The organism is Streptomyces sp. NPDC046716 (assembly GCF_040645755.1).
Taxonomy (GTDB): Bacteria; Actinomycetota; Actinomycetes; order Streptomycetales; family Streptomycetaceae; genus Streptomyces.
In genome coordinates this window covers 114297-227460 of record NZ_JBEYYU010000002.1, presented here as the reverse complement: position 1 = coordinate 227460, position 113164 = coordinate 114297, and the positions used below count along the sequence as shown (strand labels likewise).

Sequence of the window (113164 nt, the reverse complement as noted above, 5' to 3'; positions counted from 1 at the left end):
CGACCCCACCACCGGGGTACGCGGCGCGTGGGCCGGGCTCGCCCTGCTGCCGGGCGCCGTCTGCGCCCTCGCCGTGCTCGCCCTGAACGTCACCACGGGCACCATGCATCTGGCCGTCGCGCTCACCGGCGCCCTCGCTGTCGCCGTCGCCCTGCGCACGAGCCTGCGCCACGGTCCCTTGCGCACCGGCGTCCGCCCGCCCGCGCCCGCGACCCGGCTGTGGGTCTGGGCGCTCCTGCTCTACGCGGTCTTCGGCGACGGACTCCTGACCGCCGCGCTGGCCGGGGGACCCGACGAGGCCTGGGCACCCGCCACCGCACCGCTCCTCGCGCTCGCCGTCGCCGTGGCACCCGCGACCTGGTGCGCCCGGCTCTTCGCCACCGGAGCCCGCCGCCGCCTCGCCGCCAGCCGCGGCCTCGCCGAATTCACCTCCTCCGTCAGACCTCTGCTCCTCGGCTGCGTGCTGTTGTTCACCGTCGTCCTCGCCGCGCTCGTGGGTGCGGCCGGGGTCCTGATCGACCAGGGCGGCCGTAGCGACCAGGGCACGGACTACGCCGGAGCGTGCGCCCTGGGCGTCCTGCTGCTGCTCGCCCGGCTGCTCTCCGCGCACGGCCGCACCCACGCGCCGACCGTGGTGCTGGGCGTGGCCGCGGGTGCCGAGGTCATCGCCGTCGCCACCGTCTTCGCCGCGCGACTGCCGGGCTGTGCCGCCCTCGGGGCACCCGTCGAGAGCGCCGTCGACGCGGCCGGGGCGGGTGTGGTGCCCGGCACCGTCTGTGCCGTCGCCGCCCTCGCGCTGCTGGTCCATGCCACACGGACCCTCACCCGCGCCTCCGCCCACGCGAGCACCGACAGCCGGGCGAGCGCCCCATGACCACCACACGCACCACCCGTGCCGCAGCCGGACGCGCCCTGCCCCCGCGCGCTCCGCACGCGGCATAAGACCCACCTTTCTCCCGCGGGGCCGACACCGCGGGCCCTTTCGTCGACTCTCAGCAACATCCGTAAGGAGAACGCCAGATGACCACCCCTCCTCCCGGAGGCACCGGATACGCCGGATACTCCGGACCTCATGGGCAGCGCGGCACCCACGGGCAGCGCGCGACGCGCGTCGGACGCGCCCCGCGGACGGCGTGCACGGCCGGCACGGAGCGCTCGGCGCACGGAGCGCACTCGGCGCACCCGACGCTTCCGGTGCTCTCGGCGCGAATCCTGGGAGGCGTCCGATGAGGGTCCTGCTGATCGGAGCCAACGGGTACATCGGCCGCTTCGTCGCCGACCGCCTGCTCGCCGACCCCGCCGTGCAACTCACCGCGCTCGGCCGGGGCGACGACGCCGACGTCCGCTTCGACCTCGCCACCGGCAGCCCGGGCGCACTCACCCGCTTCCTGGACGCCGTGCACCCCGGAGTGGTCATCAACTGCGCGGGCGCCACCCGCGGCGGTGCCCGCGACCTCACCCGGCACAACACGGTCGCCGTCGCCACCGTCTGCGAGGCCCTGCGCCGCAGCGGCTGCGGCGCCCGCCTGGTGCAGATCGGCTGCGGCGCCGAGTACGGGCCCTCGCAGCCCGGCTCGTCCACCGCCGAGGACGCGGTGCCCCGGCCCGGCGGCCCGTACGGCGTCAGCAAGCTGGCCGCCACCGAACTGGTCCTCGGCTCCGGCCTCGACGCCGTCGTCCTGCGTGTCTTCTCACCCGCGGGACCGGGCACCCCGGCGGGCTCCCCGCTCGGCCGGCTCGCCGAGGCGATGCGCCGCGCCATGCAGGCGGGCGACGGCGAACTGAAGCTCGGCGGCCTCGGCGCACAGCGCGACTTCATCGACGTGCGCGACGTGGCGCGCGCCGTGCACGCCGCCTCGCTCTCCGCAGCGCAGGGCGTCATCAACATCGGCTCCGGCCGCGCCGTGCGGCTGCGCGACGCCGCCGCCGTGCTGGCCCGGGTCGCCGGCTTCGGCGGAGCCCTCCACGAACTGGACGGGCCGCCGGTGGGAGTCCGTACATCCGTCGGCCACCCCCGCACCGAATCCGACCACGGGATGCACAGCCCGCCGGCCGCGTACCCGTACCCGGACGGCTGCGGAAGCTGGCAGCAGGCCGACGTCCGCACCGCCCGCGACCGGCTCGGCTGGCGTCCCCGGATCAACCTCGAAGAGTCCCTCGCCGACATCTGGATGGAGGCGGCATGCCGTATCTGACCCCCACCGCGACCGGCCAGTCGAGCACCGACGTACGCCTTGGCTTCGGGATCCCGGGCTTCGCCCACCCCCTCGTCGCCCCGGCCGAATGGGCCGAACTCACCCGCCCCGCGACCCCCTTGCACTGGGTCGTCCTGAATGTCGCGCGCGGGCCGGGCGCCCGACCCGACCCGCACTGCCTGGCGGCGGCGGGCCGGCTCCGCAACGCCGGGGTGCGTGTCCTTGGTCACGTGGACGCCACCTACGGCGCCCGCTCCTTCGGCGAGATCGTCTCCGACGCCCACCGCTTCCTCGACTGGTACCAGGTCGACGGGTTCCTCCTCGACCGGTGCCCCACCGAGCGGGTCGCCCTGCCCGAGATCCGGCGCACGGTGACGACCCTGCGCGCGCTCGTCGACGACGCGTACATCGTGCTCGGGCACGGCACCCACCCGTATCCCGGATACGCGGAATCCGCCGAGCAGTTGGTGACCTTCACCGGGCCCTGGAGCGACTACCGGTGGTCCCAGGTCGCGGAGTGGACCGCGGAGTACCCGCCCGAGAAGTTCTGCCACTTCGTCCACGGCATGCCGCGCGGGCACCTGGAGGAGGCCCTGCGCATCGCCCGCTGGCAGGGTGCGGGCACCATCTACTTCACCGACCGGACGGACCGCGGAGGCCTGATCGACCCCTGGGAGGCGATGCCCGGGTACTGGGACGAGATCGTCTCGCGGATCGGACCAGGTGTCTCGGAATGAAGTCGGGCGTGGCAGTGTTACAGACGGAACATCCGTACGTAGATACCGACCAGCTGCATTAATGAGGTCTCCGTGTCGCTGCCACCCCTGGTCGAGCCAGCTGCTGAGCTCACCGTCGACGAGGTCCGCCGGTACTCCCGCCACCTGATCATCCCGGACGTCGGGATGGACGGGCAGAAGCGGTTGAAGAACGCGAAGGTGCTCTGTGTGGGCGCCGGCGGCCTCGGATCGCCGGCGCTGATGTACCTCGCCGCGGCGGGCGTCGGCACGCTCGGCATCGTGGAGTTCGACGAGGTCGACGAGTCGAACCTGCAGCGCCAGATCATCCACAGCCAGGCCGACATCGGCCGCTCGAAGGCCGCGTCCGCGAAGGACTCCGTCCTCGGCATCAACCCGTACGTGAACGTGATCCTCCACGAAGAGCGGCTCGAGGCCGACAACGTGATGGACATCTTCAGCCAGTACGACCTGATCGTCGACGGCACGGACAACTTCGCGACGCGCTACCTCGTCAACGACGCGTGCGTGCTGCTCAACAAGCCCTACGTGTGGGGTTCCATCTACCGCTTCGACGGCCAGGCCTCGGTCTTCTGGTCCGAGCACGGGCCGTGCTACCGCTGCCTGTACCCGGAGCCCCCGCCCCCCGGCATGGTCCCCTCCTGCGCCGAGGGCGGTGTCCTGGGTGTGCTCTGCGCGTCCATCGGCTCCATCCAGGTCACCGAGGCGATCAAGGTCCTGGCCGGTGTCGGCGACCCGCTCGTCGGCCGTCTGATGATCTACGACGCCCTGGAGATGCAGTACCGCCAGGTGAAGGTCCGCAAGGACCCCGACTGCGCGGTCTGCGGCGAGAACCCGACCGTCACCGAGCTCATCGACTACGAGGCCTTCTGCGGCGTCGTGTCGGAGGAGGCCCAGGAGGCGGCGGCCGGTTCGACGATCACTCCCAAGCAGCTCAAGGAGTGGATCGACGACGACGAGAACATCGAGATCATCGACGTCCGCGAGCCGAACGAGTACGAGATCGTCTCCATCCCCGGCGCCAAGCTGATCCCGAAGAACGAGTTCCTCATGGGGACCGCCCTCCAGGGTCTGCCGCAGGACAAGAAGATCGTCTTGCACTGCAAGACGGGCGTCCGCAGTGCGGAAGTCCTCGCCGTCCTGAAGTCCGCGGGCTTCTCGGACGCCGTGCACGTCGGCGGCGGCGTCATCGGCTGGGTCAACCAGATCGAGCCGGACAAGCCGGTCTACTAGCCGGCCCACCGGGCCACGGCTCGGACCAGATCGCCCCGGACGGGCCTCGCGCACCACGCGCGGGGCCCGTCCGGCATGCCGGGGCCGTGCACGCCACGCGTCAGGAGCACACCGTGCCGTCGCGCGGTATTCGCCCCTCCAGCAGATACGCGTTCACCGCCGTGTCGACGCAGGCACTGCCGGACCCGTACGCGCCGTGCCCCTCGCCCTTCCACGTCAGCTCCACACCGACCCCCTTGCCCAGCTCGTCCGCCATCCGGCGGGCGCCCTCGTAGGGCGTGGCCGGGTCGCCCGTGTTGCCGACGACGAGCACCGGCGCCGCGTCCGGCGCGCTCACATCGGGGTCGTCCCACAGCCCCGCCACCGGCCAGTCGTGGCACCACCCCGCCGTGTCCCAGGCCATGGCCTCGCCGAAGACCGGCGAGATCGCACGGAACTTCGCCAGCAGGGACTTGGCCCGTGCCGCCGTCGGCCGGTCCTTGTCGTCCAGGCAGGAGATCGCGCGCTGGGCGTGGGTCAGCGTGCCGTAATGCCCCTGGGAGTCTCGGTCGTTGTAGGAGTCGGCCAGCGCGAGCAGCGTCGTGCCGTCGCCCCGGTCCGCCGCCCGCAGGCCCCGGGTGAGCGTGGGCCAACTCGTCCTGCTGTACAGGGCGTCGAGGACGCCGGTGGTCGCCAGCGACTCGGTCAGCTCGCGGCCGCTCGTGGTGGGCAGGGGATGCGTGTCCAGCTGGTCGAGCAGTGCCGCGATCTTGCGCGAGCCCGCTTCGGGGTCGCTGCCCCGGGACGTGAAGTAGCCGTCCAGCGCCCGCTGGAACCCGCGAGTCTGGTTCTCGGAGTGGCCCACCGTGCCGACCGTCGGGTCGACGACCGCGTCCAGGGCGAGCCGGCCGACCTTGCCGGGGAACAGATGGGCGTACACGCCGCCGAGTTCGGTGCCGTACGAGGCGCCCATGTAGTGCAGCTTGTCGTCGCCGAGGACCTGGCGCATCAGGTCCATGTCGCGGGCCGCCTCGATGGTCGACACGTGACGGAGCAGGTCTCCGGCCTGCCGCGCGCAGCCCTTGCCGAAGTCGGCGGCGTCCTTGAAGTACGCCGACTCCTCCGCGGCGGTGTCCGGGGTGGGGTCGATGGACTCGGCGGCCTGTATCTCCTTGTCGCCGCGACAGCGCACTCCTCGGCTCGCCCCGGCACCGCGCGGGTCGAAGCTCACCAGGTCGTAGCGCGCCCGCAGCTTCGTGTATTGGGGAGCGAAGGCCGGCAGCAGATCGACTCCGGAGCCGCCCGGCCCGCCGAAGTTGAACAACAGGGAGCCGATGGGCTCCTTGCCGGCGCCGTGGGATCTGGCCCGGATGAGAGCGAGGCCGATCGTCCGCCCCGCCGGCCGGGCGTAGTCGAGCGGGACCTTGAGCGTCGCGCACTGCCAGTCGGAGCCGGGGGCGGGCGTGCTCGCCGTCCCCCGGCAGCGCCCCCAGCGCAGCCGCTGACCGGTCAGTGCGCCGGGCACCGCGGGCAGCGCGTCGGCGCGGGGTGTGGCGTCGGCGGATCGGGAGGCGCCGGTCCGCGGTGAGGACGACACCGGCTTCGGTGCGCTGCCGCCGTCTCTGCCCGAGTCGCTGCAGGCGGTGATCAGTCCGGCCGTCAGCAGGACGGACGTGATCAGACCGACGCTCCGCACCGCTGTTCCTGCGCCGGTGCGTGTACGTGCGCTTGCGCGTGTCCGTGCGCACGCACGCGAATCCCCTGGCGCCATGGGCACCTCCCCCGTCAACTGCCCCCGTTCGAGGAACAGTCAGGCCATCGTAGGAGGCCACGCCCACAGCCGCTCGAGCCTGTGGACAACTCCCGATTCAGCCTGTGGACAACCCCGCGATCAGGAACAGACCGTTCCCTCGTCCGGGACCTTCCCGTCGAGGAGATAGCCGTTGACCGCGCTGTGCACACAGGAGTTGCCGCTGTCGTACGCCCCGTGGCCCTGGCCCTTGTAGGTCAGCTCGACACCCACGCCGTCGCCGAGCGCGTCGACCATCTTCTTCGCGCCCTCGTACGGGGTGGCCGGGTCGCCGGTGTTGCCGACGACGAGGATCGGGGCCGATTCGGACGCGCTCACATCGGGATGGTCGGCCGCGCCGTCGACGGCCCAGTCGGTGCAGCCGAGCATGCCCCAGGCCAGGTAGTCGCCGAACAGCGGTGACGCCTCGCGGAACTCGGGCAGCTTCGCCTCGACGTCCTTCGCCGTGTAACGGGGCTTGTAGTCGCCGCAGTTGATGGCCACGTTGGCGGCCTGCATGTTGCTGTACTTGCCGTCCTCGTTGCGTCCGTTCATCGAGTCGGACAACGCCATGAGGATCTTGCCGTCGCCGTCGTACGCCTGTTGCAGGCCCTCGGTGAGGTACTCCCAGAAGTCCTGTGAGTACAGGGACTGCGCGATCCCGTTGGTCGCCGCGGTCTGCGTCAGCTCGCGGGGGAAGATCCCCGGGATCGGCTTCTCCTCGAGTTCGTCGAGCAGCTTGGCGATCTTGTCCTTGACGTCCTGCGGGGTGTCGCCGACCGGGCAGTCCTCGGCCTTGGACGTGCAGTCCTTCGCGTAGTTGTCCAGCGCGAGCTGGAAGCCCCGGGCCTGTCCGAGGGAGCTCTGCTCGGGGTTCTGGGTCGGGTCGACGACGCCGTCGAACACGGCACGGCCCACGTTCTCGGGGAACAGGTGGGCGTACACGCCGCCGAGTTCGGTGCCGTACGAGATGCCGAAGTAGTGCAGCTTGTCGTCGCCGAGGACCTGGCGCATCAGGTCCATGTCGCGGGCCGCGTCGGTGGTGCGGACATAGGGGAGGACCTTGCCGGAGTTCTTGTCGCAGGCACCGTTGAACTTCTTGATGTTGTCGACGAGCTTCTGCTGTTCCTTCGTGTCGTCGGGCGTCGAGTCCTGCTCGAAGTACGTGTCGAGCTGGTCGTCGCTCTCGCACGTGACGCCCGCGCTGCGGCCCACTCCGCGCGGGTCGAAACTGACCAGGTCGTAGCGCTTGCGCAGCTTCTCGTAGTCGGAGCCGAACGCCGGCAGGGTGGTGACGCCCGAGCCGCCGGGGCCGCCGAAGTTGAAGATCAGCGAGCCGATGCGCCGGTCCTCGCCGCCGCTGGACTTCGCGCGGATCAGCGCGAGGCCGATGGTGTCGCCCTTGGGGTCGTTCCAGTCGAGCGGCGCCTTCATGGTGGCGCACTGCCAGTCCGTGCCACCCGGCAGCGGGGACGGGGAGGTGCCGCCGCCCTCGGACTCCGAGGGGGCCGGACAGTCCTTCCAGCTCAGCTTCTGGGACGGCAGATCCGCGTCGTCCTGCGGGCCGCCGCTGCACGCGGCCAGTGAGGCGGAGAGCAGAGCGGCGGTGACGGCCAGGGCTGCGGCGCGGGGCCGGGACGGAATGGGCATGCGTCCATCCTGCGGCGGACCGGTGCGGGGCGCCCTTGCAGCGGGCTGTGCGGGTGAGGTCGGCGGTTCCCGGCGCCGGGAACCGGGAACCTACAGAGCGCCCTTGCGGGTCAGGTGGTTGAAGAACAGCCACCCGGGCAGGACCGGCAGCCACAGGGTGAGCAGCCGGTACAGGAGCACCGCGGGGGCGGCCACCTCCTTCGGGAGACCGATCGCGATCAGACCGACCGTCAGCGTCGCCTCGACGGCGCCCACGCCGCCCGGGGTCGGCGCGGCCGAACCGAGGGCGTTGCCGGCCAGGAAGACGACCGCCACGCTGGCCAGGCTCAGGCTCGTGGTCTCGTCGCCGAAGGCGCGGATCGAGGCGTCCAGGCACATCACGAAGCAGGCCGTCAGCAGCAGCATGCCGCCGATGCCGGTGAGCAGCTTGCGCGGCCGCTGGAGCACGTCGAGCATGCGCGGCACGACACCGGCGAACAGCGACCTCACGCGCGTGACGACGAATTTCCGCAGGAAGGGGATCGACGTCACCACGAGGACGAGCACGGCGACGGTCAGCAGACCGGCGATGACGGTCCGCGAAGGCGACAGGGAGGGCGTCTTCTCCGTTCCCGTCAGATAGCCGAACGTCAGCAGCAGCAGGATGTGGCTGCACATGCCGAACAGCTGCGAGGCGCCGACGCTGGCGACCGCCAGGCCCGGACGGACTCCGGCCCGCTGGAGGAAGCGCGTGTTGAGCGCGACGCCGCCGACCGCCGCGGGAGCCACGATCTTCACGAACGACCCCGCGACCTGCGCCGCGACGGTCCGCATGAACGGCACCCGCTCCGGTACGAAGCCCAGCAGGCTCATCGCCGCGGCCACGTAGCTGAGCGCGGAGAAGACCACCGCGAGTCCGACCCAGCCCCACTCGGCCTCGTCGACGAGGGAACCGAAGTCGATGTGCGTGAGCTGCGACAGCAGGAAGTACGCGCCGATCGCACCGGCGATGAAGCTGATCAGCGTGCGCGGCTTGATGCGTTCCAGGCGGGCCGGTTCGACGGGGGCCTGCGGCCTGATGCGGAGCACCTGGTGGCGGATCTGGGTGAGCAGATCCTCCTCGCGGGCCTCGTCCAGGGCTTCGTCTATGGCCCGCTTCTCGGACTTCTTCTCGGCCTTCTCGGATTTCTTCTCGGCCCGTACGGACTTCTTGGCGTCGGTCTCGGTCTGGGCGGCGGACGTCTCCAGGCGGGCCTCCTTGGCCCGGTCGGACGCCTCCAGGACGGCCTCGCGCTCACGCTGGGCGCGCTCGCGGCCCAGCTTGCGCAGCGTCGCCCGGGTGGAGCGGGTGAGGGCGATCGGCTGCAGCAGCGGCAGACAGTCGGCGACCGGGTCGGGGCCGAGAACGCCCACCGCGGAGGCGACCGCCCGCTCGGCGCCCACGCGCAGGCCGAGCGTGGTGACCAGCTGCGCGATGTCCATGCGCAGCACCAGTTCACCGGCCGCGATCTCGCCGCCGCGCAGATCCGTCAGGATCACCGTGCCGGAACGATCCACCAGAATCGCGTCCCCCGCGAGCCTGCGGTGCGCGATCCGCCGCGACTGCAGCGACTGCACCTGGTGCCAGGTGTCGCGCAGCAGATCGTCGGTGATCTCCTCGTCCGGGATCGCGTCGAGGGAGCGGCCGCCGATGTGCTCGTAGACGAGCATCACGGCGTCGGGGCCCAGCTCGGACGTGGCGATCAGCTTCGGGGCGTTCGCCCCCGCGGAGATCGCCGCGTAGGCGAGCAGTGCCTCCTGCTCCAGTGCCTGGCGCAGTGACTGCAGGCTGCGGCGCTGGGTGATGCCGCGCAGCGTCAGTCGTCGCCACACGCGGTAGAAGAAGCCCTGCGCCTGCTGTTCCCGGTCGACCACGGTGACGTCGAGCGGGGGGCCGTCCTCCAGGGTGACGAAGTAGCGCCGTCCCCGGTCGCCGTTCTCGGTGGTGCCTTCGTGGGCCTCTTCGCGGGAGGCGCTGACGGGGTGGAAACCGACGTGGCGCAGGCCCGCGAGGAGTGTCTGCCCGGTGGGACGCACATTGGGGGAGCCGACCGCGTACAGCGTGCCGTAGGCGACGGTCCAGCCGATGAGGATCGTCAGGATGATCGAGAACGGCGTCGTGTAGCCGGTGACCAGCATCGTGAACGCGTCGAGCAGCAGGACCACCCACAGCACGACACGCCATCGTGGTCTTCGGGACATGCCGACGGCTGTCATGTAGGCGATGACGGGCGCCAGATAGCCGTGCACCGGGTCGGTGAGCGCGTGGATGTCGCTCGGGGAGACCTTCGTGAGCGCGTCCTGGATGGACTGGGGCGCGGCCTTGGCCACCCACAGATCCGTCGCGAGCGTCACTCCGTGGGCGAGGACCGCGGCGAGCACACCGTCGGCGATCCGCAGCCCGTCACGTTTGATGAGCCGCTCGATGGCGAACGCCACCGGGACCAGCAGGATGGCGATGCTCGACGCGAACCCGGCGAACTTGGTCAGCAGGTCGGGGGCCTGCTCGGTGCCCTTGTTGATGTCCTGGGCGAAGCCCGTCGTCGTGGCGTGCGCGAACGCGGCGATGGCCAGCAGCACCACGACCGCCAGCAGCCCGGCGAGCAGGCGCATGAGATCGGACGGACGGTGCACGCGCGCGGGGAGCAGCGGTTCGTCGCCGTCGACCCGCTCCGCGTGCGCGTCCGCGTCGACGCAGTCCGGGTCGTGCAGTGGCTGCTCGTGCTTGGTCTCGGTGGCCTTCTCGGCCGTTTCCTCAGGGCGCGCCGATGCCACAGAAGTGCCCTCCGCCTTGTCGGGGTGCACGTTCTGCTCCGTCGTCTCTTCTTGATCTCGTATCACCAGTCACCGCCCGCACGATGGTGGCATGTCCCATGGCCGTAGGGGGGCATCAGGGTGCATCCGTGGGGCGCTGAGTCGTCGGCAAGCGCCTTCTCGTACATCCGTCCAGGGCACCGCTCCACGTTCCGCCGGTGTTGTCGGTGCCGTGCGGCAGGATGGGTCGGATGAGCGAGGAGAGCGAGCCGACAGGAGAACTTCCCGAGTACGCGGAGCGGGTGCTCGAAGTGGCGGAGCTGATTCCGCCCGGGCGCGTCATGACGTACGGGGATGTCGCTGAGTGGCTGGAGGAGGGCGGGCCGCGCCAGGTCGGGCGCGTGATGGCCCTCTACGGAGGAGCGGTGCCGTGGTGGCGTGTGGTGCGCGCCGACGGAGGGCTGCTGCCCCGCCACGAGCTGCGGGCGCTCGATCACTACCGGGAGGAGAGCACCCCGCTGCGTGAGGCGTCCCGCGCCGCCCAGGGCCACCTGCCGCGCCTCGACATGAAGCGGGCTCGGTGGGACGGGCAGACCCGTACGGAAGCTCACAATTGACAGCTTCCGCCATCCCGCGCGCGGGTGGGGTGCCGGTGGCCCGTACGGGGGAAACGGGACGCACGGGGCACTTCGCGAGGCCCGTGCCCGTTCGTGAGACAGCGCACACCTGTGCCGGACGGGGTCCGGGACAGGCGCCGGAAGCCCGGCTTCCGCCACACTCGACGGCGTAGCGTCGACGGCACCGTCGATGGCAGACACCTCCCTCACCCCGCGGCCACCGCCTCGCGCGGACGGCGCATCGACCACCAGCACACCCACCAGGACCAGCGATCCACGTGAGCTCCTCTTCGTCCACCCGCTACCTGTCGCCGCACCAGGCCCGACAGGGGATGCCCGGCGCGTACCGACTGGTGCGTACCCCGCCGGCGCCCGTGGATCCCCCTCGTCTGGACGCACGTCAGCGTGCGGTGGTTGACCACGCACAGGGTCCCCTGCTGGTGCTGGCCGGACCGGGCACCGGCAAGACCACCACGCTCGTGGAGGCGGTCGCGGCCCGCATCGCCAAGGGCGTCGAACCCGCACGCATTCTGGTGCTCACGTTCAGCCGGAAGGCCGCCGTCGAACTGCGCGACCGCATGGGGCTGCGCATCGGAGCGGCGCGCGCCCCGCAGGCGACGACGTTCCACTCGTTCTGCTACGCCCTCGTCCGCGCCCACCAGGACGCCGACCTCTTCGCCGAGCCCCTGCGCCTGCTCTCCGGTCCCGAGCAGGACGTCACCGTACGAGAGCTGCTCGCGGGCCAGATCGACCTGGAGCGGGCCGGGCTCGCCCACGTGCGCTGGCCCGACGAGCTGCGCGCCTGTCTCACCACGCGCGGTTTCGCGGACGAGGTGCGCGCGGTGCTCGCCCGCAGCCGTGAGCTGGGGCTCGGACCCGCGGCCCTGGACTCCTTCGCCCGGCGCATCGGCCGCCCGGACTGGGGCGCGGCCGCCACCTTCCTGGCCGAGTACCTGGACGTCCTCGACCTGCAGGGCGTGCTCGACTACGCCGAACTGGTGCACCGCGCGGTCCTGCTCGCCCACCGCACCGAGGTCGCCGAGCAGCTGGCCGCCCAGTACGACGCCGTGTTCGTCGACGAGTACCAGGACACCGATCCGGCCCAGGTGCGGCTGCTCCAGGCCCTCGCCGGGCGCGGCCGCACCCTGGTCGCGTTCGGCGACCCGGACCAGTCGATCTACGCGTTCCGCGGCGCGGACGTCAACGGCATCCTGGACTTCCCCCACGCCTTCCCGCGGACGGCCGGCGGCCCCGCGCCGGTCGAGGTGCTCACCACGTCCCGCCGCTCGGGCGCCCGGCTCCTGGACGCCACCCGGCGCGTCACCCAGCGGATGCCGCTGACCCGGCTGCCCGCGGACAAGGTGCGCGCCCACCGCGAGCTCGGCCCCGTGCGCGACGGCGGCCGGGCCGAGGTCTACACGTACCCGACATCCGGCGCGGAGCTGGACAACATCGCGGACATCCTGCGCCGCGCGCACCTGGAGGACGGCGTCCCCTGGAGCGACATGGCCGTCCTGGTGCGCGCGGGCGCGCGCGGCATCCCGTCCGTGCGGCGCGCCCTCACGGCGGCCGGCGTTCCGGTGGACATAGACGGCGACGATCTGCCGCTGCGCCACGAGCCGGCGGTCATGCCGCTGCTCACCGCGCTGAAGGCCGTCGCGCAGGGCCCTGCGGAGGCGGAAGCCGGCCCTGCGGAGGCGGAAGCCGAGGCGGCCGGTGGTCCGGGGAGGACCGGATCTGCGGCGGCCGAGTCCGAGGCGGCCGGACCCGACCCGGACGATTCCCAGGTGCCCTGCTGGCTGGACACCGAGACCGCTCTGACACTGCTCGGCTCGCCGCTCGCCGGTATGGACGCCGCCGATCTGCGCCGCCTCGGGCGCGCCCTGCGCGAGGAGGAGCGCGCCGGCGGCAACCACCTGCCGCCGCCCTCCGACGACCTGCTCGCGCGGGCTCTCGCCGAGCCCGAGCGGCTCGCCGCGCAGGATCCGGCGTACGCGCGCGGCGCACAGCGCCTGGCCGCACTGCTCGCGCGGGCCCGCGCGAAGCTCGCCGACGGCGGCACCGCGGAGGAGACCCTCTGGGAGCTGTGGAACGGCACGCCCTGGCCGCAGCGCCTGGAGCGGTCCGCCCGGCGCGGCGGCGCCGCGGGCCGCAACGCCGACCGCGATCTGGACGCCGTGTGCGCGCTGTTCGCCGTCGCCTCCCGCGCGGAGGAACGCACCGGCGGCCGCGGCGCGCGCAACTTCCTGGAGGAGATCGAGGCCCAGGACATCGCCGCCGACACACTCGCCGGACGCACGGTGCGGCCCGACGCCGTCCGCCTGATGACCGCGCACCGCTCCAAGGGCCTGGAGTGGCGGCTCGTCGTCGTGGCGGGCGTCCAGGAGGGTCTGTGGCCCGATCTGCGGCGCCGCGGCTCCCTCCTCGAGGCCGACCGCATCGGGCGCGACGGACTCGCCGAACCGCTCACCCCGGGCGCGCTGCTCGCCGAGGAACGCCGCCTTTTCTACGTGGCCGCCACGCGCGCGCGGGAGCGCCTGGTCGTCACCGCGGTGAAGGCGCCCGCCGACGACGGGGACCAGCCCTCCCGGTTCCTGACCGAACTCGGCGTCGAGCCCAAGGACGTCGCGGGCCGCCCCCGCCGGCCCCTGTCCGTCGCCGCGCTCGTCGCCGAGCTGCGCGCCACGACCGTCGACCCGCGCGTGTCCGACGCACTGCGCGAGGCCGCCGCCCGCCGCCTGGCCCGGCTCGCCGCGCTCAGCGACGACGACGGCAGGCCCCTCGTGCCGTCCGCCCACCCGTACCGCTGGTGGGGCATGTACGAACCGACCGAGAGCAAGGTCCCGCTGCGCGACCGCGACAAGCCCGTCGTGCTCTCCGGCAGCGCCCTCGACCAGCTCGCCAACACCTGCGCCCTGCAGTGGTTCCTGGGCCGCGAGGTCAAGGCCGACGCACCCGCCACCGCGGCCCAGGGGTTCGGCAACGTCGTGCACGTCCTGGCCGACGAGGTCGCTTCCGGGCGCACCCCCGCCGATCTGGCCGTCCTCATGGAACGCCTCGACTCGGTGTGGGACTCCCTCGCCTTCGACGCGCCCTGGAAGTCGGCCCAGGAGAAGGAGCACGCGCGCGTGGCGCTGGAGCGCTTCCTCCAGTGGCACGTCATGGACCGCGGCGGGCGCACCCCCGTCGCCAGCGAGCACGACTTCGACGTGACGCTGGAAGCGGGCTCCTACGAAGTACGCATCCGCGGCTCCATGGACCGCGTCGAGCGGGACGCCGAGGGCCGCGCCTACGTGGTCGACTTCAAGACCGGCAAGCAGGCCCCGAGCGCCGCCGACGTCGGCCACCACCCCCAGCTCGCCGTGTACCAGCTCGCCGTCACCGAGGGAGCCGTCGACGAGCCGTTCGGGGCGCGCCCGCACCCCGGCGGCGCCGAACTGGTGCAGCTGCGGCAGGGCGCCGCCAAGAAGGACGGCGGGGAGACGCTTCCCAAGGTGCAGGCGCAGGAGCCGCTCGAAGGGGAGTGGGTCGGCGACCTCCTCGCCACCGCGGCCGGCAAGGTCCTCGACGAGCGGTTCTCGCCGACCACCGGCCAGCACTGCACCCACTGCGCCTTCCGGGCCTCGTGCAGCGCGCGGCCCGAGGGCAAGCACGTCGTGGAGTGACGTGCGCCTCCGCCGCGGCGGATCGGGCCGGTGCTGTCGGTGGTGCCGGTTAGCCTCGATGAGGTGACCACACGCCTCACCGACCCCGAGCAGCTCAAGGAGCTGCTGGGCATCCCGTTCACCCCGGAGCAGATGGCCTGCATCACGGCGCCGCCCGCCCCGCAGGTGATCGTGGCCGGAGCCGGCTCCGGCAAGACGACGGTGATGGCCGCGCGCGTGGTCTGGCTGGTGGGCACCGGACGGGTGGCGCCCGAGCAGGTGCTCGGCCTCACCTTCACCAACAAGGCGGCGGGCGAGCTCGCCGAGCGCGTCCGCAAGGCCCTGATCAGGGCGGGCGTCACCGACCCCGACGCCATCGACCCGGACAACCCCCCGGGCGAGCCCGTGATCTCCACCTACCACGCCTTCGCCGGCCGTCTGCTGACCGACCACGGCCTGCGCATCGGGCTCGAACCGACGACGCGGCTGCTGGCCGACGCCACCCGCTTCCAGCTCGCCGCGCGCGTGCTGCGCGAGGCACCGGGCCCCTACCCGGCGCTCACCCGCTCCTTCGCCGACCTCGTCAGCGATCTCCTCGCCCTCGACGGAGAGCTGGCGGAACACCTCGTACAACCGAGCAGGCTGCGCGCCCACGACCGGGAACTGCTGCACACCCTGGAAGGCGCCAAGCTCAGCAACGCCGATCTGCGCAAGGTGCCCGAGGCGGCCGCCGCCCGGCTGGAGCTGGCCGAGCTGGTGGGTCACTACCGGGCCGCCAAGCGCACCCGGGACGTCCTCGACTTCGGCGACCAGATCGCCCTGTCCGCCACCCTCGCCGACACCCGGGCCGAGGTCGGCGAGATCCTGCGCGACGAGTTCCGCGTCGTCCTCCTCGACGAGTACCAGGACACCTCCGTGGCCCAGCGGATCCTGCTGGCCGGCCTGTTCGGCGGCGGCACCGGACACGCCGTCACCGCCGTGGGCGACCCCTGCCAGGCGATCTACGGATGGCGCGGCGCCTCCGTCGCCAACCTCGACGACTTCCCGGAGCACTTCGCCTACGCCGACGGGCGCCCGGCCACCCGCTTCGCGCTCAGCGAGAACCGCCGCAGCGGCGGCCGGCTGCTCGACCTCGCCAACGGCCTGGCCGAGCCGCTGCGCGCGATGCACGCGGGCGTGGAGGCCCTGCGGCCCGCCCCCGGAGCCGAGCGCGACGGCCTGGTGCGCTGCGCCCTGCTGCGCACCCACGGCGAGGAGATCGACTGGCTCGCCGACTCCCTCGCCCATCTGGTCGCCACCGGCACGGCCCCCGGCGAGATCGCCGTCCTGTGCCGCACCGCGACCGACTTCGCCGAGATCCAGGGCGCGCTCGTCGCCCGCGACATCCCCGTCGAAGTGGTCGGCCTCTCCGGCCTGTTGCACCTCCCGGAGATCGCCGACCTGGTCTCCGTCTGCGAAGTCCTCCAGGATCCCGGCGCCAATGCCGCCCTGGTCCGCGTCCTGACCGGTCCGCGCTGGCGCATCGGCGCACGCGACCTCGCGCTCCTCGGCCGCCGGGCACGCCTGCTGGTGTCGCACGCGCGCGGGGGCGACGAGACCGATCCGGACCGGCGCCTGGCCGAGGCCGTCGAAGGCGTCGACCCGTCCGAGGTGATATCGCTGGCGGACGCGCTCGACACGTTCCTGGAGACCTCCGCGGAGGCCGACGGGGACGACGACGGGCTGCCGTTCTCCCCGGACGCACGCGTGCGCTTCGCCCGCCTCGCCACCGAACTGCGCGACCTGCGCCGCTCGTTGTCCGACCCGCTCATGGACGTCCTGCACCGGGTCCTGGCGGTCACCGGCCTGGAGGTCGAACTCTCGGCGTCCCCGCACGCACTGGCGGCCCGCCGTCGCGAGACGCTGTCCAACTTCCTGGACATCGCCGCCTCCTTCGCGGCCAACGACAGCTCCGCGAGCCTGCTCGCCTTCCTCGCCTTCCTGCGCACCGCCGCCCAGTACGAGAAGGGCCTGGACAACGCGCTGCCGGGCGGCGAGAACACCGTGAAGGTGCTCACCGCCCACAAGTCCAAGGGCCTCGAATGGGACGTCGTCGCCGTCCCCGGACTCGTGACCGGCACCTTCCCGAGCACCCAGGGCCGCGAGAAGTGGACCGCGCAGGGCAAGGTCCTGCCGCACGCGCTGCGCGGCGACGCCGCCACCCTGCCCGACATCGAGGCCTGGGACTCCAGGAGCATGAAGGCCTTCCAGGCCGACATGAAGGACCACCAGCACACCGAGGAACTGCGCCTGGGATACGTGACGTTCACCCGCCCCCGCAGCCTGCTGCTCGGCTCCGGCCACTGGTGGGGCCCGTCCCAGAAGAAGAAGCGCGGCCCCTCCGACTTCCTCCAGGCGCTGTACGACCACTGCGTCACCGGCCACGGCGACATCGAGGTCTGGGCGGACGAACCGGGCGACGACGAGGAGAACCCGGCCCTTCAGGAGGCGTCGGCCGAGCAGGCCTGGCCGCTGCCGCTCGACGAGGTGTCCCTCGCTCGCCGTCGCGCGGCGGCCGACACCGTCCTGGCCCATCTGGAGCGCGCGGCGGGCCCCGGGCAGCCCCGCGCCCACACCCGGACCCACCCCGCCGCACCCGACGAGCCGCCCTTCGAGGACCCCGACTGGCCGCCCCCGCCGGACGACGACACCTTCGGCGAGGACGAACCCCCCGCGCCGGACGAGGAGTTCCCGGACGACTGGGAGAACCTGCCCACCGAGCGTCCCAAGGTCCCGCACCCGGCACCCCGGCCGGACGCACCACAGGGCGAGGCACCGGACGCGGAATCGGCGCACCACGCGCGCGTGCCCCAGCCGCAGACCCTGGCGGTCCCGCACCCCGCGCACGCCCCCGAGTACGAACTCACCCCGGAGGAGTCCCGCACCATCGACTCCTGGGACCGCGACCTGGACGCCCTCGCCGGAGAGCTGATGCGCGCCCGCGCGTCGGTGCGCGAGGTGCCCCTGCCGCAGTCGCTCACCGCCTACCAGCTGATGCGGATCGCCGCCGACCCCGACGGCTTCGCCCAGGAACTGGTCCGGCCCATGCCCAGCCCGCCCCAGCCGGCGGCCCGCCGGGGCACCCGCTTCCACGCCTGGGTCGAATCCCGTTTCGAAGAGCTGCGGCTGCCCATGATCGACCCGGACGAGCTGCCCGGAAGCGACGCGGAGATCGCCGACGAGCGAGACCTGGAAGCGCTGAAGGAAGCCTTCGAGCGCACTCCGTACGCCCACCGCACCCCGCACCGGGTGGAGCTCCCCTTCCAGCTGGCCATCGCGGGCCGCGTCGTCCGCGGCCGCATCGACGCCGTCTACAGGAAGGACGACGGCGAGGAGACGACGTACGAGATCGTCGACTGGAAGACCGGCCACCAGCAGAACGCCGACCCGCTGCAGCTCGCCATCTACCGGCTCGCCTGGGCCGAGCGGCAGGGAGTACCGCCGGAATCGGTGGACGCCGCGTTCCTGTACGTCCGCACCGGGGAGACGGTACGACCGCGCAGCCTGCCCGGCCGGGCGGAGCTGGAGCGGCTCCTCGCCCAGGATCCGCAGGTCGTCGAGGAGCCGCCGGACGAGCACCCCTCCACGGGGGACTAGGCTCGTGGACATGAGCAAGCCCGTTGACAACGCCGTCAGCACTGTCCGTGCGTACATCGAGGACCACCGCGAGGCGTTCCTCGACGACCTGGTCGCGTGGCTGCGGATCCCCTCCGTCTCCGCCCAGCCCGACCACGCCCCGGACGTGCGGCGCAGCGCCGACTGGCTCGCCGCCAAGCTGGCCGAGACCGGCTTCCCGACCACCGAGGTGTGGCCGACGGCCGGCGCCCCCGCCGTCTTCGCCGAGTGGCCCTCCGCGGACCCCGAGGCCCCCACGGTCCTCGTCTACGGACACCACGACGTGCAGCCCGCCGCCCGCGAGGACGGCTGGGACACCGACCCCTTCGAGCCCGTCGTCGTGGGCAATCGCCTGCACGCGCGCGGGGCGGCCGACGACAAGGGGCAGGTGTTCTTCCACACACTCGGTGTGCGCGCCCACCTCGCCGCCACCGGCCGCACCGCCCCCGCGGTCCATCTGAAGCTGCTCGTCGAGGGCGAGGAGGAGTCGGGCTCCCCGCACTTCCGGAAGCTGATCGAGGACCGCAGGGAGCGGCTCACCGCCGACGCCGTGATCGTCTCCGACACCGGCATGTGGTCCGAGGACACCCCCACCGTCTGCACCGGCATGCGGGGCCTCGCCGACTGCGAGATCGAGCTCTACGGGCCCGACCAGGACATCCACTCCGGCTCGTTCGGCGGCGCCGTGCCCAACCCGGCGACCGCCGCGGCCCGCCTGGTCGCCGCGCTGCACGACGAGCACGCGCGCGTGGCCGTCCCCGGCTTCTACGACGGCATCGTGGAGCTGACCGACCGCGAGCGCGAACTCTTCGCCGAGCTGCCCTTCGACGAGGAGCGGTGGCTGCGCACGGCGAAGTCCCACGCCACCTTCGGAGAGGCCGGGCACACCACCCTGGAGCGCATCTGGGCCCGGCCCACCGCGGAGGTCAACGGCATCGGCGGCGGCTACCAGGGCCCCGGCGGCAAGACGATCGTGCCGTCGTCCGCCCATCTCAAGCTCTCCTTCCGGCTGGTCGCGGGGCAGGACCCCGACCACGTCGAGAAGGCCGTCGCCGCCTGGGTCGCCGACCAGCTGCCCGCCGGGATCCGCCACGAGATCACGTTCGGGGCCGCCACCCGGCCGTGCCTGACGCCCCTCGACCACCCCGCCCTGCAGTCCGTCGTCCGCGCCATGGGGAAGGCTTTCGGGCAGAAGATCCGCTTCACGCGCGAAGGCGGCTCGGGCCCCGCCGCCGACCTCCAGGACGTCCTCGACGCCCCGGTGCTGTTCCTGGGCATCTCGGTCCCCTCGGACGGCTGGCACGCCCCGAACGAGAAGGTCGAACTCGACCTCCTGATGAAGGGCGTGGAAACAGCCGCCCACCTGTGGGGCGATCTCGCCGAGAGCTGGGCAGATGCTCCGTGACCGAGGCGCCCCGCACCCGCCGTGCCGTACCTCCTGCTGAACCGCCCGCCGAACCACCCATTCCACCGGGGGAGTTGGAAGCACCCGTGACCACCTGGACCGACCGCACCGCCGACCGACCACTCTCGCTCGCCGCCCCGAGCGGCATCGACCGCGCCGCGCACCACCGTCTCGACGAGGCGTGGCTCGCCGCCGCCTGGAGCCACCCCACGACCCGGGTCTTCGTGGTCTCCGGCGGTCAGGCGCTGATCGACGAGACAGCGGACGGCGCGACGGAACTGGTCATGACGCCGTCCTTCGAAGCCCCGCTCACCGAGGCGCACCGCTACTTCCTGGGCACCGACGACGAGGGCATCAGCTACTTCGCGCTGCAGAAGGACACGCTTCCCGGCCGCATGGACCAGTCCGCGCGCCCGGCCGGACTGCGCGAGGCCGGTCTGCTGCTCTCCCACCGGGACGCGGGTCTCATGGCGCACGCCGTGGCCCTGGAGAACTGGCAGCGGCTGCACCGTTTCTGCTCCCGCTGCGGCGAGCGCACCGTCATCGCCGCCGCGGGCCACATCCGCCGCTGCCAGGCCTGCGGGGCCGAGCACTACCCGCGCACCGACCCGGCCGTCATCATGGCCGTCACGGACGAGCAGGACCGCATCCTGCTCGGCCGGCAGGTGCACTGGCCCGAGGGCCGCTTCTCGACGCTCGCGGGATTCGTGGAGCCCGGCGAGTCCATCGAGCAGTCGGTGCGCCGCGAGGTGTGGGAGGAGGCCGGCGTCGTCGTCGGCGACGTCGAGTACGTCGCCAGCCAGCCCTGGCCGTTCCCGTCCAGCCTGATGCTCGGCTTCATGGCCCAGGCCACGTCCACGGAGATCAACGTGGACGGGGACGAGATCCACGAGGCCCGCTGGTTCTCCCGCGACGACCTGCGGGCCGCCTTCGAGTCCGAGGAGGTCGTCCCTCCGTACGGCATCTCGATTGCGGCCCGCCTGATCGAACTCTGGTACGGCAAGCCCCTGCCGAAGCCCAGCGACGCGCTGTAGACCCCGGCGCCGGGGGCGTCAGGCGCCGATCTTCTGCTTGACCTGCGCCAGCGAGGGGTTGGTGAGCGTCGAACCGTCGTCGAAGAGGACGGTGGGGACCGTCTGGTTCCCGCCGTTCGCCTTCTCCACGAAGGCCGCGGACTCCGGGTCGTGCTCGATGTTGATCTCGCTGTACGCGATGCCCTCGCGGTCCATCTGCTTCTTCAACCGCTGGCAGTAGCCGCACCAGGTGGTGCTGTACATCGTCACAGTGCCCGGCATGTTCCTCGCGCTCCTTCAAGGCTGGGGATACGTGTTCGCAATGTGTCGAACGTACGCGACCGGGCGGCCATTCCCGCACGTCGGGCGCATTAGTACGACCGGCGCCCGCTGCCTGTGGACAACCCGACGCATCCGCCCCCGCGGACCTGGCAGCATGGCGGGGTGACAGCAGCAACGCACTCCACCCTGTTCCCGCAGGTCCCGGAATCGGCCGACGCGGTGCTCGACGGGCTCGACCCCGAGCAGCGCGCCGTCGCGACGGCCCTGCACGGTCCGGTGTGTGTGCTCGCGGGCGCCGGCACGGGCAAGACGCGCGCGATCACCCATCGCATCGCGTACGGCGTCCGCGCCGGGATCCTCCAGCCCAACACCGTCCTCGCCGTCACCTTCACCAACCGTGCCGCGGGGGAGATGCGCGGCCGGCTCCGACAGCTCGGAGCCGGGGGAGTGCAGGCCCGCACCTTCCACTCGGCGGCCCTGCGCCAGCTCCAGTTCTTCTGGCCGAAAGCGGTCGGTGGCGACCTGCCCCGGCTCGTCGACCGCAAGATCCAGCTCGTCGCCGACGCCGCTGCCGCCTCCCGGCTCCGCCTGGACCGTGGGGAGCTGCGCGACGTGACCGCCGAGATCGAATGGTCCAAGGTCACCCAGACTGTCCCCGGCGACTATGCGGCGGCGGCCCACAAGGCGGCCCGTGACACCCCCCGACACCCCGCCGAGATCGCCCAGATCTACTCCGACTACGAGACCCTCAAGCGCGACCGGGGCGTCATCGACTTCGAGGACGTGCTGCTCCTGACCGTCGGCGTGCTGCAGGACCGGCAGGACATCGCCGAGCAGGTCCGCGCCCAGTACCAGCACTTCGTGGTCGACGAGTACCAGGACGTCAGCCCGCTCCAGCAGCGCCTGCTCGACCTGTGGCTCGGCGACCGGGACAGCCTGTGCGTCGTCGGCGACGCCAGCCAGACGATCTACTCCTTCACCGGTGCCACCCCGGACCACCTGCTGAACTTCCGCAACCGCCACCCCGGCGCCACCGTCGTCAAGCTGGTCCGCGACTACCGCTCGACCCCCCAGGTCGTGCACCTGGCCAACGGGGTGCTCGCCCGGGCCAGGGGCCGCGCCGCCGAGCACCGACTCGAACTGATCTCGCAGCGCGAGGCGGGACCCGAACCGGTCTACGTGGAGTACGCCGACGAGCCCACCGAGGCCGAGGGCGCGGCCCGCCGCATCCGCGAGCTGATCTCCTCCGGGGTCTCCGCGGGCGAGATCGCGATCCTGTTCCGGACCAACGGGCAGTCGGAGATCTACGAGCAGGCCCTGGCCGACGCGGGCGTGCCCTATCAGCTGCGCGGCGCGGAGCGGTTCTTCGAGCGGCCCGAGGTGCGCAAGGCCGGTCACTCCCTGCGCGCGGCTGCCCGCTTCGGGGGCAATGACGCGGGGCTCGACGAGGCCGTCGACCTGCCCTCCCAGGTGCGAGCCGTGCTCTCCGGCGAGGGCTGGACGACCCAGCCGCCCGCCGGGTCCGGAGCCGTGCGCGAGCGCTGGGAGTCCCTCGCGGCTCTCGCCCGGCTCGCCGAGGACTTCGGGCGGGCCCACCCCGCGGCGACCCTGGCCGACCTCGTCACGGAACTCGACGAGCGGGCGAACGCCCAGCACGCCCCCGCGGTGGACGGCGTCACCCTCGCGTCGCTGCACGCCGCGAAGGGCCTGGAGTGGGACGCCGTGTTCCTGGTCGGGGTGGCCGAGGGCATGATGCCGATCTCGTACGCCAAGACCGACGAGCAGGTCGAGGAGGAGCGGCGGCTCCTCTACGTCGGCGTGACGCGCGCACGGCGCCACCTGGGCATCTCCTGGGCGCTGTCCCGCTCGCCGGGCGGCCGCCCGAACCGCAGGGCGAGCCGCTTCCTCGACGGGCTGCGGCCGGGCTCCACCGGTCCCGCCGGGCGTGGTGCGGGCGGCGGGCGCGGCGGTGTCGAGCACGGGGCGCGGCCGGACGACGCCGTATGGGAGCCGCCGGCCGGGGCCCGGCGCAGGGGCGACCGGAAGGTGGCGCGCTGCCGGGTGTGCGGGCACACGCTCGACGCCGCCGAGATGAAGCTGATGCGCTGCGAGGACTGCCCGTCCGACATGGACGAGGGGCTCTACGACCGGCTCATCGAGTGGCGCGCCCGCACGGCGGCCGCTCTCGGCCAGCCCGCGTTCTGCGTCTTCACGGACAAGACCCTGATCGCGATCGCGGAGGCATCGCCGGACGACGAGCGGGAGCTGTCCCGCATCCCGGGTGTCGGCCGACGGAAATTTCGGAGCTACGGCGCCGACGTTCTCGCTCTTTGCGCAGGTCAGATGGTGGGCGATGAGACCGATGAGGTCGCGGGGGACGCCTGATTCAAACTCGTCGAAAAAATAGTTTGCGCGAGCCCCAACAATCCCCATAGGTTCTTAAGCACGAGCACAGCGGCCTTCTCCAAGGCCCTGGTTCGTGTTGTACTTGAAAGCCGTCGGACCGGTTCACCGGTCCCCTAGACGCCGAGAGGAGGCGATTCCAGTGATCAGCATCAACGCCAGCTCCACCGTGAAAATGACCGATCGCTCGGTCGTCGCTTCCTGCCTGCTCGGCTTCTCGAACCTGGGCACCGGTCTGTCTGGCCTCAGCGCCATGCGTCCGGAGTCCGGCACGTCCCCCGCTTCCCTGCGGATTCGCGAGGGCAATGAGCGACCGACCAAGGCACCGGAAGCAGTAGCGACGGCACAGGCTCAGGCCTATGCCTTTGCAGCGGCCGGTGCCGGATTCCGGAAGCAGACGACGCAGCACCACACGATGTGGGCCTTCCGTGGGCCTGAACCCTGGAGTGATCCAGCCTGATCTTCGATCAGGCCGGCGCCTTCAGGGCCGCGGAACCCCATCCGGGATCCGCGGCCCTTCTGTTTTCCCGGAAGAACCAGCGGTCTTCCGAGGGACCAGTACGAAGGGGCCTCGGGACAACAAAAGAACCCGGTACCACCGCCACCCGGCCCACCGGCCGGAACGACCAGACGAGGAAGACGAAACCGTGCAACTCGAAGCGCACGCCCCGTCCGTACCGCCTTCAGACCCTCTCCCCCCGCCTGTCCCCACGGAGGACTCCACCTTGAACCCGCTGACTGCGCTCACCGCGCTCGACGACGCCATCGAGAACCTCGGCGTGCCCGTCCCCTGCCGTGCCTACGACCCCGAGGTCTTCTTCGCGGAGTCGCCGGCGGACGTCGAGTACGCCAAGTCCCTCTGCCGTACCTGCCCGCTGGTCGAGGCCTGCCTCGCCGGCGCCAAGGAGCGGCGTGAGCCGTGGGGCGTCTGGGGTGGCGAGCTGTTCATCCAGGGAGTCGTCGTGGCCCGCAAGCGGCCGCGTGGCCGCCCGCGCAAGAACCCGGTCGCGGCATGAACACCCGAGGAACGATCGACCGCCCCCTGACGCACGACCCCAAGAAGCAGGCCCCGATGAAGCCGTCCACGAGCGAGCCCGCCGGCTCCGTGACTCCAGACTTTTCGACGTCCGACGCGAACGACTCGCGTCAGAACAGGACCCGTCAGATGCAACTCGCCCCAGAAGCCCTGGCTCGTGCGCATATGCACGAGCGCCTGCGTGAGGCCGACGTCGACCGCCAGGCCATGCGCCTGGTGATCGCCCGTCGGATGCAGCGCCGTGCCGAGCGCGCCTCGCTGCGCGCCCGCCGCGCGCTCGCCATGGCCGTCATGCAGTAACCATCGACAACAGCACCCGGCTGTTCGCGCGGGGGTCGGTCCGGTCCGGACCGACCCCCGCGGTGCGTTGTGCCGGGCGACCGTCGGCGTGCGGCGTTATCGTCGCCGGGTGACGTCTCTTCCCGGCGGGGACTCCGCGCGGCAGCCGAACCAGCGGACCCTGGTGTGTGCCCGCTGCGGCACGACCGCCGAGGCGACGCCCCTGACCTGGACGTACTCCGTCGAAGGTGGAGTCCGGCGCCACTTCTGCGAGACCTGCTCCCGCGAGAACATCAGGGCCATCGAGGGGCGCCTCGACTCCGACCGGTGGTGACACCCGGGTGCTGATCAGGCCTCGGCCACGAAACCCGGCAGCCAGGCCTCCAGCTCGTCCCTCAGCCGCACGGTCGCACCCAGCTGGCACAGCACGCCGATCGTGCTGAGCGTCACCCGGTGGATCAACAGATACGCCGGCGGCAGGTTGAGCTGCTTGCCCAGCTGATGGGCGGGGGAGCGGGGATCGGCGATCCGCGCCGCCTGATTGCGCATCCAGGAACGGGTGAAGGTGAACTCCTCGACCTGCGCCGGCTCGATGATCGGCAGCAGATACTCGAGCACCGCGTCCGGTTCGAGCTGGATCGACTCCCTGACGAAGCCCTCCTCGCGCAGCAGCTCGTAGATCGCGCCCGCGTCGCCTTCCAGCGTCAGCCGCAGCGAGTCACCGATCGGCGCGGGCAGCCCGCCCGGCAGCCGGTCGACCGTGCCGAAGTCCAGGACGCCCAGCCGCCAGCCGCCCTCGTCGTCGGGCAGCAGCCGGAAATTGCCCGGATGCGGATCCGCGTGCAGCAGCCCCGTGCGCGCCGGTCCCGAGAACAGGAAGCGAGCCAGCAACTGGCCTGCCCGGTCCCGCTGTTCAGTGCTGCCGTCGCTGATGATCTCGGCGAGCGGGATGCCGTCGATCCACTCCGTCACCAACACCTGCTCGCACTGGTGCACCACCTGCGGCACCACGACGTCGGGGTCCTCGTCGAACTCCTCCGCGTGCGCCTGCTGCGCCCGCGCCTCCAGTGCGTAGTCCAACTCCTCCGCGACCCGGTCGCGCATCTCGGCGATCAGCGGCTTGATGTCCATCCCGGGGATGAGAGGGCCCAACAGGCGTGCGAATCGGCCCAGTTGATTCAGATCCGACAGCAGCGCCTCGCCCGCGCCCGGGTACTGGACCTTCACGGCGACCTCCCGGCCGTCGTGCCACACCGCGCGGTGCACCTGCCCGATCGACGCGGCCGCCGCGGGCTTGTCCTCGAACTCCAGGAACAGCTCGCGCCACTCCTCCCCGAGCCGCTCGTCGAGCACCGCGTGCACCGTCCGGGTCGGCATCGGAGGCGCTGCCTCCTGGAGCTTGGTGAGAGCGGCGCGGTAGGGGCCGGCGACATCCTCCGGCAGCGCGGACTCGAAGACGGACAGCGCCTGCCCGAACTTCATCGCCCCGCCCTTCAGCTCGCCCAACACACGGAACAACTGCTCCGCCGTGCGCTGCTGGAGCTCCCGGCCGACCAGCTCGGCGGACTTGCCGCCGATCCGCTTGCCGATGCCCCAGGTCGCCCGGCCCGCGAAGCCGATGGGCAGTGCGGCCAGCTTGGCGGTACGGGTCACCGCCTTCCGGGGAAGATCAGACATACACCCCTCCAAGTGCCGGACAGCCGTGCCGCGCGTGTCCAGGCGTCGTGGCGCCGTCGTCCATTGCCTACCCCACCATTGTGTCGTGCGGCTCTTCCTCCACGGGGGTCTCCTTCCCGTAACCTCCCTCACCCGCACCGCACGGGCACTCCGGATGCGGCCACACCGGACGTGCGTGCCAGTCGAGCCCCGGCGCGGACGCCTCCCAACGCGCCCCCGTGCTCGACGGCAGCTCACCATCCAGGAAGGCCAGCCCGTGAGCCGCCGCAAGCCCCGCCACCGCGGTGGAAAGGCCCACGTCACAGGCCTGAACCTGACGCGAGGAGCGGCCCGAGCCCCACTGCGCGAGCAGCCGCGGCCAGGTCGGATCGCGGTCGACGCGCCCCAGGAGCAGACAGCGGGCACAGCCCGAACCACCGGGCAGCACCAAGGGCCCCACCACGCCCGTGGCCTCGACCACGCCCGCGTAGAGATGCGGGATCCCCGCGGCCATCAGGTCCTCGACGGCCACCGGGTCGGGGGAGTGGACGCCGAGCCCGTCCCGGGGCGCGACGATCACCAGCGACAGCTGTGGTTCGCCCGGCTCGCGCTCGGCCGGGCGTGGCGCCGTCCTGCGCCGGTCCGGGCGTGGCGGCCGCGCCGGAGCCGTCGCACGCACCACCCGCTGCGCGGACACCTCGCGGCGCTCGCCCACCGCGTCCACGGGCTGCCCGCCGGGCGCCACGTCCCACGGCTCGACGCTTCCGCCGTCCCGCACGTCGACGTGACCGATACCCGCCGCCGCGAGGACGGAGGCGACGACCGCGCCCACCCGGCCGGCCCCGCGCACCTGCACCCGCATGGCGTGCCGCGCCGCCAGTCTCCGCATTCCTTCGGCGGGCTCGGACGTGGTGACCGTCAGGGCCGCGTGGTCGGGGCGGAGCCGGTCCAGCACCGCCGCCCGGGTGCGCAGGGCGTCGGCGTCCGGTCCGCCGCCCGTCGCGTCGTCGAGCAGTCCCGCCCCGGTCAGCCGCTCGAGAAGCGCGTCCACATGACCGTCGGGCAGACCCATCCGCCGGGCTTCCTCCCGCAGCAGCGGCACGCCTCTCGTCCCGTCGAGAAGCGTCAGGAAACTCCCGGTGGCGGTGTCGACCGGTCCGAGGACCACCGCGTGTGCCGGTGTCACACCGAACTGCACCGTGTTCAGGTCGTGCCAGCCGCGCCGCAGCGCGGGCTTGAGGATCGGATGCATGGCTGTCCCCCGTGGTCCCCCGTGCCGTGCTCCCGCCGATGCGGCGGGAGCCGTTCGCGTCGATCGATGGCCAGCATGCCCGCCGGGCCCGACGGCCGCGGAAAGTTGTCCACAGGCGGTGGGTAATAGTCGTACGAATCGATCGCCGACGACGCGGGACCGCACCGAAGAGTTCCGGAGGCGGGACTTCCGCCCTGTACAGCGGGTAACGTCGGGGCGTGCCCGTCGACCCACTGCACCGTGCCACCACCACGCAGCGCAGCACGGAGAAACCGCCGCCAGGCGGCCTTGGGGCGAGCGCGGTCGAGGTCCGCAGGAGCTCCCGCAGGCGCCGGACGGTCTCCGCCTACCGCGAGGGCGACCGCACCGTGGTCCTCATCCCGGCCCGGATGTCGGAGGCCGAGGAGAAGCGCTGGGTCGGCGTCATGCTCGACAAGCTCGCGGCGCAGGAGAGCAAGCGGGTCCTCGGCGACGCCGAGCTGGCCGAGCGCGCCGAGCGGCTCTCCGAGCAGCACCTGGACGGAAAGGCCCGCCCCGCGTCCGTTCGCTGGGTCACGAACCAGAACACCAGGTGGGGATCGTGCACCCCCGCCGAGGGCAGCATCCGCCTCTCGCACCGGCTCCAGGGCATGCCCGAGTACGTCATCGACTACGTACTTCTCCATGAGCTGGCCCATCTGCTGGTGCCCGGGCACGGTCCGCGTTTCTGGCGGCTACTGGAGGCGTATCCGCGTACGGAACGGGCGCGCGGTTACCTCGAGGGAGTGGTCGCCGCGGACCGGCTGCCGCATCTGCCGGCCACGCGCGGCGAGTGATCGATCCCTGAGAACGCCCGCTGCCCGACGAGGACGGTTGTGTACCAGGGCTGTACCGACATCCACTGATGTCGGTGTTTGCAGTTAGCCTGGCGCGACGCAATCACCATCGGGATGGGGGACGGTCGTTACGCATGGCCAGGGAATTCCAACGCGGCCACAAGGCCAAGATCAGTGACCTCACGGCGGGCACCGATCTGTACGTAGGCGTACAGATCGCCGGTCCCGGCCTGACCTTCGACATCAGCTGCTTCGGTCTCGACGCCGAGGAGCGGCTCTCCGACGACCGTTACTTCGTCTTCTTCAACCAGCCGAAGACGCCCGAGGAGTCCGTCCAGCTGCTGGGCGCGCAGGCCGGTGACACCGAGTCCTTCCGCGTCACGCTCGACAGGATCCCCGCGCAGATCCAGAAGCTGTCCTTCACCGCGACCATCGACGGCGCGGGACAGATGTCGCAGGTGGGCCCGGGATACATCCGGATCGTCGCCGGTGGTGAAGAGGTGGCCCGGTACGCCTTCACCGGCGCCGAGTTCTCCACCGAGCGTGCCGTGATGCTGGGCGACTTCTACCTGAAGGACGTGTGGCGCTTCGCCGCCGTCGGACAGGGCTTCGACGGCGGTCTGGACGCGCTGCTCAAGAACTTCGGCGGCGAGGTCGCCGAGGAGGAGCCCGCCGCCCCCGCGCCGCCCCAGCAGGCCGCGACCCCCGGGTTCGCACCGCCCGCCTTCGGCGCCCCGGCCGCGTCGGCGCCGCCGGCACCGGCACCCGCCCCCACACCCCCGCCCGCCCCCGCGCCGCAGAGCTTCGCGCCGCCGCAGGCACCACCGCAGGCGCCGCCTCCGCCCGCCCCGGCCGCACCCTCGATCCACCAGGCGCCCACCATGGTCGGCCCCCTGACCACACCGCCGGGCACCGTGCCGCCGCCCCCGCCCGCCCCGACCCCGTTCGGACAGCAGCCGCAGCAGCAGTTCGGGCAGGTCCCCGGCCAGGGCGGCGCGACCCTGCCGCCCGGATACGGACCGCAGTCCCCGACGCCGCCCATGCCGCCCGGCTACAACCAGCCGCCGGCCGCGCCGTCTCCGTTCGGCGGCCCGCAAGGTGCTCCGCAGGGTGTCCCGCAGCAGGCCGCGGCGCCCGGCGTCGCTGCCGCCCTGGAGAAGTACCGCGAGGCGCCCACCGGCCAGCGCTGGACGCCGCAGAACAAGAAGCTGATCCGCGTCGACCTCGGCGCCGCCGGTGACCAGCCCGTGCTCGCCCGCCAGGGCAGCATGGTGCTCTACCAGGGCAAGGTCGACTTCAGCTACAAGGGAGCGGGCTTCGCGGGCCGCATCGTGGGCAACGCCACCGGCCAGGAGATGCAGCTGATGCGCTGCACCGGTCGCGGCCAGGTCTTCTTCGCCGAAGAGGCCAGCTACCTGCACCCCGTCGAGCTCCAGGGCGACGCCCTCTGCGTCTCGTCGGAGAACGTGCTGGCCTTCGACGAGAGCCTTCAGTACGAGGTGCGCAGGATCGAGGGGCACGGCATCCCCGGCGGCGCCCTGTTCGTCATGCAGTTCCAGGGCACCGGAACGGTCGTCGTGAAGACCCACGGCACCCCCGTGGTCCTGCCGGTGACCCCCACGACGTTCGCCGACTCCAACGCGGTGGTGGCCTGGTCCGCCGCCGCCCAGGCGATCGTCTCCAGCCAGGTCCGCATGCGCCGCAACGCCTATCCGGGCCACAGCGGCGAAGGCGTGAACCTGCAGTTCCGGGGCGCACCCGGCAACTTCATCGTCGTCCAGCCGTACGAGGTCTGAGGGAGCCCGTCATGAATCAACCACTCGCGGGCTTCGCCCCGACCCCCGTGGCCGCGCGCATGGAGAACCACGGCAGCAACATGCTGAAGGTCGCCATGCAGACCGGAAACGACCTCCTCGCGCGCGTGGGCTCGATGGTCGCCTACGAAGGCTTCGTCCAGTACGAGCCCAACCCGCCCGCCGTCCGCCAGATCGCCCGCGACTGGATCACCGGCGAGGGCGCCCCGCTGATGAAGGCGTCCGGCGACGGCCTGCTCTACCTCGCCGACTACGGCGCCGACGTCGTCGTCATCAACCTCGGCGGCGACTCGATCTCCGTCAACGGCACCAACCTGCTCGCTCTCGACGCCCACCTCCAGTGGGGCGTGGAGCGGGTGAAGGGCCTCGCCAAGTTCACCGGGCAGGGCCTGTGGAACATCACCATCAGCGGCCAGGGATATGTCGCCCTGACCTCGCGAGGCACCCCGATCGTCGTCGACTGCGGCCGCGGCGAGGACGAGACGTACGTGGACCCGGACGCGCTCATCGCCTGGTCGCCCAAGCTGAAGGTGAAGGGCAAGCGCAGTTTCCGCGCCGGCTCGCTCATCGGGCGCGGCAGCGGCGAGGCCTACCAGATGGGCTTCTCCGGCGAGGGCATCGTCGTCGTACAGCCCAGCGAGGACAGCACCGACCGTCTCCGAGTCCGGGGCTGAGGGGGAGCGAACAGATCATGCAGAGTCCGCTTTTCGCATACGCCGACCAGCAGTCCCAGGACCGCTACACGGTGCAGAACCCGCAGATGCTGCGGGTCGTCCTGGAGGGCCACGACGACCTCCTCGCCCGCAAGGGCTCGATGGTCGCCTACCAGGGCCTCGTCGAGTTCGACGGCGAGTACCAGGCGCACGGCCAGCAGCGTGCCCGCGCGGTCACCGGTGAGGGCCTGAGCCTGATGCGCTGCCACGGCCAGGGCATCGTCTACCTCGCGAACCTCGCCCAGTACGTCCACATCGTGGACGTCGAGCAGGAGGGCCTGACCGTGGACAGCAACTATGTGCTGGCCATGGACTCCGCCCTGCACCACGAGGTCATCGCGGTGGACAGCCAGTTCGGCATCTCCGGCTCCGGCAAGTACCAGCTCAACATCACCGGGCACGGCAAGGTCGCCCTGATGACGTCGGGCCAGCCGCTGATGATGCAGGTCACGCCCGACAAGTACGTCAACGTCGACGCGGACGCCATCGTCGCCTGGTCGACCGGCCTCCGGGTCCAGATGCAGGCGCAGACCCACTCCTCGGGCGTCTGGCGGCGCCGCGGCAACACCGGAGAGGGCTGGGAGCTCAGCTTCATGGGCAGCGGTTACGCGCTCGTCCAGCCCAGTGAGCTGCTGCCGCCGCAGAACGCGGCGATCGGCGGCGGTCTCGCCGCCCAGTACGGCATGGGCCAGCAGGGCGCCCGAGGCGCGAACCAGGGCAACGCCTGGAGCTAGCCGCAGCACCGGCACATGGGTGAGGGGCGAGCGCCAAGGCGCTCGCCCCTCACCCATGTGCGGACGCCCCTACAAGCGCGCCCGCGTCGCCTCCACGAGGTTGACCACTGACGTGTCGGCGACGTCAGCGACCTCCTCGTACGGGAACCAGCGCAGGTCCAGCGACTCGTCGCTGATGGCCTCCGTGGCGCCCGGCGCGGCGAGGGCCGCGTACTGCACGTCCAGGTGCTGGGTGCACGGGCCGGGGATCGGATGCCGGTCCAGCCGGACCGGACCGCCCGCCAGCAGCGTCAGACCCGGGATACCGGACTCCTCCGTCGCCTCGCGCAGGGCCGCGGCCGCCATGGTCCGGTCACCCGGCTCGCAGTGGCCACCCATCTGGAGCCACATCCGCAGCTTCTTGTGGAGCGTGAGCAGGACGCGCCCGCGCGCGGGGTCGATCACCAGGGCGCTCGCCGTCAGGTGACCGGCCGTGCACGGCTTCCACATGCCCGCCTCACCGTGGGCGGAGAGATGGTCCAGGTAGGCCTGGCGCAGCTCCGGCTGGCCCTCGTAGCCCTTCAGCACGAGGACCGCGTCGTCGTACAGGCTCACTTGGTGTCGTCGTCCTCGCCGGTGTCGTCGTCCTTGGTGAGCTTCGGCTTGTCGCCGCCGCCCGCCGCCTCGCCGAGCATCTTGTCGAGCTCGGAGAAGTCCAGCTGCTCGTCACGGTGGACGAAACCGTCCGGGTCGTCCAGGTCGGACGCCGTCGGCAGCATGTCCGGGTGCGCCCACAGACCGTCACGGCCGTCCACCCCGCGCGCGTCCGTGAGCGAGGCCCACAGGCGCGAGGCGTCGCGCAGCCGGCGCGGACGCAGCTCCAGACCGATCAGCGTCGCGAACGTCTGCTCGGCCGGGCCGCCGGTCGCACGGCGGCGGCGCAGCGTCTCGCGCAGCGCGTCGGCGGACGACAGACGCGGCTTGGCGGCCGCGTGGACCACCGCGTCGACCCAGCCCTCCACGAGCGCCAGAGCCGTCTCCAGACGCGCCAGGGCGGCCTTCTGCTCCGGGGTGTCCTCCGGCTGGAACATGCCCTGCTGGAGTGCTTCCTGGATCTGCTCGGGGTTCTGCGGGTCGAACTGGCCGACCACGTCCTCCAGCTTGGTGGTGTCGACCTTGATCCCGCGCGCGTAGCCGTCCACCGCGCCGAACAGGTGCGAGCGCAGCCACGGCACGTGGGCGAAGAGCCGCTGGTGGGCGGCCTCGCGCAGCGCCAGGTAGAGGCGGACCTCCTCCTGCGGGACGCCGAGGTCCTTGCCGAACGCCTCGATGTTCAGCGGCAGCAGCGCCGCCTTGCCGGCCGGGGCCAGCGGCAGACCGACATCGGTGGAGCCGACGACCTCGCCCGCGAGCACGCCGAGCGCCTGGCCGATCTGCGAGCCGAACATGGCGCCGCCCATGGAGCGCATCATCCCGATGAGCGGGCCCGCCATGGCCTGCATCTCCTCGGGCAGCACGTCGCCCATGGCCATGCCGACCCGCTCGGCGACCGGGTCGACGAGCTCCTTCCACGCCGGGAGGGTCGCCTCGACCCACTCGGCGCGGCTCCACGCCACCGCGGTACCGGCGCCCGACGGCAGCGACGTCGCGTCGTCCAGCCACAGGTCGGCCAGGCGCACCGCCTCCTGGACCGCGGTGCGGTCGGCGGGACCCACGCTCGCGTCCTTCACGCCGTCCTGCGTGCCCTGGGAGACCGTCTGGCGGGCGATGTCCTTGGCCATGTCCCAGTTCACCGGCCCGCCCTCGTAGGAGAGCATCTGGCCGAGCTGCTGGAACGCCGCGCCCAGATCGTTCGGATTCATCGAACCGAACATCGCTGCGAACGGGTTGTCCCCGCCCGCGCCACCGGGGCCGCCCGCGCCGGGAAGGCCCGGGATGCCGCCGAATCCGAACGGATTGGCCGGTCCCTGACCGCCACCGCTCTGCTGGTCCTTCTTCTTGCCCTCGTCGCCGTCTTCCGGCTCCTCCGGCGGAAGGCCGAAACCGAATGGGGTGTCACTCACGGGATTCCTCGGCTGGTAAGGCCACCGGTTCTGCCCCGGTGGCGACTGCCCGACTACACACACCCAGCGTAGACACCGTGACGGGATCGGGCCTCGGTGCTTCGCCGACTCATGGCCTGCGGCAGGATGGATGCCTCCTGGTACGTACGCGTCATACGCGTACTTACCGAAGACAACCGCTGGAGACGCCCGGTGAGTTCCCCAGATCCGCAGGTTCGCGCAGCGCGAAACCCTTCAACCAGTCCGGCCGTGCGCGGCCCCGTCGTCGCGGTCACCGGTGCCGCGTCCGGCATCGGCGCCCTGCTCACCGAGCGGCTCGCCGCCTCCGACGAGATCAAGCAGGTGCTCGCCATCGACGAGCGGCGGGGCGAGTGCTCCTCCGCCACCTGGCACATTCTGGACGTGCGGGATCCGGCCATCGCGGAGAAGCTGCGCGGCGCGGACGTCGTGGTGCACCTCGCGCTCGACCTCGATCTCGAGTCCGACCCGGCGGCGCGCACCGCCTACAACGTGCGCGGCACCCAGACCGTGCTCACCGCCGCCGCGGCGGCCGGTGTGCACCGCGTCGTCCTGTGCACCTCGACCATGGTCTACGGGGCCCTGCCCGACAACGAGCTGCCGCTCTCGGAGGACGCCGAGCTGCGCGCCACGGCGGAGGCGACCGGTGTCGGCGACCTCCTGGAGATCGAGCGCCTGGCCCGCCGCGCGCCCCGCGCGCACCCCGGCCTCAACGTCACCGTGGTGCGTCCCTCGGTGCTCGTCGGCGGCACGGACACGGCCCTCACGCGCTACTTCGAGTCGCCGCGCCTCCTCGTGGTGGCCGGTTCGCGGCCCGCCTGGCAGTTCTGCCACGTGGAGGACCTGTGCAGCGCCCTCGAGTACGCCGTCCTGGAGAAGGTCGACGGAGAGCTCGCGGTCGGCTGCGACGGGTGGCTGGAGCAGGAGGAGGTCGAGGAGCTGAGCGGGATCCGGCGCATGGAGCTGCCGTCCGCCGTCGCGCTCGGCGCCGCGGCCCGGCTGCACCGCATCGGCCTCACGCCCTCGCCCGCGGGCGACCTCGCCTACACGATGTACCCCTGGGTCGTCAGCGGGAGCAGGCTGCACGACGCCGGATGGCGGCCCCAGTGGACGAACGAGGAGGTTCTGGCGGAGCTCCTGGAGGAGGTCGCGGGGCGGCGCACCGTGGCCGGCCGACGGCTCGGGCGCAAGGACGCGACGGCCGCGGGCGCGGCGGGTGCGACGGTGGCCCTGCTGGGTACGGCGGCCGTGGTGCGGCGGGTGCGCAAGGCCCGGCGGCGCATCTGAGGCGCGGGGCCGTGCGGAAGACCCGACTCCGATCGGGTGCCCTGTAGGAGGCTCCAATTCACGACTGTCGGGGACGTACGGCACGATGAAGGGCATGGCATCCACCCAGCACGACCATCCCGGTGAGCAGGCCGCCCAGGACCCCATCAGGCTGCTCGCCGTCCGGGAGACACCGCTCTCCGTCGACGAGGTCTTCCGGGCCGTCGGCGACGACGCGGCGGGCGGTACGGCGCTCTTCGTGGGCACCGTGCGCAATCACGACGGCGGGGCCGACGTGGACCGGCTCGGGTACTCGTGCCACCCGACCGCGGAGGCCGAGATGAGACGCGTCGCCGAGAAGGTCGCCGCCGAGTACCCGGTGCGCGCGCTCGCGGCCGTGCACCGCGTCGGCGACCTGACGGTGGGCGACCTCGCCGTGGTCGTCGCGGTGTCGTGTCCGCACCGCGGCGAGGCCTTCGAGGCGTGCCGCAAACTCATCGACGACCTCAAGCACGAGGTCCCCATCTGGAAGCACCAGACCTTTTCGGATGGGACGGAAGAGTGGGTGGGAGCCTGCTGAGGCTCCAGTTGCGTAACCGCCACCCTGCGGCGAGCGTTGACAGTGCGGATGGTTAATCTGCTGATCAGTCAGTTGCGGTCGCACATGGGGTCGGGAGGTCGGTATGGCAGTTCTCTTGTGGCTGCTGATTCCGGTTGTCGCTGCGGTCGGCGCCGCGCTCTGGGGCTCCTGGGCCGGACGGAGCCGGCACAAGACGGGTGACGTGACCGAGCTGAGCGGCTACGAACGCTTCCGCGAGGCGATGGAGAAGTCCCACTCCGGGACCTGAGCCCCAGGTCCTGTCCCTGTCCCGTACGGACCGGCCCCACAGGTGCACGGACGGGCGCGTCCCGTACTGTCGTTCCATGCCACGCCGCACCGCGACGATGCTCGCCTCGACCCTGATGCTGATCGCGCTGCTCTGCGCGGGGGTTCTCATCAAAGTGCCCTACGCGGAGATGTCCCCGGGTCCGACGGTGAACACCCTCGCGGACCACGACGGCGAACCCGTCATCCAGATCTCCGGACACAAGACGTACGAGACGTCCGGGCACCTCAACATGACGACGGTCCGCGTCACCAGCGCAGACTTCAACATGAACCTGGTCTCCGCGGTCTACGGGTGGCTCGCCCACGACAGCATCGTGGTGCCGCACGACACCCTGTACCCGGACGGCCAGACGGAGGAGCAGTCCTCGCAGGAGAACGCCGAGGAGTTCAGCCAGTCCCAGGAGAGCGCCAAGGTCGCCGCCCTGGAGGAGCTGGGCATCCCCGTGAAGTCCTGGGTGATCGTTTCCTCGGTCGTCAAGGACAGCCCCGCCGAGGGCCGGCTGCACGCCGGTGACGTGATCAAGGCCGTCGACGGCACCAGGATCACCAAGCCCGCCGACGTGGCCAAGCTGGTCACCAAGCACAAGGCCGGCGAGAACGTCGTGTTCACGGTCGTACCCGTCAAGCAGGCCGCCGCCGCCGAGAAGGAGGGCAAGGAGGCCACCACGACGGAGGACGTGACGATCAAGACCGACAAGGCCGACGACGGCCGGGCGATCGTCGGCATCCAGGCCGGGACCGACCACACCTTCCCGTTCCAGATCGACATCAAGCTCGCCGACGTCGGCGGTCCCAGCGCCGGTCTGATGTTCTCCCTCGGCATCGTCGACAAGCTCACGTCCACCGATCTGACGGGCGGCAAGTTCGTGGCCGGCACCGGCACCATCGACGACGACGGCAAGGTCGGCCCGATCGGCGGTATCGGGATGAAGCTCGTCGGCGCCCGCGACAAGGGAGCGCAGTACTTCCTGACGCCGAAGGACAACTGCGCGACCGCGGCCAAGGACACCCCGAGCGGGCTCACGCTCGTCAAGGTGGACACCCTGGACGACGCGATGGGCGCCCTGAAGGACATTCGCAGTGGCAACAGCGACGCCCTGCCGAAGTGCACCGCCAAGAGCTGAGACACGAGCCGAGACACGGCTCTACGTAGAGGGGCGCCGCGGGATCTCCCGCGGCGCCCCTCTACGTGGTCGGGGAGAACCTCACTCCGCGAACGTCGCCGTCAGCGCCTCGGCGAGGCCCGGCACCAGCTCCGAACCCGTGAGGACCTCGGTCGGCGAGTCCTTCTCGCGCAGTCGCAGGGCCGAGTCACGGGTCCCGTCGCGCAGCACGGCGACCGTCATCCGGACCTCCTGGCGGTCCGGGTGCTCGGCGACCCACTGGGTGAGCTTCTTGCCGGTGAGCCCTTCGGGGACGGACGCCTCGGCGGACGGCGGCAGCATCAGGCGCTCCACCGTCAGCGCACAGCCCGCGACGGCGTCGGGCCACGCGATGGTGCCGAGGAACTCGTCCAGCGGCTTCGAGGCGGGAACCTCGTCCTGGAGGATCGGGGTGAAACCGGTCGTCTCGCCCTCGCTCTCCAGGCCGAGCTGGGCGGCGAGCGCCGGTTCCTGGGCGCGCAGGGCGCCGGTGTCGACGAGGGCGAAGAGGCGGGCGGGCTGGTCCCAGCCCATGCCGGAGGCGTACTCGTCGATCTCGAGAACGGCCCGGGTGAGGGGGCTTGCTGCCATGGGGGTGTTGGACATGGTCACAATCCTGCCTCGTTCGTCCCCCGAAGCGGGAACTGAGTAAAGCCTGAGTAAGTTGCATAGGTGAGGGGTCCGCGATCTCGGGGGCCTGACAGATCGATTAGCGAACTATCGAGGTGCGCACCTTGGCTTTCCAGATGCCGGACCGGGGCGGGGGTCCGACGGGACCGCGGATCAGAGTGGGACGCCCCTCCCGGCGTGCCCGGACGCTGCTGCTGACGCTGGGCGTCCTGGCCGTGCTCGGCATGGCCTTCGTCATGTTCTCCGGGTTCTGGACCGACTGGCTCTGGTACCGGTCCGTCGATTACTCGTCCGTGTTCACGACCACGCTGCAGACGAAGATCGGACTCTTTTTCGTCTTCGGTCTGCTCATGGCGCTCGCCGTGGGTGTGAACATCTGGCTGGCGCACCGGCTGCGCCCGCCGCTGAGCGCCATGTCGACGGAGCAGCAGAGCCTCGACCGGTACCGGATGGGCATCGCGCCCTTCAAGAAGTGGCTGCTGCTCGGGATCACCGCCCTCGTCGGTCTGATCGCGGGCGCCTCGGCCGCGAGCCAGTGGCGCACGTGGCTGCAGTACGTGAACGGCGTGCCGTTCAACCAGACGGACTCGCAGTTCCACCTGGACGTGTCGTTCTACGCGTTCGACCTGCCCTGGTACCGCTTCCTGCTCGGCTTCGGCTTCGCTGCGGCCGTCATCGGTCTGGTCGCCGCCGCGCTGACGCACTACCTGTACGGCGGACTGCGCATCACCAGCCCGGGCGCGCGCGCCACGGCGGCCGCGACGGGACACCTCTCCGTCCTCCTGGGCCTGTTCGTGGCCCTCAAGGCCGTCGCGTACTGGCTCGACCGGTACGGGCTCGCGGTGAAGTCGAGCGACTTCAAGGCGACGGACAACTGGACGGGCCTCAGGTACGTCGACGCGACCGCGTATCTGCCGGCGAAGACGATCCTGTTCTGCATCGCCGTCATCTGCGCCCTGCTGTTCTTCGCGACCCTGTGGCGCCGCACCTGGCAGCTGCCGGTCATCGGCTTCGGCCTGATGGTGCTCTCGGCGATCCTGATCGGCGGCCTGTACCCGGCCATCGTGCAGAAGTTCCAGGTGCAGCCGAACGAGCAGTCCAAGGAAGCGCCGTACATCAAGAAGAACATCGACGCCACGCGCAAGGCATACGGCATCGACAAGGCGACGGTCGGCGCCTACAGCGGCGAGGGGTCCGACAAGGACGCCAAGAAGCAGCGCACGGAGGCCGACTCGGCGGCCAGCTACCGCCTGAACGACCCGAACATCGTGTCGCCGACCTTCCAGCAGCTGGAGCAGCAGCGGAAGTACTACCAGTTCCCGACCACCCTGGACGTGGACCGGTACAACGGCCAGGACACCGTCGTCGGCCTGCGCGAGCTGAACCTGGGCAAGCTGGACAAGCGCAACTGGATCAACGACCACTTCGTCTACACGCACGGCTACGGAGCCGTGACGGCGAAGGGCACCTCCACCTCGCAGGGTGCCCCGCAGTTCACCGAGTCGGGTCTGCCGACCGGCGGTGACCTCGGGAACTACAACCAGCGGATCTACTACGGCGAGAAGACGACGCAGTACTCGATCGTCGGCGGGCCGCAGAAGGAGCTGGACTACGAGCAGGAAGACGGCACGCAGAAGACCACGAGCTACAAGGGCGACAGCGGCGTCAACCTGTCCAACCCGATCAACCGCGCCGCGTACGCGGTGGCCTTCAGCGAACCGCAGATCCTGTACTCCGGAGCCATCGGCGACGGCTCGCGGATCCTGTACAACCGCACGCCCAAGGAGCGCGTCGAGGCCGTCGCGCCCTGGCTGACCATCGACGGCGACGCCTACCCGACCGTCGTCAACGGCAAGATCAAGTGGATCGTCGACGCCTACACGACGTCGAACGGCTATCCGTACGCGTCCCGTACGACGCTCGGCGACACCACGGCCGACTCGCTCAACCAGGGCGACAGCCAGCGCTCCGTGGTGGCGCAGCAGAACCAGGTCAACTACATCCGCAACTCGGTGAAGGCGACCGTCGACGCGTACACGGGCGAGGTCAAGCTCTACGCGTGGGACGAGAGCGACCCGGTCCTGAAGACGTGGGAGAAGGCCTTCCCCGGCACGGTGCAGCCCAAGAGCGACATCCCGGCCGACCTGAAGGAGCACCTGCGCTACCCGCAGGACATGTTCAAGGTCCAGCGGGAGCTGCTGAGCCTGTACCACGTGACGGACTCGGACCAGTTCTACAACGCGTCCGACGCCTGGCAGGTGCCGAACGACCCGACCAAGAAGGACAACAGCGCGGTCCCGCCGTACTACCTGTCCATGAAGATGCCGGGCCAGAGCAGCCAGCAGTTCTCACTGACGACGACGTTCACGCCCAGTGGAAGGCCGAACCTCAGAGCCTTCATGGCGGTGGACGCCGACGCGACCAGTAAGGACTACGGCGCCATAAAGCTGCTGAGAGTCACCGAGGACAAGGTCCAGGGGCCGGAGCAGGTACAGAACAAGCTCAACTCCTGGGATCCGGTGGCGAACTGGGTGCGCGACATGAAGGGCGCCGACTCGACGGTCCTGTACGGCAATCTGCTGACCGTGCCACTCGACAGCGGCTTCCTCTACGTCGAGCCGATCTACGCACAGGGGCGGAACTCCGAGTACCCGCTGATGCGCAAGGTCGCCGTCTCGTACGGCGACAAGATGGGCTTCGCGAACTCGCTCTCGGACGCGCTGAACGACGCCTTCGACGTGGACGGCGGCTCGTCGACCGAACCGGAGAAACCGGGCGGCGACACGACCTCCCCGGCGAACTCGACGGTCAAGGAGGCCCTCGCGGACGCCGAGAAGGCCTTCGAGGCGGGCCAGAAGGCACTGAAGGACGGCGACTGGACCGCGTACGGCGAGGCGCAGGACGATCTGCAGGACGCCCTCCAGCGCGCCGACAAGGCCCAGACCGCGGCCGAGAAGGAAGCCGGCAAGAACGGCGACGGCAAGTCCGGTGACGGCGACAAGAGCGGCTCCGACGGCAAGACCGGGAGCGGCTGAGGCGTAGAGCAGCAGGTCGGAGGGTGCGCGAGCACCACCCCGCGCCGTGGTACGGTTGCATCACAACGGCGCGGGGTGGAGCAGCTCGGTAGCTCGCTGGGCTCATAACCCAGAGGTCGCAGGTTCAAATCCTGTCCCCGCTACTGATGATCGAAGGCTCGGAAGCTAAGGCTTCCGGGCCTTCGGTGCGTCGGGGCACCGAATGTCATGAGTCGCTGGCATGTGCGGTGAACGCCGGGTGATCGGGTACGCGTGCCGAGTGCGTACCAGAGATGTACCAGGTGCGTCCCAGGTACGTGCGAAGAGCGCTTCACCCGGGGAGACTTGGGGAATCTGTGTTTCACTTATCTCTCTGTGGGCATGTCGACAAAACGCTGAAGTGACCTCACTGGCTGCGGTATTCACGATGTACCCAGGTTGCAGGTGGTGCGACGATGGACGTTATGGGGGACAAGGCAACTCTGTTGGAGACAGGGCGGTTTGTGCAGCCGACAGATCGGGACGAACCCGGTGAAGCTGCCGAAGAAGCACGCCAGCGGCTGGCCGCGGAGGCCGGCGACGTCGAGGCGATGAGCGTCCTCGGCGCCATGCTGCTGCGCCGCGGTGATCTCGACGGGGCCGAGCCTCTGCTGCGCAACGCCACGAGCGTGGGCGACCGGGCCGCCGCCAACAACCTGGGTGTCCTGCTGCACCAGCGGGGCTACGCCGACGAAGCCGCGGGATGGTGGCGGATCGCCGCCGTCGCCGGCTCCGCCGCCGCAGCCCACGCCCTGGGCCGGCACCACCGCGAGCGGGGCGACGAGCCCGCCGCCGAGTACTGGCTGCGGCAGTCCGCCGAGCAGGGGCACACGCTCGCCGCGTACGCCCTCGCCGACCTCCTGGAGCACCGCAGCGACGTCGGCGCCGAGCGCTGGATGCGGGTCGCCGCCGAGCGCGGGCACCGGGAGGCCGCGTACCGCCTCGCCCGCGCGCTCGACCGCAAGGGCGGCACCGATGTGCTGGTCGCGGGGGACGCCAGGAATCCCGCGGAGGAAGCCGAGCAGTGGTACCGCCAGGCCGCCGCGCGCGGGCACCGCAGGGGCGCGCTGCACCTCGGCGCGATCCTGGAGAAGCGCGGCGAGCTGAAGGAGGCCGGCCGCTGGTACCTGACGTCCGCCAAGGACGGCGAGCCGCGCGCCGCGTGCGCGCTCGCCTTCCTGCTGCGCGACGCGGGCGACGAGGAGAGCGCCGCCGTGTGGTGGCTGCGCGCCGCCCAGGACGGCGACGGCAACGCCGCGAACGCGCTGGGCGCGCTGCACGCCGGACGCGGCGAGACCCAGACCGCCGAGCGCTGGTACCGGGCCGCCACGGACGCGGGCGACAACAACGGCGCGTACAACCTCGGCCTGCTGTGCGCCGAGCAGAAGCGGACCGCCCAGGCCGAGGACTGGTACCGGCGCGCCGCCTACGCCGGTCACCGCGAGGCGGCCAACGCGCTCGCCGTACTGCTCCTGCAGAACGGGGACGCGGTCGGGGCCGAGCCCTGGTTCTCCAAGGCCGCCGAGGCGGGCAGCGTCGACGCCGCCTTCAACCTGGGCATCCTCTACGCGGGTCGCGAAGAGAAGGAGTCCGCTCTCAAGGCGGCCCAGTGGTACGAGCGGGCCGCGGCCGGCGGGCACACCGAGGCCGCGCTCCAGGCCGGAATCGCGCGGCTGCGTGACGGCGACGAGCAGGGCGCCGAGCGCCATCTGCGGTGTGCGGCGGGCGGGGGCAGCCCCGAGGCCGCGTACCGGCTCGCCTCGCTGCTCGACGCACGGACGCCGCCCGCGCCCCGGCACGAGCTGGGGGAGCCGGTCACGGCGAAGACCGAGTGCGAGGAGTGGTACGAGCGGGCCGCCGAGCACGGGCACCGGCGCGCGCAGGTGCGGGTCGGGATGCTGGCCGCCGTGCGCGGCGATGTCGTCGAGGCCGCCCGGTGGTACCGGGAGGCCGCGGAGGCCGGGTCGCGCAACGGGGCGTTCAATCTCGGGCTGCTGCTCGCGCGGGAGGGCAGTGAGCCCGAGGCGGCGCTGTGGTGGACGCGGGCGGCCGATGCGGGGCATGGGCGGGCTGCGTTGCGGCTGGCTCTGTTGTGTGCGCGGCGCGGGGAGCTTGCCGCCGGGCAGAAGTGGGCGTCCCGGGCTGTGGAGCTCGGGCCTGCCGAGGTTGCCGAGCGTGCCGGGCGGCTGCGGGATGCCTTGCGGCAGGAGCTGTCCGCCTAGGGCCGGGCTGGTGCCCAGGCCCGATGAGCGCTCGCCCCGCACCGGGGGCCGCCTTGCCCACCCTGCCGCCCTTGGCGGCAGATTGCCCAAGGCCGCGGGGGTTGCCCAATGTGGCGGCGGGCGGGCGGCGCTGGAAGGGATTTGCGCTGGTCGGGGGCGTCGCGTAAGGTTGGTTTCACCGACGCGGGGTGGAGCAGCTCGGTAGCTCGCTGGGCTCATAACCCAGAGGTCGCAGGTTCAAATCCTGTCCCCGCTACTGAAAGTCCGAGGCCCGGAACCATCAAGGTTCCGGGCCTCGGCGCGTTCACGGCTTGTGCCCCACGGCCTCCTCGTAGAGCTTCCTGTCCACCGTCCTCGACTCCGGCAGCGGATCGCCCTTCGAGACCCCGGCGGCCGCGTACGCCTTCTGCAGCCGGTCCGTCGTGCCGGCGCGGATCTCCCAGTCCATGCGGAGCGAGGGCGTCGACTCCAGGACCTTCTTGTCGGTCTTCAGGAGCGTGGCCAGCTCCGTGACGAAGGCCGGGTCCTTCTTGTAGTCGCCCGCGAAGTACGTGTTCACCGTGCGGATGTACGCGCGCAGGAAGGCCACGCCCGCGTCCGGGTCCTCGGAGAGCAGGTTCGGGCCGAACAGCAGACCGCCGAGCGGCTCGCCCTGGGGCTGGCCGCCGAGGAACGCGTAGCGCGCGTCGCCGTCCACCTTGCGCCAGACCGGGTCGAGCAGCCAGGCGGAGTCGACGCCGCCGTTCTGCAGCGCGGTCAGCACGTCCGCCGAGCCGAGCTGCTGGAACTGGATCTTGTCGAGGCCGCCGCCGTGCTTCTTCAGCGCCGTGTTCATCGGGTACGAGATGACCGAGCCCTTGCCGATCATCGTGCCCATCTTCCGGCCCGCCATCGCGACCCGGGACGCGCTCTCACCGTTCTTCAGGCGCACCCACAGGCCGCTCTTGGACCGAGGATCGGGGGAGAAGTTGCCCGCGACCCACTTGATGTCGAAGCCGCCCAGGATGCCGTTCATGACGGCCGCCTCGGGGGCCGCCCATTGCGCGTCGATGTCGCCCTTGGCCAGGAGGGGGAGGGCGTCGGGGGTGGGCAGGACCTTGAGCGTGACGTCCAGGCCCTCCTTCTTGAACTCGCCCTTCTCGACCGCCATTTCGAGCGGAGCCACGTACTCGGCGCTGAGGGTGCCGGTCGCGATGGTCAGCTTGCGGGTCTTCGTGAGCTCGACGGGGGCGGGGGCGCCGGACGCGCAGCGCGCGGGCTTGCGGTCGGTCGCCAGGTCGGACGGGTCGGTCCAACTGCCCCTGCCGCAGCCGTCGACGGCCTTGACCGTGCGCGGCGCGGACCCGGCCCCGGACGAGCCGGTGTCGTTCTCGGCGCAGGCCGCGGTGGTGAGGAGCAGGGCGCCGGTCGCGAGCAGGGCCGTCCCCAGATGTCTGGTGCGCATGGAACCTCCGTACGAAGACAACGGAAAGAGAGGTCAGGACTGGCCGCGGCCGCGATCGCGCGGCGCCCAGGGGGTGAGGAACCGGCCCGCCAGGCGGACCAGTTCGGAGAAGACGACGCCCAGCACGGCGACGCAGACGATGCCGACGAACATCACGTCGTTCTGGAAGAGGGCCCGCGCGTCGAAGATGAGATGCCCGAGGCCGTTCGTCGCGGCGATCTGCTCCGACGCGACGATGACGAGCACGGCCACGCCCGCCGCGATCCGGGCGCCGACGAGGACCGCGGGCAGCGAGGCCGGCAGCAGGACGTGGCGGAACATCTGCCACGGCGACGCGCCGAAGACCTGGCCCGCGTCCCGGTGGCCCGAGGGGACGGACAGCACGGCCGCCATCGTCGAGATCCAGACGAAGAAGAACACCGTCGCCGCGACCAGGGCGATCTGGGGACCCTCGCCGAGCCCGAACATGTTCAGGAACACGGGCAGCAGGGCCAGCTTCGGGACGACGTAGAGGGCGTCGAGGAGAGGTTCCAGGGCCGCGCGGATCAGGGATATCGAGCCCATCAGCAGGCCCAGGGCGTAGCCGGTGACCGTACCGATCGCGTAGCCGCCGAGGACGCGCTTGAGGGTGGCCCATACGTCGGGCCACAGCTCGCCCGCCGTCGCCCGGTCCCAGCCGTCGGCGAGGATCGTGGAAGGAGCCGGGTAGACGCGGTCGTCGATCCAGGACCGGTCGGCCGCCAGCTGCCACAGCAGGACCAGGAGCAGCGGGACGGCGACGGCGAGGGAGAGTTCCAGGGCGCGGCGCCTGCGACGGGTGCGGTCGGGACGGAGTTCCTGGGGGCCGGGCGCGCGGACCAGGACGTCGTCACCGGGGATCTTGGCGGGGGCGGTCGTCGTCATGCCGGGATCGCCTCCTGGTGCACCTCGCCGCGCAGCAGGTCCCACAACTCGCCCTTGAGGGAGGTGAACTCGGGGGTGTCGCGGATCTCTCCGGTGCGCGGCCGCGGAAACGGCGGGCGGCGCTCGGCGATCACCCGGCCCGGGCGGGCCGACATCACCAGGACGCGGTCGCCGAGGACGATCGCCTCCTCCAGGCTGTGCGTGATGAACAGGGTCGTGGTGTGCGTCGACTGGGTCAGGGCCAGGAGCTCGTCCTGGAGGATCGTGCGGAGCTGGGCGTCCAGCGCGGCGAAGGGCTCGTCCATGAGCAGGATCTCGGGCTCCACCGCCAGTGCCCGGGCGATCGCGACGCGCTGGCGCATGCCGCCGGAGAGCGCGGCGGGGTAGGCGTCGGCGAAGTCGGCGAGGCCCATCCGGGTGAGCCAGTCGCGGGCCCGGGTGTTCGCCTCCTTGCGCGGAACCTTCTGGACGTCCAGGCCGAAGCGGACGTTGGCCAGCACCGTCTTCCAGTCGTAGATGCCGTAGTCCTGGAAGATCATGGCCGCCGGGCGGGGGCTGCCGGTGCGGATCTCCAGGGTGCCGGTGGAGGGGCGGGTCAGCCCCGCCGCGATGCGCAGGAGGGTGGATTTGCCGCAGCCCGACGGGCCCACCACGCAGACGAACTCGCCGGGGGCGACGGTCAGGTCGAGGGGGCCGAGGGCGTGGGTGGAGCCGAAGGTGCGGGTGAGGTCGTGGGCGCGCAGCTTGGTGTGCATGGGCCCTCCGGGGTGCGGGGGTTTGGTGGGCGCCCGCGAGAATATGACGGGGTGTCAGATTCTGGAAGAGGGGTGGGTGGTGGGGTTCGTTGCCGGGTGCGGGCCTGTGGCCGCTTCTCGCACGGTTCCCCGCGCCCCTCAGGCGTGCGGCTTCGCCGCTGCCTGCCCTTGCCACGCCGAAGCGGCCCACACCTTTGGTGCGGGCCGCTTTCGGATGCCGTACGGAGCTACGGGGCGCTGCAGGTCGGGCAGAGGCCCCGGTACGTGACCTCCACGTCGGAGATCGTGAAACCGAAGCGCTCCGAGTCGGGCAGGCTCATCAGCGGATTGCCCGTCGGGTGGACGTCCCGGATCTGGCCGCACTGCGCGCAGACGAGGTGCTGGTGCGGGCGGTGTGCGTTCGGGTCGTAGCGCTTGGCGCGCTTGTCCGTCGCGACCTCGATGACCTCGCCCAGCGACACCATCTCACCCAGCGTGTTGTAGACGGTGGCGCGGGAGATCTCGGGCAGCTTCGCGACGGCGCGGGCGTGGACCTCGTCGGCCGTCAGGTGCACGTGGTCGCCGTCGAGGACCTCGGCCACGACACGGCGCTGCGCGGTCATCCGCCAGCCGCGTCCGCGCAGTCGTTCCAACAGGTCACTCATGAAAACCAGCCTAACAGCCAGGGGAGCGAGTCCCGAACGGGTGTGACTTTGGAGCTTTGCTTGACTTAGACATTGTCCATTGTAGGATCACAAACGGCTCAGGCCAAGCGACAGGACAACTCCGGAAGGGCCCCCAATGTCCGAGAATCACGAAGCAATCGTCACTGACCCGAAGACGGAGGGGGAGGGTGGTTGCCCGGTCGCGCACGGGCGTGCGGCGCACCCGACCCAGGGCGGTGGAAACCGTCAGTGGTGGCCGGAGCGGCTCAATCTGAAGATCCTCGCGAAGAACCCCGCGGTGGCGAACCCGATGGGTGAGGACTTCGACTACCGCGAGGCGTTCGGCTCGCTGGACCTCGCCGCCGTCAAGCAGGACATCGCCGAGGTGCTCACCACCTCGCAGGACTGGTGGCCGGCCGACTTCGGCAACTACGGCCCGCTGATGATCCGGATGGCCTGGCACTCGGCCGGCACGTACCGCATCAGCGACGGCCGCGGCGGCGCCGGCGCCGGTCAGCAGCGCTTCGCGCCGCTCAACAGCTGGCCGGACAACGCCTCGCTCGACAAGGCGCGCCGTCTGCTGTGGCCGGTGAAGAAGAAGTACGGCAAGAACATCTCGTGGGCCGACCTCATGATCCTCACGGGCAATGTCGCGCTGGAGACCATGGGCTTCGAGACCTTCGGGTTCGCCGGTGGCCGCGCGGACGTCTGGGAGGCCGAGGAGGACGTCTACTGGGGCCCCGAGAAGGAGTGGCTGGGCGACGGCCGCTACACGGGCGACCGCGAGCTGGAGAACCCGCTCGGCGCCGTCCAGATGGGCCTCATCTACGTCAACCCGGAGGGCCCCAACGGCAACCCGGACCCGATCGCCGCGGCCCGCGACATCCGTGAGACCTTCCGCCGCATGGCGATGAACGACGAGGAGACCGTCGCCCTCATCGCCGGTGGCCACACCTTCGGCAAGACCCACGGCGCGGGCCCGGCCGACCAGGTCGAGGCCGACCCCGAGGCCTCGCCGATGGAGCAGCAGGGCCTCGGCTGGAAGTCCACGCACGGCACCGGCGTCGGCAAGGACGCGATCACGTCCGGCCTCGAGGTCACCTGGACCAGCACCCCGACCCAGTGGGGCAACGGCTTCTTCAAGAACCTCTTCGAGTACGAGTACGAGCTCACCAAGAGCCCGGCCGGCGCCAACCAGTGGGTCGCCAAGGACGCCGAGGAGATCATCCCGGACGCCTTCGACTCGGCGAAGAAGCACAAGCCGACCATGCTCACCACCGACCTGTCGCTGCGCTTCGACCCGGTCTACGAGCAGATCTCGCGCCGCTTCTACGAGAACCCGGACCAGTTCGCGGACGCCTTCGCCCGTGCCTGGTACAAGCTGACGCACCGCGACATGGGCCCGGTCGTGCGCTACCTCGGCCCGGAGGTGCCCAGCGAGGAGCTGCTGTGGCAGGACCCGCTGCCCGCGCGTGAGGGCGAGCTGATCGACGCCGCCGACGTGGCCTCCCTCAAGGAGCAGATCCTCGGCACCGACCTGACCGTCTCCCAGCTGGTCTCCGCCGCCTGGGCCGCCGCCTCCTCCTTCCGCGGCAGCGACAAGCGCGGTGGCGCCAACGGCGCCCGGATCCGCCTCGAGCCGCAGCGCGGCTGGGAGGTCAACAACCCGGACGAGCTCGCCACGGTGCTGCGCGCCCTGGAGGGTGTCCAGGAGTCCTTCAACGCCAAGGGTGCCAAGAAGGTCTCCCTCGCCGACCTGATCGTGCTCGCGGGCTCCGCGGCCGTCGAGCAGGCGGCCAAGGACGGCGGCGTCCAGGTCGAGGTCCCGTTCGCCGCGGGCCGCGTGGACGCCTCGCAGGAGCAGACGGACGTCGAGTCGTTCGCCGCTCTCGAGCCGGCCGCCGACGGCTTCCGCAACTACGTGGGCAAGGGCAACCGCCTCCCCGCCGAGTTCCTGCTCATCGACAAGGGCAACCTGCTCGACCTGAGCGCGCCCGAGCTGACCGTCCTCGTCGGCGGCCTGCGCGTCCTGGGTGCCAACGCGGGCGGCTCGAAGCACGGTGTCCTCACCGAGCGTCCGGGCACGCTGACGAACGACTTCTTCGTCAACCTGCTCGACATGGACACCGCGTGGAAGTCCACGTCGTCCGCGCAGGACGAGTTCGAGGGCCGCGACGCCTCCGGCGCCGTGAAGTGGACCGGCACCCGTGCCGACCTCGTCTTCGGCTCCAACTCCGAGCTGCGCGCCCTCGCCGAGGTCTACGCGAGCGACGACGCCAAGGAGAAGTTCGTCAAGGACTTCGTCGCGGCGTGGACCAAGGTCATGGACCTGGACCGGTTCGACCTGCGCTGATCCCGCGCGTGAGTCCTGAGTGAGGAGGGCCGGTTCCCCTGGTGGGGGACCGGCCCTCTTGCGCGCGTGCTCTCAGACGGTCAGCGGGGGTGCGTGCCGCCTGGCCGGGACCCAGCAGCGGATGATGTCGCGCACCGAGACGATGCCGACCGGCTCCTGGCCGTCGAGCACGATCAGGTGCCGGAAGCCGCCGTGCGTCATCGCCTGCGCGGCGTCCTCCAGGGTCCACGCGGGAGCGGCGAAGACCACGTCCGTCGTGGTGTGGGTGTCGGCGGTCTCCACGTCCGGATTCTGGTTCCGGCCGAGGGAGTTGAGGACATCGCGCTCGGTCAGGATGCCGATGCCGGAGCCGTCGGGGTCGAGGACCACGGCGGCGCCGACGCGACGGCTGGACATCAGCCGGGCCGCCTGGCGCAGGGTGTGGGTCGGTCCGATGGTGAGGACCATCGTGCTCATGGCGTCGCGGACGAGCATGGATGGAGCCACCTTCCTGTGTGAGGTACCTGTCCCCGCTCGACGCTGTGCGTGAAGCGGTTCACAAGTTCACAAGTGGGGGGACTCTCAGAGTTACAGGTAAAGGGAGTGCCAACAAGAGGGCGCGTGAGGTGAGTTCGGGGGCGCCCGCCGCGCAGCGGAGATCGGGTCAGCGGGCGTCGAGGTGGCGCAGCATCTCGTCGTGCAGCAGTCCGTTCGACGCCGCCGCGTTGCCGCTGTGCGGGCCCGGGGTGCCGTCGAGACCGGTGAAGGAGCCGCCGGCCTCGGTCACCACGATCGCGTTCGCCGCCATGTCCCACAGGGAGAGCTCGGGCTCCGCGCAGATGTCGACCGAGCCCTCGGCGACCATCATGTACGGCCAGAAGTCGCCGTAGCCGCGCGTGCGCCAGACCTTGCGGGTCAGGTCGAGGAACCCGCCGAGCCTGCCCTGCTCCTCCCAGCCGCTCAGCGAGGAGTACGCGAAGGAGGCGTCCGCCATGCTGCCCACCTTGGAGACGTGCAGCCGGCTCGCGGAGGTCAGGCTGCGGCCGGTGTACGCGCCCGCGCCCTTCGCCGCCCACCAGCGCCGGCCGAGCGCGGGGGCCGACACGACGCCGACCACCGGCTGGAAGCCGCCCTCGCCCGCCTCCATGAGGGAGATGAGCGTGGCCCAGACCGGCACCCCGCGTACGTAGTTCTTCGTGCCGTCGATCGGGTCGATCACCCAACGGCGCGGGCCGGTGCCCTCGATGCCGTACTCCTCGCCGAGGATCGCGTCGCGCGGCCTGGCCCGCTGGAGGTTGCCACGGATCAGCTCCTCGGCGGCCTTGTCGGCCTCGCTCACCGGCGTCATGTCGGGCTTCGTCTCGACCTTCAGGTCGAGGGCCTTGAAGCGGGCCATGGTCGCGGCGTCGGCGGCGTCGGCGAGAACGTGGGCGAGACGCAGATCATCGTGGTAACCGGGCATGCCTGCACAGTAGCGACCGTGATCGGTCCGGGGCCACAGGGCCCTTGTCCGTAACCGGCCCCCTGGGCGGTGTGCGGGCTATTGACAGTGCGGACAAGCCCGTCAACTCTGGCGAAACGAGCCGTACGAACACACGGCGGCCCTGGGAGGCGACGATGCCCGCAGCGCGCGAATCCCTGTTGGACGCGGCCTACACGGCGCTCGCGCGACGCCCCTGGGGCGGTGTGCGGATGGTGGACGTGGCGGCGGTCGCCGGGGTGTCCCGGCAGACGCTCTACAACGAGTTCGGCAGCAAGGAGGGGCTCGCGCGGGCCCTCGTGCGGCGGGAGGCCGACGCCTATCTCGCGGGCGTCGACCGGGCCCTGAAGGAGGGCGGGCTCGACGTGGTCGCCGAGTGGACCGTGACCGCGGCGCGGCGCAATCCGCTGGTGCGGGCGGCGCTCACCGGGTGCTGGAGCGAACGGCTGCCGTCGCCGACGCTGTCCGCGGTGCCGTCCTCCTCCGCGGTGCCGGCGCAGCGCCGTGCGGACGGGCCGCTGCCCGCGCCCGCCGACTTCGTCACCGCCGTCCGGGACCGGTCGCTGGCCGTGCTCGGGGTGCCGGGCGCGTCCAAGACCGAGTCCGAGGCGCTGGCCCGGGACTGTGAACTGGCGGTCCGGCTGGCGCTGTCGTGCGTGCTGGCGCCGGTGGGGGAGGGCGGGGTGGGGCGGCTCGTGCGGGAGGCGCTGCGCTTGCGGGGTGGTTGAGGCGGGCCCTGTGCGGGGCGGCGCGTGGTCGGGTGCGGCGCCGTCGTGGCCGGTCGCGCAGTTCCCCGCGCCCCTGAAACGAGCTCCGCTCGTTCAGTGGCCGGAGCCCGACAGCTGTAGGCCGATCACGCCCGCGACGACCAGGCTGATCGAGACGATCTTCAGGGTCGACACCACGTCGCCCAGGAAGATCATCCCGTAGATCGCGGTGCCCGCCGCGCCGATGCCCGTCCAGACCGCGTACGCCGGGCCCACGTCCAGCTTCTTCAGGGACAGGGTCAGCAGGCCGAAGCTGCCCAGCGCGAAGCAGGCGAACGCGATCGTCGGCCACAGGCGGGTGAAGCCGTGCGAAAGTTTCAGGCAGACCGCGAACCCGGTCTCCAGGATCCCCGCGACGATGACCAGCAGCCACGCCATGTGATGTGCCTCCCGCGTTCCCACTGATCGTCCGGCTTGGTGCGATTATGCCTTTACCTGGTCGCGTGGGCAGCAAACAAGCCCGAGGTCAGTCCCCCTCGCGGCGCTCGCGCGTCGCGAGCAGCCGGCGCAGCGAGTACAGCCGCGCCGGATCCGCGTGCCCCTCCGCGACCCAGGCGTCCAGGGCGCAGTCCGGCTCGTCGTGGCTGCACGCGCGCGGGCAGTTCTCCGTGCCGGGCTCCAGATCGGGGAAGGCGTGGATGACCCGGGACGGGTCCACGTGGTGCAGGCCGAACGAGCGCACCCCCGGCGTGTCGACCACCCAGCCGGCGTCGTCCGGCAGGGGCAGCGCGAGCGCCGAGGTGGTGGTGTGCCGGCCGCGGCCGGTGACCGCGTTGACATGGCCCGTCGAGCGGCGCCGGTCGCCCGGGACCAGCGCGTTCACCAGGGTCGTCTTGCCGACGCCCGAGTGGCCGACGAACGCGGTGATCTTGCCGTCGAGCTGCTCGCGCACCCGCGCGACCGCCGTGCCGTTCTCCAGCTCCTCGCGGCTGGTCACCACGTAGGGGATGTCCAGGTCGCCGTACAGATCGAGGATCTTGGCCGGGTCCGCCAGGTCCGACTTGGTGAGGACCAGCAGCGGAGAGAGCCCGCCGTCGTACGCGGCGACCAGACAGCGGTCGATCATGCGCGGGCGCGGCTCGGGGTCGGCGAGCGCGGTGACGACGGCGAGCTGGTCCGCGTTGGCCACGACGACGCGCTCGTACGGGTCGTCGTCGTCCGCCGTGCGGCGCAGGACGGAGGTGCGCGGCTCGATCCGGACGATGCGGGCGAGCGTGTCCTTCTTGCCCGACAGGTCGCCGACGACCGACACCCGGTCGCCCACGACCGCCGCCTTGCGGCCCAGCTCACGGGCCTTCATCGCGGTGACCGGGACGTCGTCGATGAGGACGGTCAGCCGTCCCCGGTCCACGGTGAGGACCATGCCCTCCGCCGCGTCCTCGTGCTTGGGCCGGATGTTCGTCCGCGGCCGGTTCCCCTTGCGGTTGGGGCGCTGGCGGATGTCGTCCTCGTCGGTGTTCTTGCCGTAGCGGCGCATCGCGATGTTCCCTACGACCGGTCGGTCCCGAGCATCGCGGCCCACATGTCCGGGAAGTCCGGCAGCGTCTTCGCGGTCGTCGCCACGTTCTCGATCTGCACGCCCTCCACGGCCAGGCCGATGATCGCGCCCGCGGTCGCCATGCGGTGGTCGTCGTACGTGTGGAAGATCCCGCCGTGCAGCCGGCGCGGGCGGATGTGCAGGCCGTCGGCGGTCTCGGTGACGTCACCGCCCAGCTCGTTGATCTCCTTGGTGAGCGCCGCCAGCCGGTCCGTCTCGTGCAGCCGCAGGTGGGCGACGCCGCGCAGGGTGGACGGGCCGTCGGCGAGGGCGGCGACGGCCGCGATGCCGGGGGTCAGCTCGCCGACCTCGCTCAGGTCCACGTCGATGCCGTGGACGCTGCCGGAGCCGGTGAACTCGAGGCCCCGCTCGGTCAGCTCGCAGCTGCCACCCATCTGGGTGAAGATGTCGCGCAGTGCGTCGCCGGGCTGGGTGGTGTGGGCCGGCCAGTCCGGGATCGTCACCGAGCCGCCGGTGATCATCGCGGCGGCCAGGAACGGCTGGGCGTTGGAGAGGTCCGGCTCGATGACGATGTCCCGGCCGAGCAGGGCGCCCGGCGTGACCCGCCACACGTTCGCCTCGCCGCCCGACTCCGGGGTGTCCACCTGCGCGCCGACCGCGCGCAGCATGTCGACCGTCATCCGGATGTGCGGCATCGAGGGCAGCGAGGAGCCGGTGTGGCGGATCTCGACGCCCTGGTTGAAGCGCGGGCCCGACAGCAGCAGGGCCGACACGAACTGGGACGAGGACGAGGCGTCGATCTCGACCGGACCGCCTTCGAGCGCGCCGCCGCCGTGCACCGTCAGGGGGAGCGCGCCCCGGTTCTGGTCGTCGATCCGGGCGCCGAGAACGCGCAGCGCGTCGATCACGCCGTGCAGCGGACGCTCGTACGAACGCGGGTCGCCGTCGAACCGGATCGGCCCGTCGGCGAGCGTCGCGACCGGCGGGAGGAAGCGCATGACCGTGCCCGCGTTGCCGACGTCGACCGTGGCCGGACCCTGGAGGCCGGACGGGATGACGCGCCAGGCCTCGCCGGAGCCGTCCGGACCCACGCCCTCCTCGATGCCGACGCCCATGGCGCGCAGGGCGCCCGCCATCAGCAGGGTGTCGCGCGAGCGCAGCGGCCGGCGCAGCCAGCCCGGCTCGGCGGCCAGGGCGGCCAGCACGAGGGCACGGTTGGTGACGGATTTGGACCCCGGCACCTGAACGGTCGCGTCGACGGCGCCGCTCGCGAGAGGGGCGGGCCAGAGGGCGGTGTGCGCGGGGTCTGTGGTCATGCCTTTACTTTAGTGGGCGCATCCGGAGCCACCTGTTCACCGTCCGAGCAGCCAGCGGCCGCCGCCCAGTAGTGCGCACAGTGAGACGGCGTGGAAGAAAAACAGCCACATTCCCGCGGGGACGTGCGTGAGGCGGGAGAGCTGGTCCGCGTCCGAGTCGCCCGCCCCGCCCCTGCGGCGCTTCGCCTGCAGCTCGAACGCCGGACGGACGCCGCCGAGCAGCAGGAACCACACCACCGCGTACGCGAACGCCGCCTGCACCTGCGGTCCCGCCAGCCAGGACACCAGCAGGAAGGCGCCGCCCGAGACCACGACCGTCAGCACCCCGTACGCGTTCCTGATCATCACCAGCATCGCGATCAGCAGGGCCGTGGCCAGCCACAGCAGCAGCGTGATGTGCCCGGCGCCCAGCAGCGCGGCGCCGCCCAGGCCGAGCAGCGGCGGGGCCGTGTAGCCGGCCGCCGCGGTCAGGATCATGCCGAGGCCGTGCGGCTTGCCGCGGCTCACCGTCAGGCCGCTGGTGTCCGAGTGCAGCCGGATGCCGTCGAGGCGGCGGCCCATCAGCAGCGCGATCAGGCCGTGGCCGCCCTCGTGGGCGATGGTGATGGCGTTGCGCGAGAGCCGCCAGACGTTGTGCGGGACGATCGCCGCGAGGGCGGCGACGCCGGTGGCGATCACCACCCACAGGTCGGGGTCGGACTGGGTTCCGAAGATCCGGTCCCAGAGGCTGGCGTCCATGGTTCTTCCCGGCTCCCGTTCGGTGGGCGGCTTGCTTCTGGCACTGTGGCACGTATGTGCGGACGGTATGCATCGAGTCGTGGGCCCGAGGATCTCGCAGGAATCTTTGAGATCGAGAAGTGGGAGCCGGAGGAGGCCTTCGAGCCGGACTACAACGTGGCCCCCACCAAGGAGGTCTACGCGGTTCTCGACCGCCCCGTGAAAGACGCAGACGACCCGCGTCCGGTTCGCCAGTTGCGCAAGCTGAAGTGGGGGCTGGTGCCGTCCTGGGCGAAGACGCCCGAGGGCGGCGCCCGCATGATCAACGCGCGGGCCGAGACCGTCCACGAGAAGCCCTCGTACCGGAGGGCCTTCGCCGCGCGGCGCTGCGTCATCCCCGCCGACGGCTATTACGAGTGGGTGACCGCGTCCGCCGAGCGCGATCTCGAGGTCGAGGGCAAGAAGAAGCGGCCGCGCAAGCAGCCGTACTTCGTGACGCCGGCCGACGGGTCCGTCTTCGCGATGGCGGGCCTCTACGAGTTCTGGCGCGACCGCACGCTGCCGGACGAGCATCCGCTGGCCTGGTGGGTGACGTGCTCCGTGATCACCCTCGAGGCCGAGACGGCTCCGCTCGGGGTCGCGCCCGAGGAGGGGCCGCGCTCTCTGGCGGACATTCATCCCCGGATGCCGTTGATGCTGACGCCGGACCGGTGGGATGCGTGGCTCGATCCTTCGCGTACCGACGTGGAGGACGTACGGGGGTTGCTGGCGGCGCCTCCGGAGGGGCTGATGCGGGCGTATCCCGTGTCCACCGCCGTGAGCAATGTCCGCAACAACGGCCCCGAACTGCTGACGGAGCTGGAGGCGCCGGAGGAGGGCACGCTGTTCTAGGCCGGGCGTTCGTGGGTTCCCCGCGCGCCCCTGGGTGGTTCTTCGTGCGCGGGCCGGTGGCCGCTTCTCGCGCAGTTCCCCGCGCCCCTGGAAGCGAGCTCCGCTCGCCCAGGGGAAGGCTGCGCGCAGCGCACGCCTTCAGGGGCGCGGGGAACTGCGCGGCCGGCCACGACGGCGTCGCACCCGATCGATCAGGACATCACCCGGCACCATGATCGGGTGACCCCGACACATGAGACCGTGAGCACGCGGAGCGGCGACGCTCGGATCAGCTGGTATCCGGCCGCCCATCCGAACCTGATCCTGGCGGCGAGCCACGGCGCGGGCGGCGGCATCGAGGCCCGCGACCTCCAGGCCCTCGCCACGACCCTGCCCGCCCACGGAGTGACCGTCGCCCTGGTGGAGCAGCCCTGGCGCGTGGCCGGCAAGAAACTGGCCCCGGCGCCGAAGACCCTCGACGCCGCCTGGCACGACCTCTGGCCCGCGCTGACCGGCCCAGGCCTCCCGGTGATCGCCGGAGGCAGAAGCGCCGGCGCCCGCGTGGCCTGCCGCACCGCCGCCGGCCTCGGCGCCGCCGCCGTCCTCGCCCTGAGCTTCCCCCTGCACCCGCCGGGCAGGCCGGAGAAGTCCCGGGCCGACGAACTGCTCGGCGCGGGCCTGCCGACCCTCGTCGTGCAGGGCGGCAACGACCCCTTCGGCAAGCCCGCCGAGTTCCCGGACTCCACACGCTACGAACTGGTCGAGGTGCCCTACGGCGACCACGGTTTCGCGGTCCCCAAGCGCGCTCCCGTCGGCCAGGACGAGGCCCTCGCGACGATCACCGACGCCGTCCTCACGTGGACCCGGTCACTCGCCTGAATCCCGGGAATGCGAAGCGCGGGGCGACTGTTGTCCGGACTACCGGTGCACACCATTCGTACGAGAGGAAGTCCGCCGCATGGGTTCGACCATCTGCCCCAGTCGCAGCACCGCTCCTGACCTGGAGTGGAGCGTGCTGTCGGCTGCCAAGACCGCTCCTATTCGGGCGGCGGGCGGACCGGATCGTCGTCTATCCTCCGATTCGGGTGGAGCCTTCCCGGGATCCACGACGTCGCTTGAGGAGGTGGGTCCGGTCACAGGGACCGACGCAGGGACCGAACACGGCCAGCCCGACGAGCGGCCCGAGCCGGCGGAGACCGCCACCGAGCGCAGTGCGCGCTTCGAGCGGGACGCGCTGGAGTTCCTCGACCAGATGTACTCGGCCGCGCTGCGGATGACGCGCAACCCGGCGGACGCCGAGGACCTGGTGCAGGAGACGTATGCCAAGGCGTACGCGTCGTTCCACCAGTTCCGTGAGGGCACCAACCTCAAGGCGTGGCTGTACCGCATCCTGACGAACACCTTCATCAACTCGTACCGCAAGAAGCAGCGCGAGCCCCAGCGCAGTGCCGCCGAGGAGATCGAGGACTGGCAGCTCGCGCGTGCCGAGTCGCACATGTCGACCGGTCTGCGCTCCGCCGAGTCGCAGGCGCTCGACCACCTGCCGGACTCGGACGTGAAGTCGGCGCTCCAGGCGATCCCGGAGGAATTCCGCATCGCGGTCTATCTGGCCGACGTAGAGGGCTTTGCGTACAAGGAGATCGCGGACATCATGGGGACACCCATCGGGACAGTGATGTCCCGGCTCCACCGGGGCCGCCGCCAGCTGCGCGGCATGCTCGAGGACTACGCCCGCGACCGCGGGCTCGTCCCGGCCGGCGCCGGAGAGTCGAACGAAGCGAAAGGCTCGGGCTCATGAGCTGCGGAGAGCCGCACGAGACGGACTGCAGTGAAGTTCTCGATCATCTCTACGAGTTTCTCGACCATGAGATGCCGGACTCCGACTGCACCAAGTTCGAGGTGCACTTCGAGGAGTGCTCCCCGTGCCTGGAGAAGTACGGCCTGGAGCAGGCCGTGAAGAAGCTGGTCAAGCGGTGCTGCGGCTCGGACGACGTGCCCAGCGACCTGCGGGCCAAGGTCATGGGGCGGATCGAAGTGATCCGCTCCGGCCAGGGCGCGCCCGACGAGGGCACCCCGCTCGCCTGAGCCCGGCCGCACTCCGGCGAATGTCGTACCCAACTGCCCCACCTGATGTGGCAGTTGGGAGTGCCTTCGCCGTCAGTTTCACTCGATCGTGCTAATCCAGGGCCCTCTGTCCCCGTATTCGACGTGATGGCGCCCGGGCGGCGCGTCCCGCGGCCTAATCTCTGGTCTCCGTGAACGGAACGTCACGGGGAGGGAGTTGGGCATGCGGTCGGTTCCGCCGATGGCCGGTGCGTATGTGCTCCTGACGGCGGGCGCGGGCGCCTACTGCGCGGCGCCCGCGTTCTCGCCCGGTACCTCCTGGCCCGCCGTCGCGCTGCTCGCGTGCGTGTACGTGGGCTGTGGTCTGGCCGGGCGAGGGCCCCGGGGCATGGGGACGTTCTATCCCGTACTGCTCGCAGGAGCGTTTCTGCTGCCGCCGTCGGCCGCGGCGCTCGTCGCCGTGCCCGGCGCCCTGCTCGGGCAGGTCGAGCAGCGCCCGAAATGGCTGCGCCGCGTGTGGCGTGCGGCCCAACTCGCCGTCGCCGTATGGGCGTCGGCGGAGGTCTTCGGGGCGCTCGGCGGGGCCGCCGCGATCTCCGGGCCCCGGTTCCCGTACGCGCTGGTGCCCGGCGGCGCCGCCGTGCTCGCCTTCTGTGCCGCGCTCACGGTGCTGGACGGCGGGATTCTCGCCGCCGCCGAGCGCGTGCCGCTGCGGAGCGCCTGGCGCGGCCTCTTTCTGCGCTGCCTCGCGCCGGTGGCCGTGCATGGGCTCGCCGGACTGATGATGGCGGTGCTGTGGACGAGCGCGTACGGGCCCGTGGCGGCGCTGCTCGTCGTGCTGCCGATGTGCATCTCCTGCTGGGTGTTCGCCCAGTACCAGCGGGAACGCTCGGCCCACCAGGCCACCATCCGCGCCCTCGTGCAGGCCGTCGACATCAAGGACGGCTACACCCGCGGGCACAGCGAGCGGGTCGGACAGGCGTCCATGATGATCGCCCGTGAGCTGGGGATGCCCCACGAGCGGGCCGAGGTGCTGCGGTTCGCCGGGATCCTGCACGACGTCGGGAAGCTGGGCGTGCCGACGCGGCTGCTGCGCAAGGACGGGCCGCTGACCCCCGAGGAACGCAAGGTCATCGAGCTGCATCCGGAGTACGGGCACGAGATGGTGCGCGGCATCGGCTTTCTGGGGGAGGCGCGCGCCGCGATCCTGCACCACCACGAGCGGCTGGACGGGAGCGGGTATCCGTACGGGCTCGTGGGGACGCAGATCCCGGAGTTCGCCCGGGTCGTGGCGGTGGCCGACGCCTTCGACGCGATGACGTCGACGCGGACGTATTCGCGGGCGCGGCCGGTGCCGGTGGCTGTCGCCGAGCTGGAGCGGTGTGCGGGGACGCAGTTCGATCCGGTGATGGTGGGGGCGTTGGCGCGGGCGCTCGACCGGGAGGGGTGGCATCCGATGGTGACGGCGGACGAGGCGGGCGGGGTGCCTGCCGGCCGGGCCGAGACGGTGCCGTTGCGCGGGGCTTCGGCGCGATGACGCGGGGCGGGCTCTCTAGTGGGGCGTCCGGCGCCGACCGGACCGGGCCGGGGTCGCAGCCGGGCCCGGAGGGAGGCGCGCCCGGCGCCGGGGGCCGCCTTGCCCACCCTGCCGCCCCTGGCGGCAGATTGCCCAAGGCTGCGGCGGGGGTGTACGGCGTGGCCGGAGTGCTGGCCCTCGTCGCGTTCGTCTCCACTGTTTCGCGCGGGGTCGACGAGCGTGGGGTCGCGCTCGGGTTCGGGGTGCTGGTCGCCGTGGGGGAGCTGGCGCGCTGGGGCGGGGGCGGCGACCGGGAGTCCGCGCCGCTCGGGGCCGCGGGCGCGCTGGCGTACGCACTGCTCGGCTCGGTCGCCGGACGGAGCACGCACCACGGGGTGCTCCAGGTCGTCGCCGTCGCCGTGGCGGGCGCCCTCGTCGGCTGCGTCCCGCACGTGGCCCGGGGCTGCGGGCCCTCGCTCGACCACATGGCGCGGCGGGTGCTGACCGTCGGGTTCGCCGCCGCCTGCTTCCAGCCGCTGTACAACCAGGGCAGGGCCGGGGAGTGGTTCGGCGACGGCGCGCCCTACGCGCTGTTCGTCGTCGGCCTGCTGGCGCTGACCGGACTGTGCGACGCCGTGCTCGCCGCGGCCATGGCCCACGCGCGCACCCGCTGGCCGTTCGGGCCGCTGCTGCGCGACGAGATGCGGGCCATGCTCGGCATCGGCACCGCCGTCGGCGCGACCGGGGCCGTGCTGGCGCTGGCCGTGGGCGTCGCCGGGCTGTGGGCGCTGCCCGTCATCAGCCTGCCGCTGCTCCTGACCCAGCTGGCCTTCCGGCGCTACTCCGCGGTCCGCGCCACGTACCGCCAGACCATCGCCTCGCTGGCCCGCGCCACCGAGATCGCCGGGTACACCCCGCACGGGCACGCCCACCGGGTCGCGGCGCTGAGCCGTGCCATAGGGCGTGAGATGGGGCTCTCCGGGCCCGACCTGACCGTTCTGGAGTACGCGGCCCTGATGCACGACATCGGGCAGCTCTCGCTCGTCGACCCGGTGCGGGACGGGGCCACCGCGACCCTGCCCGTCAGCCAGCAGCGCCGGATAGCACTCCTGGGTGGCGCCGTCGTCCGGCAGACCGGGGTGGACTCCCAGGTGGCCGTCGTCGTCGAGCGGCTGGCCGATCCGTACCGGGAACAGCCGCTCACCGCACGGATTGTGCGGACAGCGAACGCCTACGACGAGATGGCCCGGGGAACGGGACCCCAGGGACCGCTCGCCGCCCTGGAGGGACTGCGTCTGGCCACCGGCAGGGAGTACCAGCCGGAGGTCGTCGAGGCACTGGCCAGGGTGGTGTCGCACCCCGGTCTGAGCCTAGGGTCGGCTGGGTAACCCATGGGTAATGAGCGGGTCTCCGACCGTCCGTGGTTGGATGCAAAAGAGCGACCAAAGAGGGGGTCCGCGGGCACGGGCCTCAAGTATCGGCAGGCGGGAATCGTGAGGATCTTCGGCAAGGGACGGCACCGGCCCTCCGCCTCGTGGCGGCAGGCCACAGATCGTGCGTTCACGCTGATCGGCGACGGGCGGTACGAGGACGCGGGGGCGCTGCTGACCCGCGCCGCCGACCTGGAGCCGTGGCTCTCCGAGTCCTGGTTCAACCTCGCGCTGCTGCACAAGTTCCGGCACGACTGGGAGCAGGCGCGGACGGCCGGACTGCGCGCCGTCGCCCTGCTGGACCGGGAGACCGGCGCCCCGGACTGGTGGAACGTCGGGATCGCCGCCACCGCCCTCCAGGACTGGCCGCTGGCCCGCAGGGCCTGGCAGGCGTACGGGCTGCGGGTGCCCGGCGGGGCCACCGCGTCCGGTGAGCCCACGGGCATGGAGCTCGGCAGCGCCGCCGTGCGGCTGTCGCCGGAGGGCGAGGCCGAGGTCGTGTGGGGGCGCAGGCTCGACCCCGCGCGCATCGAGGTGCTCTCCATCCCGCTGCCGTCCTCCGGGCGGCGCTGGGGCGAGGTCGTGCTGCACGACGGGGTGCCCCACGGCGAGCGGACCACCGCCGCCGGACACTCCTTCCCGGTCTTCGACGAGATCGAGCTGTGGGCGCCCTCGCCGGTGCCCACCTGGGTCGTGCTCCTGGAGGCCGCCACCGAGTCCGACCGGGACGCCCTGGAGCGACTGGCCGCCGACGCCGGGTTCGCCGCCGAGGACTGGTCCTCGTCGGTGCGGCTGCTGTGCCGGATGTGCTCGGAGTCCCGGATGCCGTCCGACGAGGGCGACGAGGAGCACCTCGATCCGCACGACCACAGCGAGCCGGGGCATCCCGGGCCGCTGGGGCACCGGACGGACGGGCAGCTGTGGGTGCCGGAGCGCGAGTGCGGGGTCGCTGCGCCGGCTTCTCTGGTGCGGGGGCTGCTCGACGGGTGGGTCGCCGATTCGCCGGATTCTCGTGACTGGCGGGATCTCGAAGAGGTGTGCTGAGCGGCGTGTCCCTCTGACGGTTCGTCGTGGCTGGGCGCGCCGTTCCCCGGGCCCCTGGCGGGGCTGTGCTCCCCGTACCCTGTAGAGGTAACCCCGTATTCCCAGGAAGGCTCACGTCCGTCATGGCTCAGCAGGACACCGACGACCAGCAGCACGGCGGCGTGCTCCCCGTCGACGACGAGGGATTCGTCGTCGACACCGAGGACTGCGAGGCACGCGAGGCGGCGTACCGGGAGCGGGGCACTTCGCGGCCGATCACCGTCGTCGGGAACCCCGTCCTGCACAAGGAGTGCAAGGACGTCACCGAGTTCGACGACGAGCTGGCCCGGCTGGTCGACGACATGTTCGCCAGCCAGCGCACCGCCGAGGGCGTCGGCCTCGCCGCCAACCAGATCGGCGTGGACCGCAAGGTCTTCGTGTACGACTGCCCGGACGACGAGGGCGTGCGCCACACCGGCGTCGTCTGCAACCCGGTGCTGCGCGAGCTGCCCGCCGACCAGCGCCGTCTCGACGACTCGAACGAGGGCTGCCTGTCCGTGCCGACGGCGTACGCCGAACTCGCGCGCCCCGACTACGCCGTGGTCACCGGGCAGGACGAGAAGGGCAACGCGATCACGGTGCGCGGCACCGGCTACTTCGCGCGCTGCCTCCAGCACGAGACGGACCACCTGTACGGGTACCTCTACATCGACCGGCTGTCGAAGCGCGAGCGCAAGAACGCCCTGAAGCAGATGGAAGAGGGCACCCCGCGCTACCCCGTGGTCGCCAACGGCTGATTCACCGCCCCGAAACGGCGCCTGGCACGGAGAGATCCGGCCAGGCGCCGTTCGCGTTCCCGCACCCGGCCTGGCTGACGTGCGATCGCACGCGCGGGTGTGCGCCCGCGTGTGCGAACAAGATCGGCCGGACATGATTCAGATCCGGTCATGTAAGGGGACGAATCCGGTGACTAGGGGTAGTGAGGGGAGCAAATCCGTTCCCAGAACGGTCAGTTGTGGTGCTGAATAGAAAGCGCGGGGATACGCAACGGCGCGCGCCCGGCACTGCGGGAGGGGTGTACGCCTTCGGCCGACAGAGAGGGGTTTGTTCGTGCCTGCCTATCCACATGCTCCACATGCGGCAGTACCGCCGGCGCTGGCACTACCGGTGATCGAGGACGCGTTTCCTCGCAACCTGCATCCGTATTGGCCGAAGCTCCAGGAGAAGACGCGTACCTGGCTGCTCGAAAAGCGGCTCATGCCCGCCGACAAGGTGGAGAAATATGCCGACGGTCTGTGCTACACGGACTTGGTCGCGGGCTACTACATGGGTGCGCCGAACGACCTCCTCGAAGCGATAGCCGACTTCAGTGCCTGGTTCTTCGCCTGGGACGACCGGCACGACCGTGACGTGGTGCACGGCAGGACGGCGAACTGGCGGCGGCTCGCCGTGCAGTTGCACGCGGCCACGGAGGCCCCGCAACTGCACCTGGACCACCCGGATCCACTGGTCGCGGGGTTCGCGGACTGCTTCGACCGGTTCTACGGCCGGCTGAGCAGGTCCTGGGACGCCCGGTTCGCGCGCCACTTCCACGTGGTGATCGACGCGTACGACGAGGAGTTCCGCAACAGGATGACGGGGACCGTGCCGACGGTCGACGCGTACATCGCTCTGCGGCGCCGGACTTTCGCCCACTGGATATGGATCGATCTGCTCGAACCGGTCGCCCAGTACGAACTCCCCACATGGGTGCGGAAGAACGAGGCATTCATGCGGGCCGCACTCGCAACCCAGGATTTCTCCGCCTGGTACAACGACCTCTGCTCGCTGCCCAAGGAACTCGCGGGGCAGGAATTGCACAACCTCGGGATAAGCCTCATCAAGCATGAGGGAATTTCCGTGCGGGAGGCCGTGAAGGAAGTCCACCGCAGGGTTCAGGGAACCGTCTCCGATTTCCTTGAGGCGGAACGGGAGATCGGGCTGACCGCGGTCTCCGCGGAACAGATAGGACCGCACGGAAGGGAACTCGCGGCGGCCATCGGGTCGTGCGTCGAAAACATGCGGAACTGGTTCAGCTCCGTGTACTGGTTCCACCACGAATCGGGGCGCTATCAGGTCGACACCTGGGACGACCGGGCCACCCCGCCGTACATCACCGACACGCCACGAACCGATCAGGTGGGTGACCGCGCATGACCCTCGAATCCACGCTGCCGCACCCGGCACGGACACCGGAGACGGAGCCGAAGCCGCCGCCGCCCGCCCCCGGCGGCGCGCCGCTCGTCGGCCACGCCTGGAACCTGCTGCGCGACCCGCTCGCCTTCCTCACCTCGCTGCGCGACGGCGGCGAGGTGGTGCGGATCAGGCTGGGTCCCAAGAACGCCGTCGCGGTGAACGCCCCGGAACTCGTCGAACGGCTCCTGCGGAGCCCGGACTACCTGGTCGGCGGGGCCCTGTGGGACACGCTCGGCGTGCTGCTCGGCCAGGGCGTGGCGACCAGCAACGGAGCGCGGCACCGGCGCCAGCGCCGGGCCCTGCAGCCCGCGTTCCGGCCGGACCGGATAGCCGAGTACGGCGTGCTGATGGCGGAGGAGGCGCAGCGCACCGCCGACGGGCTGCGCCCCGGTCAGACCGTCGACATCGCCGGGGAGATGTTCCGCACCGCGACCCGCACGGCGGCCCGCTCGCTGCTGTGCATCGAGGCGCTGGACGAGCGCGCCGAGCGGCTCTGCACGGCCCTCGGCACCGTTTTCGACGGGATGTACCGGCGGATGATTCTGTCCGTCGGACCGCTCTACCGGCTGCCTCTTCCGGCCAATCGGCGATTCGAGCGGGCGTTGGCCGATTTGCATCGGCTGGTCGACGAGATCATCGCCGAGCGACGGGACGCGAGGGCGTCGGGAGACAATGCGGAAGCCCTCCTCACCACATTGCTTCAGGCCCGCGACGAGAACGGTGAACTGGTCACCGAACAAGAGGTCCACGACCAAGTCATCGCCCTGCTGGTGGCCGGTGGCGAGAATGTGGCGAAGACGCTGGCGTGGACCCTGCAACTTCTCGCCGAACACCCCGAGCACGAAAGGCGGTTGTACGAGGAAGTTGAATCCGTGACGGGTGGCAGGCCGGTCGCTTTCGGCGACCTCAAGGAACTCGCATATATGCGGAATCTCATCACCGAGTCGATGCGGATTCGACCCGCGGCCTGGATATTCACCCGGGTCGCCGCCGTCGACACCGAGCTGGGCGGGTACCGGATTCCGGCCGGGACCGACATCTTCTACAGCCCGTACGCGATGCAGCGCGACCCGCGCTCCTTCGAGGACGCGCTGGACTTCGACCCCGACCGCTGGCTCCCGGAGCGCCGCACGCGGGCCGCGCAGGTCGCGCACCAGCCCTTCGGCACCGGCAACCGCAAGTGCCCCGGCGATCACTACAGCATGACCGAACTGGCCCTGACCCTCGGCACGTTGGTGGCGAAGTGGCGGTTCGTGCGGGTGCCGGAGACGGACTCGACGCCGCGCCTCGGCATCACGCTCCAGCCCAGGAACGCCGCGCTGCGGGTGGAGGCGCGGACACCCTAGGCGCCGCTAACCGGCCAGCCGCACCCGGAAGGTGCGGCGGAAGGCGTTCGGCGTCGTGCCGAGCACCTTCATGAACTGGTGGCGCATCGCCGCGGCGTTGCCGAATCCGGCGCGCCCGGCGATGGCGTCCACCGTCTCGTCCGTGCCCTCCAGCAACTCCTGCGCGAACAGCACCCGTTGACGCAGCAGCCAGCGGTAGGGCGTGGTGCCCGTCTCCTGGAGGAAGCGGCGGGCGAAGGTGCGCGGCGACATGAGCGCCCGCGCCGCCAGCTCCTCCACGGTCACCGGGTCGGCCAGGTGCCGCTCCATCCAGGCCAGCACCTCGCCGACGGTGTCGCAGCGCGTCGTCGGCAGCGGCCGCTCCACGTACTGGGCCTGGCCGCCGTCGCGGTGCGGCGGGACGACCATCCGCCGCGCGATCGTGTTGGCCACCTCGGCGCCGTGCTCGGTGCGCACGATGTGCAGACAGGCGTCGATGCCGGCGGCGGTGCCGGCCGAGGTGATCACCGGGCTCTCGTCGACGTAGAGCACGTCCTGGTCGACGCGGGTGCGCGGGAACTGCCGGGCGAGCTCACGCGCGTACCGCCAGTGGACCGCGCAGCGGCGTCCGTCGAGGAGCCCCGCGGCGCCCAGCACGAACACGCCCGCGCAGAGGCTGAGCACGCGCGTCCCCCGGTCGACCGCCTGGCGCAGCGCGTCCAGGAGTTCCGGCGGGTAGGAGTCGAAGCGCCGTCCCGCCGAGGGGATCGCGATGAGGTCCGCCTCCTCCAGCCGTTCGAGGCCGTAGGGGGTCGAGACCGTCATGCCGGGGACATGGGTGGTCAGGGACGGGCTCTCGGCCGAGACCACCGCGAAGTCGTACACGGGCAGTCCCGCGTCGCCGCGGTCGAGGCCGAACACCTCGCAGACGACGCCGAGTTCGAAGGGATGCACACCGTCGAGCAGCACTGCGGCCACGTTCTTCAGCATGCCCACCAGTGTGCCGCAGAGTTGGCAGTAATTCACGGTCCGATGACAGTCCTGCCACTGCCGCGGGGGTCGCGGCGGCGCCAGAGTAGAGGCATGAACACAGCGATGAACTACCTGACCGTCCTCTTCGTCTTCCTCCTCCTCGCCGGTCCCTCCCTGTACGGGATCGCCCGCGACCGCCGGATCGACCGGGAGATCCGGGCCGCCCGCGAGGCCGAGGAGCGGCGCTCCCGCTACGCGGCCGTCGCCTGAGCCGGCCGCCGTCCGAAGGCCAGCAGATGCGAACTCGCCACCGTCAGCTCCGGATGCGGCTCGGCCAGCCGGGCCGCCGCCAGAGCGGACCTGAACAGGTCGGAGTCGGGGCTGATGCGCAGGCCGGCCGTCAGTTCGGCGGCCTTCAGGAGGGCGTCGCCGGGGCCCTCCACCCCGTACACCCGGACCTCGGCGAGACCCGCGGCCCGCAGCTCGTCCGCCAGCTCCTCGGTGCGGTGGAAGTACGCGCTGGTGAACAGCTTTCCCGCGTTGCTCCCGGTCGTCAGGATGCGCGGCATCCGCTCGTCGATCCCGTCCAGGTGCAGCCGTGCGTGCGCCGTGTTGTCGAAGACCGGCGCGAACCGCTGGATCCCGGCCGCGACCACCAGACCGCCCGGCCTCACCACCCGCAGCGCCTGCGCCAACGCCCGCTCACGCTCCGCCGGTTCGGGCAGATGGTAGAGCGGGCCCAGGAACAGCACGACGTCGTACGAGGCGTCGGCGGCGGACAGCGCCCGCGCGTCCCCCACCTCGACCGTGTACGCCGCACTCGCCTCCCGCGCCTGCGCCACATGCCGCTCGACCGGGTCGACGAGATGCACCCGGTACCCGTCCGCCGCCAGCCACCGCGCATGCACGCCGGGCCCGCCGCCCACGTCCAGGACGGACGCGGGGGCGGGCGGCAGATGGCGGCGCAGCAGCTCCTGGGTGCGGACGAGTTCCAGGACCCCGCACGCGGAGTCCGTGAGCCGGGTCTGCTCGTCGTAGTCGTCGGAGTAGAACTCCGCTATCTCACGCGCCAGTCGAGGTGTCGTCATGCACCGAGTCTGGCGACGCGAGGAGAGCGGGGCACATCGATTTCCCGGCGCGCGCCGGACTAGAACTCCTCGTCGAAGCCGACCGAACCCTCGACCGCGACCTGGTACGCGGACGGACGGCGCTCGAAGAAGTTGGTCAGCTCCTGGACGCCCTGGAGCTCCATGAACGCGAACGGGTTCTCCGAGCCGTACACCGGCGCGAAGCCGAGGCGCTGGAGGCGCTGGTCGGCGACGCACTCCAGGTACTGGCGCATCGAGTCGGTGTTCATGCCCGGCAGGCCCTCACCGCACAGGTCGCGACCGAACTGCAGCTCCGCCTCGACCGCCTCCCGCAGCATGTCGGTGACCTGCTGCTCCAGCGCCTCGTCGAAGAGCTCCGGCTCCTCCTTGCGGACGGTGTCGACCACGTCGAAGGCGAACGACATGTGCATCGTCTCGTCGCGGAACACCCAGTTCGTGCCGGTGGCCAGGCCGTGCAGCAGGCCCCGGCTGCGGAACCAGTAGACGTAGGCGAAGGCGCCGTAGAAGAACAGGCCCTCGATGCACGCCGCGAAGCAGATCAGGTTGAGCAGGAAGCGGCGGCGGTCCGCCTTGGACTCCAGGCGGTCCAGCTTCTCCACCGAGTCCATCCACTTGAAGCAGAACTCGGCCTTCTCACGGATCGACGGGATGTTCTCCACCGCGGCGAAGGCGGCCGTCCGGTCCTCCGGATCGGGGAGGTAGGTGTCGAGCAGCGTCAGATAGAACTGGACGTGCACGGCCTCCTCGAAGAGCTGGCGCGAGAGGTAGAGCCGCGCCTCGGGGGAGTTGATGTGCTTGTAGAGCGTGAGCACCAGGTTGTTCGCGACGATCGAGTCGCCCGTCGCGAAGAACGCGACCAGCCGGCCGATCATGTGCTGCTCGCCGGGGCTGAGCTTCGCGAGGTCGGCGACGTCCGAGTGGAGGTCGACCTCCTCGACGGTCCAGGTGTTCTTGATCGCGTCGCGGTAGCGCTCGTAGAAGTCCGGGTAGCGCATGGGGCGCAGGGTCAGTTCGAAGCCCGGGTCGAGCAGGTTCTTGTCCGAGGAAGAAGTGGTCATTACTGGCAGGCCTCGCAGGACTCGGGGTTTTCCAGGGAGCAGGCGACCGCGTCGGGGTCGGCCACCTGTACGGGGACGGTGGCGCGGGCCGCCGCCCGGGCGATGCGCGTCGCGGGGCGCGAGCGCAGGTAGTACGTCGTCTTCAGGCCCGACTTCCAGGCGTACGCGTACATCGAGGAGAGCTTGCCGATGGTCGGCGTCTCCAGGAACAGGTTCAGGGACTGGGCCTGGTCGAGGAAGGCGGTACGGGCCGCCGCCATGTCGATGAGGCCGCGCTGCGGGATCTCCCACGCGGTGCGGTACAGCGCCCGCACGTCGTCCGGCACCCAGGTGAAGCCCTGCACCGAGCCGTTGGACTCGCGCAGCGCCTCACGGGTCTGCGCGTCCCACACGCCGAGCGCCTTCAGCTCGTCCACCAGGTACGAGTTGACCTGGAGGAACTCGCCCGACAGCGTCTCGCGCTTGAACAGGTTGGAGACCTGCGGCTCGATGCACTCGTACACACCGGCGATCGAGGCGATCGTGGCCGTCGGCGCGATGGCGAGCAGCAGCGAGTTCCGCATGCCGGTGGTGGCGATACGTTCCCGCAGCGCGGCCCAGCGCTCCGGCCACGTGAACTCGACGTCGTAGTGGTCGGGGTGCAGGACGCCGCGCGCGGTGCGGGTCTTCTCCCAGGCGGGGAGCGGGCCGTTGCGCTCGGCGAGGTCCGCCGACGCCTCGTACGCGGCGAGCATGATCCGCTCCTGGAGCCGCGTGGACAGCGCCTTCGCCTCGGGGGAGTCGAACGGCAGCCGCAGCTTGAAGAAGACGTCCTGGAGGCCCATCGCGCCCAGGCCCACCGGGCGCCAGCGGGCGTTGGAGCGGCCCGCCTGCTCGGTCGGGTAGAAGTTGATGTCGACGACGCGGTCGAGGAAGGTGACGGCCGTGCGGACGGTCTCGTCGAGGCGCTCCCAGTCGATGTCGCCCTCGACCACGAACGAGCCCAGGTTCACCGAGCCGAGGTTGCAGACGGCGGTCTCCCCGTCGTCCGTGACCTCCAGGATCTCGGTGCACAGGTTCGAGGAGTGGACCGTGTGGCCGGGCTCCGCGGTCTGGTTGGCGGTGCGGTTGGCGGCGTCCTTGAACGTCATCCAGCCGTTGCCGGTCTGCGCGAGGGTGCGCATCATGCGGCCGTACAGATCGCGGGCGGGGATGGTCTTGAGCGCCTTCCCCTCGGCCTCGGCCTTCCGGTACGCGGCGTCGAAGTCGTCGCCCCACAGGTCGACCAGCTCGGGCACGTCGGCCGGCGAGAACAGCGACCACGGCCGGTCGGCGTCCACCCGGCGCATGAACTCGTCCGGGATCCAGTGCGCCAGATTCAGGTTGTGGGTGCGCCGGGCGTCCTCGCCGGTGTTGTCCCGCAGCTCCAGGAACTCCTCGATATCGGAGTGCCAGGTCTCCAGGTAGACGGCGGCCGCGCCCTTGCGGCGCCCGCCCTGGTTCACCGCCGCGACCGACGCGTCGAGGGTCTTCAGGAACGGGACGATGCCGTTGGAGTGGCCGTTCGTGCCGCGGATCAGCGAACCGCGCGAGCGGACGCGGGAGTACGAGAGGCCGATGCCGCCCGCGTGCTTCGAGAGCCGGGCCACCTGGTGGTAGCGGTCGTAGATCGAGTCCAGCTCGTCCAGCGGCGAGTCGAGGAGGTAGCAGCTCGACATCTGCGGGTGCCGGGTGCCGGAGTTGAAGAGCGTGGGGGAGGAGGGGAGGTAGTCGAGCCGGCTCATCAGGCCGTACAGCGCGGCGACCTCGTCGAGCGCGCGCGCCGAGTCGTCCTCGGCGAGACCGGCCGCGACCCGCAGCATGAAGTGCTGGGGCGTCTCGATCACCTTGCGGGTGATCGGGTGGCGCAGCAGGTAGCGGCTGAAGACGGTGCGCAGACCGAAGTAGCCGAAGCGGTCGTCGGCCGCGCGGTCCACCAGCGCGTCGAGCCGCGCGGCGTGCACACGGACGAACTCGGCGGTGCGGTCCGCGATCAGGCCCTCACGGTGACCGACGGCGATCGACCCGGTGAACGACGTCACGCCCTGCGAGGCCGCCTCGGCGGCGATGGAGAGGGTGAGCAGTCGCGCGGCGAGCCGGGAGTAGACGGGGTCCTCGGAGATCAGCCCGGCCGCGCCCTCGGTGGCGAGTTCGCGCAGCTCGGCCTCGTCGGCCCGCGCGCTGCGGCCCCGCAGCGCGGCGGCCGCGACCCGGCCGGGATCCGCGGCGGGCAGATCGGCGGTCAGCTCGGTCAGGGTGCGCAGCAACGCGGTACCGGGGGCATCCGCCTCGGCCACGACTGAGGCAGGATCAGCGGGCGCGATGGTCACGGTGGGGCTCTCCCTCGCTCGGCTCGGGGCCCGCGGGGAGACAGTGGCAGGGGCCCGCGCACGGCAGGGCCCGCGTCACCGGCCCATTCCACGAGGCCCGGACGTCGTCGACACCCGGGCCGGGCGGCTCGGGTGTGCCGTCGGCAGGTCCTCGGACTCCGTGACGCCTGTATGAGGCTTACGTTCACCGTTGCGGGACAGTTCCGGATTTGCACCGGATTCCCCTGCGCTGACAGCGAGAGCGAGCATACATGTTGTGCCGGGTGTTCGCCGCAGCCCCACATCTTGTGTCGGCTAAGGTCTCGCAGTGTGAGCGTTCCTGGGGAGGGCGATGCCATGCGCGGGTGGCGGACGGCGGCCTTGGTGCCGGTTCTGGCGGGGCTTCTGGCGGGGTGCGGTGCCGACCGGCCGGAAGCGGCGGAGGCGAAGCGGCCCGCGTCGAGCCGACCCGCGTCCCCGACGCCGACGCCGACGCGCCCGGAGGCGCCCCGTCCGGAGGTGGTCCTGCCGACCGGCCCGGCGACCGCGCCCGGGCTCGACGCCGTGGCGGCCGACGGGCGCACCTTCAGCGCCGAGCGGCTGCGGGACGCCCTGCTGCCCGCGTCCGCCTTCGGGCGGGGCCTGGAGCGCGACGAGGTGCTCGCGATGCCGTTCGAGTCCACCCGCGAGCAGCGGCGCGGCCGGTGGTCGTACTGCCTGGAGAGCGAGGCGGACCCGGCGTGGCTCGGCCCCGCGGCCTACCGCGGCACCACGGCCTCCACGTACGCCTCCTGGGTCGACCGGAACCACGCGCCGCCACGCGGTCACATCGTGGTCACTCAAGTCCTCGTGTCGCTGCGTCCCGAGGCGGCCCGCGCTCTGCACCGGGTCGAGCTGGACATCCTGCGCCACTGCCCGGAGTTCGCTTCCGACATGGAGGCCGGCTCCGCCACCGAGCGCTACCGCACCGAGCCGCTGGAGGGTCTCGGCGACGAGGCGTACCTGGAGATCCAGGACATCTCCTACGAGGGCGACACCAGGACCACGTACACCGCCCACGTCCGCGTCGGCGGGGTCCTCGTCCGGGTGATCAGCGGCGAGGGAGCCGACCGCGACGCGACCGTCCGCTGGGCCGCGCAGCTCGCCCGGGACGTGCGCGGCGATCTGTACGGGATCAGTCGCTGAGCCTCAACTCGTAGCCGATGAGCGCCACTTCGGGCACCGGTGCCCAGTCCCGGCCGGGTGCCCGGCGGAACCCGAGCCGCTCGTAGAGCCGGTGCGAGGCGGTCGCGACGGGCTGGGTGGACAGCACGAGGGCCGTGCGTCCGTCGGCCCGCGCGCGGTCGATCACGGCCCGCACGAGGGCCGCCCCCGCGCCCTGCCCGCGCGCCTCGGCGGCCACGGCCAGCATCCGGAACTCGGCCTCGCCCTCCCGGGCCACCTCGGCGTACGGATGGTCGTGCGCGGGGACGTACGTGACGCCGCCGAGCACGGCCCCGTCGGGGCCGACGGCGACGAGCACGGTGGCCTCCCGGGCGCGCCGCGCGACATCGCGCAGCTCACCCGCGTACCAGTCGCTCTCGCCGAACGCGAGCAGCCCGCTGTCCAGATAGGCGGCGGCACCGATCTCGCCGAGCCGGGCGTGGTCCTCGGGGCGCACGGCCCGGACGGTGACGGCGGCGGGAGCGCTCATGCCGCGCTCGGCTGCTTGAGGAGGGTGTTCACGAAGTCCTCGGTGAAGTTGCGGGGGCCGGTGCCGAGGGCGACCCGGCCGCGCCGCTCGGTGCGGGCCGCGACCAGCGGGGACTCCTGGTAGTAGGCGCGGGGGTAGTCCGCGTCGTAGGGGATGAACACGGTCTTGCCGCGGGTGAGTTCGGAGCCGCACTCCACCACGACGGTGCCCTCGGCGGCGGTCACGAACGACTCGTCGGCGCACACGCCCACGGCCAGCGGGTCGTGCAGCGGGGAGCCGCCGGTCTCGCGGTACGCGCCGAGGTAGAAGTCCATCAGACGGGAGGTGAGCGCCATGCCCTCGCCGGCCGCCCGCAGGGTCTCCAGGTCGTCGGTGGTGAACCGCCAGCCGTGCGTCGCGTCGAGGCCGACCATCGTGTACGCGATGCCGGAGGAGACGACGAGGTCCACGGCGTCCGGGTCGGCCCACGCGTTGAACTCGGCGACCGGCGTGATGTTCCCGGGCACGTCGGCGGCGCCGCCCATGAAGACGAGCTTCTTCACGCGCCGCGCGAAGTCCGGGTCCTCGGTGAGCGCGAGGGCCACATTGGTGAGCGGTCCCGTGGCGCAGACGGTGAGGTCGCCCTCGTACTCCCGCGAGAGCCGCAGCAGGGCCTGCGCGGAGGACTCGGTGACCTCGGGCGCGGTGGAGTCGGGCAGCGTCTCGGCGCCGAGCCCGGAGGCGCCGTGGAACTCACCGGCCGCCGAGTAGGGCAGCCGGGTGAGCGGGCGGCCTGCGCCCCGGTGCACGGACACGTCCCCGTCGATGCCGAAGGCCCGGGCGAGCGCGCGGCCGTTGCGGAAGGTCTGCTCCGCGGGGACGTTGCCGCCGACGGTCGTGTACGCCTTCAGGTCCCACAGCCCGGTGCCGAGCAGGTACTGGAGGGCTACGGCGTCGTCGATGCCGGGGTCGCTGTCGAGAACGATGGGGGCGGGCACTTTTCCTCCAGGGCGGGTGGTGCGGGGCTTACCGGGTCACCGTAACGGGACAAGCCCCTCCGGTCGGGAGGGGCTCGTCAGGTGGACGTGGTGGCGCTAGTGACCGGCGCCCACGGTGGGCAGCTCGACCTTGACGCCCTTGTCGCCCGCGTCGGCGGTGTAGTCCGACGGGGACGTCTCGTCGATGCCGTCCGGCGCCTTCAGCGCGCGCAGGACGAAGGTGAGCACGACGGTCACGACGACGTTCAGGACGATCGCCGTCATGCCGATGTAGCCGATCTGCCCGATGCCGGGGATCTCGGCCGAGGATCCGCCGAAGTGCTTCTGCGTCGCCGACTCGACGTTCCACGCGGCGACCGTGCCGTAGACCATGCCGACGGCCCAGCCGGCGAGCAGCGCCCAGCGGTGGAACCAGCGGGTGAACAGACCGCCGACGAGCGCCGGGAAGGTCTGGAGGATCCAGATGCCGCCGAGCAGCTGGAAGTTGATCGCGACCGTCTTGTCCATGGTGAGGACGAAGGCGAGCGCGCCGACCTTCACCAGCAGCGACACCAGCTTGGAGACCTTGGTCTCCTGCTGCGGGGTCGCGTCCGGCTTGATGAAGTCCTTGTAGATGTTGCGGGTGAAGAGGTTGGCGGCCGCGATGGACATGATGGCCGCGGGCACCAGCGCGCCGATGCCGATCGCCGCGAAGGCCACGCCCGCGAACCAGTCGGGGAACATGTCCTCGAACAGCTGCGGGATCGCCAACTGCCCGTTCTGCACCTTGATCCCGGCCGCGATCGCCATGAACCCGAGCAGCGCGAGCAGGCCCAGCATGAGCGAGTACAGCGGCAGGATCGTGGTGTTGCGGCGGATCACGTTGCGGCTCTTGGAGGACAGGGTCGCCGTGATCGAGTGCGGGTACATGAACAGCGCGAGGGCCGAGCCGAGCGCCAGCGTCGCGTACGTCCAGGTGCCCGACGATCCGGGCGCGAGCCCGGCGACCGGCTTGCCGGCCGCCTTGTTCGCGGCGTCGAACTTGTCGGAGGCCGCCGCGAAGATGTCGTCGAAGCCGCCCAGCTTGATCGGGATGTAGATGATGGCGACCGCGATGACGATGTAGATCAGCGTGTCCTTGACGAACGCGATCAGCGCGGGGGCCCGCAGGCCCGACGAGTAGGTGTACGCGGCGAGCACGCCGAACGCGATCAGCAGCGGCAGGTCCTTGACGAACCAGTTGGTGCCCTCGCCGCCGCCGACGCCCATGACGTCCAGCACGGCCTGGATACCGACCAGTTGGAGCGCGATGTACGGCATCGTGGCGAGGATGCCGGTGACCGCGACCGCCAGCGACAGGCCCTTCGAGCCGAAGCGTCCGCGCACGAAGTCGGACGTCGTCACGTACCCGTGCTTGTGCGAGACCGACCACAGGCGCGGCAGGAACGTGAAGATCAGGGGGTACACGAGGATCGTGTACGGCACCGCGAAGAAGCCGGCCGCGCCGGCCGCGTAGATCGCCGCGGGGACGGCGACGAAGGTGTACGCCGTGTAGAGGTCGCCGCCGAGCAGGAACCAGGTGATCCAGGTGCCGAACGAGCGTCCGCCCAGGCCCCATTCGTCGAGCGAGTCGTTCTCCGACCGGCGCCAGCGCGCGGCCAGGAAGCCCATGACCGTGACGGCCAGGAAGAAGATGATGAAGACGGTGAGCGCGACACCGTTGACGCCGTTGTTCACGCCTTGCTCCCCGCGGACCGGTCGGACTTACGGCCGCGCTGGTCGCGCTGCCACAGCTTGTACGCGGTCATCGTGAGCGCGGTCGAGATCAGCACCCAGAGCATCTGGTACCAGTAGAAGAACGGGATGCCGATGAACGTCGGGTCGACCTTGGCGTAGGAACTGACCCAGAGCATCGCCACGAACGGTGCGATCAGGCACAGTGCAATCACTACGCGAACCGGTGTGACCACCGGTTCGCTCACTTCAGGCGCATCGGACATGACGCGGCTCCGTCCCCTCGCTGGTTCCACTTATCTCATGCTTAACGTGCGGGAAATCTAGGCGAGAGTCTCGCTCCACGGAACCCCCGTCCGCATAACGGACGGGGCACGACCGGGTGTCAGCAGCAGCGGAACCCCTGTCGTGGATCCGATTCCTGGCGGTCCGTCCGCATCCGCTCGAACTCCCTGCGCGAGGGCGCGCAGATATCCGGATGCGCGGCCCGCAGATGCGCCACATGGCGGTCGTAGGCCGCCTCGTCCGTCAACTCGCGGACGTACCAGCGCACCTGCCTACCGACCCGCAGGACTGCCGACACCAGCGTCACGACGTTCCTCCTTCTCCTTCCGGCTGGGGAAGAGGCCGGCCGGGGCCACCAGGGCGGACTCCACGTACGGGGCCTCGCTGAGCTTCGACGAACGGGGATCGCGCACGTGCTTCACGCAGATCCGGGCCGCGTCCAGGATCACCACCACGACGAGCAGGGCGAGCGCGGCCGAAAGGACGCCGTCCACCGTGGAGTTGGTGACGACGGTGTGCATGTCGTCCATCGACTTGGCGGGCGGCAGCACCTTCCCGGCGTCGATCGCGTCCTGGTAGTTCGCGCGCTGCTGGAAGAAGCCGACCTTCGGGTCGGACGAGAACACCTTCTGCCAGCTCGCGGTGAGCGTCACCGTGGCGTCCCAGGCCAGCGGGATCCCGGTGATCCAGGCCCACTTGAGCCGCCCGGACTTCACCAGCAGCGTGGTGCAGACGGCCAGCGCCACGGCCGCGAGCAGCTGGTTGGCGATGCCGAAGATCGGGAAGAGCTGGTTGATCCCGCCGAGCGGCTCGTGCACGCCGACCCAGAGGAAGTAGCCCCACAGGCCGACGACGACGGCGCTGCACAGGAGCAGCCCCGGCTTCCAGCTCACGTTCTTGAACGGCTTGACGACGTTGCCCAGCATGTCCTGGAGCATGAAGCGGCCCACGCGCGTGCCGGCGTCGAGCGCGGTCAGGATGAACAGTGCCTCGAACATGATGGCGAAGTGGTACCAGAAGGCGCGCAGGCCGTCGCCGGTCACCTTCGAGAAGATCTCCGAGACGCCGACGGCGAGGGTGGGCGCGCCGCCCGTGCGGGACAGGAGCGTCGACTCCTCGACGTTCTTCGCGGCCTGGGCGAGGTCGCCCGGCGAGATCGAGTACCCGAAGTGCGCCACGGCCTGCGAGGCCGACTGCACGCTGTCGCCGATGACGCCCGCGGGCGCGTTCATGGCGAAGTACAGCCCCGGGTCGATGATCGAGGCGGCGATCAGCGCCATGACGGCGACCGACGACTCCATGAGCATGGAGCCGTAGCCGATCATCCGGACCTGGGTCTCCTTCTGGATCATCTTCGGCGTCGTGCCGGACGAGATGAGCGCGTGGAACCCGGAGAGGGCGCCGCACGCGATGGTGATGAAGACGAACGGGAACAGCGACCCGGCGAAGACCGGCCCGTTGCCCCGCGTGGCGAAGTCGGTGACCGGGTCCATCCTGAGCGTCGGCAGCGTGACGACCACGCCGACGGCGAGCAGCGCGATGGTGCCGAGCTTCATGAAGGTGGAGAGGTAGTCGCGCGGCGCGAGCAGCATCCACACCGGCAGCACCGAGGCCACGAACCCGTACCCGACCAGCCACAGCACGAGGGTGGCGGGCTTCAGGGTGAAGGTGTCGGCCCAGGACGACTCGGCGACCCAGCGCCCGGCGACCAGCGCGAGCAGCAGCAGCGCGATCCCGATGAGCGAGACCTCGCTGACCCGGCCGGGCCGCAGCACCCGCAGGTAGAAGCCCATGAACAGCGCGATGGGGACGGTCATTGCGATGGAGAACGTCCCCCACGGGGAGGCGGCCAGCGCGTTCACGACGACGAGGGCGAGCACCCCGAGCAGGATGATCATGATGGCGAAGGCGGCGATCAGCGCGGCGGCCCCGCCGAACGGGCCGATCTCCTCGCGGGCCATCTGCCCGAGCGAGCGCCCGTCGCGCCGGGTGGAGAAGAAGAGCACCACCATGTCCTGGACGGCGCCCGCGAGGACGACGCCCACGATGATCCAGATGGTGCCCGGCAGATAGCCCATCTGCGCGGCGAGCACCGGGCCGACCAGCGGCCCGGCCCCGGCGATCGCGGCGAAGTGGTGGCCGAGGAGCACGCGCCGGTCGGTCGGATGGAAGTCCATGCCGTCGTTCAGCCGCTCGGCGGGGGTGGCCCGCTTCGCGTCGACCTTCAGGACCTTGCGCGCGATGAACTTCGCGTAGAAGCGGTAGGCGATGGCGTACGTGCCGAGCGCGGCGGCCACCATCCACGCGGCGGAGACCTCCTCCCCGCGCGCGAGCGCGAGCACGCTCCAGCCGGCGGCGCCCACGAGGGCGACGAGTGTCCAAAGGGCGATGGTGCGAGGAGATGCGGTACGCACGGGGTGGTCCCCTCCCGTCCATGCGGCGACGGGAGGACCGTAGGGCAGAAAGGTGTACGCGCGCTACGGCGCGAACACGTCCACCGGGTAAGGGAGTTGGGGCTCGATCAGTCCATCGGCCGCTTGAGGCGCGCCACGAACTTGTAGCGGTCGCCGCGGTACACGGAGCGCACCCACTCCACCGGCTGGCCCGAGCCGTCGATCGAGTGCCGGGAGAGCATCAGCATCGGCAGGCCGACGTCCGTACCGAGCAGACCCGCCTCGCGCGGCGTGGCCAGCGACGTCTCGATGGTCTCCTCGGCCTGCGCGAGATGGACGTCGTAGACCTCGGCCAACGCCGTGTACAGGGACGTGTACTTGACGAGGCTGCGGCGCAGCGCGGGGAAGCGCTTGGCCGACAGGTGCGTGGTCTCGATGGCCATGGGCTCGCCGCTGGCCAGGCGCAGCCGCTCGATGCGCAGGACGCGCCCGCCGGCCGTGATGTCGAGCAGGCCCGCGAGGGTGTCGTCCGCCGTGACATAGCCGATGTCGAGCAGCTGGGAGGTGGGCTCCAGGCCCTGGGCCCTCATGTCCTCGGTGTACGAGGTGAGTTGGAGCGCCTGGGAGACCTTGGGCTTGGCGACGAAGGTGCCCTTGCCCTGGATGCGCTCCAGGCGGCCCTCGACGACGAGCTCCTGGAGGGCCTGGCGGACCGTGGTGCGGGAGGTGTCGAACTCGGCGGCCAGCGTGCGCTCCGGCGGCACCGGGGTGCCCGGCGGCAGCGTCTCCGTCATGTCGAGCAGATGCTTCTTCAGGCGGTAGTACTTGGGCACGCGCGCGGTACGGACGGGCGCCCCGCTCTCGTTCTCCGCACTGCTGACGTCGGTGCTCATGCTCCGCTGCTCCGCCTTCCCGGCTCCTGTGCCGATGCGACCGACGTCCACGCGCATCGGCCACGGCTCCACGGTTCACATCGTGGCACGGCTCGCTGGGTGGGACCCCTCTTCAGGTCCCGCACGCTCCGTGATCCCTCCTTATACCGGTCGGTGACCGCCTGGTCTAGTCCACATGGCCGATTGGTGGGAGCGTTCCCGGGCAAGAGGTGCGCCGCGGGCTCAACCCCCCTGCCGTGTCGGGCGGGTGTCGTTCCGATAACGGACGCACGGACCTTTCTCAGCCACCCTTGACACGCCTATTGGTCTGGGCCAAGCTCCGCTTACTGGTCTACACCATTAATGACCAGGTCCCAGTCCCACGAGCACTACTCGTCGTATGCGTCGCTGTGGGTGGGGGGTTGCTGGCATCCCTGAGGAGGGTGGCGTGAAGCGCAAGCTGATAGCGGCGATCGGTATCGCGGGCATCATGGTCTCGGTCGCGGCGTGTGGCGACAGTGACAAGAAGTCCGACAACGCGGGGGCGGACGCCAAGGAGCTGACCGTCTGGCTGACGGTCGACGCCCAGAACAACTGGCCCGACCTGGTCAAGGCCGCCGACGCGGCCATCAAGAAGAAGCACCCCGGCATCAAGATCAACCACGAGTACTACGGTTGGCCGGACAAGCCCGCGAAGCTGGACGCCGTCCTCGCCACCGACAAGGTGCCGGACGTGGTCGAGATGGGCAACACCGAGATGCTCAGCTACATGGTCAAGGGCGCGCTCGCCCCGGTCGACCCCGCCAAGTTCGAGAACTCGGACCAGTGGCTCGACGGCCTCAAGGCCTCGGTGACGTACGACGGCAAGACCTACGGCGTCCCCTACTACGCCGGTGGCCGCGTGGCGACCTGGCGCACGGACATCGCCAAGGCCTCGGGCATCAAGACCGCGCCGAAGACGTACGACGAGCTCACCGCCGCCCTGGACAAGATCCAGAAGAAGCAGGGCGACAAGTTCAACGCCTGGTACCAGCCCACCCGTGACTGGTACGCGGCCATGTCCTTCGTCTACGACGCCGGCGGCTCCATCGCCAAGGAAGAGGGCGGCAAGTGGGTCGCCAACCTCTCCTCGGCCGAGTCCCAGAAGGGCCTCGACCAGTTCAAGAACGTCATCGACAAGTACATGCACGGTGACAAGACCAAGGACGAGTCCGACCGCTACATCGTGTACGGGCAGGGCAAGTCGGACCTGATCTTCGGTGCGGCCTGGGAGGGCGCGACCTCCGCCGACCCGAAGAACGACAAGACCGGCAAGCTCAAGGACAACCTCGAGAACTTCGTGATGCCGGGTCCGTCCGGCAAGGCGATGCCCGTCTTCCTCGGCGGCTCGGACCTCGCCGTCCCGGTGAAGTCCGACGCGCAGGCCGTGGCCGGCGAGTGGATCAACGCCTTCACCGGCGCCAAGGGCCAGGCCGGCCTGATGGCCAAGGGCAACCTGCCCAACAACAAGAAGGACCTGGCCACCATGAAGGCCGATCCGAAGACCGAGGTCCCGGCCACCGCGGCCGAGTCCAACTGGTTCGTCCCGATGGCCCCGGGCTGGGGTGCGGTCGAGAAGGCCCAGGTCCTGCAGACGATGCTGCAGGAGATCGGCACCGGCAAGAAGTCCGTCGCGCAGGCCGCGAAGGACGCGGACGCCAAGATCGACAAGGTCATCAACACCAAGTGACCCGACGCGGGGCCCCGTCGGCCGGCAGCCGGCGACGGGGCCCCGCGGCTCGTACCTCCGTACGCCCCGTGCGCCCCGCGCGCCGGGCGCACACCCACGGCTGAGCTCGACCTATTGCACCACCTGAGGGACCGCTGAGGAGCGCGCGGATGAGTGCCGCAGACACGACCACTGCCAAGATGCCGCCGCCGCGGCAATCGCCGCCGCCGGGCGGGGGAAGCGGGTCCCCTCAGGGGCCACGCAGACAGCGCACGGGCGGGGCGGCCACCCCGTGGGCGCTGCTCGCCCCCTGTCTGCTGATCCTCGTCCTGGTCCTCGGTTACCCGCTGGTCCGGCTGGTCACACTCTCCTTCCAGAAGTTCGGCCAGGCCCAGCTGTGGGGGTTCCAGGACCCCGAGTCGGTCGGCTTCGACAACTTCACCGCGATCCTCGGCGACAGCCAGTTCTGGCAGGTCGTCGTCCGCACCATCGTCTTCGCCGGCGGATCGGTCATCTTCACGATGGTCGTCGGCATGCTCATCGCCCTGCTCCAGCAGCGCGTCTCGGGCTGGGTGAAGACCCTCATCAACATCGCGCTCGTGGCGAGCTGGGGCATGCCCATCATCGTCGCCACCACCGTCTTCAAGTGGCTCTTCGACTCCGACTACGGCATCTTCAACGCCCTGCTGAGCAAGCTGCCCGGCGTCGACATGGTCGGCCACAACTGGTTCGCCAGCGGCCCCCAGGGCCTCGCCGTCATCATGCTCCTGGTGGTCTGGGGCGCCGTGCCCTTCGTGGTCATCACGCTCAGCGCGGGCCTGACCCAGGTCCCCAAGGAGATGGAGGAGGCCGCGCGCCTCGACGGAGCCGGCGCCTGGGGCGTCTTCCGCTTCGTCACCCTGCCGATCCTCAAGCCCATCATCGTGATGCTCACGACGCTCTCGGTGATCTGGGACATGGGCGTCTTCCCGCAGGTCTTCGTGATGCGCAACGGTCACCCCGAGGACGAGTTCCAGCTGCTCACCACCTACTCCTACGACCGGGCGTTCCAGGTCAACGACTACGCGCAGGGCTCCGCGATCGCCCTGATCACGGTGATCCTGCTGCTCGGCGTCGTCGCCGTCTACATGCGCCAGATGCTCAAGATCGGAGAGGTCGAGTGAGCGCCACCACCGCCCCTGTGCAGCAGGGGAAGCCGAACAAGCCGGGCAAGCCCGGGAAGGCAGCCCCGGTGACGATCACCGCCGACAGCGGCCGCCGCAAGTCCAAGCTCGGCTGGAACGTCATCGGCCTGATCGTCTTCCTCGTCGCCGGCTTCCCGGTCTACTGGATGGTCAACACGGCGTTCAAGCCCGCCAAGGACGCCATCGACCCGGACCCGAGCCTGTTCCCGACCGGGTTCACCCTCGACAACTTCAAGCGCGCCCTCGACATCTCGGACTTCTGGGGCCCGGTCGGCCGCAGCCTCGTCGTCTCGCTCGTCGTGGTCGTCATCGGCATCATCATCGGCATGCTCGCGGCGCTCGCCATCTCCCGGTTCGCCTTCCGCGGCCGCAAGATCGTGATCGTCGGCATCCTCGCGGTGCAGATGGTGCCGCTGGTCGCCATGATCATCCCGGTCTTCCTGCTCCTGAACGACCTCGACCAGTACGACAAGCTCTCCGGCCTGGTCATCACGTACCTGACGTTCATCCTGCCGTTCACGGTGTGGACGCTGCGCGGATTCATCGTCAACATCCCCAAGGAGCTGGAGGAGGCCGCCCAGGTCGACGGGTGCACCCGCACCGGCGCCTTCGTCCGCGTCGTCTTCCCGCTGCTCGCCCCCGGCATGGTCGCCACCTCGGTCTACGCCTTCATCCAGGCCTGGAACGAGTACCTGTACGCCCTGATGCTGATGAGCCAGAAGCACCAGACGGCCACGGTCTGGCTCGGCAACTTCACCACCAAGCACGGTACGGAGTACGCCCCGATGATGGCCGGATCCACGATGATGGCTGTGCCGATTGTGGTTCTGTTCCTCTTCGTCCAGCGCAAGATGGCCGCGGGTCTCACCGCCGGCGCCGTGAAGGGATAACGCCACCTGATGACGACACTCGCACACGGTACGGACACCCTCACGCGGGATGCCCTGACGGTCCTGCAGCCCGGCTTCCCGGGCACGACCGCGCCCGACTGGCTGCTGCGCCGGGTCGGCGAGGGCCTGGCGTCGGTGGGCCTGTTCGGCCGCAACATCGCCTCCGCCGAACAACTGGCCGCCCTCACCGCCCAGCTGCGGTCCGAGCGGGACGACATCCTGGTCGCCATCGACGAGGAGGGCGGCGACGTCACCCGCCTCGAGGTGCGCACCGGCTCGTCCTTCCCCGGCAACCACGCGCTCGGCGCGGTCGACGACACCGACCTGACCCGGGCCGTCGCCCTCGAACTGGGCCGCCGCCTCGCCGCATGCGGCGTCAACCTCAACTGGGCGCCGTCCGCCGACGTCAACGCCAACGCGGGCAACCCGGTCATCGGCGTCCGCTCCTTCGGCGCCGACACCGACCTGGTCGCCCGGCACACCGCCGCGTATGTGGCGGGCCTGCAGTCCGCGGGCGTCGCCGCCTGCACCAAGCACTTCCCCGGGCACGGCGACACCGCGGTCGACTCGCACCACGACATGCCGCGCATCGACGTCGGCCTCGACGTCCTGCACGCCCGTGACCTCGCCCCGTTCCGCGCGGCGATCGCCGCGGGCTCGCGCGCCGTGATGAGCGCCCACATCCTGGTCCCGGCGCTCGACCCCGAGCGTCCGGCAACGTTGTCCCGCCGCATCCTCACCGGCCTGCTCCGCGAGGAACTCGGCTACGACGGCCTCATCGTCACCGACGGCATGGAGATGCAGGCCATCTCCGCCACCTACGGCATCGAGCGCGGCAGCGTCCTCGCCATCGCGGCCGGCGCCGACGCGATCTGCGTGGGCGGCGGCCTCGCCGACGACGAGACGGTGGTGGCGCTCAGCGACGCGCTGGTCGCGGCCGTACGGTCCGGGGAACTGGCCGAGGAGCGGCTCGCCGACGCGGCCGCCCGGGTACGCGCCCTCGCCTCGTGGACCTCCGACGCCGCGGGCAGGTCGGGCGGCGCGCCCGCCGACCCGGAGATCGGTCTGGTCGCGGCCCGGCGCGCGCTGACGGTGACCCGGTCCGCCGGATACGCGCCGGCGGCCGCCGGCGCCCCCGTCCACGTCGCGGCGTTCTCCCCGGTCGCCAACATCGCGGTCGGCGACGAGACCCCCTGGGGCGTCGCCGCCGAACTCGAACGCCTGCTGCCCGGCACCACCACCGGCTCCTACACGGGCGCCGACGCGGGAGCGGCGGCGCTCGCCGCGGCGGGGGAGCGGCGCGTCATCGCCGTCGTCCGCGACGAGCACCGGCACGGGTGGATGGCCGGCGCCGTCGACGCGCTGCTCGTGGCGCGGCCCGACACGGTGGTCGTCGAGATGGGCGTCCCGCAGGCCGCCCCGCGCGGCGCTCTGCACATCGCCACGCACGGCGCGGCCCGCGTCTGCGGCGTGGCTGCCGCCGAGGTGATCGTGGGGGCCTAGCCCCCTTGGACCGGATCCCGGCTTCCGGCTCGTCGTGGCTGGTCGCGCAGTTCCCCGCGCCCCTGAAGCACGCGCTTCGCGCAGCTTCCCCTGGGGCGCACGGAGTGTGCCTCCCAGGGGCGCGGGGAACTGCGCGAGAAGCCCCACCGGGCGGTCACCCGACGACGAGACAGAAAAAGGTGCCGGCCCCCATCAAGGGGGCCGGCACCTTTTTGCCGGGTCCAGGCGGAGCCTAAAGGCCCTGCCACTCCGGCTTGTTGGCGTAGGTGTGCCGGAAATAATCGGCCAGCTTCAACTTCGACGCGGCGGCCTCGTCCACGACGACCGTCGCGTGCGGGTGCAACTGGAGCGCCGAAGCGGGCACCACCGAGGCGATGGGACCCTCGACGGTGGCGGCGACCGCGTCGGCCTTGCCCTCACCGGTCGCGAGCAGCACCAGATGACGGGCTTCGAGGATGGTCCCGATGCCCTGCGTGATGACGTGCCGGGGAACCTGACCGAGGTCGCCGTCGAAGAACCGCGCGTTGTCCGCGATGGTCTGCTCGGTCAGCGTCTTGATCCGGGTCCGCGACGCGATCGACGAACACGGCTCGTTGAACCCGATGTGCCCGTCGGTCCCGATCCCCAGCAGCTGCAGATCGACACCCCCGGCCTCGGCCAGCGCCTTGTCGTACGCCTCGCAGGCCGCCTGCACGTCCTCGGCGCTGCCGTCGGGACCGATGAAGGACTCCTCGCCGAGCCCGAGCGGCTGCACGACCTCGCGCAGCACCGTCGCCCGGTACGACTCGGGGTGCCCGGTCGGCAGCCCCACGTACTCGTCGAGCTGGGCGATGCGCGCCCGGGACGCGTCGACCTGGCCTGCGCCGACCTTCGCCGTCAGCGCCTGGTAGATGGGCAGCGGGGTCGAGCCGGTGGCCACACCGAGCAACGCGTCGGGCTTGCGCCGCAGCAGCTGGGCCATGGCTTCGGCGATCAGCTCGCCACCTGCCTTGGCGTCCGGAACGATCACAACTTCCACGAAGGGCCTGCCGTTCTGGTCAGAGGGGACGGGGAGAACCGGAGTTCATGTGGTATAGACCAATCTAGCAGAGCGGGGCCCCACCGGTCAGGCCCTTCACGCACCCGCTCCGACCATGCTCGACGCTGCACGAGGGGTCGGCACCTCGAAGGGGTCCGACCTGCCCGGACCGGGACCGCGCCGAGCTCGGACCCCGCTTCACTGGGCGCCGCGCGCCACGGGCGGCCACAGTGGAAGGAGTCCGGCCGTGCCGACCCCTCCGAGGTGACCCGTATGACCGCCACGCCCGAGCAGGAACGGCCCGGCCGGATCATGGCCCGCGAGATCCGCGAGCAGCCGGACGTGCTGCGCCGCCTCCTCGGCACCGGCGCCGCGCGCATCCAGGACGTGGCCCGCCAGGTCGCCGCCCGCGCCCCGCGCTTCGTCCTCCTCACGGCCCGCGGCACCTCGGACAACGCGGCCCTCTACGCCAAGTACCTCCTGGAGATCCGGCTCGGCCTGCCCTGCGGTCTCGCCTCCATGTCCACCACGACGGCGTACGGCGCCCGGCCCGATCTGCGCGACGTCCTCGTCGTCACGGTCAGTCAGTCGGGCGGCTCACCCGATCTCGTCGCCTCGACGAAGGCGGCCCGCGAGGCCGGCGCGATCACCCTCGCCGTGACCAACAATCCGGACTCCCCGCTCGCCGCGGTCTCCGAGCACCACATCGACATCATGGCCGGGCCGGAGAAGGCGCTGCCCGCGACGAAGACGTACACCGCGTCCCTGCTCGCGCTCTACCTCTTCGTGGAGGGGTTGCGCGGCGCCGACGGCTCGGCCGTGGCCGCCGTCCTGCCCGATCTCGCCGCCGATCTGCTCACCCGGCAGGACGAGGTCCGCACCCTCGCCTCCCGCTACCGCTTCGCCGGGCGCATGGTGATCACCTCCCGTGGCTATGGCTACCCGACCGCCAAGGAGGCGGCCCTCAAGCTGATGGAGACCAGCTACATCCCCGCCCTCTCCTACTCCGGTGCCGATCTGCTGCACGGCCCGCTCGCCATGGTCGACAACATCTCCCCGGTCATCGCCGTGGTCACCGACGGCAGGGGCGGGCTCGCCCTCCAGCCCGTCCTCGACCGGCTCCGCGGCCGCGGCGCCGATCTGATGGTCGTCGGCCCCGAGGCCCAGGTCGCGCGGGCCTCCGCCGGCTTCGTGCTGCCCACCGCCGGGGTCGCGGAGGAGGTGCAGCCGGTCCTGGAGATCCTCCCGCTCCAGCTGCTCGCGTACGAGGTGACCATCGCCCGCGGCCAGGACCCGGACGCCCCGCGTGCCCTCGCCAAGGTCACCGAGACCCGATAGCCGCCCGTCGCCCCGCTCCCGGTCCGTTCCATCGCGTCGCCCCCGACTATCTGTATCGATCGCTAGTGAAATGACCGTAGCGCAGATCCGGCCCAGTTTTCTAGTGACCGCTATAGAATTCACCCCATGGCGACCAAGCAGCGCGGGCGGCCCCGCTCCTTCGACCGGGAGACCGCCCTGGAGAAGGCCATGCGCGCCTTCTGGGAGCACGGGTACGAGGCGACCTCCGTCGCCGACCTGACCCGCGAGATGGGGATCGGCGCCCCGAGTCTCTACGCCGCGTTCGGCGACAAGCGCACCCTGTTCGAGGAGGTCGTGCGGGTCTACGGCACCACGCACGGCGCGGGCCCGGACCGCGCCCTCGCGGAGGAGCCGACGGCTCGCGGCGCGATCGAGCGGCTGCTGCGGGAGGCGGCCGGCACGTTCACCGACCCCGCGCTCCCGCACGGCTGCCTGGTCGTCCACGCCGCGACGAACTGCACCACCCCCGAGGTCGAGCAGGTCCTGCGCGAGGAGCGTGCCGCCGCCATCGGTGCCATCACCGACCGGCTGCGCCAGGGCGTCGCGGCGGGAGAGCTGCCCGATGGTACGGACACCACGGGCCTCGCCCGCTGCTTCGCGGCGGTCTTCCAGGGCATGTCCCAGCAGGCCCGTGACGGCGCGAGCCGGACCGAGCTGGAGTCCGTCGCCGCCCTGGCGATGGCGGTCTGGCCCGGAATTGAACCCACCTGTTCCGGCACGCGTGGTGGAGGACGTACGTTGGAGTAACCGTGGGCACGCGGGCCGGAGGATGTCGTAGGAAGAGACGACAACAATCCTCTCCCGATGCATGGACATCGGAGAATGGTCTAGTCCACAATGCGTAATTGAGACCTCCGCCCTCCCCGCACAGGAGGACGGACAGAGGACCCGCCGCTCTCTGCCCTGACTGCGTCGGCTCCTCGATCGGCACCTGGGACCGCACACCTGGAAGCCGATGCACCTGAAGGGCTGCGGTGCCAGGGAAAGGGCTGAGGGTCCCTACCCCCGGCGCCGCGGCTCGTCGGTCGTTTCGGGACCGTTCGGGCCCTTCCCGACCGGCAGGTACGCTCGCCTGGTGCCCTCCATGAACGATCTCGTACGCCAGCACACCGCCCTCGGTGACTCCGACCTCGAGTGGCTCCATCTGCTGGTCTCGGAGTGGCAGCTGCTCTCCGACCTCTCCTTCGCCGACCTCGTGCTGTGGGTGCCCACGCACGACGGCACGCGCTACGTCTCCGTCGCGCAGATGCGCCCCAACACCGGACCCACGTCCTACCAGGACGACATGGTCGGCCACCTGGTGCCGCGCGGCCGCCGCCCGATGCTGGACGCCGCGCTCGACGAGGGCCGCATCGTGCGCGAGGGCGACCCCGAGTGGCGCGAGGAGGTCCCGGTCCGGGTCGAGTCCATCCCCGTCCGCCGGGAGGGACGGGTCCTCGGGGTCATCGCCCGGAACACCAACCTGCTGACGGTGCGGACCCCCTCCCGACTGGAGCTGACCTATCTCCAGTCGGCGTCGGACCTGGCCCAGATGATCGCCGCCGGATCGTTTCCGTTCCCGGGGCAGCAGGTCGACATGGACGCGTCCCCGCGCGTCGGCGACGGCCTGATCCGGCTCGACGCCGACGGCGTCGTCCAGTACGCGTCCCCCAACGCGCTGTCCGCCTACCACCGGTTGGGCTTCCAGGCCGACCTGGTCGGCCACCACCTCGGCAGCACGACCGCCGAACTCGCCCCGTCCCGCGGTCCGGTGGACGAGGCGCTGGCCAAGGTCGCCAGCGGCTGGGCCCCGCGCGAGTTCGAGATCGAGGGCGAGGAGGGCTCGATCCAGCTGCGCGCGATCCCGCTCAAGCCCAAGGGCACCCGCATCGGATCCCTGGTCCTCCTGCGCGACGTCACCGAACTGCGGCGCCGCGAGCGCGAGTTGATCACCAAGGACGCCACCATCCGGGAGATCCATCACCGGGTGAAGAACAACCTCCAGACGGTCGCCGCGCTGCTGCGCCTCCAGGCCCGGCGCATCGAGTCGGACCGGGGGCGCGAGGCGCTCGAAGAAGCGGTCCGGCGCGTGGGCTCCATCGCGATCGTCCACGAGACGCTGTCCCAGAACCTGGACGAGCGCGTGGAGTTCGACGAGATCGCCGACCGGGTGCTCGCGATGGTCGCGGAGATCTCCCCGGGCCAGGTGACCGGCCGGCGCACCGGCCGGTTCGGCATCCTCGACGCCGAGGTCGCGACGCCGCTGTCCATGGTCCTGACCGAGGTGCTGCAGAACGCACTTGAGCACGGTTACCGCCAGGGCGACACCGGAACCGTCGAGGTGTCGGCGGTGCGCGGCGGTACGAGCAAGGAGACCCGCCTGCTGATCACCGTTCAGGACGACGGTGTCGGTCTGCCCGAGAACTTCGACCCGAAGCGGGCCGGCAACCTGGGGCTGCAGATCGTACGTACCTTGGTGGAGGGCGAGTTGGGCGGAACGTTCGACATGGTGCCCGCACCCGAGCGCGGCACCCGGGTCATCCTCGACATCCCCGTGCGCTCCCAGAAGTAGGACGCGCGTACGCACAGCAGAGAGCCCCGGACCGTGGAACGGTCCGGGGCTCCATACTCGCGTGCTCGGGTCATGTCCCGGGCTGAGCCTGGGGGAGCATCGGGGGTACTGCGCGCTGCGGCTCGGGGGCGGGAGATGCGTACTCGCTGTACGCGCCGCCGGGCTCAGGCTCGTGAGGGGTGGGGAATCAGGCGGAGGCCTGACGGGCCCGGTTGCGAGCGGCGCGGCGCTTCATTGCGCGGCGCTCGTCCTCGCTGAGGCCACCCCAGACGCCGGAGTCCTGGCCGGACTCGAGCGCCCACTGCAGGCACTGCTCCATGACGGGGCAGCGGCGGCAGACGGCCTTGGCTTCCTCGATCTGCAGCAGCGCAGGACCGGTGTTGCCGATGGGGAAGAAGAGCTCGGGGTCTTCCTCGCGGCAAACGGCGTTGTGACGCCAGTCCATGGCTGCTACCTCTCCTTGGTATTACGTGCAGGTTGCTTGTGAATGTGAACGCTTTCACGAATCCCTCAACAAGTGAAGGGCCGAACGTCACATACGCGACGGTGGTCCGTTGCTTTGAGGAGGGGATTCGGGCTCTCTGTGGGGCCGATGTTGCGGGCCGTCCCGAGCGCCATGTAGAGATTCGCAAACCTCGGCGGCGGATACAACCCCTTCAGGAAAGTTTTTTTTGATTCCTCGGTGTCGGCTAGGTCACAGCCGTACTTCCATGGGGTGGAGCCCAGCCCAAACGTTCGAGATAAAGGACTTTGGGCCCTTCCACTCACACAATCACACGCAGTGCACGGCGTACGCCTGTGAACGTCACGCTCGTACGCAGCCCCAGGTGGTCACCGTCCATCTGGAGGGGCAGGGGCGCCTTCGAATGCAAGGTGAAGTCGGTGAGGTCGTGAAGCGTGACCGCGTTCTTGCCACGGGGGCCGCGTTCGGGTGTCGACATCAGCAGCTGGGTGCCGTAGCGGGTCACCGCCGGGGTCGACAGTTTCTTGAGTCCGAGCACGTCAAGGCCGGTGTCGAAGGACGCCTGGGGCGTCGGATACAGCGGCCGGTTGCCCAGGAAGGACCACGGCGAGGTGTTGCTGACTATGGAGACGACCAGATCCGTGACCGGGTCCTCGCCCGGTCGTTCGAGCGTGATCGTGCCGTGCCGGCGGTCCTGCTCGCCGAGGAACTGGCGCACCACCTGTCGCACATACAGAGCGTGCGTCGAACGCTTGCCCCGCTCCCGCTGCTGCTCGACCCGGCCGACCACACCCGCGTCGAAGCCGAGGCCCGCGCTGAAGGTGAACCAGCGCGACGGCACCGCCTCGTCCTCCGTGCCCGGTGTGCCCGCGGCGAGCCCCAGGCCCACCGTGCGCTGCCGGCCCTCCCGCAGGGCGTCCAGGAGCTGTCCGGTGGCCTCCACGGGCTCGTTCGGCAGCCCCAGGGCGCGGGCGAAGACGTTCGTGGAACCGCCGGGGACGACGGCGAGGCCCGGCAGCCGGTCGAGGTCGGGGCCGTCGTGCAGCAGCCCGTTCACCACCTCGTTGACCGTGCCGTCGCCGCCGAGGGCGACGACCAGCTCGATGTCCTTGCTCTCCGCGGCCTGCCGGCCGAGGTCCCGGGCGTGGCCGCGGTACTCGGTGGTGACGGCCTCGAGCTTCATCTCGCTCGCCAAGGCGTGGATCAGCACATCGCGCGTGCGCGCGCTGGTGGTGGTTGCCGCCGGATTGACCACGAGAAGTGCACGCATGCAAGGCAGCGTACCTAGCGGCCTTGATCGCGCCCAGACCGAGGTAGGAGTCGGGTAAGAACGCCGCCGTGGGCGGGGGCTACTCTGCAAAGGTGACCTCAGAGCAGAATCCCGCCCCCGAGACCGCAGCGGACGAAGGCCCGCGCCCCGGCCGGCTGACCGCCGCCGCCGCCCTGGCCGGACTCGAAGGAGCCGCGCTCGTCGCGGGCGGCTGCTACATGCTGGTCGCGGGGCTCGCGGGACACCCCGACAATCCGGAGCAGGCCATCACCGGCGGGATCACGCTGATCGTGCTCGCCCTGCTGCCGCTGCTCGCCGCCCGCGGCCTGCTGGCCCGCAAGAGCTGGAGCCGCGGCCCCGCGATCATCACGCAGATCATGGCGCTGCCCGTCGCCTACACGCTGCTCCAGGCCGACAGCGCGGCCATCCCGGGCGGCATCGTGCTCGGCGTGGTGGCGGTCGTGGCCCTGGTGATGCTCGTCAACCGGGAGACGACCCGCGCGCTCGGCATCCGGACACCGGGAAGCACGCAGGAATCCAAGTAGACGCCGCTCTACGTGTGGGAAGGCGCCCGGTGCGATGTCCGCACCGGGCGCCTTCCCACACGTACGGGGAGCGCGCGCTCACTCCTCCACGAGGAGCCGCTCGCGCAGCTGCGCGAGCGTGCGCGCGAGGAGGCGGGACACGTGCATCTGGGAGATGCCGACCTCCTGGGCGATCTGCGACTGCGTCATGTTCCCGAAGAAGCGCAGCAGCAGGATGCGCTTCTCGCGCGGCGGCAGGTCCTCCAGGAGCGGCTTGAGGGACTCGCGGTACTCGACGCCCTCCAGCGCCTCGTCCTCGGCGCCCAGGGTGTCGGCGACCGCGGGGGACTCGTCGTCCGTGTCGGGGACGTCCAGGGACAGCGTGGAGTACGCGTTCGCCGACTCCAGGCCCTCCAGGACCTCCTCCTCGGAGATGGCCAGCTTCTCGGCCAGCTCATGGACCGTGGGGGAGCGGCCGTGCATCTGGGACAGCTCGGCCGTCGCCGTCGTCAGGGCCAGCCGCAGCTCCTGCAGCCGGCGCGGGACGCGCACGGCCCAGCCCTTGTCGCGGAAGTGCCGCTTGATCTCGCCGACCACGGTCGGAGTCGCGTACGTGGAGAACTCCACTCCGCGCTCCGGGTCGAACCGGTCCACCGACTTGATCAGACCGATCGTCGCGACCTGCGTGAGGTCGTCCAGCGGCTCTCCGCGATTGCGGAAGCGGCGCGCCAGGTGCTCGACCAGCGGCAGATGCATGCGCACGAGCTGATTGCGCAGCTCCGCGTACTCCGTACTGCCGTCCTTCAGGGTGCGCAGCTCGATGAACATCGCGCGTGCACCACTGCGGTCCTGCGGATCGCGTCGGCCGTGCTGCTGGCCGTGTCGCTCGTGGTCGCTCATCAATCCCGCCCGTCGCGCGCCCGATCCCCCTGAACCCCCGCGAACGTCGGCCCCGGTGGTCGGTGCTGCCTGCTGTAGCGCCCTCGTCGCCGGGTCCGCCCGGTCTTCCGGATGTGGCCTGGCCTGCTGTTCGGGAATGGCGGTGGTCAGCCGTCGCGTCCCGCCCGAGCCGTCGGCCGGGAGATCCCGTGTGCCGCGTTTGTCGTCCCGCACCGGACCTTCCCCGTTCATCACGCCGGGCCGGGGCCCGCACCGCGCTTCTTGTAGAGGCTGATCGAGACGGTGTTGTCCTCGGCCACCGAGGAGTCGACCTGGCCCGCGAGGGCCGACAGCACCGTCCAGGCGAAGGTGTCGCGCTCCGGGGCCCGGCCGTCGGTGGTCGGTGCGGAGACCGTCACCTCCAGCGAGTCGTCGACGAGGCGGAACACACAACTGAGAACGGAACCGGCGACGGCCTGCTGGAGCAGGATCGCGCAGGCCTCGTCGACCGCGATGCGCAGGTCCTCGATCTCGTCCAGGGTGAAGTCCAAACGCGCCGCAAGACCGGCCGTGGCCGTCCGCAGCACCGACAGGTAGGCACCCGCAGCCGGCAGCCGGACTTCCACGAAGTCCTGATTCCCGGGCTCGCCTGCAAACTGGGACACCCTCACCTCCAAGGTGGTACAAGCACTTTCGGGCTCCGGAGGTGTCGTCCCCCGGGTGACACGCCACATATATCTGCGGTGACGCTACCGCGCGCCCGACTTTCCTGTCCCGGGGACCCCCGGCCCATTGCTGTCACTCATAGTAAGCCCACGGGCACGGACAGTGGCTAGAGGGTGTGCGGGCCCAATTGGAAAGAGGGGGCGCCGGGTTGACGTACCCAGGTGCCCGCCGGTCGAATCCCGATGCCGCCGCGGATCAGACGAGAGCGGTGTCCACGAAGCACCAGCGCCAGCTCTCACCAGGCTCGAAGGTGCGCATCACCGGGTGTCCGGTCTCCTTGAAGTGTTCGGTCCCGTGCTTGTACGGCGACGAGTCGCAACAGCCGACGTGGCCGCAGACCAGACACAGCCGCAGTTGCACAGGGTGACTGCCGACGGCCAGACACTCCAGACAGGTCTCGCTCAGAGGAGCCGGCTCGGGGTGCGGCAGCGTGTCGACATGCGAGCACTCGTTCATGATGGCCAGGTTACGACGGGTGGCGTGATCACGTGGGGCGAAAGGTGGGGCATGGACGTATTGCCGCTGGTGGGACTGGTCGCGGTGAGTGCCGCGGTGGCGGGGGCGGCGCGCAGGACACCGGTGCCGGCGCCCCTGCTGCTGGTGGCGGCCGGTCTGGTCGCCTCCTATGTGCCGGGGGTCCCGGAGTACGCCCTGGACCCGCACATCGTGCTCCCGCTGATCCTGCCGCCGCTGCTGCACACCGCGGCCCTGGAGAGCTCGTACCTCGACCTGCGGGCCAACATCAGGCCCGTGGCGCTGCTGTCCGTGGGGTACGTCCTGTTCGCCACGGTGGCCGTGGGCTGGCTCGCGTACGAGCTGATTCCCGATCTGCCGCTGACCGCCGCGCTCGTCCTGGGAGCGGTGATCGCGCCGCCCGACGCCGTGGCGGCCACGGCGATCGCCCGGCGGGTGGGGCTGCCCTCGCGGATCACGACCATCCTCCAGGGCGAGTCCCTGGTGAACGACGCGACCGCGATCACCGCCTACAAGGTGGCGCTCGCCGCCGCCGTGGGGGAGGGGGCCAGCTGGGCGGGCGGTATCCGGGAGTTCCTGGTGGCGGCCGTCGGCGGGGTGGGCGTCGGGCTGCTGCTGATGGTGCCGCTGCACTGGCTGCGCACGCACCTGAAGGAGGCGGTGCTCCAGAACACGCTCTCCCTGCTCATCCCCTTCGTCGCGTACGCGGCAGCCGAGCAGGTCGGGGCGTCCGGGGTGCTCGCCGTGGTGACCGTCGCGCTCTACCTGGGGCACCGGTCGTGGCAGGTCGACTTCGAGACACGGCTCCAGGAGGCGGCGGTGTGGAAGGTCGTCGCCTTCATCCTGGAGTCGTCGGTCTTCGCCCTCATCGGGCTGCAACTGCGGGTGGTCCTCGGTGGCCTCGGCGAGTACAGCGTCGCGCAGGCCGTCTGGTACGCGATCGGGGTCTTCCTCCTCGTCGTCGTGGTGCGCTTCGTGTGGTCGTATCCGGCGACCTATCTGCCGTGGTGGATCTTCCCGCGCGCGCGGGAACGCGAGGACGACGTGGACTGGCGCAAACCGCTGATCGTGAGCTGGGCCGGGATGCGGGGCGTGGTGTCGCTGGCCATCGCGTTCTCGATCCCGCTCGTGACGGAGAGCGGGGAGGCCTTCCCCGCCCGCAACCTGGTGCTCTTCCTGACGTTCACGACGGTGATCGGCACGCTGGTCGTGCAGGGTCTTTCGCTGCCGCCGCTCATCAAGGCGCTGAAGCTGCCGGGACGGGACGTGCAGGCCGAGACGCTGGCCGAGGCGCAGGCGCAGAGCACCGCGTCGACGGCCGCGGAGGAGCGGGTGGACACCCTGATGCTCGACGAGCGCAATTGCCTGCCACAGGCCCTTCAGGACCGTCTGCACACCGTCCTGGAGCGGCGGCGCAACGCCGTGTGGGAGCGGCTCGGCCAGCCCAACCCGGTGACCGGGGAGTCCGCCGACGACACGTACCGGCGGCTCGCGCGGGAGGCGATCGCGGCCGAGCGGGAGGTCTTCGTACGGCTGCGCGACGAGCGGCGCATCGACGACGAGATGATGCGGACGCTGCTGCGCAAGCTGGACCTGGAGGAGGCCGCCGCCTACCGGGAGGTCGACGACTGAGCCGGGGCTACGGCTGGGGCGCGCCCGTGACGACCGCCGCGATCGTCGTTCCGGAGGGGAACGCGCCCCGCTCGGCGAGCGAGACGAGGGCGTGGAGCATCTTGGCGACGTACAGCTGCTCCACGGGGACCCCGTGCCGCTGCCCGAAGTCCTCGGCGAACGCCCGCAGCTCGGCGGGCACGCGCGCGTAGCCGCCGAAATGGAAGTCGTCCGCCACCCGCCAGTCGCCGCGCACGCCGCCGAAGGCCGCCTCTTGCAGGGCGCGGACCTCGGCGGTGAGGAAGCCGCCCTTGAGGACCGCGACACCGAGGGCGCGCTGGTCGGGGGCGAGGCCCGCGGCCAGGCCCGCCAGGGTGCCGCCGGTGCCGCAGGCGAGGGCGACGACATCGGCCCGGCCGCGCAGCTCACGGCCCAGGGCCGCGCAGCCCCGGACGGCGAGCGCGTTGCTGCCGCCCTCGGGGACCACGTACGCGTCCCGGGCGCCGGCCGCTTCGAGGAGCGCGGAGAGCGTGGCCGGATCGTCCTTGCGCCGATACGTCGATCTGTCGACGAAGTGCAGCCGCATGCCGTCCGCGGCGCAGCGGGCCAGTGACGGATTGAGGGGACGGCCGGCCAGTTCGTCGCCACGGACGATGCCGGTCGTGGAGATGCCCAGGAGCCGGCCGGCCGCGGCGGTGGCCCGCAGATGGTTGGAGTAGGCACCGCCGAACGTGACGAGCGGTCGGCCCTCAGCCGCCTCCAGGTTCGGGGCGAGTTTGCGCCACTTGTTGCCGATCAGCTCCGGGTGGATCAGGTCGTCCCGCTTGAGGAGGACCCGGACGCCGTGGCGGGCGAAGCGGTCGTCGTCGATCTCCGTCAGGGGCGACGGCAGTCGGGGGCTCAGGTCGGCGAGGGGCGGGCGGTGCACCCGGCCATTGTCGGACATGTGTCCGGGTGCCCGCCTTCGCGGTCTACTTCAGACGGTCCCGGACACGCTCGCGCAGCCAGCTCATCGTGAAGCCCTTCGGATCGACCTTCCCGGGCTGCCACTCCAGGTGGCCGATGACGGACCGCTCCGTCCAGTCGTGGTGGCGGCAGATCGCCGCGGCCACTCTCTCGATGGCCGTCAACTGGGCCTCCGGCCACGGGTCCTCGCCGTCGCCGAGGTTCTCGCACTCGAAACCGTAGAAGCGGCTGTTGCCGTCCGTGTTCGCCTCGTTGTCGTGCGGCAGGGCCTTCTCCGCGATCACCGCGCGCAGCACGTCGTCGTCGCCGAGCCCCGCGTGGTTCGCCCGGCCGTAGCCGACCAGATGGACGCGGCCGTCCTTGGTGATCACGCCGTGGCAGAGCGGACCCGGCAGGTCCGCGTGCCCGTCGCGGCAGATGCGGACCGTCGCCGCGCTGCCCTGGGTGACGGTGTGATGGATCATCACCCCGTTCACCGGACCCCAGGCGCCCTTGCTGTTGCGGTTGTGATGCTCCCAGTCGCCGACTTCGACCACCGTCAGGCCTTCGGCCTTGAGAGCGGCTAGAAAACTGGCTGCGGACATGGGTGGGGCCATGGCCGACTCCTTCGCGGGGGCGACGGCCGCCTCCCGCGGGCCGTCTCGTACCGCTGCTTGTACCCGGAACAGCCCTGCCGGACCTACTCGTTCGTATTCCGTGCGAGCCGTTCCGGACAGCGGTGCGCCCCGCTCGGAGCCGGAGGTCAGCTGTGCAGGAACCCGTCCCCGTTCGTCGCGATGTGCGCCTCCAGTGCGCGCAGCGCCGCCTGGGTGGACTCGGGGCTGCCGGTGCCCGAGCGCTCCGCGTAGTACGCCGCGCCCAGCTTCTTCAGCAGGTCGCCGCCCGCACGCTGCGCCTGCACCTCGTCCAGCTTCTGCTTGCCCTGCGTCAGCCCGCGCTGCGCCTGTTCCTTGGCCTTGTCCAGGAAGCCCGCCATGGGGGTCACCTCTTCTGTCGGATTCTGCCGGAGTCGTATGGGAAGCCGTTCCCCGATCAACGCGCGCCGGGATCTTCGAGTTCCGGAAATCGACGGTACGGAGCAACGCCGTGTGCGAAACGTGCCGCCCATGCCCCGTGTCGGGCGGATCCATTCCCCCTCATTCGTGTAATGGCGTCGCCACTCACCGTGCTGGAAGGCTTTCACCCGCAGGTCGGTTCATGATCGGGAGGGCAAAGTCATGTCGGTAGGCGAAGAGGTCCGTGCGGACCAGGCGGGCTCGGGGGGACAGAAGAGCCTCGGCACATCCGCCGCGCGGAATCTGGCCACCACCACCAAGTCCGCCCCGCAGATGCAGGAGATCAGCTCCCGCTGGCTGCTGCGGACACTGCCGTGGGTGGACGTCCAGGGCGGTACGTACCGGGTGAACCGCAGGTTGAGCTACTCGGTGGGTGACGGGCGGATCACCTTCGTGAAGACCGGGGACGACGTCCGGGTCATCCCCGCCGAGCTGGGCGAGCTGCCCGCGCTGCGCGACTTCGAGGACCCCGATGTCCTCGGCGAGCTGGCCCAGCGGTGCGCGCAGCGCGAGTTCGCGGCCGGTGACGTGCTCGCCTCGTTCGGCAGCCAGGCGGACGAGGTGTTCCTGCTCGCCCACGGCCGGGTGGAGAAGGTCGGCACGGGCCCGTACGGCGACGACGCGGTGCTCGGCGTCCTCGCCGACGGCGCCTACTTCGGCGAGCAGGCCCTGCTCGACGACGAGGGCATCTGGGAGTACACGGCGCGCGCGGCCACCGCGTGCACCGTCCTCGTCCTGCCGCGGCGCGACCTGGAGCAGGTCGCCGAGCGGTCGGAAGCGCTGCGGGACCATCTCCAGCAGCTGCGCTCCGTGCCGGAGCAGCGGTCGAACAACTACGGCGAGAAGGAGATCGACCTCTCGGCCGGCCATGTCGGCGAGGCCGTTCTGCCGGGCACGTTCGTCGACTACGACGCGGCGCCGCGCGAGTACGAGCTGAGCGTCGCCCAGACCGTGCTGCGCATCCACACGCGCGTCGCCGACCTCTACAACCAGCCCATGAACCAGACGGAGCACCAGCTCCGCCTGACCGTCGAGGCGTTGAAGGAGCGCCAGGAGCACGAGCTGGTCAACAACAGGGAGTTCGGCCTGCTCAACAACTGCGAGTACGACCAGCGGCTGCAGCCGCACGACGGCGTGCCCAGCCCCGACGACATGGACGAGCTGCTCAGCAGGCGGCGCGGCTCCAAGGTGTTCCTCGCGCATCCCAAGGCGATCGCCGCGTTCGGCCGCGAGTGCAACAAGCGGGGGTTGGTCCCGGAGAGCATCGACGTCGGCGGGCACCGCATCCCGACCTGGCGCGGGGTGCCGATCTACCCCTGCGGCAAGATTCCGATCAGCGACGCGCGGACCACGTCCATCATCTGCATGCGCACGGGCCTGGAGGAGCAGGGCGTCATCGGGCTGCGGCAGTCCGGCATCCCGGACGAGATCGAGCCGAGCCTGTCGGTGCGGTTCATGGGCATCAGCGAGCAGGCGATCATCTCGTACCTGGTGACCACGTACTACTCGGCGGCGGTCCTGGTGCCCGACGCGCTGGGAGTCCTGGAGAACGTCGAGATCGGCCGGTGGCGGTGACGAGCCGCACCCGGTACGCCGGGTCCCCGCCCACCCGGGCGGGGACACCGCGGGGGTACGCGGCCGGGCATCGCGCTCCCGCCGCCGGCCGCTCCCGCACCCGGTTCAGGGTGAGCCCGTGACACAGACGACGGAGACCGCGAACACGGTGCAGCCCCCCGAGGCCCAGGAAGCCGCGACGATCCTGGCGCAGGCCAGGGCATCGGTCGATCCCGCGCTGCGGCGGGCCGTCGAGGCTCTGCCGGGGGCCATACGCCGCGTCGCCCTCTACCACTTCGGCTGGGAGCACGCGGACGGCACACCGGCGGTGGGGCACGCGGGCAAGGCGGTGCGGCCCGCCCTGGTGCTCGCCGCCGCGCGCGCCCTCGGCGGGCGGACCGAGCGGGCGGTGCCGGCCGCGGCCGCCGTCGAGCTGACGCACAACTTCTCGCTGCTGCACGACGACGTGATGGACCGTGACGCCACCCGCAGACACCGGCCCACCGCGTGGGCGGTGTTCGGTGACGCGGACGCGATTCTCACCGGCGACGCGTTGCAGGCCCAGGCGCAGCGGCTGCTCGTGGAGGACGGGCATCCGGTGGCGTCCGCCGCGATGGCCCGGCTCAGCTCCTGCGTCGTGGAGTTGTGCGCGGGCCAGGCCGCCGATGTCGCCCTGGAGCGGCGCGATCCGGCGGAGACCAGCCTCGCGGAGACCCTGGCCATGGCGGAGGCGAAGACCGGGGCGCTGCTCGGCTGCGCGTGTGCGCTCGGCGGGCTGTACGCGGGAGCGGGGGAGGAGGAGGTCGCGGCGCTGGACGCGTTCGGGCGGGCCGCCGGGCTCGCCTTCCAGTTGATCGACGACGTCATCGGGATCTGGGGTGATCCGGCCCGGACCGGGAAGCCGGCGGGCGCCGATCTGGTCGTCCGCAAGAAGTCCCTGCCGGTCGTCGCGGCGTTGGCCTCCGGCGGGCCCGCGGCGGACGAACTGGCGGCGCGGTACGGGCCGCCGGGCCCGGGGCAGGAGGGGCCGGCCGACATCGAGGCGATCGCGCTCGCGGTCGAGCGGGCCGGCGGGCGGGACTGGGCGCAGGCGCAGGCCGCCGAGCAGATGGCGCGGGCCGTCGCCGAGTTGCAGCGGGCGGTGCCGGTGCCCGAGGCGGCGGGAGGGTTGTTGTCGTTGGCGGAGTTCGTCACGCGGCGCGAACGCTAGCGCTCCGCTGGGAGGGGGGATGTTCGCGGGGCTGTGATTTGGGGGCGTCGTGCGGGGTGCCTGTGTGGGGTGTGGGGCGGCTGCGGGTGGGGGCTGGGTGCGCAGTTCCCCGCGCCCCTTTGGGGCACGTGGTGATGAAGGAGGTTGCCCGTCTGCGGGTGGGTGGGGGCTGGGCGCGCAGTTCCCCGCGCCCCTGCGGGGCGCGTGGTGGTGAGGGGGGGTGCCCGTGCGCGCGTGGGTGGGGGCTGGGCGCGCAGTTCCTCGCGCCCCTTTGGAGCGCGTGCGTGGGGGAGTCTGATCGTTTAGGCTGCCAACGGCCTTGTGGGACAGGTGAGTTGAGTGGGGGCGGTTGGGCGTGGGTGTGGGGATTCGGCGGGCGGGGGCGGGGGACCGGGAGCGGATAGTGGGGCTGCTCGACCGTGCGTTCATGGACGATCCGGTCAGCGGCTGGGTGTTCCCCGGTGTCGAGTACCGGCGGGTCCGGCACTCGGGGCTGATGGGGGCGTTCACCGATGCGACGCTCGCCGAGGGCTCCGGGGGGTATGTCGATCTGCTGGAGGACGGTTCGGCCGTCGCGCTGTGGATGGATGTGCCGGACGAGCCGCACGACGCCGGTGACGAGGACGGCCCCGCCCAGGTGCGGGAGGCCGTCGACCCGGACAACGCGCGGATCGAGGCGATCGCCCGCACCCTGGACGGCGCGCACCCCCAGGGGCGCGCGCACACCTATCTCTGGATGATCGGGGTCGCGCCGGAGCGGCAGGGCGAGGGGCTCGGCACCGCGCTGATGGCGCCGGTGCTCGACCGGTGCGACCGCGAGGGGCGGCCCGCGTATCTGGAGGCCAGCAGCGCGCGCAGCCGCGTCCTGTACGAGCGGCTCGGCTTCACCACCATGGACCGTCCCATCCGCTTGCCGGACGGCCCGACGATGTGGCCCATGTGGCGCGAGCCGCAGAACCGCTGACCGCGTCCTCGAAGCCGAGCAACTCAGTCCCCGGGAAGGATCCGCTCCACCAGGCGTGCCACCACGCCGTCCGGCACGCTCGCCCCGGGAATCGCGCCGTCCAGCATCCCCGGCATCGTCAGGTGTTCCAGGATCAGCCCGAGCATGCCCAGGTAGAGGAGGGTGATCTCCTCCGGGCCGCCGGGCAGCTCCGACCCGGTGTGGAAGGCGATGGCCTCGTCCAGGTCGCCGCGGAGCGAGTTCATCAGGGACGCGCGCAGGTCCGGGCGGCGGCTCGCCTCCAGACGCAGCTCCATCAGCGCCAGGAACCCGGTGCGGTCGCGCTGCACACGTCCCATCAGGCTGTGCATGAACGCGGTGACCAGGGCCCGGTCCCGGGGCCGCGCCAGGAGTTCGGCGACGACCTCCGGGTCCGGCGCGAGCCGCTGGTGCAGCCAGGCGTCGATCTGGTGGAGCAGGTCGTCGCGGTTGGCGAAGTAGTTCGACGACGTGCCCGTCGGCACGCCCGCCGCCGTGTCCACCGCGCGGAAGGTCAGCCCCCGCGCCCCCTCTGCCGCCAGCACCTCGACGCCCGCGTCGACCAGGGCCGCTCTGCGCTCGGGATTCCGCACCATGTCCGACTCCTTGACCATGAGCCCGCGAAAGACTCTTGCAACCACTACACCTGAAGCACTATAACTGTAGTTGTTCGGGTGATGGCACCCCAACTCCCCTGTCCCCAGCGGAAAGAGACCAGCTTGCGCAAGCTCACGTACTTCGTGGCCGTGTCCATCGACGGCTTCATCGGAGACGAGACCGGTGACGGCAGCATGTTCATGCAGTACGTCGACGAGGAGTTCATCGCGTTCCTCGCCGGCGAGTACCCGGAGACCGTCGCGTCGGCCGGCCGGGAGGCCCTCGGCCTCGACGGCGTCGCGAACAAGAAGTTCGACACCGTGATCCAGGGCCGCAACAGTTACCAGGTGGGCCTGGACGCCGGCCTCACCAGCCCCTACGGGCACCTGCGCGAGTACGTCCTCACGCGCACCCTCACCGAGTCCCCGCACCCGAACGTGCGGCTGATCCACGACGACGTCGTCGGCAAGGTCAGGGAACTCAAGGCCGAGGACAGCGACCTGGACATCTGGCTGTGCGGCGGTGCACAGCTCGCCGGGCTGCTCGCGGACGAGATCGACGAACTCGTGCTGAAGACCTACCCGGTGGTGTTCGGTGGCGGCATGCCGATGTTCGGCGGCCGCGCGTACTCCTTCGACCGGTTCGACCTGGCGGAGAACCGCACACTCGGCAACGGCGTGCTCGTGCGCCGCTACACCAGGACGCGGTGACCGCACGGGCCCCGTACGTTGGGGCCATGATCGAGCTGCTGCACATCACCGAGCGACGCCTGTGGGAGAGCGCCCGGACCGCGGGGACGTACGAGATGTCGACCCGCGGCCGGACGCTCGCCGAGGTCGGCTTCCTCCACTTCTCGTTCCCGCACCAGGTGCGCCGGGTCGCGGAGCTGCTGTACGGGACCGATCCCGCCCCGGGTGAGCTGGTGGTCCTCGTCGTCGACCCGACGCGCCTCGACGGGGTCCCGGTGCGGGTCGAGGAGGCCGGGCCGGGCGGGGAGCGGTTCCCGCACCTCTACGGCCCGTTGCCGGTCGCGGCCGTGACCGAGGTGCGCGACTGGCCGCGCCCCGAGGACCGCAGCCAGAAGGAGCGGATGCTCGCCGGTGACCTCTACCTCGCCGACGACCCCGAACTGGAGGCGGACGCCCTGCGCGCCGCCGGACTCGCGGAGCGGTACAACGCGAGCAGCGTCACCGACCTCCCCGCACGTCGGGCCCTGCTGTCCGAACTGCTCGGCGAGGTGGGCGAGGACGTCGTGGTGCGACCGCCGCTCGCCGTCGACTACGGGCGGTACATCAGCATCGGCGCACGGACCTTCGTCAACCACGGGGCCGTCTTCCTCGACGTGGCACCCATCAGGATCGGCGAGGACGTCCAGATCGGCCCGAACGTCCAACTGCTCACGCCCACGCACCCGGTCGCGGCGGAACCGCGCCGCGCCAAGTGGGAGGCCGCGAAGCCGATCACCATCGGTGACAACGTCTGGCTGGGCGGCGGCGTCATCGTCTGCCCCGGCGTCACCGTCGGGGCGAACACGGTCGTCGGCGCGGGCTCCGTCGTCACCCGCGATCTGCCCGCGGACGTGGTGGCGGTGGGCAATCCCGCGCGGGTCGTGCGCGACCTCCCGGAGGGCTAGGCGGCGATCGCCGCCCGGACCGACGCCGTCATCGCCGCGACGAACGCGTCCCGCGTCGTGTCGTCCACGAGGTCGAGCGAGAGATACGGGTTGAGGTCCTCCAGCTCCACGAGCAGCAGCTCGCCCTCGCGGGTGCGGCAGGCGTCGACGCGCTGGATGCCGTACGGGAGGGTGTTCCAGTCGATGAAGGAGCGGGCGAACTCCCGGTCGGCGGCGGTGATCTCGTACGGGCGCAGCTCCCAGCGGCGCGCCGGGTCCGGGGCGTGGAGGGCGTACTGGAGCGCGTCGTCGACGAAGTAGAACGAGACTTCGTAGCGGAAGTCGATGTGGGGCTGCACCAGCAGGCCCTCTTCGTAGGGGAGCCCGGTGAGTTCCGCCGGGCTCACCCGGCGCAGGCCGATCGAGTCCGCGCCCAGCTTCGGCTTCGCCACATAGGCGGGCGCCTCCGGGAGCTTTCCCAGGTCCGCGGGCCGGTCGACGGTCGGGATGACCGGGCGGCCGGCCTCGGTCAGGTCCAGCAGGTACTGCTTGCCCGCCATGTCGCCGCGTCCGTGCAGCGGGTTGTAGACGAGGGTGCCCCGCGCGAGGGCCTGCGCGCGGAACGCCTCGTACGCCTCCTGGTAGCCGAGCACCGGACCGCTGTTGCGCACCACGACCGCGTCGAACGCGTCCATCAGACCGGCCGCGTCCAGCGGATGGCACAGCGCCAGGTCGAAGGCGGAGCGCAGCCGGGAGGTGAGGAAGACGTCCTCGTCGCCGTAGCGGCGGCCGCTGGCCTCGTACGCGAGATCGGTGACGTACAGGACGCGGGGACGGGGGCTGCGGGGCATGGACGGGGCTCCTGGGACGGGAAGAGTGGTGCGGCCACTTGTTCGGTGCGGCCACCTATTTCTCTCACGAGCCCGCGGACGGGTACGCCGAAGGGCCCGGCGAAGATCGCCGGGCCCTTCGGGGAACGCACTGACCTGCGAGGGTGCACCGCCCGCGGGTCAGCGCGAAAAGGCCGTGGTCAGGCCTTCTTGGTCTCCCAGAAGATCTTGTCGATCTGGGCGATGTAGTCGAGCGCCTTCTGGCCCGTGGCCGGGTCGGTCGAGCCCTTGGCGGCCGAGAGGGCCTTCAGGGTGTCGTTGACCAGCTGGTGCAGCTCCGGGTACTTCTCGAAGTGCGGGGGCTTGAAGTAGTCGCTCCACAGCACCGAGACGTGGTGCTTGGCGAGCTCTGCTCGCTGCTCCTTGATGACCGTGGCGCGCGCCTGGAAGTGCGCGTCGTCGTTGGCCGCCATCTTCTCCTGGACGGCCTTGACCGACTCGGCCTCGATGCGGGCCTGGGCCGGGTCGTACACGCCGCAGGGGAGGTCGCAGTGGGCACTGGCCTTCACCTTGGGGGCGAACAGGCGGGAAAGCATGTAGCTGTCCTTCCTCGTGATCGTCTTCTCGAGTGCGACATTACTCCGTGCAGCACTGGTTTTCTCGGGTGCCCCCGGGGGCTTAGGACAAAAGTCCAGGGTGAGACTGGGACTGGTGGAGGATGGGACCGTGAGGGACCGGGGAGGTTGTGTCTGATGCCCGAGACGGCGGCGGAGGAAGCGCGGGAGGGCCGGGTGCCGTTCCAGCTCATCGAGGTGGAGGGCCCCTCCATGGTGCCCACCCTGTATCCGGGGGACTGGCTGCTCGTGCAGCACGGCGCGCGGGTGCGGCCGGGTGACGTGATCATCCTGCGCCACCCGTTCCAGCAGGATCTGCTGGTCGTGAAGCGGATCGCCGAGCGGCGCGAGGGCGGCTGGTGGGTGCTCGGCGACAACGCCGCCGCCGGCGGTGACAGCACCGTCTACGGCGTGGTCCCCGACGAGCTGGTGCTCGCCAGGGTGCGCGGGCGGCTGCGGCGCCGCAGGCCGTGGGCGGAGGGGGAGGGTCAGCGCTCGGTCGGGGCCGTGCTGTCCTGGGCGTTCTCCGCGGTACGGCCCGTGCGGTCCGTGCGCTCCTCGGCCTCCAGGCGCTTGCGGGCGCGGTAGGCGGCGACATTGGCGCGGGTCGCACAGCGGTCCGAGCAATACCGGCGCGAGCGGTTGGTGGACGTGTCCAGATAGGCGTTGCGGCACGGGGCCGCCTCGCACAGGCCGAGCCGGTCCACGCCGTACTCGGTGAGGTGGAAGGCGAGCCCCATCGCGGCGATCGCCGCGTAGCCCGCCGTCGCGTTCGACGGGTGGTCCGCCAGGTGCATGTGCCACAGCGGGCTGCCGTCGTCGTCGCGGTGGTCGTGCCCGGAGATCTGCGGGCTCACCGGGAACTCCAGGAGCAGTGAGTTCAGCAGGTTCACGGCGAGTTCCTCGTCGCCGCCGTCGGCCGCCTCGAACACCGCGCGCAGCCGCGCCCGGACGCTCCTGAAGCGGGTCAGATCGGCGTCCGTGGCCCTGCGCGCCGCTTCCTGGCTGGGGCCGAAGAGGCCGCGCACCGCGTCGACCGTGGTCAGGGAGTCCTTGCCGCGGCCCGGCTCCTCGGTGTTGACGAGGCGCACTGCGTAGTCCGAGTAATAGGCCAGTTCCACTTGTAGTCCTTACCGGGGCGGGCTATCGTCGTCCGACGTGAGCGTAATGCTCACTTCTGCTTTCAGGGTATTACGCACCGCGGGGAGCGGTGCCCGTACGGGAGGCCGTTCATGACGACACAGACCACTGACTGGCGCTCCTGGCAGGAGAGCTGGGACCGGCAGCAGGAGTGGTACATGCCCGACCGCGAGGAGCGGTTCCGGGTCATGCTCGACATGGTCGAGGCGTGTGTGGGGACGGCGCCCCGGGTGCTCGACCTCGCGTGCGGTACGGGAACGATCACGGACCGGCTGCTCACGCGGTTCCCGCGGGCGACGAGCGTGGGCGTCGATCTCGATCCGGCGCTGCTGGCCATCGCGCGCGGCACGTTCGAGGGGGACGAGAGGGTCTCCTTCGTCACCGCCGACCTCAAGGATCCCGACTGGACGCGGGCGTTGCCGCACGACTCGTACGACGCCGTGCTCACCGCCACCGCCCTGCACTGGCTGCACGCCGAGCCTCTCGCCGCCCTCTACGGTCAACTCGCCCCGCTGGTGCGGGACGGGGGTGTGTTCATGAACGCGGACCACATGATCGACGACTCGACTCCGCGGATCAATGGCGCAGAGCGCGCTCTTCGGCACGCCCGCATGGAGGAGGCCCGGGGGCGCGGGGCCGTCGACTGGGCCGACTGGTGGGCGCTGGCCGCCGCGGATCCGGTGCTCGCCGGGCCCACGGCGCGGCGGTTCGAGATCTACGGGGAGCACGCCGAGGGGGACACGCCGTCGGTGGGCTGGCACGCCGCGGCGCTGCGGGGGGCCGGGTTCGGGGAGGCGCGGGCCGTGTGGCGATCGCCCAGCGATGCGCTGGTGCTGGCGCTGAAGTGACGTAGCCGGGCGCGGCTTTCGTCGTGGCCGGTCGCGCGGTCCCCCGCGCCCCTGGAAGCGAGCTTCGCTCGCCCAGGGGCGCGGGACTGTTCAGAGGACCTTCGACAGGAACGCCTGGGTGCGTTCGTGCTGGGGGTTGGTCAGGACCTCGCGGGGGTGGCCCGATTCGACGACCACGCCGTCGTCCATGAAGACGAGACTGTCGCCGACCTCGCGGGCGAAGCCCATCTCGTGGGTGACGACGACCATCGTCATGCCGGACTCGGCGAGGTCGCGCATGACGTCGAGGACGTCACCGACCAGCTCCGGGTCGAGCGCCGACGTCGGCTCGTCGAACAGCATCAGCTTCGGGTCCATCGCCAGCGCCCGCGCGATCGCGACGCGCTGCTGCTGGCCGCCCGAGAGCTGCGAAGGGTAGTTGCGCGCCTTGTCGGCGAGGCCGACCCGGTCGAGCAGCTCCTCCGCACGGGTGCGGGCCTGCGCCTTGGACTGGCGCTTGACCTGGACGGGCGCCTCCATGACGTTCTCCAGCGCCGTCATGTGCGGGAAGAGGTTGAAGCGCTGGAACACCATGCCGATGTCGCGGCGCTTGAGCGCCACCTCGCGGTCCCGCAGCTCGTGCAGCTTGTCGCCGTGCTGCCGGTAGCCGACCAGGTCGCCGTCGACGTAGAGCCGCCCGGCGTTGATCTTCTCCAGGTGGTTGATGCAGCGCAGGAAGGTCGACTTGCCGGAGCCGGACGGGCCGATCAGGCAGAACACCTCGCCCTGCTGGACCTCCAGGTCGATGCCCTTGAGGACCTCGACGCTGCCGAAGGACTTGTGGACGCCCTCGGCCTTCACCATTGCCGTACTCATCGCGTTCTACCTCGTTCCCCGCATGCGCGGTCCGCGACTCAGGTTCGCCTTGATCCGCTGCCACGGCGTGGGCGGCAGGTTCCGCACGCTGCCCTTGGCGTAGTACCGCTCGATGTAGAACTGGATCACGCTGAAGACGCTGGTCAGCACGAGGTACCAGATCGCCGCGACGAAGAACATCTCCATCACGTTGAGCTGCTGGGAGGAGATCTGGCGGCCCACGTAGGTCACTTCGGTGAACGTGATCGCGGAGGCCAGCGACGAGGTCTTCAGCATGTTGATGAACTCGTTGCCGGTCGGCGGCACGATCACCCGCATCGCCTGGGGCAGCACGATCCGGCTCATGGTCCGGGCGGACCCCATGCCCAGCGCCTGCGCGGCCTCGGTCTGCCCCTCGTCGACGGACTGGATGCCGGCGCGGACGATCTCGGCCATGTAGGCCGCCTCGTTCAGCGCCAGACCGAGCAGGGCCGCCATGAACGGCGTCATGACCTGCGTCATCTCGTCCTTGTAGATCGGCCCCAGGTTGAGCGTGGGGAAGATCAGGGCGAGGTTGTACCAGATCAGCAGCTGGAGGAAGACCGGCGTACCGCGGAAGACCCAGATGTACAGATTGGCGAACGCCGAGGTGACGGGGTTCTTCGACAGCCGCATCACGGCCAGGACGACACCCAGGACGACACCGATCACCATGGCCAGGACCGTGATCCACAGGGTGTTCCAGACACCCTTGAGGATCCGCTCCTTGAACAGGTACTCGGGGACGTCGTTCCACTCCACGTTGGCCTGGGCGAAGGCCGTGCCGAGCATCGCGAGGAGGGCGATGACGACGACGGCGCTGACCCAGCGCCAGGGGTGGCGGACGGGGACGGCCTCGATGGCCCGGGGCGGCAGCGGCGCGGCCGTCGCGGACGAGGCGGCGCCGGACCCGGCCGGCGGGGTGTCGGCCGGGCCCGTGGGCTTCTTGTCGTTCACGGGAGAACTTTCCGCTCGGGGTCTTACTCGGAGCCGCCGTTGAGGACGGCCTTCGTCACGGCGCCCTGCTCGACGTTCCACTTCTTCAGGACCTTGCCGTACTCGCCGTTGGCCACGATGGCGTCCAGCGCCTTGGCGACGGCGTCGCGCAGCTGGGCGTTGGCCTTGGGCACGGCGATGCCGTACGGGCCCTCGTCGACCTGGTCGCCGGTGACCTCGAAGTCCTTGCCGCCGCCGGAGATCTTCGCGTTGTAGGCCGCGACCGGGAAGTCGTTGAGGTCCGCGACCGCGCGGCCCTGCTTGACCTGGAGCAGCGCCTCGGGGTCGGTGTCGTACGTGAGCGTCTTGATCTTCTTGCCCGCCGGGCACTTGGCGTTCGCGCTCTTGGCGACGTCGGCCGAGACCGTGCCGCGCTGGAACGCGATGGTCTGGCCGCAGAGGTCCGCGGCGCTCTCGATGCCCTTCGGGTTGCCCTTCTTGACCAGGATGGAGACACCGGCGCTGAAGTAGTCGACGAAGTCGACCTTGGCCTGGCGCTCCTTGGTGTCGCTCATCGCCGACATGATCAGGTCGTAGCGACCGCTGTCGAGCGACGGGATCAGGTTGTCGAACGTCCCGTTCTGGAAGGTGAACGTGACGCCCAGCTCCTTGCCGAGCGCGGCGGCGATGTCGATGTCGACACCCGTGGGCGTGCCGTCCTTGTCGAACTCCATCGGCGCGTAGGCGATGTCCGAGCCGACCTTGATGACGCCCGCCTTCTTGATCTTCGCGGGGAGCTTGTACTTCGACGCGGCGGCCGACGAACCGGAGTCCTTCTTGCTCCCACTGTCGGTCTGGTCGCCGCAGGCGGTCAGCAGCAGGGCGCCGGCGACCGCGATCGCGCCGGCCGCGGCTATGCGGGACTTCGCAGTCTTCCCGGCCTTCGCGGTCGAGCGACGGGTGGTGCTTGCGGTCATGGTGGGGTCCTCCGGCGTGGATGTGGGAGTAGCCGTAGAGGTCGTCCTGGCACACACCTTCGGGTGTCGCGACCTCGTGTGATGACGGCATCTTGCCATTCGGACCAGCTCGTTCAGGGGGCCGCAGATGTCAAAATCGGATAACGGGTGACCGCGATCGGCCAACAGGCCCGCGCATCACGGTGCACAGGGCCGACATCATCTGCGGACGTATCACCCATCGGCCGGAGGATCTCCTGCGAACCGGCCCCTGTCTCACTATTCGGGCGGATGTGGGGCCCTGTTGGAGCGCCGCTCGAGACGGTGTCCACTTATGTGGCTATGAGTCATGTCACCGCCGCGTGATCGATCACGAATGGGGTCGTCCGCGGCACGCTCCGTCAGGTAAGAAGGTTCTTTACACCCCTCATCCGGGGCTCAGGGCGCGCGTGCGGCGCGCCCGTCGTGCACGTACCCGCGCAGCCGGCCACAAACGGGCCCGGCTGGGACGTGCACGGTGCCCGACCGCCCCTCAACCAGGAGCGGACCCACCCTCAACTGAAGCAATAAGACTTAAGGGGTCAGACAAGTGGCAGCGGAGATCGTCAATCCTCGCAGCGACGCGAATATCGGCAACGAAGGCGCTGACGAGCCCTTCGATCCGGCCTTCGCACTGCACCGTGGCGGCAAGATGGCCGTGCAGGCCACCGTGCCGATCCGCGACAAGGACGACCTGTCCCTGGCGTACACGCCCGGCGTCGCGAAGGTGTGCAGCGCGATCGCCGAGCAGCCGGAGCTCGTCCACGACTACACGTGGAAGTCCAGCGTCGTGGCCGTCGTGACGGACGGTACGGCCGTGCTCGGACTCGGGGACATCGGCCCCGAGGCCTCCCTCCCGGTGATGGAGGGCAAGGCCATTCTCTTCAAGCAGTTCGGCGGCGTGGACGCCGTGCCGATCGCGCTCGCGACGACGGACGTCGACGAGATCGTCGACACCGTCGTGCGCCTCGCGCCGTCCTTCGGCGGCGTCAACCTGGAGGACATCTCGGCGCCGCGCTGCTTCGAGATCGAGCGCAAGCTCCAGGAGAAGCTGGACATCCCGGTCTTCCACGACGACCAGCACGGCACCGCCGTCGTGACGCTGGCCGCGCTGAAGAACGCGGCCCGGCTCAGCGGGCGCACGCTCGGCGAGCTGCGCGCGGTGATCAGCGGCGCCGGTGCGGCGGGTGTCGCCATCGCGAAGTTCCTCCTCGAGGCGGGCCTCGGCGACGTCGCGGTCACCGACCGCAAGGGCATCGTCAGCCGGGACCGCGAGGACCTCACGCCGGTCAAGCGCGAGCTGGCCGAGATCACCAACAAGGCGGGTCTGTCCGGTTCGCTGGAGGACGCCCTCGCGGGCGCCGACGTCTACATCGGCGTCTCCGGCGGTACGGTCCCGGAGCCGGCGGTCGCCTCCATGGCGCCGGGCGCCTTCGTCTTCGCGATGGCCAATCCGACCCCCGAGGTGCACCCCGACGTCGCCCACAAGTACGCGGCCGTGGTCGCGACCGGGCGCTCGGACTTCCCGAACCAGATCAACAACGTCCTGGCGTTCCCCGGCATCTTCGCGGGCGCGCTCCAGGTCCGGGCCTCCCGGATCACCGAGACGATGAAGATCGCCGCCGCGGAGGCGCTGGCCGCCGTGGTCGGGGACGACCTGACGGCCGAGTACGTGATTCCGTCGCCGTTCGACGAGCGGGTGGCGCCGGCCGTCACCGCCGCCGTCGCGGCCGCGGCGCGGGCCGAGGGCGTCGCCCGGCGCTAGCCGAGCACGGTCCAGGCCCCGCCCCTTCGGGCGGGGCCTTTTCCGTGCCGTGCGCCAGAGGACGTGTGTCACAGGCGCGGAAGGTTCCCCGGCCCTGGCCGGGCGCCTATCGTCAAGGTCATGTTCGCCGCCTACGCAGCCCGAATCGACCGTGATCAGCCGCTGAACGGCCTGGAGTTGGGGGAGCGGCCCGCCCCCGAGAACCGGCCGGGCTGGACCACCGTGAACGTCAAGGCCGCCTCCCTCAACCATCACGACCTGTGGTCCCTGCGCGGGGTCGGGCTCGGCGAGGAGGCGCTGCCGATGATCCTCGGCTGCGACGCCGCCGGGATCGACAGCGACGGCAACGAGGTCGTCCTGCACTCCGTCATCGGCGAGTCCGGCCACGGCGTCGGGCCGCGCGAGCGCCGCTCCATCCTCACCGAGAAGTACCAGGGCACGTTCGCCGAGCAGGTCACCGTGCCCGAGTGGAACGTGCTGCCCAAGCCCAGGGAGCTCTCCTTCGAGGAGGCCGCCTGCCTGCCCACCGCCTGGCTGACCGCCTACCGGATGCTGTTCACCAACGCCGGTGTGCGCCCGGGCGACTCGGTGCTCGTGCAGGGTGCGGGCGGCGGTGTCGCGACCGCCGCGATCGCCCTCGGCAAGGCCGCGGGACTGCGGGTCTTCGCCACCAGCCGGGACGAGGCCAAGCGCAAGCGGGCCCTGGAGCTGGGCGCCGTCGAGGCCGTGGAGTCCGGCGCGCGGCTGCCGCAGCGGGTGGACGCCGTGATCGAGACGGTGGGCGCCGCGACCTGGTCGCACTCCGTCAAGTCCCTCAAGCCGGGCGGCACCCTGGTGATCTCCGGCGCCACGAGCGGGCCCAACCCGCCGGCCACCGAGCTGAACCGCATCTTCTTCCTGGAGCTCAAGGTCGTCGGCTCGACGATGGGCTCCAAGGACGAGCTGGAGGACCTGCTCTCCTTCTGCGCGGCCACCGGTGTGCGGCCCGTCGTCGACGAGGTGCTGCCGCTGGACCGGGCCCGGGAAGGGTTCACGAAGATGGCGGGCGGCGAGCTGTTCGGCAAGGTCGTCCTCAGCGTCTGAGAGGCCGTCGCCGAGGTCGAAGTCGTACGAGGTCGAAGTCGCACGAGGTCGAAGTCGCACGAGGTCGAAGGGCGCCCCGGGTTCGGGGCGCCCTTTTCACTTGCCCGGAACCCGCCCCGTCTGTCAATCATGGTTGACGCCATCCGCATGTCAACCTACATTGACACCATGACCGAGGCAACGGATCTCGCCGAGCAGGCGGGCGCCCGCGACCCACGCGTGGGACTGCGGGCGGTCGCCGCGCTGCGGCGGCTGCTCGAGCAACTGGAAGCGGTACAGGTGCGCAGTGCGCGCAATCAGGGCTGGTCGTGGCAGGACATCGCGGCCGAGCTGGGAGTCAGCCGACAGGCCGTGCACAAGAAGTACGGGAGGCGATGATGTTCGAACGGTTCACCGAGGCGGCCAGGACCGTCGTCAAGGAAGCGGTCGTGCACGCGGAGCGTGAGCGGGCCGAGGGGGTCGACGAGGGCCATCTGCTCCTCGCCCTGCTGGAGCGGCGCGGCAGCCGGGGCGCGTTCGTCCTCGACGCGCTCGGGCTCGCCGACGAGGCGCGCCGCGCGGAGATCGGGCGGGCGGTCGGGGTCGCCCGGCGCCGTGCGGGGCTCTCCCAGGCCGACGCCGAGGCCCTTGCCGGGCTGGGGATCGACGTCGACGAGATCGTCGCGCGGGTCGAGGAGGCCCATGGCGTCGGGGCGTTGGCCGGTGGACGGCGGGTCGGTGGGCGCCGGCCCTTCACGCGGGAGGCCAAGAAGGTGCTGGAGGGGTCCTTGCGGGTCGCGCTCCAGCACGGGGAACGGGCCATCGGGGATGAGCATCTGCTGCTCTCGCTGGTGTCCCGGGGTGGCAGTACCGCCTCCGATGTGCTTCAGGGATACGGGGTGGACGCCGGGGCCGTGGAGCGGGTGCTGTACGGGGGTGACGGGCGGCGGGCCGCCGGGTGATGTCCGGGTGAGCCGGGCCGGTTGCGCGGGGCCGGTTGTGCGGGGTCGGGCGGGTGCCCCGCGCCTCGGCCGAGGTCACGGGGCCCCGCCCCGGGCCCCGCTCCTCAATCGCCGGAGGGGCTTGAGTGCGGGCCCGAGGTCTTCTCCGGGCTCAGCGTCGCCGCGATGTGTGCCGCCGCCTTCGCCAAATGGTCCCGCGTCGAACGGAGCTGGTCCTCCGTGATGCCCCGGTCGCGGGCCCTGTCGCGGATGTCGTCGCGGAAGCGGTCCAGGAGACGGTCCAGGTCGCGGGAGGGGTCGCCGGTCGACTCCTCCGTGGCCCAGGACGGGACG

Annotated in this window: 105 protein-coding genes, 2 tRNA genes, 1 pseudogene and 1 riboswitch (2 of these 109 only partly in view); of the genes and pseudogenes, 61 read left to right on the top strand and 47 right to left on the bottom strand. The window is 71.1% G+C overall.

All coding sequences use genetic code 11. From position 1 onward, the window contains the following. The 4 genes from ABZ930_RS02540 to moeZ form a co-directional block, all read left to right on the top strand. Positions 1-874, top strand: the 3' portion of a protein-coding gene (locus ABZ930_RS02540) for a hypothetical protein (RefSeq protein WP_361540160.1). 602 nt of this gene lie to the left of the window's left edge; the window shows 874 of its 1476 coding nt (coding positions 603-1476); its start codon lies off the left edge, out of view; the stop codon is at positions 872-874. A 352-nt stretch (positions 875-1226) separates the two neighbouring features. Beyond that, the gene (locus ABZ930_RS02535) at positions 1227-2195 is read left to right on the top strand and encodes an NAD-dependent epimerase/dehydratase family protein (protein WP_361540157.1); all 969 of its coding nucleotides are present in this window, start codon (positions 1227-1229) and stop codon (positions 2193-2195) included. Beyond that, on the top strand, positions 2183-2932 hold the full coding sequence (locus ABZ930_RS02530; RefSeq protein ID WP_361540154.1) for a spherulation-specific family 4 protein: 750 nt from the start codon (positions 2183-2185) through the stop codon (positions 2930-2932). Before ABZ930_RS02535 ends, ABZ930_RS02530 begins: the two co-directional genes overlap by 13 nt. A gap of 72 nt (positions 2933-3004) precedes the next feature. Continuing rightward, entirely contained in the window at positions 3005-4183 is a 1179-nt protein-coding gene (gene moeZ / locus ABZ930_RS02525) for an adenylyltransferase/sulfurtransferase MoeZ (RefSeq protein ID WP_361540151.1), read from the top strand. 100 nt (positions 4184-4283) lie between these two features. On the opposite strand, the gene ABZ930_RS02520 is transcribed toward moeZ, so the two are convergent. The 3 genes from ABZ930_RS02520 to ABZ930_RS02510 all read right to left on the bottom strand — a co-directional run bounded on the left by ABZ930_RS02520 (position 4284) and on the right by ABZ930_RS02510 (position 10460). Beyond that, positions 4284-5858, bottom strand: coding sequence for an alpha/beta hydrolase (locus ABZ930_RS02520; RefSeq protein WP_361540148.1), 1575 nt, complete (start codon positions 5856-5858; stop codon positions 4284-4286). 195 nt (positions 5859-6053) lie between these two features. Then, positions 6054-7601, bottom strand: coding sequence for an alpha/beta hydrolase (locus ABZ930_RS02515; protein ID WP_361540145.1), 1548 nt, complete (start codon positions 7599-7601; stop codon positions 6054-6056). A 90-nt stretch (positions 7602-7691) separates the two neighbouring features. Then, a complete protein-coding gene (locus tag ABZ930_RS02510) occupies positions 7692-10460 on the bottom strand; it encodes a lysylphosphatidylglycerol synthase transmembrane domain-containing protein (protein WP_361540142.1) in 2769 nt (922 codons plus the stop codon). Between the two features lie 164 nt (positions 10461-10624). On the opposite strand from ABZ930_RS02510, the gene ABZ930_RS02505 reads away from it, so the two are divergent. The 5 genes from ABZ930_RS02505 to nudC all read left to right on the top strand — a co-directional run bounded on the left by ABZ930_RS02505 (position 10625) and on the right by nudC (position 20727). Continuing rightward, positions 10625-10990 (top strand): MGMT family protein, encoded by a 366-nt coding sequence (locus ABZ930_RS02505; RefSeq protein ID WP_361540139.1) that lies wholly within the window; start codon positions 10625-10627, stop codon positions 10988-10990. A gap of 278 nt (positions 10991-11268) precedes the next feature. After that, a complete protein-coding gene (locus ABZ930_RS02500; RefSeq protein WP_361540136.1) occupies positions 11269-14655 on the top strand; it encodes an ATP-dependent DNA helicase in 3387 nt (1128 codons plus the stop codon). A 63-nt stretch (positions 14656-14718) separates the two neighbouring features. Further along, positions 14719-18270 (top strand): UvrD-helicase domain-containing protein, encoded by a 3552-nt coding sequence (locus ABZ930_RS02495; protein WP_361540133.1) that lies wholly within the window; start codon positions 14719-14721, stop codon positions 18268-18270. Between the two features lie 10 nt (positions 18271-18280). Next, positions 18281-19693, top strand: a complete 1413-nt coding sequence (locus ABZ930_RS02490; RefSeq protein ID WP_361540130.1) for a dipeptidase — start codon at positions 18281-18283, stop codon at positions 19691-19693. A gap of 86 nt (positions 19694-19779) precedes the next feature. Continuing rightward, the gene (gene nudC / locus ABZ930_RS02485) at positions 19780-20727 is read left to right on the top strand and encodes an NAD(+) diphosphatase (protein ID WP_361540127.1); all 948 of its coding nucleotides are present in this window, start codon (positions 19780-19782) and stop codon (positions 20725-20727) included. A gap of 18 nt (positions 20728-20745) precedes the next feature. Here the strand turns inward: nudC and ABZ930_RS02480 are convergent, their stop codons facing one another. Next, on the bottom strand, positions 20746-20988 hold the full coding sequence (locus ABZ930_RS02480; RefSeq protein ID WP_255973298.1) for a mycoredoxin: 243 nt from the start codon (positions 20986-20988) through the stop codon (positions 20746-20748). A gap of 162 nt (positions 20989-21150) precedes the next feature. Between ABZ930_RS02480 and ABZ930_RS02475 the strand changes: the two genes are divergently transcribed. From ABZ930_RS02475 to ABZ930_RS02455, 5 genes are all read left to right on the top strand, one after another. After that, on the top strand, positions 21151-23373 hold the full coding sequence (locus ABZ930_RS02475; protein ID WP_361540123.1) for an ATP-dependent DNA helicase UvrD2: 2223 nt from the start codon (positions 21151-21153) through the stop codon (positions 23371-23373). 160 nt (positions 23374-23533) lie between these two features. Beyond that, the gene (locus ABZ930_RS02470) at positions 23534-23851 is read left to right on the top strand and encodes a hypothetical protein (RefSeq protein ID WP_361540120.1); all 318 of its coding nucleotides are present in this window, start codon (positions 23534-23536) and stop codon (positions 23849-23851) included. Positions 23852-24038: 187 nt separating this feature from the next. Further along, a complete protein-coding gene (locus ABZ930_RS02465; RefSeq protein WP_111666400.1) occupies positions 24039-24407 on the top strand; it encodes a WhiB family transcriptional regulator in 369 nt (122 codons plus the stop codon). Further along, on the top strand, positions 24404-24727 hold the full coding sequence (locus ABZ930_RS02460) for a hypothetical protein (RefSeq protein WP_361540115.1): 324 nt from the start codon (positions 24404-24406) through the stop codon (positions 24725-24727). Before ABZ930_RS02465 ends, ABZ930_RS02460 begins: the two co-directional genes overlap by 4 nt. A gap of 109 nt (positions 24728-24836) precedes the next feature. After that, positions 24837-25040: a hypothetical protein gene (locus ABZ930_RS02455; protein ID WP_361540112.1), complete on the top strand. Its 204-nt coding sequence runs from the start codon at positions 24837-24839 to the stop codon at positions 25038-25040. A gap of 14 nt (positions 25041-25054) precedes the next feature. On the opposite strand, the gene ABZ930_RS02450 is transcribed toward ABZ930_RS02455, so the two are convergent. Then, positions 25055-26383, bottom strand: coding sequence for an AarF/ABC1/UbiB kinase family protein (locus ABZ930_RS02450; RefSeq protein ID WP_361540109.1), 1329 nt, complete (start codon positions 26381-26383; stop codon positions 25055-25057). Positions 26384-26450: 67 nt separating this feature from the next. Then, entirely contained in the window at positions 26451-27614 is a 1164-nt protein-coding gene (locus ABZ930_RS02445) for a ThiF family adenylyltransferase (RefSeq protein ID WP_361540106.1), read from the bottom strand. 218 nt (positions 27615-27832) lie between these two features. On the opposite strand from ABZ930_RS02445, the gene ABZ930_RS02440 reads away from it, so the two are divergent. The 4 genes from ABZ930_RS02440 (at position 27833) to ABZ930_RS02425 (ending at position 31690) form a co-directional block, all read left to right on the top strand. Further along, positions 27833-28429, top strand: coding sequence for a M48 family metallopeptidase (locus tag ABZ930_RS02440; protein WP_361540103.1), 597 nt, complete (start codon positions 27833-27835; stop codon positions 28427-28429). A 134-nt stretch (positions 28430-28563) separates the two neighbouring features. Beyond that, positions 28564-30225 carry a TerD family protein gene (locus tag ABZ930_RS02435; RefSeq protein ID WP_361540100.1) on the top strand — a complete coding sequence of 554 codons (1662 nt, stop codon included), beginning with the start codon at positions 28564-28566 and terminating at the stop codon, positions 30223-30225. A gap of 11 nt (positions 30226-30236) precedes the next feature. Further along, the gene (locus ABZ930_RS02430; RefSeq protein WP_351451720.1) at positions 30237-30917 is read left to right on the top strand and encodes an AIM24 family protein; all 681 of its coding nucleotides are present in this window, start codon (positions 30237-30239) and stop codon (positions 30915-30917) included. Positions 30918-30934: 17 nt separating this feature from the next. Further along, on the top strand, positions 30935-31690 hold the full coding sequence (locus ABZ930_RS02425; RefSeq protein ID WP_361540097.1) for an AIM24 family protein: 756 nt from the start codon (positions 30935-30937) through the stop codon (positions 31688-31690). Positions 31691-31759: 69 nt separating this feature from the next. Here ABZ930_RS02425 and ABZ930_RS02420 read toward each other — a convergent pair whose 3' ends face one another. Together ABZ930_RS02420 and ABZ930_RS02415 are read right to left on the bottom strand one after the other, a co-directional pair. Continuing rightward, positions 31760-32284 (bottom strand): NUDIX hydrolase, encoded by a 525-nt coding sequence (locus ABZ930_RS02420; protein ID WP_361540094.1) that lies wholly within the window; start codon positions 32282-32284, stop codon positions 31760-31762. Next, complete coding sequence (locus ABZ930_RS02415; protein WP_361540091.1) at positions 32281-33732, bottom strand: zinc-dependent metalloprotease; 1452 nt, start codon at positions 33730-33732, stop codon at positions 32281-32283. The genes ABZ930_RS02420 and ABZ930_RS02415 overlap by 4 nt, the downstream gene beginning before the upstream one ends. 192 nt (positions 33733-33924) lie before the next feature. Here ABZ930_RS02415 and ABZ930_RS02410 point away from each other — a divergent pair, with 192 nt between their 5' ends. The 4 genes from ABZ930_RS02410 to ABZ930_RS02395 all read left to right on the top strand — a co-directional run bounded on the left by ABZ930_RS02410 (position 33925) and on the right by ABZ930_RS02395 (position 37029). Then, positions 33925-35037 (top strand): NAD-dependent epimerase/dehydratase family protein, encoded by a 1113-nt coding sequence (locus ABZ930_RS02410; protein WP_361540088.1) that lies wholly within the window; start codon positions 33925-33927, stop codon positions 35035-35037. Positions 35038-35131: 94 nt separating this feature from the next. Continuing rightward, positions 35132-35596: a molybdenum cofactor biosynthesis protein MoaE gene (locus tag ABZ930_RS02405; protein WP_361540085.1), complete on the top strand. Its 465-nt coding sequence runs from the start codon at positions 35132-35134 to the stop codon at positions 35594-35596. Positions 35597-35699: 103 nt separating this feature from the next. After that, positions 35700-35864 (top strand): hypothetical protein, encoded by a 165-nt coding sequence (locus ABZ930_RS02400; protein WP_353944614.1) that lies wholly within the window; start codon positions 35700-35702, stop codon positions 35862-35864. A 76-nt stretch (positions 35865-35940) separates the two neighbouring features. Further along, positions 35941-37029 (top strand): PDZ domain-containing protein, encoded by a 1089-nt coding sequence (locus tag ABZ930_RS02395; protein ID WP_361540082.1) that lies wholly within the window; start codon positions 35941-35943, stop codon positions 37027-37029. A gap of 81 nt (positions 37030-37110) precedes the next feature. On the opposite strand, the gene ABZ930_RS02390 is transcribed toward ABZ930_RS02395, so the two are convergent. After that, positions 37111-37653 (bottom strand): PPA1309 family protein, encoded by a 543-nt coding sequence (locus ABZ930_RS02390; protein WP_361540079.1) that lies wholly within the window; start codon positions 37651-37653, stop codon positions 37111-37113. Positions 37654-37793: 140 nt separating this feature from the next. Here ABZ930_RS02390 and ABZ930_RS02385 point away from each other — a divergent pair, with 140 nt between their 5' ends. The 4 genes from ABZ930_RS02385 (at position 37794) to ABZ930_RS02370 (ending at position 43208) form a co-directional block, all read left to right on the top strand. Beyond that, on the top strand, positions 37794-40712 hold the full coding sequence (locus ABZ930_RS02385) for a UPF0182 family protein (RefSeq protein WP_361540382.1): 2919 nt from the start codon (positions 37794-37796) through the stop codon (positions 40710-40712). 69 nt (positions 40713-40781) lie between these two features. Then, positions 40782-40855, top strand: a tRNA-Met gene (locus ABZ930_RS02380). Between the two features lie 291 nt (positions 40856-41146). Beyond that, positions 41147-42952 (top strand): tetratricopeptide repeat protein, encoded by a 1806-nt coding sequence (locus ABZ930_RS02375; protein WP_361540076.1) that lies wholly within the window; start codon positions 41147-41149, stop codon positions 42950-42952. Positions 42953-43134: 182 nt separating this feature from the next. Next, positions 43135-43208 (top strand) — tRNA-Met (locus ABZ930_RS02370). A gap of 48 nt (positions 43209-43256) precedes the next feature. Here the strand turns inward: ABZ930_RS02370 and ABZ930_RS02365 are convergent. From ABZ930_RS02365 to ABZ930_RS02350, 4 genes are all read right to left on the bottom strand, one after another. Then, positions 43257-44396, bottom strand: coding sequence for an ABC transporter substrate-binding protein (locus ABZ930_RS02365; RefSeq protein WP_361540072.1), 1140 nt, complete (start codon positions 44394-44396; stop codon positions 43257-43259). Positions 44397-44429: 33 nt separating this feature from the next. Then, positions 44430-45299 carry an ABC transporter permease gene (locus tag ABZ930_RS02360; protein ID WP_361540069.1) on the bottom strand — a complete coding sequence of 290 codons (870 nt, stop codon included), beginning with the start codon at positions 45297-45299 and terminating at the stop codon, positions 44430-44432. Further along, positions 45296-46054, bottom strand: a complete 759-nt coding sequence (locus ABZ930_RS02355; RefSeq protein WP_361540066.1) for an ABC transporter ATP-binding protein — start codon at positions 46052-46054, stop codon at positions 45296-45298. The genes ABZ930_RS02360 and ABZ930_RS02355 overlap by 4 nt, the downstream gene beginning before the upstream one ends. Positions 46055-46281: 227 nt before the next feature. Further along, entirely contained in the window at positions 46282-46698 is a 417-nt protein-coding gene (locus ABZ930_RS02350) for a Fur family transcriptional regulator (protein ID WP_361540063.1), read from the bottom strand. Between the two features lie 136 nt (positions 46699-46834). Between ABZ930_RS02350 and katG the strand changes: the two genes are divergently transcribed. Next, positions 46835-49051 carry a catalase/peroxidase HPI gene (katG, locus tag ABZ930_RS02345; RefSeq protein ID WP_361540060.1) on the top strand — a complete coding sequence of 739 codons (2217 nt, stop codon included), beginning with the start codon at positions 46835-46837 and terminating at the stop codon, positions 49049-49051. 72 nt (positions 49052-49123) lie between these two features. Here katG and ABZ930_RS02340 read toward each other — a convergent pair whose 3' ends face one another. Both ABZ930_RS02340 and hisN read right to left on the bottom strand, forming a co-directional pair. Next, positions 49124-49525 carry a CBS domain-containing protein gene (locus tag ABZ930_RS02340; RefSeq protein ID WP_361540057.1) on the bottom strand — a complete coding sequence of 134 codons (402 nt, stop codon included), beginning with the start codon at positions 49523-49525 and terminating at the stop codon, positions 49124-49126. 169 nt (positions 49526-49694) lie between these two features. After that, positions 49695-50492 (bottom strand): histidinol-phosphatase, encoded by a 798-nt coding sequence (gene hisN / locus ABZ930_RS02335; RefSeq protein ID WP_361540054.1) that lies wholly within the window; start codon positions 50490-50492, stop codon positions 49695-49697. 155 nt (positions 50493-50647) lie between these two features. Between hisN and ABZ930_RS02330 the strand changes: the two genes are divergently transcribed. After that, complete coding sequence (locus ABZ930_RS02330; protein ID WP_361540051.1) at positions 50648-51238, top strand: TetR/AcrR family transcriptional regulator; 591 nt, start codon at positions 50648-50650, stop codon at positions 51236-51238. A gap of 93 nt (positions 51239-51331) precedes the next feature. On the opposite strand, the gene ABZ930_RS02325 is transcribed toward ABZ930_RS02330, so the two are convergent. From ABZ930_RS02325 to ABZ930_RS02310, 4 genes are all read right to left on the bottom strand, one after another. Beyond that, positions 51332-51655, bottom strand: a complete 324-nt coding sequence (locus ABZ930_RS02325; RefSeq protein ID WP_361540048.1) for a multidrug efflux SMR transporter — start codon at positions 51653-51655, stop codon at positions 51332-51334. 88 nt (positions 51656-51743) lie between these two features. Then, on the bottom strand, positions 51744-52754 hold the full coding sequence (rsgA, locus tag ABZ930_RS02320; protein ID WP_361540045.1) for a ribosome small subunit-dependent GTPase A: 1011 nt from the start codon (positions 52752-52754) through the stop codon (positions 51744-51746). A gap of 11 nt (positions 52755-52765) precedes the next feature. Next, positions 52766-54091 carry a 3-phosphoshikimate 1-carboxyvinyltransferase gene (gene aroA / locus ABZ930_RS02315; protein WP_361540042.1) on the bottom strand — a complete coding sequence of 442 codons (1326 nt, stop codon included), beginning with the start codon at positions 54089-54091 and terminating at the stop codon, positions 52766-52768. A gap of 36 nt (positions 54092-54127) precedes the next feature. After that, positions 54128-54829, bottom strand: a complete 702-nt coding sequence (locus tag ABZ930_RS02310) for a M50 family metallopeptidase (RefSeq protein ID WP_361540039.1) — start codon at positions 54827-54829, stop codon at positions 54128-54130. Between the two features lie 54 nt (positions 54830-54883). On the opposite strand from ABZ930_RS02310, the gene ABZ930_RS02305 reads away from it, so the two are divergent. The 10 genes from ABZ930_RS02305 to ABZ930_RS02260 all read left to right on the top strand — a co-directional run bounded on the left by ABZ930_RS02305 (position 54884) and on the right by ABZ930_RS02260 (position 65292). Further along, on the top strand, positions 54884-55699 hold the full coding sequence (locus ABZ930_RS02305) for an SOS response-associated peptidase (protein ID WP_361540036.1): 816 nt from the start codon (positions 54884-54886) through the stop codon (positions 55697-55699). A gap of 219 nt (positions 55700-55918) precedes the next feature. Then, positions 55919-56557: an alpha/beta family hydrolase gene (locus ABZ930_RS02300; RefSeq protein ID WP_361540033.1), complete on the top strand. Its 639-nt coding sequence runs from the start codon at positions 55919-55921 to the stop codon at positions 56555-56557. 244 nt (positions 56558-56801) lie between these two features. Then, positions 56802-57476, top strand: a complete 675-nt coding sequence (gene sigR, locus ABZ930_RS02295; RefSeq protein ID WP_351451648.1) for an RNA polymerase sigma factor SigR — start codon at positions 56802-56804, stop codon at positions 57474-57476. Next, entirely contained in the window at positions 57473-57763 is a 291-nt protein-coding gene (gene rsrA, locus ABZ930_RS02290) for a mycothiol system anti-sigma-R factor (RefSeq protein WP_111666370.1), read from the top strand. The genes sigR and rsrA overlap by 4 nt, the downstream gene beginning before the upstream one ends. 202 nt (positions 57764-57965) lie before the next feature. Next, a complete protein-coding gene (locus ABZ930_RS02285; protein WP_361540028.1) occupies positions 57966-59279 on the top strand; it encodes an HD-GYP domain-containing protein in 1314 nt (437 codons plus the stop codon). Positions 59280-59437: 158 nt separating this feature from the next. Beyond that, positions 59438-60646: an HD domain-containing protein gene (locus ABZ930_RS02280; RefSeq protein WP_361540025.1), complete on the top strand. Its 1209-nt coding sequence runs from the start codon at positions 59438-59440 to the stop codon at positions 60644-60646. 105 nt (positions 60647-60751) lie between these two features. Next, positions 60752-61732: a hypothetical protein gene (locus tag ABZ930_RS02275; RefSeq protein WP_361540022.1), complete on the top strand. Its 981-nt coding sequence runs from the start codon at positions 60752-60754 to the stop codon at positions 61730-61732. A 122-nt stretch (positions 61733-61854) separates the two neighbouring features. Then, on the top strand, positions 61855-62508 hold the full coding sequence (gene def, locus ABZ930_RS02270) for a peptide deformylase (RefSeq protein ID WP_361540019.1): 654 nt from the start codon (positions 61855-61857) through the stop codon (positions 62506-62508). 370 nt (positions 62509-62878) lie between these two features. Then, positions 62879-63907, top strand: a complete 1029-nt coding sequence (locus ABZ930_RS02265) for a multidrug MFS transporter (protein WP_361540016.1) — start codon at positions 62879-62881, stop codon at positions 63905-63907. Continuing rightward, a complete protein-coding gene (locus tag ABZ930_RS02260) occupies positions 63904-65292 on the top strand; it encodes a cytochrome P450 (RefSeq protein WP_361540013.1) in 1389 nt (462 codons plus the stop codon). Before ABZ930_RS02265 ends, ABZ930_RS02260 begins: the two co-directional genes overlap by 4 nt. A 6-nt stretch (positions 65293-65298) precedes the next feature. Here the strand turns inward: ABZ930_RS02260 and ABZ930_RS02255 are convergent, their stop codons facing one another. After that, positions 65299-66261 (bottom strand): helix-turn-helix domain-containing protein, encoded by a 963-nt coding sequence (locus ABZ930_RS02255; RefSeq protein WP_361540010.1) that lies wholly within the window; start codon positions 66259-66261, stop codon positions 65299-65301. Between the two features lie 93 nt (positions 66262-66354). On the opposite strand from ABZ930_RS02255, the gene ABZ930_RS02250 reads away from it, so the two are divergent. Then, complete coding sequence (locus ABZ930_RS02250) at positions 66355-66513, top strand: hypothetical protein (protein ID WP_181512658.1); 159 nt, start codon at positions 66355-66357, stop codon at positions 66511-66513. Here the strand turns inward: ABZ930_RS02250 and ABZ930_RS02245 are convergent. From ABZ930_RS02245 to ABZ930_RS02235, 3 genes are read right to left on the bottom strand one after another with little or no spacing between them, the layout of a single operon-like run. Beyond that, complete coding sequence (locus tag ABZ930_RS02245) at positions 66495-67331, bottom strand: methyltransferase domain-containing protein (protein ID WP_361540006.1); 837 nt, start codon at positions 67329-67331, stop codon at positions 66495-66497. The two genes, ABZ930_RS02250 and ABZ930_RS02245, sit on opposite strands and share 19 nt — an antisense overlap. Positions 67332-67390: 59 nt before the next feature. After that, positions 67391-68410: a ribonucleotide-diphosphate reductase subunit beta gene (locus ABZ930_RS02240; RefSeq protein ID WP_361540003.1), complete on the bottom strand. Its 1020-nt coding sequence runs from the start codon at positions 68408-68410 to the stop codon at positions 67391-67393. After that, positions 68410-70758: a ribonucleoside-diphosphate reductase subunit alpha gene (locus ABZ930_RS02235; protein WP_361540000.1), complete on the bottom strand. Its 2349-nt coding sequence runs from the start codon at positions 70756-70758 to the stop codon at positions 68410-68412. The genes ABZ930_RS02240 and ABZ930_RS02235 overlap by 1 nt, the downstream gene beginning before the upstream one ends. 124 nt (positions 70759-70882) lie before the next feature. Further along, a riboswitch (cobalamin riboswitch) is annotated at positions 70883-71024 on the bottom strand. A gap of 70 nt (positions 71025-71094) precedes the next feature. Here ABZ930_RS02235 and ABZ930_RS02230 point away from each other — a divergent pair. Beyond that, positions 71095-71922: a hypothetical protein gene (locus ABZ930_RS02230; RefSeq protein ID WP_361539997.1), complete on the top strand. Its 828-nt coding sequence runs from the start codon at positions 71095-71097 to the stop codon at positions 71920-71922. On the opposite strand, the gene ABZ930_RS02225 is transcribed toward ABZ930_RS02230, so the two are convergent. From ABZ930_RS02225 to ABZ930_RS02195, 7 genes are all read right to left on the bottom strand, one after another. Continuing rightward, positions 71912-72430 carry a GNAT family N-acetyltransferase gene (locus tag ABZ930_RS02225; protein WP_361539994.1) on the bottom strand — a complete coding sequence of 173 codons (519 nt, stop codon included), beginning with the start codon at positions 72428-72430 and terminating at the stop codon, positions 71912-71914. The genes ABZ930_RS02230 and ABZ930_RS02225 overlap by 11 nt on opposite strands. Beyond that, entirely contained in the window at positions 72427-73407 is a 981-nt protein-coding gene (locus ABZ930_RS02220) for a nucleoside hydrolase (protein WP_361539991.1), read from the bottom strand. The genes ABZ930_RS02225 and ABZ930_RS02220 overlap by 4 nt, the downstream gene beginning before the upstream one ends. A gap of 96 nt (positions 73408-73503) precedes the next feature. Further along, positions 73504-75123 (bottom strand): monocarboxylate uptake permease MctP, encoded by a 1620-nt coding sequence (gene mctP / locus ABZ930_RS02215; protein ID WP_361539988.1) that lies wholly within the window; start codon positions 75121-75123, stop codon positions 73504-73506. Then, entirely contained in the window at positions 75120-75386 is a 267-nt protein-coding gene (locus tag ABZ930_RS02210; RefSeq protein WP_361539985.1) for a DUF3311 domain-containing protein, read from the bottom strand. The genes mctP and ABZ930_RS02210 overlap by 4 nt, the downstream gene beginning before the upstream one ends. Before the next feature lie 119 nt (positions 75387-75505). Continuing rightward, entirely contained in the window at positions 75506-75703 is a 198-nt protein-coding gene (locus tag ABZ930_RS02205) for a YbdD/YjiX family protein (RefSeq protein ID WP_361540379.1), read from the bottom strand. Further along, positions 75678-77819, bottom strand: coding sequence for a carbon starvation CstA family protein (locus tag ABZ930_RS02200; protein WP_361539982.1), 2142 nt, complete (start codon positions 77817-77819; stop codon positions 75678-75680). Before ABZ930_RS02200 ends, ABZ930_RS02205 begins: the two co-directional genes overlap by 26 nt. Before the next feature lie 107 nt (positions 77820-77926). After that, positions 77927-78691 (bottom strand): GntR family transcriptional regulator, encoded by a 765-nt coding sequence (locus ABZ930_RS02195; protein WP_361539979.1) that lies wholly within the window; start codon positions 78689-78691, stop codon positions 77927-77929. Positions 78692-79118: 427 nt separating this feature from the next. On the opposite strand from ABZ930_RS02195, the gene ABZ930_RS02190 reads away from it, so the two are divergent. From ABZ930_RS02190 to ABZ930_RS02175, 4 genes are all read left to right on the top strand, one after another. Next, on the top strand, positions 79119-80399 hold the full coding sequence (locus tag ABZ930_RS02190) for an extracellular solute-binding protein (RefSeq protein WP_361539976.1): 1281 nt from the start codon (positions 79119-79121) through the stop codon (positions 80397-80399). A 149-nt stretch (positions 80400-80548) separates the two neighbouring features. Continuing rightward, a complete protein-coding gene (locus tag ABZ930_RS02185; protein ID WP_361539973.1) occupies positions 80549-81541 on the top strand; it encodes a sugar ABC transporter permease in 993 nt (330 codons plus the stop codon). A 68-nt stretch (positions 81542-81609) separates the two neighbouring features. Further along, a complete protein-coding gene (locus tag ABZ930_RS02180) occupies positions 81610-82452 on the top strand; it encodes a carbohydrate ABC transporter permease (RefSeq protein ID WP_361540376.1) in 843 nt (280 codons plus the stop codon). Positions 82453-82461: 9 nt separating this feature from the next. After that, entirely contained in the window at positions 82462-83955 is a 1494-nt protein-coding gene (locus ABZ930_RS02175) for a glycoside hydrolase family 3 protein (protein WP_361539970.1), read from the top strand. 232 nt (positions 83956-84187) lie between these two features. Here ABZ930_RS02175 and nagB read toward each other — a convergent pair whose 3' ends face one another. After that, complete coding sequence (nagB, locus tag ABZ930_RS02170) at positions 84188-84973, bottom strand: glucosamine-6-phosphate deaminase (protein ID WP_361539967.1); 786 nt, start codon at positions 84971-84973, stop codon at positions 84188-84190. A 273-nt stretch (positions 84974-85246) separates the two neighbouring features. Between nagB and ABZ930_RS02165 the strand changes: the two genes are divergently transcribed. From ABZ930_RS02165 to ABZ930_RS02155, 3 genes are all read left to right on the top strand, one after another. Beyond that, the gene (locus ABZ930_RS02165) at positions 85247-86311 is read left to right on the top strand and encodes an SIS domain-containing protein (protein WP_361539964.1); all 1065 of its coding nucleotides are present in this window, start codon (positions 85247-85249) and stop codon (positions 86309-86311) included. Between the two features lie 126 nt (positions 86312-86437). Next, positions 86438-87079 carry a TetR/AcrR family transcriptional regulator gene (locus tag ABZ930_RS02160; protein ID WP_361539961.1) on the top strand — a complete coding sequence of 214 codons (642 nt, stop codon included), beginning with the start codon at positions 86438-86440 and terminating at the stop codon, positions 87077-87079. Between the two features lie 337 nt (positions 87080-87416). Then, the gene (locus ABZ930_RS02155; RefSeq protein ID WP_361540374.1) at positions 87417-88883 is read left to right on the top strand and encodes a PAS domain-containing sensor histidine kinase; all 1467 of its coding nucleotides are present in this window, start codon (positions 87417-87419) and stop codon (positions 88881-88883) included. 187 nt (positions 88884-89070) lie between these two features. Here ABZ930_RS02155 and ABZ930_RS02150 read toward each other — a convergent pair whose 3' ends face one another. After that, complete coding sequence (locus tag ABZ930_RS02150) at positions 89071-89328, bottom strand: WhiB family transcriptional regulator (protein WP_016639615.1); 258 nt, start codon at positions 89326-89328, stop codon at positions 89071-89073. A 319-nt stretch (positions 89329-89647) separates the two neighbouring features. Then, positions 89648-90616, bottom strand: a complete 969-nt coding sequence (locus ABZ930_RS02145; protein ID WP_361539958.1) for a diacylglycerol kinase family protein — start codon at positions 90614-90616, stop codon at positions 89648-89650. Between the two features lie 92 nt (positions 90617-90708). On the opposite strand from ABZ930_RS02145, the gene ABZ930_RS02140 reads away from it, so the two are divergent. Continuing rightward, positions 90709-91161, top strand: a complete 453-nt coding sequence (locus ABZ930_RS02140; protein ID WP_361539955.1) for a hypothetical protein — start codon at positions 90709-90711, stop codon at positions 91159-91161. Between the two features lie 78 nt (positions 91162-91239). Here the strand turns inward: ABZ930_RS02140 and ABZ930_RS02135 are convergent, their stop codons facing one another. The 3 genes from ABZ930_RS02135 to ABZ930_RS02125 all read right to left on the bottom strand — a co-directional run bounded on the left by ABZ930_RS02135 (position 91240) and on the right by ABZ930_RS02125 (position 93201). Further along, positions 91240-92274, bottom strand: coding sequence for an RNA polymerase sigma factor SigF (locus tag ABZ930_RS02135; protein ID WP_361539952.1), 1035 nt, complete (start codon positions 92272-92274; stop codon positions 91240-91242). Further along, positions 92271-92684: an anti-sigma regulatory factor gene (locus tag ABZ930_RS02130; RefSeq protein ID WP_207827272.1), complete on the bottom strand. Its 414-nt coding sequence runs from the start codon at positions 92682-92684 to the stop codon at positions 92271-92273. The genes ABZ930_RS02135 and ABZ930_RS02130 overlap by 4 nt, the downstream gene beginning before the upstream one ends. 256 nt (positions 92685-92940) lie before the next feature. Continuing rightward, positions 92941-93201, bottom strand: coding sequence for a UBP-type zinc finger domain-containing protein (locus tag ABZ930_RS02125; protein ID WP_361539948.1), 261 nt, complete (start codon positions 93199-93201; stop codon positions 92941-92943). A gap of 51 nt (positions 93202-93252) precedes the next feature. Here ABZ930_RS02125 and ABZ930_RS02120 point away from each other — a divergent pair, with 51 nt between their 5' ends. After that, positions 93253-94851, top strand: coding sequence for a Na+/H+ antiporter (locus ABZ930_RS02120; protein ID WP_361539945.1), 1599 nt, complete (start codon positions 93253-93255; stop codon positions 94849-94851). 7 nt (positions 94852-94858) lie between these two features. Here the strand turns inward: ABZ930_RS02120 and ABZ930_RS02115 are convergent, their stop codons facing one another. From ABZ930_RS02115 to ABZ930_RS02105, 3 genes are all read right to left on the bottom strand, one after another. Beyond that, entirely contained in the window at positions 94859-95776 is a 918-nt protein-coding gene (locus ABZ930_RS02115) for a pyridoxal-phosphate dependent enzyme (protein ID WP_361539942.1), read from the bottom strand. A gap of 25 nt (positions 95777-95801) precedes the next feature. Further along, a complete protein-coding gene (locus ABZ930_RS02110; RefSeq protein ID WP_361539939.1) occupies positions 95802-96392 on the bottom strand; it encodes an N-acetylmuramoyl-L-alanine amidase in 591 nt (196 codons plus the stop codon). A 146-nt stretch (positions 96393-96538) separates the two neighbouring features. Further along, on the bottom strand, positions 96539-96772 hold the full coding sequence (locus ABZ930_RS02105) for a hypothetical protein (protein WP_361539936.1): 234 nt from the start codon (positions 96770-96772) through the stop codon (positions 96539-96541). Positions 96773-97013: 241 nt separating this feature from the next. Between ABZ930_RS02105 and ABZ930_RS02100 the strand changes: the two genes are divergently transcribed. The 3 genes from ABZ930_RS02100 to ABZ930_RS02090 all read left to right on the top strand — a co-directional run bounded on the left by ABZ930_RS02100 (position 97014) and on the right by ABZ930_RS02090 (position 100579). After that, a complete protein-coding gene (locus ABZ930_RS02100; protein ID WP_361539933.1) occupies positions 97014-98426 on the top strand; it encodes a family 2B encapsulin nanocompartment shell protein in 1413 nt (470 codons plus the stop codon). A gap of 118 nt (positions 98427-98544) precedes the next feature. Further along, the gene (locus tag ABZ930_RS02095; protein WP_361539930.1) at positions 98545-99615 is read left to right on the top strand and encodes a family 2 encapsulin nanocompartment cargo protein polyprenyl transferase; all 1071 of its coding nucleotides are present in this window, start codon (positions 98545-98547) and stop codon (positions 99613-99615) included. Between the two features lie 355 nt (positions 99616-99970). Further along, positions 99971-100579 carry a GNAT family N-acetyltransferase gene (locus tag ABZ930_RS02090; protein ID WP_361539927.1) on the top strand — a complete coding sequence of 203 codons (609 nt, stop codon included), beginning with the start codon at positions 99971-99973 and terminating at the stop codon, positions 100577-100579. Positions 100580-100602: 23 nt separating this feature from the next. Here the strand turns inward: ABZ930_RS02090 and ABZ930_RS02085 are convergent, their stop codons facing one another. Next, positions 100603-101193 carry a TetR family transcriptional regulator gene (locus tag ABZ930_RS02085; RefSeq protein ID WP_361539924.1) on the bottom strand — a complete coding sequence of 197 codons (591 nt, stop codon included), beginning with the start codon at positions 101191-101193 and terminating at the stop codon, positions 100603-100605. Positions 101194-101316: 123 nt separating this feature from the next. Here ABZ930_RS02085 and ABZ930_RS02080 point away from each other — a divergent pair, with 123 nt between their 5' ends. From ABZ930_RS02080 to ABZ930_RS02070, 3 genes and pseudogenes are all read left to right on the top strand, one after another. Beyond that, positions 101317-101904 (top strand): dihydrofolate reductase family protein, encoded by a 588-nt coding sequence (locus ABZ930_RS02080; protein WP_361539921.1) that lies wholly within the window; start codon positions 101317-101319, stop codon positions 101902-101904. A 26-nt stretch (positions 101905-101930) separates the two neighbouring features. After that, positions 101931-102251, top strand: a pseudogene (locus ABZ930_RS02075) (DUF952 domain-containing protein); the annotation flags it as partial. Positions 102252-102284: 33 nt separating this feature from the next. Next, positions 102285-102827 carry a sugar O-acetyltransferase gene (locus ABZ930_RS02070; RefSeq protein WP_361540371.1) on the top strand — a complete coding sequence of 181 codons (543 nt, stop codon included), beginning with the start codon at positions 102285-102287 and terminating at the stop codon, positions 102825-102827. On the opposite strand, the gene ABZ930_RS02065 is transcribed toward ABZ930_RS02070, so the two are convergent. Continuing rightward, complete coding sequence (locus ABZ930_RS02065; RefSeq protein ID WP_361539918.1) at positions 102824-103657, bottom strand: hypothetical protein; 834 nt, start codon at positions 103655-103657, stop codon at positions 102824-102826. The two genes, ABZ930_RS02070 and ABZ930_RS02065, sit on opposite strands and share 4 nt — an antisense overlap. Before the next feature lie 179 nt (positions 103658-103836). Next, on the bottom strand, positions 103837-104232 hold the full coding sequence (gene sodN, locus ABZ930_RS02060) for a superoxide dismutase, Ni (protein WP_111666332.1): 396 nt from the start codon (positions 104230-104232) through the stop codon (positions 103837-103839). Between the two features lie 156 nt (positions 104233-104388). On the opposite strand from sodN, the gene sodX reads away from it, so the two are divergent. Beyond that, a complete protein-coding gene (gene sodX, locus ABZ930_RS02055) occupies positions 104389-104838 on the top strand; it encodes a nickel-type superoxide dismutase maturation protease (protein WP_361539914.1) in 450 nt (149 codons plus the stop codon). On the opposite strand, the gene ABZ930_RS02050 is transcribed toward sodX, so the two are convergent. Beyond that, positions 104739-105371, bottom strand: coding sequence for a CGNR zinc finger domain-containing protein (locus ABZ930_RS02050; RefSeq protein ID WP_361539911.1), 633 nt, complete (start codon positions 105369-105371; stop codon positions 104739-104741). The genes sodX and ABZ930_RS02050 overlap by 100 nt on opposite strands. A 111-nt stretch (positions 105372-105482) precedes the next feature. Here ABZ930_RS02050 and ABZ930_RS02045 point away from each other — a divergent pair, with 111 nt between their 5' ends. Continuing rightward, positions 105483-106238: a class I SAM-dependent methyltransferase gene (locus ABZ930_RS02045; protein ID WP_361539908.1), complete on the top strand. Its 756-nt coding sequence runs from the start codon at positions 105483-105485 to the stop codon at positions 106236-106238. A 90-nt stretch (positions 106239-106328) separates the two neighbouring features. On the opposite strand, the gene ABZ930_RS02040 is transcribed toward ABZ930_RS02045, so the two are convergent. The 3 genes from ABZ930_RS02040 to ABZ930_RS02030 all read right to left on the bottom strand — a co-directional run bounded on the left by ABZ930_RS02040 (position 106329) and on the right by ABZ930_RS02030 (position 109024). Continuing rightward, complete coding sequence (locus tag ABZ930_RS02040; RefSeq protein ID WP_361540368.1) at positions 106329-107081, bottom strand: amino acid ABC transporter ATP-binding protein; 753 nt, start codon at positions 107079-107081, stop codon at positions 106329-106331. 18 nt (positions 107082-107099) lie between these two features. Further along, entirely contained in the window at positions 107100-107987 is an 888-nt protein-coding gene (locus ABZ930_RS02035) for an amino acid ABC transporter permease (protein ID WP_361540365.1), read from the bottom strand. Positions 107988-108091: 104 nt separating this feature from the next. Further along, positions 108092-109024, bottom strand: a complete 933-nt coding sequence (locus tag ABZ930_RS02030; protein WP_361539905.1) for an ABC transporter substrate-binding protein — start codon at positions 109022-109024, stop codon at positions 108092-108094. A gap of 568 nt (positions 109025-109592) precedes the next feature. On the opposite strand from ABZ930_RS02030, the gene ABZ930_RS02025 reads away from it, so the two are divergent. The 4 genes from ABZ930_RS02025 to ABZ930_RS02010 all read left to right on the top strand — a co-directional run bounded on the left by ABZ930_RS02025 (position 109593) and on the right by ABZ930_RS02010 (position 112831). After that, positions 109593-110807, top strand: coding sequence for an NADP-dependent malic enzyme (locus ABZ930_RS02025; protein ID WP_361539902.1), 1215 nt, complete (start codon positions 109593-109595; stop codon positions 110805-110807). Positions 110808-110927: 120 nt separating this feature from the next. After that, positions 110928-111890, top strand: a complete 963-nt coding sequence (locus tag ABZ930_RS02020) for a zinc-binding dehydrogenase (protein WP_361539899.1) — start codon at positions 110928-110930, stop codon at positions 111888-111890. Positions 111891-112058: 168 nt separating this feature from the next. Continuing rightward, positions 112059-112268 carry a helix-turn-helix domain-containing protein gene (locus ABZ930_RS02015; RefSeq protein ID WP_111666484.1) on the top strand — a complete coding sequence of 70 codons (210 nt, stop codon included), beginning with the start codon at positions 112059-112061 and terminating at the stop codon, positions 112266-112268. Then, positions 112268-112831: a Clp protease N-terminal domain-containing protein gene (locus ABZ930_RS02010; RefSeq protein ID WP_361540362.1), complete on the top strand. Its 564-nt coding sequence runs from the start codon at positions 112268-112270 to the stop codon at positions 112829-112831. The genes ABZ930_RS02015 and ABZ930_RS02010 overlap by 1 nt, the downstream gene beginning before the upstream one ends. Positions 112832-112935: 104 nt before the next feature. On the opposite strand, the gene ABZ930_RS02005 is transcribed toward ABZ930_RS02010, so the two are convergent. Further along, positions 112936-113164 carry the 3' portion of a helix-turn-helix transcriptional regulator gene (locus tag ABZ930_RS02005; RefSeq protein ID WP_361539896.1) on the bottom strand. It continues 851 nt past the right edge of the window, so 229 of the gene's 1080 nt are visible here — the last part of the coding sequence; its start codon lies beyond the right edge, outside the window — the gene reads right to left on this strand; it ends in the stop codon at positions 112936-112938.

Bases quoted from the DNA above. Each gene is read 5' to 3' on its own strand.
- ABZ930_RS02535 (WP_361540157.1), top strand. From the start codon at position 1,227: ATGAGGGTCCTGCTGATCGGAGCCAACGGGTACATCGGCCGCTTCGTC.
- ABZ930_RS02530 (WP_361540154.1), top strand. From the start codon at position 2,183: ATGCCGTATCTGACCCCCACCGCGACCGGCCAGTCGAGCACCGACGTA.
- ABZ930_RS02515 (WP_361540145.1), bottom strand. From the start codon at position 7,601: ATGCCCATTCCGTCCCGGCCCCGCGCCGCAGCCCTGGCCGTCACCGCC.
- ABZ930_RS02505 (WP_361540139.1), top strand. From the start codon at position 10,625: ATGAGCGAGGAGAGCGAGCCGACAGGAGAACTTCCCGAGTACGCGGAG.
- ABZ930_RS02490 (WP_361540130.1), top strand. From the start codon at position 18,281: ATGAGCAAGCCCGTTGACAACGCCGTCAGCACTGTCCGTGCGTACATC.
- ABZ930_RS02480 (WP_255973298.1), bottom strand. From the start codon at position 20,988: ATGCCGGGCACTGTGACGATGTACAGCACCACCTGGTGCGGCTACTGC.
- ABZ930_RS02460 (WP_361540115.1), top strand. From the start codon at position 24,404: ATGAACACCCGAGGAACGATCGACCGCCCCCTGACGCACGACCCCAAG.
- ABZ930_RS02450 (WP_361540109.1), bottom strand. From the start codon at position 26,383: ATGTCTGATCTTCCCCGGAAGGCGGTGACCCGTACCGCCAAGCTGGCC.
- ABZ930_RS02445 (WP_361540106.1), bottom strand. From the start codon at position 27,614: ATGCATCCGATCCTCAAGCCCGCGCTGCGGCGCGGCTGGCACGACCTG.
- ABZ930_RS02435 (WP_361540100.1), top strand. From the start codon at position 28,564: ATGGCCAGGGAATTCCAACGCGGCCACAAGGCCAAGATCAGTGACCTC.
- ABZ930_RS02430 (WP_351451720.1), top strand. From the start codon at position 30,237: ATGAATCAACCACTCGCGGGCTTCGCCCCGACCCCCGTGGCCGCGCGC.
- ABZ930_RS02425 (WP_361540097.1), top strand. From the start codon at position 30,935: ATGCAGAGTCCGCTTTTCGCATACGCCGACCAGCAGTCCCAGGACCGC.
- ABZ930_RS02405 (WP_361540085.1), top strand. From the start codon at position 35,132: ATGGCATCCACCCAGCACGACCATCCCGGTGAGCAGGCCGCCCAGGAC.
- ABZ930_RS02400 (WP_353944614.1), top strand. From the start codon at position 35,700: ATGGCAGTTCTCTTGTGGCTGCTGATTCCGGTTGTCGCTGCGGTCGGC.
- ABZ930_RS02395 (WP_361540082.1), top strand. From the start codon at position 35,941: ATGCCACGCCGCACCGCGACGATGCTCGCCTCGACCCTGATGCTGATC.
- ABZ930_RS02390 (WP_361540079.1), bottom strand. From the start codon at position 37,653: ATGTCCAACACCCCCATGGCAGCAAGCCCCCTCACCCGGGCCGTTCTC.
- ABZ930_RS02385 (WP_361540382.1), top strand. From the start codon at position 37,794: ATGCCGGACCGGGGCGGGGGTCCGACGGGACCGCGGATCAGAGTGGGA.
- ABZ930_RS02375 (WP_361540076.1), top strand. From the start codon at position 41,147: ATGGACGTTATGGGGGACAAGGCAACTCTGTTGGAGACAGGGCGGTTT.
- ABZ930_RS02365 (WP_361540072.1), bottom strand. From the start codon at position 44,396: ATGCGCACCAGACATCTGGGGACGGCCCTGCTCGCGACCGGCGCCCTG.
- ABZ930_RS02360 (WP_361540069.1), bottom strand. From the start codon at position 45,299: ATGACGACGACCGCCCCCGCCAAGATCCCCGGTGACGACGTCCTGGTC.
- ABZ930_RS02355 (WP_361540066.1), bottom strand. From the start codon at position 46,054: ATGCACACCAAGCTGCGCGCCCACGACCTCACCCGCACCTTCGGCTCC.
- ABZ930_RS02350 (WP_361540063.1), bottom strand. From the start codon at position 46,698: ATGAGTGACCTGTTGGAACGACTGCGCGGACGCGGCTGGCGGATGACC.
- katG (WP_361540060.1), top strand. From the start codon at position 46,835: ATGTCCGAGAATCACGAAGCAATCGTCACTGACCCGAAGACGGAGGGG.
- ABZ930_RS02340 (WP_361540057.1), bottom strand. From the start codon at position 49,525: ATGCTCGTCCGCGACGCCATGAGCACGATGGTCCTCACCATCGGACCG.
- hisN (WP_361540054.1), bottom strand. From the start codon at position 50,492: ATGCCCGGTTACCACGATGATCTGCGTCTCGCCCACGTTCTCGCCGAC.
- ABZ930_RS02330 (WP_361540051.1), top strand. From the start codon at position 50,648: ATGCCCGCAGCGCGCGAATCCCTGTTGGACGCGGCCTACACGGCGCTC.
- ABZ930_RS02325 (WP_361540048.1), bottom strand. From the start codon at position 51,655: ATGGCGTGGCTGCTGGTCATCGTCGCGGGGATCCTGGAGACCGGGTTC.
- rsgA (WP_361540045.1), bottom strand. From the start codon at position 52,754: ATGCGCCGCTACGGCAAGAACACCGACGAGGACGACATCCGCCAGCGC.
- aroA (WP_361540042.1), bottom strand. From the start codon at position 54,091: ATGACCACAGACCCCGCGCACACCGCCCTCTGGCCCGCCCCTCTCGCG.
- ABZ930_RS02310 (WP_361540039.1), bottom strand. From the start codon at position 54,829: ATGGACGCCAGCCTCTGGGACCGGATCTTCGGAACCCAGTCCGACCCC.
- ABZ930_RS02305 (WP_361540036.1), top strand. From the start codon at position 54,884: ATGTGCGGACGGTATGCATCGAGTCGTGGGCCCGAGGATCTCGCAGGA.
- rsrA (WP_111666370.1), top strand. From the start codon at position 57,473: ATGAGCTGCGGAGAGCCGCACGAGACGGACTGCAGTGAAGTTCTCGAT.
- ABZ930_RS02285 (WP_361540028.1), top strand. From the start codon at position 57,966: ATGCGGTCGGTTCCGCCGATGGCCGGTGCGTATGTGCTCCTGACGGCG.
- def (WP_361540019.1), top strand. From the start codon at position 61,855: ATGGCTCAGCAGGACACCGACGACCAGCAGCACGGCGGCGTGCTCCCC.
- ABZ930_RS02260 (WP_361540013.1), top strand. From the start codon at position 63,904: ATGACCCTCGAATCCACGCTGCCGCACCCGGCACGGACACCGGAGACG.
- ABZ930_RS02255 (WP_361540010.1), bottom strand. From the start codon at position 66,261: ATGCTGAAGAACGTGGCCGCAGTGCTGCTCGACGGTGTGCATCCCTTC.
- ABZ930_RS02250 (WP_181512658.1), top strand. From the start codon at position 66,355: ATGAACACAGCGATGAACTACCTGACCGTCCTCTTCGTCTTCCTCCTC.
- ABZ930_RS02245 (WP_361540006.1), bottom strand. From the start codon at position 67,331: ATGACGACACCTCGACTGGCGCGTGAGATAGCGGAGTTCTACTCCGAC.
- ABZ930_RS02240 (WP_361540003.1), bottom strand. From the start codon at position 68,410: ATGACCACTTCTTCCTCGGACAAGAACCTGCTCGACCCGGGCTTCGAA.
- ABZ930_RS02230 (WP_361539997.1), top strand. From the start codon at position 71,095: ATGCGCGGGTGGCGGACGGCGGCCTTGGTGCCGGTTCTGGCGGGGCTT.
- ABZ930_RS02225 (WP_361539994.1), bottom strand. From the start codon at position 72,430: ATGAGCGCTCCCGCCGCCGTCACCGTCCGGGCCGTGCGCCCCGAGGAC.
- ABZ930_RS02210 (WP_361539985.1), bottom strand. From the start codon at position 75,386: ATGTCCGATGCGCCTGAAGTGAGCGAACCGGTGGTCACACCGGTTCGC.
- ABZ930_RS02195 (WP_361539979.1), bottom strand. From the start codon at position 78,691: ATGAGCACCGACGTCAGCAGTGCGGAGAACGAGAGCGGGGCGCCCGTC.
- ABZ930_RS02185 (WP_361539973.1), top strand. From the start codon at position 80,549: ATGAGTGCCGCAGACACGACCACTGCCAAGATGCCGCCGCCGCGGCAA.
- ABZ930_RS02175 (WP_361539970.1), top strand. From the start codon at position 82,462: ATGACGACACTCGCACACGGTACGGACACCCTCACGCGGGATGCCCTG.
- ABZ930_RS02165 (WP_361539964.1), top strand. From the start codon at position 85,247: ATGACCGCCACGCCCGAGCAGGAACGGCCCGGCCGGATCATGGCCCGC.
- ABZ930_RS02160 (WP_361539961.1), top strand. From the start codon at position 86,438: ATGGCGACCAAGCAGCGCGGGCGGCCCCGCTCCTTCGACCGGGAGACC.
- ABZ930_RS02155 (WP_361540374.1), top strand. From the start codon at position 87,417: ATGAACGATCTCGTACGCCAGCACACCGCCCTCGGTGACTCCGACCTC.
- ABZ930_RS02150 (WP_016639615.1), bottom strand. From the start codon at position 89,328: ATGGACTGGCGTCACAACGCCGTTTGCCGCGAGGAAGACCCCGAGCTC.
- ABZ930_RS02145 (WP_361539958.1), bottom strand. From the start codon at position 90,616: ATGCGTGCACTTCTCGTGGTCAATCCGGCGGCAACCACCACCAGCGCG.
- ABZ930_RS02125 (WP_361539948.1), bottom strand. From the start codon at position 93,201: ATGAACGAGTGCTCGCATGTCGACACGCTGCCGCACCCCGAGCCGGCT.
- ABZ930_RS02120 (WP_361539945.1), top strand. From the start codon at position 93,253: ATGGACGTATTGCCGCTGGTGGGACTGGTCGCGGTGAGTGCCGCGGTG.
- ABZ930_RS02115 (WP_361539942.1), bottom strand. From the start codon at position 95,776: ATGTCCGACAATGGCCGGGTGCACCGCCCGCCCCTCGCCGACCTGAGC.
- ABZ930_RS02110 (WP_361539939.1), bottom strand. From the start codon at position 96,392: ATGGCCCCACCCATGTCCGCAGCCAGTTTTCTAGCCGCTCTCAAGGCC.
- ABZ930_RS02105 (WP_361539936.1), bottom strand. From the start codon at position 96,772: ATGGCGGGCTTCCTGGACAAGGCCAAGGAACAGGCGCAGCGCGGGCTG.
- ABZ930_RS02100 (WP_361539933.1), top strand. From the start codon at position 97,014: ATGTCGGTAGGCGAAGAGGTCCGTGCGGACCAGGCGGGCTCGGGGGGA.
- ABZ930_RS02085 (WP_361539924.1), bottom strand. From the start codon at position 101,193: ATGGTGCGGAATCCCGAGCGCAGAGCGGCCCTGGTCGACGCGGGCGTC.
- ABZ930_RS02070 (WP_361540371.1), top strand. From the start codon at position 102,285: ATGCTCGCCGGTGACCTCTACCTCGCCGACGACCCCGAACTGGAGGCG.
- ABZ930_RS02065 (WP_361539918.1), bottom strand. From the start codon at position 103,657: ATGCCCCGCAGCCCCCGTCCCCGCGTCCTGTACGTCACCGATCTCGCG.
- sodN (WP_111666332.1), bottom strand. From the start codon at position 104,232: ATGCTTTCCCGCCTGTTCGCCCCCAAGGTGAAGGCCAGTGCCCACTGC.
- sodX (WP_361539914.1), top strand. From the start codon at position 104,389: ATGCCCGAGACGGCGGCGGAGGAAGCGCGGGAGGGCCGGGTGCCGTTC.
- ABZ930_RS02045 (WP_361539908.1), top strand. From the start codon at position 105,483: ATGACGACACAGACCACTGACTGGCGCTCCTGGCAGGAGAGCTGGGAC.
- ABZ930_RS02040 (WP_361540368.1), bottom strand. From the start codon at position 107,081: ATGGTGAAGGCCGAGGGCGTCCACAAGTCCTTCGGCAGCGTCGAGGTC.
- ABZ930_RS02030 (WP_361539905.1), bottom strand. From the start codon at position 109,024: ATGACCGCAAGCACCACCCGTCGCTCGACCGCGAAGGCCGGGAAGACT.
- ABZ930_RS02020 (WP_361539899.1), top strand. From the start codon at position 110,928: ATGTTCGCCGCCTACGCAGCCCGAATCGACCGTGATCAGCCGCTGAAC.
- ABZ930_RS02015 (WP_111666484.1), top strand. From the start codon at position 112,059: ATGACCGAGGCAACGGATCTCGCCGAGCAGGCGGGCGCCCGCGACCCA.
- ABZ930_RS02010 (WP_361540362.1), top strand. From the start codon at position 112,268: ATGTTCGAACGGTTCACCGAGGCGGCCAGGACCGTCGTCAAGGAAGCG.